Raw genomic sequence first — 115343 nt, 5'->3', positions numbered from 1 at the left:
GCCGCGATCTTTCGCGGCGGCGGTGACCACGTCGAGCATCTGCCGGGACAGGTCATAGGCCACCACTTCTTTAACCAGAGGCGCCACCTGGAAACTCACATGACCGGCACCGCAACCCAGGTCCAGCAGCCGTGCAGCGCCCTGCCCGGCCAGCTCGGCCTGCAGCAGCGAAAACTCGGTGCCCTGGGCGTGCACGGCACTGCTCAGGTAGGCCGCAGCCTGTTCGCCGAATTGTTTTTGCACGACTTGGGTGTGGGCGGTGGTAGTCATGGGCTTTCCTCAATGGACCTTGTGGTGTTTGTTCTGGCCCTATCGGGAGCAAGCCCCCTCCCACATGTTGATATGCGAACGCATTCAAATGTGGGAGGGGGCTTGCTCCCGATGGCGGCGGTCCTGCCTACCGCAAATCAGGCATCGCGAAACAACCAAGGCTGACTCGCCCGGTGCCTGGCTTCAAACGCGGCAATCGCATCGCCGTCCTGCAAGGTCAGGCCGATATCGTCCAGGCCGTTGATCAGGCAGTGCTTGCGAAACGCATCCACTTCAAAGTGATACACCTTGCCATCCGGACGGGTGACGGTCTGCGCGGCCAGGTCCACGGTCAGCTGATAACCCACATTCGCTTCCACTTGCTGGAACAGCTCATCCACTTCGGCATCGCTCAAGATGATCGGCAACAGGCCGTTCTTGAAGCTGTTGTTGAAGAAGATGTCGGCATAGCTGGGCGCGATGATGCTGCGAAAGCCGTACTCTTCCAGGGCCCACGGCGCGTGTTCACGGCTGGAGCCGCAACCGAAGTTTTCCCGGGCCAGCAACACACTGGCGCCCTGATAGCGCTCGGCATTGAGCACAAAGTCTTTGTTCAGCGGGCGCTTGGAGTTGTCCTGGTAGGCGTAGCCCACATCCAGATAGCGCCACTCATCGAACAGGTTGGGGCCAAAACCGGTGCGCTTGATCGACTTCAAGAACTGCTTGGGGATGATCTGGTCAGTGTCCACGTTGGCACGGTCCAACGGCGCTACAAGACCTGTGTGCTGGGTAAAAGCTCTCATCGGGTATTCCTCAGATCAATTCGCGAACGTCGATGAAACGACCGTTGACGGCAGCGGCGGCGGCCATGGCCGGGCTGACCAGGTGGGTGCGGCCACCGGCGCCCTGACGCCCTTCAAAGTTACGGTTGGAGGTGGACGCGCAATGCTCGCCCGACTCCAAACGGTCCGGGTTCATCGCCAGGCACATCGAACAGCCTGGTTCACGCCATTCAAAACCGGCTTCGAGGAAGATCTTGTCCAGGCCTTCAGCTTCGGCTTGCGCCTTCACCAGGCCGGAACCCGGTACCACAATAGCTTGCTTGATGGTCGAGGCAACCTTGCGGCCCTTGGCGATCACCGCCGCGGCGCGCAGGTCTTCGATCCGCGAGTTGGTGCAGGAGCCAATGAACACGCGATCCAACTGGATGTCGGTGATCGCCTGGTTGGCCTTCAAGCCCATGTACTTCAGGGCGCGCTCGATGGAGCCGCGCTTGACCAGGTCGGCCTCTTTGGCCGGGTCCGGTACGTTCTGGTCAACGGCCAGGACCATTTCGGGCGAAGTGCCCCAGCTGACTTGCGGCTTGATCTGCGCAGCGTCGAGTTCGACCACGGTGTCGAACACCGCATCGGCGTCGGACACCAGGTCTTTCCAGGCTTCGACGGCGGCGTCCCAATCGGCGCCTTGCGGGGCAAACGGGCGACCTTTGACGTACTCCACGGTTTTCTCATCCGCCGCCACCATGCCCACACGGGCACCGGCCTCGATGGACATGTTGCAGATGGTCATGCGCCCTTCGATGGACAAGTCGCGAATGGCGCTGCCGGCGAATTCGATGGCGTGGCCGTTACCGCCGGCGGTGCCGATCTTGCCGATCACGGCGAGCACGATGTCCTTGGCGGTCACGCCAAACGGCAATTGGCCTTCGACGCGTACCAGCATGTTCTTCATTTTCTTGGCGACCAGGCACTGGGTGGCGAACACATGTTCCACCTCGGAGGTGCCGATGCCATGGGCCAGGGCGCCGAACGCACCGTGGGTAGAGGTGTGGGAGTCGCCGCAGACCACGGTCATGCCCGGCAAGGTCGCACCCTGCTCCGGCCCGATCACATGGACGATGCCCTGGCGCACGTCATTCATCTTGAATTCGGTGATGCCGTATTCGTCGCAATAGTCGTCGAGGGTTTGCACCTGCAAACGCGAAACCTGGTCGGCAATGGCCTCGATACCGCCCTTGCGCTCAGGAGTGGTCGGCACGTTGTGGTCCGGCGTGGCGATGATGGAGTCGACGCGCCAAGGCTTGCGCCCGGCCAGTCGCAGGCCTTCGAACGCTTGGGGCGAGGTCACTTCATGGATGATGTGACGGTCGATATAGATCAGCGACGATCCATCATCGCGACGTTTCACTTCATGGGAATCCCAAAGCTTGTCGTAAAGCGTTTTGCCGGCCATCAGTCGGTCCTCATCAGCGGTGTTTCTATACGCCGGGCTTTTCAATAACCCTTTGGCTTGTGAGGCTGATGGTATGGCGCTACATTAAATAACTCAAATTCATATTTTTTATGCTTTGGATTACCAACTGGAATAGCACCATGGATCTGGCCAACCTCAATGCTTTTATCGCCATCGCCGAGACCGGCAGCTTCTCGGGGGCCGGCGAACGCCTGCACCTGACGCAGCCCGCCATCAGCAAACGCATCGCGGGCCTGGAGCAGCAATTGAAAGTGCGCTTGTTTGATCGCTTGGGCCGTGAAGTCGGCTTGACCGAAGCCGGCAGGGCCTTGCTGCCGCGCGCTTATCAAATCCTCAACGTGCTGGACGACACCCGCCGCGCCCTGACCAACCTTACAGGGGAGGTTAGCGGGCGCCTCACTCTGGCCACCAGCCACCATATAGGCCTGCACCGCCTGCCACCGATCCTGCGCACCTTCACACGGCAATACCCAAACGTGGCACTGGATATTCAGTTTTTGGATTCAGAAGTGGCCTACGAAGAAATACTCCATGGTCGCGCCGAAGTGGCGGTAATCACCCTGGCGCCCGAGCCGCACCATCTGGTGCGCGCCTCGCCGGTATGGGATGACCCGCTGGACTTTGTGGTAGCGCCGGAACACAGCCTGATCAGCAACGGTTCCATCAGCCTGGCCGATATCGCCAGGCACCCGGCGGTGTTTCCCGGCGGCAACACCTTTACGCACCATATTGTCAGCCGCCTGTTCGAAGCCCAGGGGCTTGCGCCAAATATTGCGATGAGCACCAACTACCTGGAAACCATCAAGATGATGGTGTCCATCGGCCTGGCCTGGAGCGTGTTGCCGCGCACCATGCTCGATGATCAAGTGGCAAGTATCGCTTTGCCGGGCATACAACTCAGTCGCCAGCTAGGCTATATCGTGCATACAGAAAGGACGCTATCGAACGCTGCGCGGGCTTTCATGAGCCTGCTGGATGCACAGGTCGATCTGCCAGGGTTACCGGCATGACACTGTGCGGCCTCGGGTTTCAAGGAAAACCGCGCTGTCTTCTCACCGAGCCAAGGCCCATTGACAATGCGCAACCCCGGCGACCCCGTACCTCCCCTGCCCCGCATCTACGCCCTGGACCCCAAAGCGGCGGAGCAAAGCTGGGACAGTGCCCCGCAATTGCTGGCAGCCCTGAATGCCGCCCGGCTGGGCGCCTGGTGCTGGGAAATCGACACGGGGAGAATCAGTTGGTCACGGGGCACTCAAGCGTTATTCGGCTTTGACCCGCATCAACCCTTGCCCAAGGACCTCGACTACCTTGACTTGCTGGCCCCGCAAGACAGCGCACGGGTGGTGCGTGGTTTTCACGCGGTCCTGGCAGGAGAGCCGTTCGAACGCGCCATGCACCATCGCATCCAGTGGCCCGATGGCAGCCTGCACTGGCTGGAAATCAGCGGCAGCCTCGCGCCTGAAAAAGCCGGACGGCGCCGCATGATCGGAGTGATCCGCGAGATCACCCATCAGCGCGACCGCGAACACGCCCTCAGCCACTCCGAAAAGCGCTTCGCCACATTGTTCCATTTATGCCCGAACATGGTGCTACTGACCCGCCAGGCCGATGGCTTGATCAGCGAAGCCAACCAGTATTTCGAAATGCTGTTCGGCTGGCCGGTGGCCGATGCCATCGGCCGTACCACCCTGGAACTGGGCCTGTGGCGCCATCCGGAGCAGCGTGCACTGCTGGTCAAGGCCACCCAGCGCAAAGGCGAACCCATCACCATGGAGGTGCAGTTCTGCGCCAGCAACGGCCAGATCCACGACGGCACGCTCAGCGCCCAGAAGGTGGAACTGGACGGTGAGGCTTACCTGATCAGCACGTTCCTGGACACCACCGAACGCAAAAACGCCGAGCAAGCGCTCAAAGACAGCCAGGAGCGCCTCGACCTGGCCCTGGATTCCGCGCAACTGGGCACCTGGGATTGGCACATCCCCAGCGGCATGCTCTACGGCTCGGCCCGCGCCGCCCAACTGCACGGGCTCGAACCCGCGCCCTTTCATGAATCCTTCGATGCGTTTTTCGAAGGGATGTCCGACCAGGATCGCGAGGGTATGCGCAATGCCTACCGCAGCTTGCGTGAAGGCCCGGACGGCAACTACCAATTGACCTACCGCGTGCAGTTGGAGGACGGCAGCCCACGCTATCTGGAAAGCCGTGCGCGCCTGTACCGCGACGAAGCAGGCAAACCCCTGCGCATGGCGGGCACCTTGCTGGATATCACCGATCAGGTCGAACGCGAGCAACGCCTCACCGCCTCCGAGGAAAAATTTGCCAGCCTGTTCCAGGCCAGCCCCGACCCTATCTGCGTGACCTGTCTGGAAAGCGGCGCCTTTATCGAGATCAACCCGGCGTTTACCCAGACCTTTGGCTGGACAGCCGCCGAAGTACTGGACAAAAGCGCCGAACAAATCGGCCTGTGGGACGACTCCAGCAAGCGCCTGCAACGCATCGAGCGGGTGATTCGCGAACAGGCCCTGAGCAATGTGGCCATCGTGATGCATCACAAGGACGGCCAAAGCCTGACCTGCGTCATCTCCAGCCGCTTGATCAAGGTCAGCGACCAACCCTGCATCGTCACCACCCTTCGGGATATCACCCAGCAGCAACGCTCGGAAGCCGCCCTCAAGGCCAGTGAAGAGAAGTTCGCCAAAGCGTTCCATTCCAGCCCCGACGCGATTTCAATCACCGAACGCGACACCGGCCGTTATGTGGAGGTCAATGACGGTTTTTGCCGCCTGACCGGTTACCGCACCGAAGAAGCCATCGGCCTGACCCTGTACCAGATCGGCATCTGGGCCGATGAAAACCAGCGCGCGGCATTATTGGCCGAGTTGCAGATCAAGGGCCGCATCCATCATCTGGAAATGCTCTGGCACAACAAACGAGGCGAGGTGCTGGCGGTGGAGGTCTCGGTCGAGCCGATCACCCTGAACGAAACCCCCTGCCTGCTGCTGACCGCACGAGACGTCAGCCTGCTGAAAAACGCCCAAGCGCAGATCCGCCACCTGGCCTATCACGACCCGCTCACCAACCTGCCCAATCGCGCACTGCTGATGGACCGCCTGAGCCAGCAGATCGCCCTGCTCAAGCGCCACAACCTGCGCGGCGCCCTGCTGTTCCTCGACCTCGACCACTTCAAGCACATCAACGATTCCCTCGGCCACCCGGTGGGCGATACCGTGTTGAAAATCGTCACCGCACGCCTGGAAGCCAGCGTGCGCATGGAGGACACCGTGGCACGCCTGGGCGGCGATGAGTTTGTGGTGCTGCTCAGCGGTCTTGAGGGTAAGCGCCAGGAGGTCAGCGACCAGGTGCAAAGCGTGGCCGATACATTGCGTGAGTTGCTGTCGGAGCCGATGTTCCTTGACGGCCATCGTTTGCAGGTCACGCCCAGCATCGGCGTAGCGCTGATTCCCGACCACGGCACCACGCCAGCCGATTTGCTCAAGCGTGCCGACATCGCCCTGTACCGCGCCAAGGATTCAGGGCGCAATACCACACAGATGTTCCACAACAGCATGCAAAAAACCGCCAGCGAGCGCCTTCGCATGGAGACCGACCTGCGCCTGGCCCTGTCACGCGGCGAGTTCAGCGTGCATTACCAGCCCCAGGTGGATGCGCGTGGCAACCGGATTGTGGGGGCCGAGGCCCTGGTGCGCTGGCAACATCCGCAACTGGGCGCGCAGTCGCCGACGGAATTTATCAAGGTATTGGAAGACAGCGGCCTGATCCTGGAAGTCGGCACCTGGATTCTCGATGAAGCCTGCGGCGCCTTTGCCCAGTTGATTGCCGACGGTCTGGTAGACCCGCTCAATTTCAGCCTGTGCGTGAATATCAGCCCGCGGCAGTTTCGCCAGAACGACTTTGTGGAACGGGTAGAACACAGCCTCAAGCAGCATCAACTGCCCTCCAGCCTGCTGAAACTGGAGATCACCGAAGGCATCGTGATCCAGAACCTGGACGATACCGTGGCGAAGATGCGTCGCCTGAAAAAGCTCGGCGTGAGCTTCGCAATGGATGACTTCGGCACCGGCTACTCATCCCTGACCTACCTCAAGCGCCTGCCCGTGGATGCATTGAAAATCGATCAGTCATTCGTACGCGATGCCACCCACGACCCTAATGACGCCGAGATCATCCGCGCCATCGTAGCCATGGCGCGCAGCTTGAACCTGGACGTGATCGCCGAGGGCGTGGAAACCCCGGAGCAACTGGCGTTCCTGCAAAAGCTGGGCTGCCATTTATTCCAGGGTTATCTGCACAGCCGTCCGTTGCCGATAGAAGGCTTCAGGCGGTTGCTGGAACAGGGTCGAGCGGGACCGGATGCTGCATGCCCAGCAGACGGCTGACGCATTGCAGGTCGGTCTCGCGGCGCAGCGCGGTGAACAGCTCCACCGCCTGCGGGTAGTTGCGCGTCAGCATCGCCAGCCATTGCTTCAAGCGGCCGGGTGCCTGTTTTTCAGTCAGTTGCGCCACCGACTGGCGCCAGAACTCCTGAAGCATCGGCTGCATCTGCGCCCAGGTCATCTCGACCACTTCCTCACCGGCCTTGGCCGCCACAATCTGCCTTGCCAGGTCAGGACGCGCCACCAGGCCACGGCCGAGCATGATGTCTTCGGCGCCACTGATTTCACGGCAACGCTTCCAATCTTCGACGCTCCAGATATCACCATTGGCAAATACCGGCACCTTGACCACGTCCTGCACCCGCGGGATCCACTCCCAGTGGGCCGGCGGCTTGTAGCCATCGGCTTTGGTGCGCGCGTGGACGACGATATGTGCAGCACCGCCCTCGGCCAACGCGGTGGCGCATACCAGCGCGCCATCCGGGCTGTCGAAGCCCAGGCGCATCTTGGCGGTCACGGGAATGTGGGCGGGCACGGCACGGCGCACGTGCTCGACGATCTGGTTGAGCAGCTCCGGCTCCTTGAGCAGCACCGCGCCACCCCGGGACTTGTTGACGGTCTTGGCCGGGCAACCAAAGTTCAGGTCAATCACCTCAGACCCCAGCTCGCAGGCCAGGGCAGCGTTTTCGGCCAGGCACACCGGGTCGGAGCCGAGCAGTTGCACACGCAGCGGCACACCCGCAGCGGTATGGGCACCGTGCAGCAGTTCCGGCGCGAGCTTATGGAAATACGCAGGGGTGAGCAGGCGGTCGTTGACGCGAATAAATTCGGTCACACACCAATCGATACCGCCCACGTGGGTCAACACGTCCCGCAGGATGTTGTCGACCAACCCCTCCATGGGCGCCAAAGCAATTTGCATGGAAAACACTCAACAAAAATCGTGGCGCAGTTTACTGGGTTTCCGGCGAGGACCGTTAACCCCCTGTCAGGGCGGGACCGTAACCTTCAATAAACTCGGCAGGCATACGCTTGGGTTTGCCGCTGGACAACTCGATGCACACAAAGGTGGTTTGCGCGCGCAGCAGCGTCGCGCCGTCGCGGGGGCGTACCAGTTGGAAACGACGGGTCATTTTCAGGCGCTGATCCCAGTCGACGATCCAGGTGGCCAGTTGCAGCTCATCGCCTTCATAGCCTGCCGCCAGATAATCGATCTCATGGCGTACCACCGCCATGGCGCGGTCCAGGCGGCGATACTCGGTGAGGTCCAGCCCCAGGCGCTGGGAATGGCGCCAGGCGCAACGCTCCAACCAGGACACGTACACCGCGTTGTTGGCGTGCCCCAGGCCGTCGATGTCTTCAGGCGCAACCTGCAGATCGATGATAAACGGCGTTGCCAAATCCCAGCCCATGCCTTGCTCCAGTCGATTGATGTCGGCGGGGCAGTGTATCAGGCGGTTTGCCGCTGCTGTAGACGGCGGCAGTCGAGGCGCGCCTCTTCAGCGCACCGCCGCCTTGGCCGCTCGGATTACGCGGTCCGACAACTCACCCGGCCCCAGTGCGCGAGCCAATGTCAGGCCACCCACCATCAAGGCCATGTCCGCCAGCGCCTTGTCGATGTCTTCAGGGCTGTCGGCCAGTTGCGCAGTCATCAGCTCCACGTGCTCGCTCAAGACCTCGCGAAATGCGTCGGGCAAGCGACCCATCTCGCCAACTGTGGCCGGCAAGGGGCAGGCCTGGGAGGTTGAATCACGATGCTTGCGTGACAGATAGAAGGCCGCCACCAGCGCCCGACGCTCTTCGCCGGTGAGCTGCGCGTCCAGATCGTCGATAGAGGCCCGGCGCTGCGCCAGCAACTGGCTGAACGCCTCCAGCATCAAGGCGTCCTTGCTTTCAAAGTGCGCGTAGAAACCACCGACGGTCAGCCCTGCCGCCCCCATGACCTCCCCCACACTCGGCTCAGCCGGGCCGCGCTGGATCAATGCCGCGCTGGCAGCCTGCAAAATACGTTCGCGGGTTTGCGCTTTTTTATCGCTCATCAAGGCCTCCGTCTTTCATGGGTTGGATATTATTACCATAATAATATTGCGCAAGCGAAAGGTACGACCGCCGGTCAGAACAAAAAAATGGAATCAATCAAGAAAATGGCCGAACGCCAGACAAACAAAAGGGCCATTCAATAATTGAATGACCCTTAAAAATCCCGCAAAGCGGGTAATCGTGGCGTCCCCTAGGGGACTCGAACCCCTGTTACCGCCGTGAAAGGGCGGTGTCCTAGGCCACTAGACGAAGGGGACACAAACCTTCTATACACTGATCAGCGCTGAGAACTGATCGATTCAAGGACGGTGTGGCCGGAACCTTGAACCTGTAAAATTGGTGGAGCTAAACGGGATCGAACCGTTGACCTCTTGCATGCCATGCAAGCGCTCTCCCAGCTGAGCTATAGCCCCGGATTTTTCGTCTCGCGACGCAGCAGACCTTTCGAGCTGCTTGTTGAAACTGGCGTCCCCTAGGGGACTCGAACCCCTGTTACCGCCGTGAAAGGGCGGTGTCCTAGGCCACTAGACGAAGGGGACAAAACCTTCTGTACATCTGATCAGAGCTGAGACCTGATCAATTCAAGGACGGTGTGGCCGGAACCTTGAACCTGTAAATTGGTGGAGCTAAACGGGATCGAACCGTTGACCTCTTGCATGCCATGCAAGCGCTCTCCCAGCTGAGCTATAGCCCCTCATCGGTGAGGACGGGGCGAATCTTAATGGCGGTTTGGAAACGTGTCAAATTTATTTTCAACAATTTTCAAAATTTTTTGCCGGGATAACAATCACTTACCGACGAAACCCCGGAAAACCGGGGTTTCGTCACTGCAACGGCCTGCTTAAGCGATGGCGCCCAGCAGCTTTTCCCATTCCTTGTTTTCTTTCTTCGACACACCACCAAGCAAATCAAGGGCTTGGCGCAGGCGGAAACGGGTCAGGTCCGGGCCGAGGATTTCCATCGCATCGAGCACCGACACCGAACTCGCTTGCCCGGTGATCGCGGCAAACATCAGCGGCATGGCATCGCGCAGTTTCAGCTCAAGGGATTCCACCACCGCCTGGATCGTGGCCGTGATCGCATCTTTTTCCCACTGGCGCAGGCTTTCGAGCTTCCACAGGATCAACTGCATCAGTTGGCGAACCTGGTCGCCGGAGAGCTTTTTGGATTCAAACAGCTTGGCATCCGGGTTCACGCCGCCGGCAAAGAAGAAACTGGCCAAGGGCGCGACCTGGCTGAATGTCTCTACCCTGCCCTGCACCAACGGCGCAATCTTCATCATGTACTCGGGGTTCAACGCCCATTGCTGCACGCGGCTGGCAAACTCTTCCACGGGCAAGTCACGCAGCCACTGGCCGTTGAGCCACGACAGCTTCTCGATATCGAAGATCGGCCCGCCGAGGGAAACACGGGAGAGATCGAAGTTGTCGACCATTTCCTGCAACGAGAATTTCTCCCGCTCGTCCGGCATCGACCAGCCCATGCGGCCCAGATAGTTGAGCATCGCCTCAGGCATAAAGCCCATGCGCTCGTAGAACGTTACCGACGTTGGGTTCTTGCGCTTGGACAGCTTGCTCTTGTCCGGGTTACGCAGCAGCGGCATGTAGCACAGCTGCGGTTGCTCCCAGCCGAAGTATTCGTACAGCAGGATCAGTTTCGGCGCCGATGGCAGCCACTCTTCACCGCGCAGCACATGGGTGATGCCCATCAGATGGTCGTCGACCACGTTGGCCAGGAAGTACGTCGGCAAGCCGTCGGTCTTCATCAACACTTGCATGTCCATGCGGTCCCACGGGATTTCGACGTCACCGCGCAGCATGTCCGGCACCACGCACACGCCTTCGCTCGGCACTTTCATGCGGATAACGTGGGGTTCGCCAGCCGCCAGGCGTGCGGCCACTTCCTCCTTGGACAACAACAGCGCGCGACCATCGTAGCGCGGGGTCTCGCCACGGGCCTGTTGCTCGGCGCGCATCTGGTCCAGCTCTTCGGCGGTGCAGAAGCACGGGAAGGCGTGGCCCATGTCGACCAGTTGCTGGGTGTATTGCTTGTAGATGTCGCTGCGCTCGCTCTGGCGATACGGGCCATGCGGGCCGCCGACGTCCGGACCTTCAGCCCAGGTAATGCCCAGCCAGCGCAAGGCATCGAAAATCTGCTGTTCCGACTCACGGGTGGAGCGCAGTTGATCGGTATCTTCGATCCGCAGGATGAATTCACCACCATGCTGCTTGGCAAAGCAGTAGTTGAACAAGGCGATGTAAGCAGTACCGACGTGGGGATCCCCAGTAGGCGATGGCGCAATGCGCGTGCGGACGGTGGTCATGGCAGGTCTCGAATGGGCGATAAAACTGAAAATTGAAACAAGGGGCGAATGGTAACAGCCTGGGGGATATCTGGAAAACCGAGGCGCGGCCATCGCAGGCAAGCCAGCTCCCACATTTTGACCGCGTTCACAGATCAATGTGGGAGCCGGGCTTGCCCGCGATGAGGCCAGCCCAATCAACGCAAATTAAACAGCCAACAGACGCTCGCGCAACTTGCCAATCTCATCCCGCGTCTGCGCCGCCGCCTCAAACTCCAGGTCCCGAGCCAGCTGGTACATCTTCTCTTCCAACTGCCGAATCCGCTTGGTGATCTCACTCGGCGAGCGCAGTTCGTTCTCGTACTTGGCACTTTCCTCGGCAGCCTTGGCCATGCCCTTGCGCTTCTTGCTGCGCGAGCCGGGCACGGTGGCGCCTTCCATGATGTCGGCAACGTCCTTGAACACGCCCTTGGGGGTGATGCCGTGTTCCAGGTTGAACGCGATCTGTTTGTCGCGACGACGCTGGGTCTCGCCAATCGCCCGCTCCATGGAGCCGGTGATGCGGTCCGCATACAGGATCGCCCGGCCATTGAGGTTACGCGCCGCCCGGCCGATGGTCTGGATCAACGAGCGCTCGGAGCGCAGGAAGCCCTCCTTGTCCGCATCCAGAATCGCCACCAGCGACACTTCGGGCATGTCCAGACCCTCACGCAGCAGGTTGATCCCCACCAGCACATCGAAGGTCCCCAGGCGCAGGTCGCGGATGATCTCTACCCGCTCCACGGTGTCGATGTCCGAGTGCAAGTAACGTACACGCACGCCGTGGTCGGCCAGGTAGTCGGTCAAGTCTTCGGACATGCGCTTGGTCAATGTGGTAACCAGCACCCGCTCTTCCAGGGCCACACGCTTGTTGATCTCCGACAGCAGATCGTCGACCTGGGTCAACGCCGGGCGGATTTCAATCTCCGGGTCCACCAGGCCAGTAGGTCGCACCAACTGCTCGATCACGCGACCAGCGTGCTCGGCTTCATAGTTGCCGGGCGTCGCCGACACAAAGATGGTCTGCGGGCTGATGGCCTCCCACTCGTCAAAGCGCATTGGCCGGTTGTCCAGCGCCGACGGCAGGCGGAAGCCGTACTCCACCAGGGTTTCCTTACGCGAGCGGTCGCCCTTATACATGGCCCCCACCTGCGGCACGCTGACGTGGGATTCGTCGATCACCAGCAAGGCGTCCGGCGGCAGGTAATCATAGAGGGTCGGCGGCGGCGCCCCGGATTCGCGACCCGACAGGTAGCGCGAGTAGTTTTCGATGCCGTTGCAGTAGCCCAGCTCCAGGATCATTTCCAGGTCAAAACGGGTGCGCTGCTCAAGGCGCTGGGCTTCCACCAGCTTGTTGTTGGAACGCAGGTATTCCAGACGCTCGGCCAACTCGACCTTGATACCCTCGATGGCGCCCATCAGGGTTTCACGCGGGGTCACGTAGTGGCTTTTCGGGTAGAAGGTGAAGCGCGGCAGCTTGCGGATCACCTCGCCGGTCAACGGGTCGAAGGCCGACAGGCTTTCGACTTCGTCATCGAACAGCTCGATGCGGATCGCTTCCAGGTCGGATTCGGCCGGGTAGATGTCGATCACATCGCCGCGCACCCGGAAGGTGGCGCGGGCGAAGTCCATGTCGTTACGGGTGTACTGCAGGCTCGCCAGGCGGCGCAGCAGTTCGCGCTGGTCGAGTTTGTCGCCTCGGTCAACGTGCAGCACCATCTTCAAGTAGGTTTCGGGGCTGCCCAGACCGTAGATGCACGACACCGTGGTGACGATGATCGCGTCCTTGCGCTCCAGCAACGCCTTGGTCGCCGACAGCCGCATCTGTTCGATATGGTCGTTGATCGATGCATCCTTCTCGATAAAGGTATCGGAGGACGGCACGTAGGCTTCGGGCTGATAGTAGTCGTAGTAGGAAACGAAGTACTCAACCGCGTTGTTGGGGAAGAACGCCTTGAACTCGCCGTAAAGCTGCGCGGCCAGGGTCTTGTTCGGCGCCAGCACCAGGGTCGGGCGGTTGGTCTGGGCGATCACGTTGGCGATGCTGAAGGTCTTGCCGGAACCGGTCACCCCAAGCAGCGTCTGGTGCGCCAGGCCGGCCTCGATGCCTTCGACCATCTGGCGAATGGCTTCCGGTTGATCGCCGGCGGGTTCAAAACGGGTAACGAGCTGGAAATCCGACATAACGTACCTCGTGAAGTCACCCCAGACTCGACACCGCCAGGGACGAAATAGCTCAGCAACCCGCGAATAATCATCGCAGGTTGCAGGAAAAAACCATGATAGCTGTAGAAGTGGTGGCGAATGTGACGGGTTTCAAGGCTGACGTCCTACATGTCCTTTCCCTTCAAGGTTGCAATAAGACTAACGGTCAGCAAATAAACCGAAAAACTTGGCCGAAAAGCCATTTCGGCTGTCGCCCTGCGCGGTGATGGCCTCTATACTAGCTCCCCGTTTGTGCACCGCTCTAGTGCATTCGGCTGGAGCGCGACACGTCCCTCCCTTCCCCCATAGAGCTGCCGCAAAAATGAGCCTGTTCTCCGCTGTCGAAATGGCACCACGCGATCCTATCCTGGGCCTCAACGAAGCATTCAACGCCGATACACGAACCACCAAGGTCAACCTTGGCGTGGGCGTTTACTGCAACGAGGAGGGGAAGATTCCACTCTTGCGTGCCGTTGCCGAAGCGGAAGCCATTCGTGTGGCGCAACACGCCGCCCGTGGCTACTTGCCGATCGACGGCATCGCGGCCTACGACCAGGCCGTGCAGAAGCTGCTGTTTGGTGCGCAGTCGCCCCTGCTGAGTGCCGGCCGTGTGATTACCGCCCAGGCCGTCGGCGGCACTGGCGCGCTGAAAATCGGCGCAGACTTCCTCAAGCAACTGCTGCCCAATGCCGTTGTCGCCATCAGCGACCCAAGCTGGGAAAACCACCAGGCGCTGTTCGAAAAAGCCGGTTTCCCGGTGCAGACCTACCGTTACTACGACGCCGCCACCCATGACGTGAACCGTGCCGGCCTGCTCGAAGACCTCAACGCCCTGCCGCCACAGTCCATCGTGGTGCTGCACGCCTGCTGCCACAACCCGACTGGCGTCGACCTGGGCCCAGCCGACTGGCAAGACGTGCTGGAGGTGGTCAAGGCCAAGAACCTGGTGCCGTTCCTCGACATGGCCTACCAGGGCTTTGGCGATGGCATCGACGAAGACGCCGCCGCAGTGCGCCTGTTCGCTGAGTCGGGCCTGACCTTCTTTGTGTCCAGCTCGTTCTCCAAGTCGTTCTCGCTGTATGGCGAGCGCGTAGGCGCGCTGTCGATCGTCAGCGAGTCCAAGGAAGAAAGCGCGCGCATCCTGTCCCAGGTCAAGCGCGTGATCCGCACCAACTACTCCAACCCGCCCACCCACGGCGCAGCCATCGTTGCCGCAGTGTTGAACAACCCTGAGCTGCGCGGTCAGTGGGAAGCCGAGTTGGCCGAAATGCGCCTGCGCATCCGCGGTATGCGCGAGCAGATGGTGGCCGAGCTGGCCAAGGCTGCGCCAGGTCATGACTTCAGCTTCGTCGGTCGCCAGCGTGGGATGTTCTCCTACTCCGGCCTGACCGTTGAGCAAGTCACACGCCTGCGTACCGAGTTTGGCATCTATGCATTGGACACCGGGCGTATCTGTGTGGCGGCCCTGAACCAGTCGAACATTGGTGCGGTGACCAAGGCGATTGTCGAGGTGCTGTAAGCCGGCAAGCGTTAGACGAAGGGGGGAAGCCATTGGCTTCCCCCTTTTTATTGGCGAACACACTAGACTGAACGTCGACTGCCTCCTTGCTGCGAGAACCCTATGAGAAACGATGACCTGGACCTGCGCGCCGACCGCGACGAATTGCACGACTATGCCCCACGCGCACCGCAAGCCAAGCGCCAGAAGAGCCTGGTGCTGCAAGTGGCGCTGGGGGTATTTCTGGGTGGGCTGGCCTTGTGGCTGGTGCAGTTGGGTGCAACGGCGATCATGGCCAAACTGGCGATGGGCACCCTGCAATTTGGCGGCTGATGCAAGACACCTGTGGGAGCTGGCTTGCCTGCGATAGCAGCGGTTCAGTTAAAGATTCATTGACTGACACACCGCTATCGCAGGCAAGCCAGCTCCCACATTTGATCTAGGATGCTGGCAGATTGCGTTCTTCCAGCAGTTTTACGAAACTGTTCAAACTCTGCGAAACCGTGCCCCGCCGCCAGATCAGCCAGGTATTGAGCAGTCGAAAGCTGTCCGTCAACGGCCACACACTCACCGCCGCACACCCCGGCATATTCTCCAGCATACTGCGCGGCATCAGCGCCAGCCCGGCCCCGGCGCTGACACAGGCCAACATGCCATGGTATGACTCGATCTCGAAGATCTTGCCCGGCACCGCGCCATCCTGTGAAAACCAGCGTTCAAAGTGATGCCGGTACGAGCAGTTCGAGCGAAACGTATAGATGTTCTCGCCATTCACATCCTGCCCCCGGGTGATCGGGGCGTGATGCAGCGGCGCGATCACCACCATCTCCTCCTCAAACACCGCCACACCCTCCAGCGTGGAGTGCAGCACCGGACCATCGACAAAGGCCGCCGTCAGCCGGCCCGACAGTACGCCTTCGATCATGGTGCCCGAGGGGCCCGTACTCAGGTCCAACTCCACCTTGGTGTATTGCTGGTTATACGCCGCTAGTAACGCCGGGATACGCACCGCCGCCGTGCTCTCCAGCGAGCCCAGGGCAAAGGCGCCTTGGGGCTCCTCCCCCGCCACCGTGGCGCGGGCTTCCTGCACCAGATCGAGAATGCGCCGCGTATAGCCGAGGAAATTCCACCCGGCCGGGGACAAACGTAAGCGACTCTTCTCACGGATGAATAACTCCACGCCCAAATCCTGCTCCAGTTGCTTGATGCGCGTGGTGAGGTTCGACGGCACCCGATGAATCAACTGCGCGGCGGCGCTGATGCTGCCTTGTTCGGCAACGGCCTTGAAGATTTCCAGCTGCACCAGATCCAAGTCATTCTCCATTCATGAACATATTGCTTAATATTATTCAGTTTCCAGAAAAGATACAGCCCCGTACGCTGGTCCCATTCCACTCATTCAGCCGGACGGTGCCATGAACAACGCTATTTCCCACCAGACCCACGCCTTGTCGATCAATCCCGCCAACGGTGAAACCGTTGCCAGCTACCCCTATGAAAGCGCAGCACAACTGGATGCCGCCCTCACCCGCGCGACCGATGCCTTCCGTACCTGGCGCCACACCCCGGTGAACCAGCGTGCCGACTATCTGCTGGCCCTGGCTGCCGCCCTGCGTGAGCAAGCCGAAGACATGGCGCAGATGATCACCCTGGAAATGGGCAAGCCTATCGCCCAGGCCCGCGCCGAGATTGAAAAATGCGCCCAGCTCAGCGAGTGGTACGCCGCCCACGGCCCGGCCATGCTCGCCCCGGAACCTACCTTGGTGGACAACGGCAGCGCCCGGATCGAATACCGCCCACTGGGCCCGATTCTCGCGGTGATGCCGTGGAACTTCCCGGTGTGGCAAGTGCTGCGCGGCGCCGTGCCGACCCTGCTCGCCGGCAACACCTATGTACTCAAACATGCGCCCAACGTAATGGGCAGCGCCTACCTGATCCAGCAAGCGCTGCGCAAAGCCGGTTTTGCCGAAGGCGTGTTTGAAGTGATCAACGTGACCCAGGACGGCGTGTCCACCGCCATCGCCGACCCGCGCATCGCCGCCGTGACGCTCACCGGCAGCGTTCGCGCCGGTATTGCCATCGGCTCACGGGCCGGGGCCGCGTTGAAAAAATGCGTGCTGGAACTGGGTGGCTCCGACCCGTTTATCGTGCTCAACGACGCCGACCTCGACGCCGCCGTACAAGCCGCCGTCATCGGCCGCTTCCAGAACAGCGGCCAGGTCTGCGCAGCCGCCAAGCGCTTGATCATCGAAGCAGGCGTGGTTGAAGCCTTCACCGCCAAATTCCTGGAAGCCAGCCGCGCCCTGGTGATGGGCGAACCCACCTCGACCGCCACCTATATCGGCCCCATGGCGCGTTTTGATCTGCGTGACGAACTGCACGGCCAGGTTCAGGCGACCCTGGAAGAAGGCGCCAGGCTGCTGCTGGGCGGCCATAAAGTCGCGGGCGCGGGCAATTACTATGAGCCGACCGTACTGGCCGACGTCACCGACCAAATGACGTCGTTCAAACAGGAACTGTTCGGCCCCGTGGCGTCGATCATCACCGCCCGCGACGCCGACCACGCCGTGGCCCTGGCCAACGACAGCGAGTTCGGCCTGACGGCCAGCATCTTCACGGCCGACTCGGCAAAGGCGCGAGCGATTGCCGACCAGCTGGAAACCGGCGGGGTCTTCGTCAACGCGTTCAGCGTGTCAGACCCGCGGGTGGCGTTTGGCGGCGTGAAGAAGAGCGGGTTCGGTCGCGAGCTGTCGCACTTCGGTGTACGCGAGTTCTGCAATGCGCAGACGGTGTGGCTGGATCGTAAGTAGCCTGCCAGCCTTGGCGCTTCAACAATTAATATGTCGTCGCACGCACTGCACCAAACCATCCAGGGCCTGGGATTTTACCGGCGCGAGCACACAGACCGTGTGCTCGCGCGCGCCTTCCGTCACTGTCAGGGTGTAATGCACCTGGCCGGGGTTGCCTGGTTCAGGGCGAGTGCTTTGCGGCAACCGAAAGAAACCCGAGTCTTCGATCAGTTGCCGTAACTCTTGCTGGTCCTGCTCGGGCAGCGCGTCCAGTTCGACGCTGCGCGGTTTGGCCAACCCTGGAAAAAACGCCGCCCCGCCGCTTTCCTTGATTGAAATTCGCATGGCTGTTCCTCGCCGCACAGGCGGCTTCGTCAAACGTTAATGCCCACCGCTTTCCAGCCTGCCTTGACCGCCTTCTGCTCATCCTTGTTTACGCCATAAAGCTGACCGGCAATATCATGGGTGATACGCGCAAAACGCAAAAAGCCGGAATTGGGCCGCAGCCGCGAATCGCGCAGTGCGTCATACCAGATCCGCCCTGCACGCTCCCAGGCGAACCCGCCAATCTTGGTCGCCACCTGATAGAACGCGTGGTTGGGAATGCCGGAATTGATATGCACGCCACCATTGTCCTCGTAGGTTTGCACAAAATCATCCATATGCCCCGGCTGCGGGTCTTTGCCCAGCAGTTTGTCATCAAACGCAGTCCCCGGCGCTTTCATCGAACGCAGGGCAGTGCCTTTGATCTTTTTGGTAAACAGCCCTTTGCCGATCAACCAATCGGCGTCCTCGGCCGTTTGCTTCAGCGCGTACTGCTTGATCAACGAACCGAATACATCCGACAGCGACTCGTTCAGCGCGCCGGACTGGTTGAAGTACATCAGCTTGGCCTCATCTTCGGTCACGCCATGAGCCAACTCATGGCCAATGACGTCGAGTGCCACGGTGAAGCGATTGAACAACTGCTGGTCACCATCGCCGAACACCATCTGGGTCGAATTCCAGAACGCGTTGTTGTAGTCCTGGCCGAAGTGCACCGTGGCGTCCAGCGCCATGCCCGCATCGTCGATGGAGTTGCGGTCGAATACCTGGTCAAAAAAATCGAAGGTCGCGCCCAGGCCATCATAGGCTTCGTCCACAGCGGCATCGCCACTGGCGGGCTGCCCTTCACCGCGAATCAGCTTGCCGGGCAGGCTGTCGGTGTTTTCGGCGCTGTAGATCGAGCGCTGTTTCTCGGCGCCCACGGCCAGCGCCATGCGGGCCGGGCCCTTGGAGGGTACCGCGACCATACGCAACGACCGGAACGTGCTGTCCTTGGCGCGCGTGCGTAATGCGACCTCCCGCTGGGCTTTATCCCCGTGGCGGGCGATCTGGTCGAGCATGTACGGCGGGATCAGGCAGAAAATCGGGTTGCGCAGTTGGCGAACACACATGAGCTGGCTCCTTTTTGGCGTGTGATGAACGTCCGGGTAACGGTTTTCAGGATAGCCCTGTGTTCGCCCCCTGGGCCAAATTGTCATGAGTTTGTGTTTCAGTGGTGTTTATCCGAGGCCCATAAGGAACATGCCCATGCCTGCCCGCACAGCCCAAATCGACCTTTCCCACCGCCCAAGGCTCGCCGACCTGCGTCCATTGGTCGCGGCCAGCCCCACCCTGCTGGAAGCCAGAGCCGCGACGCCGCGTGTCACAGCGGCCAAGGACTTCAAAAACCGCGCGGGCTATGCTGACGATTTCCTCAGCGATTTCGTGGTGCCATGGCCCACGGTTGGCGAGCCGCTGGCAAGCGACGTGCAACCCAAGCGCCTGGACTACACGCATTTCTCCATCACCATGTCGCGCTCCCGACGATTGGCGCTCTACGTGGGGGTCAATATCGACGGCGCCAAGCATGTGGACATCACGCGCAGCAACGACACCTGGGCCTATGATGGCCGCCTGCCCCTGGACGCCCAAGTAGGTGAAGACCTCTATGCCGGCAATGGCCTGGACCGCGGCCACCTGGTACGGCGCCAGGACCCCAACTGGGGCGACGAGGCGAACACCGCCAACTTCGACACCTTTCACTTCACCAACTGCTCGCCCCAGATGAGCGGCTTCAACCAGAAGACCTGGCTGGAACTCGAAGACTACATTCTCGACAACACCCAGCGCTGGAAAGCCCGCGCCACGGTGTTTACCGGGCCAGTGTTCGCCGATGACGACCGGCTTTACCGTGGCGTGAAAATCCCCAAGGCGTTCTGGAAAGTAGTGGCCTACCTCAGCGACGATGGCAAACCGTCCGCCAGCGCCTACATGATTGACCAAAGCCGCGAGCTGGGCCAACTCGACCTGGTATTCGGCCCGCTTCGCACCTACCAGCGCAGTGTGATTGCGATCGAACAACTGACCGGCATCCGCTTCGCCAACCTGGCCGACTACGACGGGTTCAGCAACGAAGAGCGCGCCACAGGCACCCGGATCGAAGCGCTGATCCGCGGGCCGCAAGATATTCGACTCTGATTCGCGCCTACAGGGTGTGATCGCTTACCATACCGCCGCCGGTTCCCGTATGGGACTAACAGGGAATTCGAAACGCCGCACGCGACGTGAACCGAAACTGCCCCCGCAACTGTAGATGCCGAGCCTGCTCCCCACTGCCACTGGACCGCGTCCGGGAAGGCGGGAGCAAGGCGACGACGCATCAGTCAGGAGACCTGCCGGCCCAGCTAATTCACTAACCGGCGGGGTGTCCGGGAAGGACATCCTGGCCCTGCCCATCAGCAGCGTCCATGGGCGTATTTCCGAGCCGTACCTCCCCTGCTGCACCTACGGTTCACAAGGAGATCGCCTCATGCTGCCACGCGTTACCGCCCTGATCGCAGGCTTGGGTATGTGTGCCCTGGCGCAAGCCGCGCCCACTCAGTACCCGTTGACCGTGCAAAACTGCGGCAGCACCCTGACCTTCCAGCACGCCCCCGCCCGCAGCGTGACCATCGGCCAGGCCGCCACCGAGATGCTCTACGCCCTGGGCGTGGGCGACAAGGTGGTCGGTACTTCGCTGTGGTTCAACAACGTGGCGGCGCAGTACAAGGCCCAGGACGACCGCATCGAGCGCCTGGCCAACAACGAGCCAAGCTTCGAAGCCGTACTCGCCAAGCGCCCGCAACTGGTGGCCGCCGAGCTGGAATGGGTCGTGGGCCCCCAAGGCGTGGTCGGCACCCGTGAGCAGTTTCATGAACTGAAGATCCCCACCTACCTGTTGCCGTCCGACTGCGAAGGCAAAGACAACCTGGTGGGCGCCGATGGCACCCGGTTGGAGCCCTTTCGCATCGAGACGATCTACCAGAGCCTCCAGCAACTGGCGCAGATTTTCGACGTGCAGGATCGCGGCCAACAACTGACCGACGAACTCAAGGCGCGCCTGGCCAAATCCGTCGCTACAGCGCAGGGCAAAGGCTTGAAGCAGGCCAGCGCACTGGTGTGGTTCTCCAGCGCCGAAATGGCCAGCGACCCTTACGTAGCCGGCCATAAGGGCGTGCCGCAATTCATGCTGCAAACCCTAGGCCTGCGTAACGTCGTGCAGTCCGATGAAGAGTGGCCCGCCGTCGGCTGGGAAACCATCGCCAAGGCCAACCCCACCTTCCTGGTGATCGCACGCATGGACCGCCGCCGCTACCCGGCCGACGACCATGAAAAGAAACTCGCCTTCCTGCGCAGCGACCCCGTGACCCGCAACATGGACGCGGTGAAGAACAACCGCATCATCATCCTCGACGCCCTGGCGTTGCAGGCGAGCCTGCGCACCTTCGAAGGCCTTGAACAACTGGCCGCCGCCATCGACGGCTATAACCTGGGCCAATGATGCGCACCCTACTCGCCCTGGCGTTGCTGCTGCTCGCCCTGCTCGCTGGCGTCGCCATCGGTGAAACTGCCATCGAACCGCAGGTGGTGCTGCAGGTGCTCGCCAATAAACTCTGGGCCGCCGGCTACGTACTGGACCCCATCGACGAAGGCGTGGTGTGGAACTATCGCCTCACCCGGGCCCTGGTGGCCGCAGCCTGCGGCGCAGGGTTGGCAACGTGCGGCGTGATCCTGCAATCACTGCTGCGTAACCCGCTGGCCGATCCGTACCTACTGGGCATCAGCGCCGGCGCGTCAACCGGCGCAGTGCTCGTTGCCTTGATTGGCGTGGGCGGTGGCTTGGTGTCGTTGTCGGCAGGCGCGTTTGTGGGGGCGATGGCGGCGTTTGCGCTGGTGACGCTGCTGGCGCGGGCCAGCGGATCGTCCAGCGGCACCGGACAAATCATCCTCGCAGGCATCGCCGGCTCGCAGTTGTTCAATGCCCTGACCGCGTTCCTGATCACCAAGTCCGCCAGCTCCGAACAAGCCCGCGGCATTATGTTCTGGCTGCTGGGCAACCTCAGCGGCGTGCGCTGGCCGTCGGTGTGGTTGGCGGTGCCGGTGGCGGTCGTGGGGCTCGCGGTGTGCCTGTGGCACCGTCGCGCACTGGATGCGTTTACCTTCGGCAGCGACTCGGCGGCCTCCCTCGGCATCCCCGTACGCCGAGTGCAATTTGTGCTGGTGGCCTGCGCTGCGCTGGTGACGGCGGTGATGGTGTCCATCGTCGGCTCCATCGGGTTTGTCGGTTTGGTGATTCCCCACGCGGTGCGCCTGTTGCTTGGCACCGGGCATTCGCGCTTGCTGCCAGCCAGCGCCTTGGGTGGCGCGCTGTTTTTGATCGCTGCGGACGTGCTGTCGCGCACCTTGATCAAGGGCCAGGTGATTCCGGTGGGTGTGGTGACCGCATTGGTGGGCGCGCCAGTGTTTGCGCTGATCCTGATTGGCCGGAGGAATGCGCGATGAGCGTGCTCAGTTGCAGCGGCCTGGGCTTCAAAGTGCGTGAGGCGCAGTTGCTGCGTGACATTGACCTGGACGTGCAGTTGGGTGAAACCCTCGGTATCGTCGGGCCCAATGGTTCAGGCAAATCCACCCTGCTCAAATTGCTGGCTGGATTACGTGTGCCGGCCAGCGGCGATGTTCGCCTGGGTGGCAAGCCGCTGGGTGAGTTGCCGCGCCGCACCATCGCGCAACAATTGGCGGTCGTGGAGCAACAGGCCGACACCGACGACGCCATTCGCGTGTTCGATGCCGTGGCCCTGGGCCGCACGCCATGGCTGTCGGCGCTGAGCCCGTGGTCGCGCGAAGACGATGCCATCGTGCACCAGGCCCTGCACGACGTAGACGCCACCCACCTGAGCCAACGCGCCTGGCGCAGCCTCTCCGGTGGCGAGCGCCAGCGCGTACATATCGCCCGCGCCCTGGCACAACGGCCGCAGATTTTATTGCTGGATGAGCCGACCAATCACCTGGATATCCAGCATCAACTGGCGATCCTCAAAGGCGTGCAAGGCTTGCCGGTGACCACCTTGATTGCGCTGCATGATCTGAATCAGGCGTTGACCTGTGATCGCCTGGCCGTACTGGATCGCGGGCAACTGGTGGCGCTGGGCGCGCCGCTGCAAGTGCTGACGCCGCAGCGTTTGCAAGAGACATTCGGGGTACAGGGGCATTACCTGACAGACCCGTTCGACGGTGCGCAAATCCTGCGTCTGCGCTCCAACTGAACCTGTAGGTTGGAGCAGCTTGTTCTGGTGACAGCCTGACAGCCAACTGTGATCAAAATGTGGGAGGGGGCTTGCTCCCGATGTCGGTGGGTCAGTCATAGATGTGTTTGCTGACACTCCCTCATCGGGAGCAAGCCCCCTCCCACATTGGTTCTACAGAGGCAGGTGCATATGGGTTGTTTGCCAGATCGGGTCGGCCTCGACATCCACCACTTCGAACCCCTGCCGCCGCCAGAAATCAATCGCGCCGGGCAGAAACGGATGGGTGTGCAAGTACATCACCTCCACGCCATCCGCTCGTGCCAGCGCCTCCAGCGAGCGGTACAACCGGCCCGCCAGGCCCAAGCGGCGCACTGCCGGGAGCACATACAGGCGCACCACTTCCACCGTCTTGCGCCCCTGGTAGTTCAACTGTGGAAAGCGGCCGTCATAAGGCCGATAAGCCACCGCGGCAACGATTCGACCTTCGGCACGAGCAATCAAAAACCGCCCGCCGCCCTCAAGATAGATGGCTTCAAACTGCGCCAGATCCTGGGGTACTCCGGTGGCCCTGAGCGACGGAAACAGTTCATCACGCGCCTGCAAAGCGAAGCTCAGCACCTGGGGAATGTCAGCGGCCTGCACCGCCTCGATACTAACGCTCATCGCCAAGGATCCGACCCGCTATCCACTGGCGAGCGTAAGCCAACACGCGATCGGCCATCGCCACCTGAAAATGAATAAACCCATGGGCCGCTTCCGGCAGTAGATGGGCCTCAACCGCCGCCCATCGCTCGGCGATAAGCAGGGTGTCATCCTTGAGCGGGTCCAATTCGCCCACGAACATCAGCGCTGGCGGCAGCCCCTCAAAGTCCCCATACAAAGGGGACAAAGGCGGCTGCCGGCGCGCCTCGTCGCTGATCCCCGGCGTCAGCAGGCGCAGCGTCTGGACCATGCCCGGTCCGTCCAGCAACAAGGTGCCCGGCCCGGCCGTGCGCACACTGGGCGTGCCGGTCAAATCGTAGACGCCGTAATACAACACCGCGCCGCTTACCCGCTGGAGTAACTCGGGCCATTGCTTGAGCGCCAACAAGGTGGCCGCCGCCAGATGCCCGCCGGCCGATTCACCGACGAAAAACACCGGCAGGCCGGCAAACTCCGGGCAATCCGCCAGGAGCCAGCGCGCAGCCCTCAGGCAGTCGTCCAGCAACCCTTCGATCGGCGTATCCACCGCCAGCCGATAATCCACCGACACCACCGCCACATCGCAAGCGTTGACCATGCCGAGGTTAAGGTCGTCATTCATTTGCGCATTGCCGATCACCCAGCCACCGCCGTGGATATCCAGCACCACGCCTTTGAGCTTGCCACTGGGGCGCAAGATGCGCACGGGCACCGTGCCCAGCCTTTTCAGCTCAACCACGGGCGCCTTCTTGAACGTCTGGCTGGCGCGTAGCAGTGCCTGGATCATGCGCGGCGTCACGCGGTTGCGGATTTTAAAGCGCGGCATCCACGCCAGTTTCTGATTGAAGCGGCGCATCTGGGCCAGTTCGGGCTCGCTGGCGGACCAATGCTGGTAAGCCATCAACGATTATTACGCAGGATCGAGAAGTTCAACGCCGCGGCCACGCACAGCCACGCCAGATACGGGAACAGGATCAGCCCGGTAATCAAATCCAGGCGCACGGCCAGCACCACCATCGCTGCCACGGTGAGCCACAAGAGCACGATAATCACCATCCCGGCGAACAACCGATGGGCACCGAAGAACACCGGCGTCCACAGCGTGTTCAATGCAATCTGCGCCGCCCACAAGGCCAACACCATTTCGCTGCCGGGGATCAGGGTCAAGCGGTAACCGGCCCAGGCCAACAGCAGGTAGATGATCGTCCATGCCACCGGGAACAGCCAGTTTGGCGGGGTAAAGCTGGGCTTGACCAGGGATTCGTACCAGGCACCGGGTTTGAAGATCACGCCGGTACTGGCGGCGGCGGCGCAGGCGAGCAGGAAGATGAAAAAGGTCATGGTCGGTCCTTGAGGTCCTGTGGATGGAAAAACAATGCACTGCTTTGAGTGACTCAAGCAACCGCGGATAAATTCAATGGGAGCAGCAAAATACCCGCTCTTCTGCGCGTCATGAAAATTGGTTATGGTCGGCAACATCCAGCACCGTTGCCCGAGACGCCCCCTTGCCCAAGCTTGCCGATCACCGCAGCAGCCCCTGGTCAGTGTTCCTGATCTTCCTGCGCCTGGGCCTCACCTCCTTCGGCGGGCCGATTGCGCACCTGGGCTATTTTCGCCAAGAGTTCGTCACCCGCCGCCGCTGGCTCAGCGAGCGCAGCTATGCCGAACTGGTCGCCCTGTGCCAATTCCTCCCCGGCCCGGCCAGCAGCCAGGTCGGTATCGCGTTGGGCCTGTCCCGCGCGGGTTACCGGGGCGCGGCGGCAGCCTGGGCCGGGTTCACCTTGCCGTCGGCCATCGCCCTGATCCTGTTTGCCCTGGGGCTGGCCCACTACGGCGGCGCCCTCCCCCCTGGTGCGCTGCACGGCCTCAAGGTCGTCGCCGTAGCGGTGGTGGCCCAGGCCGTATGGGGCATGGCACGCAACCTGTGCCGAGGCGTTTTACGGGTGACGTTGATGTTGATCGCCGCGTGCGTGGTGCTGCTGCAACCCTCCGCCTGGGCTCAAGTCGGGGTCATGGTGGTCGCAGGCGTGGCCGGCCTGTTGCTGTTCAAGCCCCAGAGCAGTGCCGAGCCCGACGCGCTGCTCATCGCCATCAGCCGCCGTGCCGGAGCCCTGTGGTTGATGCTGTTTTTGCTGCTGCTTATAGGCTTGCCACTCCTCTCCGCATGGGCGCTCAACCCCACGCTGGCGCTGGTGGACGCCTTCTACCGCACCGGCGCGCTGGTATTCGGCGGCGGCCACGTAGTGTTGCCGCTACTGCAAGCCGAAGTGGTGCCCAGCCACTGGGTCAGCAACGATGTATTCCTCGCCGGTTACGGCGCCACCCAGGCTATGCCCGGCCCGCTGTTCACCTTCGCCGCCTTCCTCGGCGCCTCCATGACCCACGCCCCGAGCGGTTGGCTTGGCGGGGTGATCGCGCTGCTGGCGATCTTCGCCCCCTCGTTTCTACTGATCTTCGGCGCCTTGCCCTTCTGGGCCAACCTGCGCAAAAGCCCGCGCACCCAGGCGGCGCTGGCCGGGGTGAACGCGGCGGTGGTTGGCCTGTTGTTGGCGGCGCTGTACCAACCGGTGTGGACCAGCGCGATTTACAATGTGTATGACGTGGCGTTGGCGCTACTCGCACTGGTCGCGTTGATGGTGTGGAAGCTGCCGCCATGGCTGGTAGTAATAGGTTGCGGCGTACTCGGGGGGTTACTGTAGGAGCGAGCTTGCTCGCGAAAAACTCACAGGCGCCGCGTTTAATCTGAAGGCACGCGTTATCGTTAACGATTTTCGCGAGCAAGCTCGCTCCTACAGCATTGGGGCTAAGCCCGGCTCGACAATCTCGAGCCACGGCCAACGCGCTTGATAACTCCTGGCCTTGTGCAAAAACAGCTCCGGCTCCGGATGCAAGGGGTTGATACGCAAGACACCCTGCTTCACATCCTCCAAGCCATAAGGCGCGTACACCTCGCCCGAGGCAATATCCAGCGCAATACACGTGCCCGCCACCAGGTAACGGTCAACCCCTTGCCGGGCCGAATGCAACTGCGGGTAAGGCCGGCCAAACCGCTGCCCATACCAAAGGTGCACCCGCGCCTGATTCCTGACCTCCACATTCACCCCCAGGTCTTGGAATAGCACCTGCGCCGCACGAATTACCGCGTCTTCCGCCTCGTAGGACAGGTCCTCGTCAAAGTAAAAAACGTCATAGTCCTTCACGCCCTGAGCCGCCGGCAGATTCGCCTGATGGTTCCACACCGCCTGGAACAAACAGCCCGCCGTGAGCATGCACTGCTGCACACCCAGATCCGGCAGGCGCGCGGTGATTTGCGCATTGATAGGGTTGGCCATGGCCAATTCGAGCAAGGTGTCGACAGTCAATGTCATGTTCAGTCCTCCATCGTCAGCGCCAACCATAACACCGGAATATGGCACTTCTGTAGGAGCGAGCTTGCTCGCGAAAACCCCAAACGATAACGCAACGCCTGAAGGCAAAATCCGATTTCCCTGCCGCACCTTGCTCCATTGCCTACGCCTGCGTCAGAATCCGCCGGCTTGTGCGCTGGGGTGGCCGTCTCTAAGGTGGCTCGGTCGCTGAATTGTTCAGTGATTCGGGTTTAGTAGCCTGAGCTTGGGTATCTATTAGTGCATGAGTTTCATCAGTCAGACAGTGCGTCTGTGCTTGATGGTGGCTGTGCGCAGGGCGTCTTCGGGCGCGCCGGCTTTAGATGTCCACCGGTCTACTAACCTGCGTACAGCTGCCACCCACTGTTTAGTAGCGGAAAGGTGGTGGCATCACTCAGGATGTCTACTCATGTCAAAATCAGATTCAAGTGCCCTCTTCAACGTTGCCCCCAACGCCAGCAACGAAAGCCTCATCACCAACAGCTACGAAACCTTCACCAGCGTCAGCACCCTCCTGCTCGACCTGTCCGAAGACCTCAACGGCAAACACCGCGACATCGCCCTCGCCATACACCAACTGAGCGAACTGGGCGTACTGCTTACCGCCAGACTCCTCGACCGCGAAGTGCCGTGCCCTGGCTGATGATCAGTTCTTCAATTCATTAGGCCGATGACTCGCCGCGTCGTTGTAAGCCACGTACAGCGACTCGGCGATTTGTTTTCTGATGGCATTGGGGGATTCAGCCTCGGCACAAAGCCCTCTGCGATGACGAGAGCGGCGACTGCTATCGGCCAATAGCGGCCCATCAAGTGACGATGACTGTAAACACCATTGATTGCAAAAGATGAGCAAAGTCACACATCAACTGCGTTCCGTCATAAATACTCAGACAGTAGCGAGAATAAAGATGCGTTTGAACGGAAACAACGTTCGCCCATCCCCCTCAGGCGGGTAATACTCATGAACCAGCTTCAGGAAGTGATCTAGGAAACACTGCCGCTCGAACTCATCCAGCGCCAAGAGCACCGGCCGTAGCGCCGAAACCTTGACCCAATCGAAAATCGGCGACTGACCTTCCACCACCTGTAGGTGTTCGGTCTCCCAGATATCCAAATCCTTGGTCAATGGTGCCAGCAGACGGTAATAACGATCCAGCGATAGCACCGGTCGCTCAGCCATGAACCGACGTAACTCGGCTGTACCCAATGGGCCGCCATCGAGTCCTGCGTGATCAAGGGTTTCTAGCATCAATTGATACCACAGCGCGTCACGCCAATTAGGCATGTGTGCTGCCAGACAACCTCCAGGGTTGAGTTGTCGCAGCAGGCGTGGCAGCAACACGTCGTGACCACTGATGAAATGCAGTACTGCAGCAGCAAACAGTAGGTCAGCAGGTTGCCCGGCCTGCCAACTCTGTAAGTCGCTTTTATGCCAAAGGGCCTTGATCGGCAGATAGCTGGCCTCACCAAGCATCTCTGCCGAGCTATCGACTCCCGTCAGATCGGCGTGCGGCCAGCGCTTGGCCAGGAGGTGAGTGGCAATGCCAGTACCGCATCCCAAGTCATAGATTCGTTCTGGGTTTTCCAAGCAAATATGGTCCAGTAACTCGACCACCGGACGCTCCCGTAATCGAGCAAATTTCAGATAGGCCTGAGGGTCCCATTGAGTATTACCAGGCCTTGCCGTGGACGGCTGAGGCTTAATGTCCATACGTGATTCCTTCCGATCAGAGTTGTCTTCCGATGACATTCAAAGTTCTGAGGAGCAGTGCAACGCCACGGCGGGTGTCCGTTTGGCGGAGGAGCGACAGCAACCCATAGAGGTTGGGAGGCGCCGCCTCTGCGGCAGTCTCGGCCGTGGCCATGCGTAGCGCATTTCCAAAACCCCAGGTGACGGCGGTGGTGCTCTCGAACAACCTGGCGAGTTTTTCCACAGTGGCGAGGTCAAGCAGGTCTACGGTGTCGGATATCAGTGACAGCAGGTCAACCAGGTTGTCCAGACGTCCACCATCCAGAAGCGGTTTCAGCTTGTCCAGTAATGACTCTATCCCAGCATTCTGGCCTAGCGAGTCGGTATTACCATCTGCACTCTTTGCGAGTGACTCATTGAAGACATCCATGTGAATTTACTCCTCCCTATGCGCGGTCAAAGCATTCCGCGAGCCACAGCCCAGTAAAGGCCGCGGTTGAATCCACTGCGCAGAAGGCCGCCCAGTTTACTTGGCGGGGTCGGCATCACGTCGTGGGCATAGTCGTACCAAAGTGGCATCCCAGCATTTAGGCCCATCTGCGCCACAGCTTGGACACGCCCGTCATACACCGCATTGGGGCTACCCAAACGGATTTCAGCAGCAATATTGTTGGCGATCACCGGCGCCTGGTTGTGGCAAGCCCCACCTGCCTTACTGACTGGTAGATCGACCGTGTCACCGATCACATAAACGCCTTCAAGCCCATAAACCTGTAGCGTCTCATGATGAGTTGGCAGCCAGCCTTCATTGTTCTGAGCCTGTGAAACGCCCGACTCAAGCACCACGTCAACTGCACGAATCGGAGGGGTCGCCATCAGAATGTCGAACGGCTGTGCATCTCCCTCTTCCGAGTAAGCTATTCGTTGTTCCGGGTCGACTCTGCTCAGTGTGAAACCCCGTTGAAAGCGAATATTCTTCTGTTCGAAGATCCCCGGCAAAATCTCGCCGGTGGGTCGTTGTAGGAATAAGCAATTGCGCAACAACTGGGCAGTAGTGGGATAGGTGTAAATGATTTCTACCTTGTCCCGGACGCCGCGACAACGAAGGAAGTCATCAAGCATCAACGTGGTTTCGATGGGAGCGATGCCGCACTGATGCGGTACATTGGGGGTCTTTGGAAAAGAAACCGTGACAAAAATTCGACCCTTTTCAATGGTGCTTAGACGGTGAGCCAGTTGTCGCGCTGGTTCGTATTGGTAGAAGTGGTCACCGGCCTCCTTGAGGCCTTCGATACGTTCCGGAGCAGGAACGCAACCGGTGGCGATCACCAGAAAATCATAGCCATGACGCTTGCCACTAACGGTTCTCAGCTCTTGTCTGGCGAAGTCAAAACGAATTACCTCGTCGACTTGAAAATCTATTTCCGGACGTAACAATGAGCGCTCTGGACGTTTGAGCTCTTCCTGAAAAAACAGATTGAATGCAACGTACATGAAGGCGGGTTTGTAGAAGTGGTCCTCAGAGTTAGAGAGCAGGACGATCTTCAGCTGCCCCCGCAGAATTTCAGGATAGAGCTTGGTGACTAGTTGATTGGCAAGCATCGTGCCGCCCATGCCACCGCCCACGATAATTATCCGTTTCTGCATATTCCGCCCTCCATGGCGTATGCAATATCCATTCGACATTGAATTGTAGTCAAGAACGGCGAGGAGCTAGGATGAAGTCGCGATAAGAAAAACTGCACTAATCGCCAAGTGAATATGTTATTAACAAACGCCGTAAATCGTCCTTGATTTTTTAAATAATGATCGACCGCTTCGGCCGATTGCAGCCTTCCGCGAACGACAGCTTTGTGTCGGAGCTAGGCATCCAGGGTGGATGCGGCGCTATTTACAGGGGTACTCAGCTTTGAGTGCGAGCAATGCCACTAGCGTAGGTTTTTTCGTAGATAGATCAGAGTGACCTTCAGAGTACTTGACGATTGCCTGCACGCCCATTTGATCAACGTAGTTTTCAGGCAAGCAAATACCTGGAAACTTGTTCACAACCCCTCCGGTAAGATATTGAAGAGTTTCACGCACCCCAGCAACCACACCCACGCAGTAGCCCATATCAACTTGATTGTCGTCCGCAGCCATATGCTTCGTTTCAAAAAAGCGTAAGGCAACCTTGCATCCGTTTAAAAACCTTGCTCCGGCATTACTTTCCGCGAATACCGCATTGCTTGCCAGCCATCCAACTATCGCTATAGCCGCTATAAAAATCCGCATGTCGCTCCTTCTTCGATTTATTTAAAGCTTGTGGGGATAGTCAGTACTTCCACGACCTTGCCGTCCATTAGGCGGAAAGAGATCACTCGGCCCACGCCGGCTATCCCATTAGTTAAATGCCCACAGCTTATTGAAAGGCGGCTAAGCCCTCCTCATTCGACAGTCTGCAGCCATTTGAGCAATTCCATTTCCAAGCTGCCATTCTTGAGTGCTGCGGGAGAGAGCAGGCAATAGCGTGAACCGTCCTCGACAAAGCCCAGTGGTGCGGCCAACACACCGCTATGAACATCGTCACGCACCAAATGCCAAGGACCAATGGCCACTCCTAGCCCTGCAACCGCTGCTTGGATGCTGAAATAGAAGTGCTCGAAAGATTGAACCTGCATAGCTGAAAGACTGAGCCCTTTGGCAGCGGCCCATTCCTGCCAAGCTGCAGGTCTGCTGGTAGTCTGCAGCAATGGAGCCGTTGAGTGCAGACCCTCTCTGGCTTTGCCAAACCATTGGTCTAGCTTTTCTGGCCGGCAGACCGGGCCAACCTTTTCAGTGAACAGTGTCTCGACATGGTATTCGGCCGGCCGAGGAAAATCGTCTCGCCGAATGGCCAAGTCTATGCCGTGGTCAAACGAGAAGTAGCCACCACCGGCCACCAAGTGGATGTCCTGTCCGTGATGATTTTTTTGGAAGTCGCTCCATCGAGGGATCAACCAACGCATCAGCAACGTTGGTTCGCAAGACAATACAAGCGGACGGACACGCCGGGCCTCGGTGCGTATTTCGCGAACTGCCTGACTCATCATGCCGAGCCCCTCGCTCACCGCGCGAGATAAATGCTTTCCCGCTTGCGTTAAATAAACCCTTCGACTGCGCCGCTCGAATAGGTCAACACCCAGATCCTCTTCAAGCAAGCGTATTGCTCTGCTGATAGCACCCGGTGTCAGGTGCAATTCGTGAGCAGCTCGGGCAAAGCTTTCGAATCGCCCAGCTGATTCGAAGCAACGTAATGCCAGTAATGACGGCATTCTCGCCTCAGTGATGCGTGACTTATAGTCACTATTCCCATCAGAAATCATCGTTAGTGCTCAGTAAAATACTTTGCAAATATTGGCTTCAATCTTAATAACCGCAGGGCTCATCATGAGCGAATGGATAGCAGTAGTCACTATTACAATTCTCGCGTGCATCAGTCCCGGGCCCGACTTCGCACTGGTTTCACGCAACGGGCTATTACTGTCTCGACGTGCTGGCTTGCTTACAGCTGTGGGAATTGGAATTGGGGTTCTCGTTCATATTTGTTACACCTTGCTCGGTCTGGGCTTGATCCTTCAGCAGACACCTTGGCTGTTCAGTGCACTCAAGCTCGCTGGAGCTGCATATCTCATTTACCTGGGTATTAAGATGATTTTTTCAAAGCCGGAGGTCGAACAGCAAAACGTGTCTCCACCAGCGATCTCGGGCCTATCCGCTCTGCGGTCGGGGTTTCTGACAAACGCGTTGAATCCAAAAACATCGATCTTCATAGTCAGTCTGTTCATGGGCGTAGTTCGACCAGACACCGGCGTAACTGTGCAAATCGCATACGGTCTCTTCATCGCGAGTGCGCACATAATCTGGTTTGGTTTGGTCGCACTGTGTTTCTCAACTGGCAAAATGCGAGAGAAATTGCTGTCTTCACGACAATGGATTGACCGAGGATTTGGCGGCCTGCTTGTGAGCTTTGGAATAATCCTAACAATTTCGTAGCGCTCCGACTGAACTGCCTCAGCTTTGGAGAAGAGACGACTCCCTACAGCGGGGAAGCCTCCGAAAAAGGGACAGATTTATTTTTCCTGGAAATTAATCCGTCCCCTCTTCCCCTGATGATCAATCCTTCAATTCAATAGCTCGATAACTCGCCGCGTCGTCACAAGCCACCTACAACGACTCGGCGATTTGGCTTGATGGGCGTGTGATGGGAGAGTCGGCTGACGACAGCCACGTCTGCTCCTGACTAGCAGCTGTAGGTCGACTGACTAGAGCGAGACGGTTACGCTGACGTTTTCGCATGACGGGAAAAGCGAATGACAACGGTGTATCAGGGAAGCTGCTTATGCGCAGCCGTCACTTACGAGCTGTCCGCCACGCCCAAGTCAGTGAGCCACTGCCATTGCCGCCAGTGCCGCAAAAGTCACGGGGCCGCATTCGCTTCTTACGGCAGTGTTTCCCGTGACGCACTACGGGTACTTTCCGGCGCCAACAGCATCAGAACCTACGCATCCTCAGAAACCGTGTTACGCGAATTTTGCTCGCATTGTGGCTCAACATTGTTCTGGTCACGATCTCAAGGCGAGTTTGCCGACTGGGTTTCGATAGCCCTGGGCACGCTCGACACACCCTTCATAGCTGAAAAGCAAAAACACATTCATGTCGACTCCGCAGTGCACTGGTGCGGCTGACTGCTTCAAGTCATTTCAGCTGGTTATAACAGGCTGAAACCGGCAAATAGCTGCCCGCCTCAGAAACCGCCAAGCCGCATGATATGAGTCGCCTGAGCCTCATCTGTTCGCTTGAAGCCACAGCGCTCATAAAAGCTGCTTCCTTCAGCCGTATCCGTGAAAAGACGCACGACCTGAAACCTGAGAGCGGCACGTTCAACAAGCGCCTTTACCAGCGCCTGCCCGACGTGTTGCCCCCTTGACGAAGCTGCGACATACACCCGTCGCAGTCTGGCCACATTATTGTCAGCATAGGGATCAACTGAAAGACCGCCGATGCCTATCAGTTGCTGGTTCAAATAGGCCGCCATCAGACACTCGCCGGGTGCATCAAAGCGGTTTGCTCCAGAGTGCCATTCGTTAATCAGACGAGTGAGGAACCTGAAACCCTCGCCAACGGCTTCCTTTTCCAGCGCTTGTATCTGGCGCGGAAGGTGGGTGATCCGTTGAACCTCATATCGTTTCATCCATCCCTGCCTCCCATATGAAACTCGTTCAATGCTAACAATTTCGTTTGAAGTGATGAACACTGCAAGGTCACTTCTGTAGGAGCGAGCTTGCTCGCGAAAACCTCACACGATCACGCAGCGCCTGAAGGCAAAATCCGATTCCCCTGCCACACCTTGCTCCATTGCCTACGCCTGCGTCAGAATCCGCCGGCTTGTGCGCTGAGGTGGCCGTCTCTAAGGTGGCTCGGTCGCTGAATTGTTCAGTGATCGGGTTTAGTAGCCCACCTTAGACCTAACAAGTGCACACGCTTCATCCATCAGACGCTCCCGTCTGTGCTTGATGGTGGCTGTGCGTAGGGCGTCCTCGGACGCGCCGGTTTTGTTAGGTTCCACCGGTCTACTAACCTGCGTACAGCTACCGCCCTTATTGTTTAGTAGCGATGGGGAAGTGGCCCAAGCAAGGAACTTAACCATGGTTAACGATTCAACCATCCTCTTCACCGTCGCCCCCAACGCCAGCAACGAAACCCTCATCACCAACAGCTACGAAACCTTCACCAGCGTGAGCACCCTGCTGCTCGACCTGTCCGAAGACCTCAACGGCAAACACCGCGACATCGCCCTCGCCATCCACCAACTGAGCGAACTGGGTGTACTCCTCACCGCCAGACTCCTCGGCCGCGAAGTACCCTGCCCTGGCTGATGATTAAGCGTTCAACTCAATAGCTCGATAACTCGCCGCGTCGTCGTAGCCATGTTCAACGACTCGGCGAGTTTGTACTTGATGGGTGGACCGGATGAGGAAAGCAGTGACCGCTTTCGGCCAGAAGAAGTCATTCGCTGGCCTCAAAAGTTGAGGCCGACTTATTTCGACCGGCTACTCAGGATAACTCTGTTAGAGCGCCTCTAGATCGCTCAGTGTGAATACGTAATTTTTGTTTGAGCTGATAACCTTCTGCCCAATCTTACATGTCATCCAGTCGAGTTCTGGATACAGCATGGCAATCAGATTTTTAGTTTTATCCCATATTTGGCCCAAAGCTTCCAAGCACTAGTCCAAAAATGTTTCTTGATCAACTCTTGGTCCATGCATTATCCCCCTCAGAATAGGGACTAACTCCCTGATAATTCGTATGTCTGTCGCGGCATCCTGCTCTTGGATGCATTAATTTCTTCCTCGCGGCGAGTCTAACGCTAAGTAGAGCGCTACATCCCTAGCTAGCAGAGCAGAAAAGAAACTACCATTGCTAGGTCACGCGCCAGATTTCGACAGAAACTCAGCTCGCAAGTCTGTTCCGAGATCCAATCTGGTCGCATCTGCCGCTAACAATATCAGCCGATATAGAAAGCCTTCGTCATTTGCGGAGTTTCTTAAAGCTGATATCAAAGGAGGAACCGTATCTAAAGGTCTGTAAAGCTTGAGGACTTCAGTGGAAGTAATCCTTGTCCAGGCTGAGCGCTGCCAAGTTGCAATCACGGGTATTAGATCACCTTTCAGACACGAGTTCGCGACTAGTTGCAACGATCTAATGCCCGCTAAGGCATAGTCTACAGGCAGGGGGTGAACGGTGGAGCGAAAAGCTGATAAATTATCGATAAGTGTTTCTTCAAAACTTTTAGGCGGATTAGACCTTTCGTCACCCCCCATCCTTGAAAAAACAGTATTCCCCACTGCCTCTGCACCGAATCGCGAAACCATAGAAGTTTTGAGATTTTCGGTTTCTTCGTAACGATGTTTGCTTGCGCACTTAATTGCGTATGAAAATATTGCCTCTCTAAAAAAACGGTTAGAGTGATCGTCAAATTGTGCTAGCTTTAGTACAGGAATAGGTTCGCGAGCAGGATCTAGCATGTCTAAATCCGATAGAGATGTTTGACCAAACACAAGAGACGCACTTTCCGCGAAGCGCCGAGCGCAGTCGGGGAATTCCTCATGGTTCAGGTCTTCCATACTAACTACAAGCTCTCTCATGCGCAGGATAAATTCTAAACTGGGTATGACATTTTCACCCAGTCTTTCACGGATTTGAGCCGCATAGCCAATACCAGTGCGAGCCAAGACGTCTAATTTTGCGAGCATGTACCAAGCGATGTCCATTGCAGCAGTTGGATGCCCGGCAATAGCTTCTGGTGGTTCAGGATTACTGCAGCAGCCAGGGACCAACTGTATAGGTTTGCCCGCGACTTCCACGCGTATATCTTCTATACGTGACATAAGCCAGAGTAAAGTGTGACGGACGACATTGTGGCAGTAAATAGATCGCAAAGAGGTTCGGGGATCAATACTCTCCAGCTCTGTCATGGCTTGCCCAATCAAGATCAACGATCTTTGCAAACTTCCTGATTCGAAGGCTGCTACGGCAGCGTCTGCGGCGAGCCCAATACCCATGACCTTCATGTCATGGAGGTCCACGCTAGATGCCGAATACCTGGCTTCTAGAAACCATTGCTTTGCTTGGGGCCAATCGTTGGTCTTAGCTGCACTAATGGCAGCCTCTCGTAGAGCGAAAGCCCGCTCTACGCAATTATCTTTACCAATAATATCAACGATACCACGTAGGATTAATAATGCCTCAGGGTGTTTCTGCGCGCGCCAGTAAATTTTAGCCCGCGCGCGTGCTAACAACACATCGTTGCCACATCTAGCTACTGCTTCATCGAGTACGCAAAGAGCGGCTTGCTGATCATTTGCGTGCTCATCGAACATAACTGCTCGAGCAATCCAGCACTGTATAGTGAGAGAGGGAATACCCCAATCATGTGTATAGTTTGCCATGCGACTGTAACGCGCCGCGGCATCTTTATAATCTAGCATCGTTCGGTCTTGGGAGACCCAGGGACCATTCACCAAAACGGAGAAGTCGGGCGTTACATCCTGAATAACTTCTAGGTATGCTTTTCTGTCACTCGGCTCAAGCAAATTCAGCTGGCTTACAATATTTTCCAGTATGGAAACGCTTCCCAGTTCCGCGATCCCGACCGCGAAGAGTCCTGACACTCCGCCGTGCGGGCCAACATCCTGCTCTATAGTTTCAAAATTTAGGTCTGGCTCTAAAGAGTTTCCTTGTACGAATTTTCGATATTCCTGCAGAATCGAAAACCAGTCACTTAGATAGTTAGCGACACCTAAAAAGTTTAATACGACGAGCAAGCCGGATACGTAGATCGCATCTCTTTCACGTCCCGCTGGCAATCGCGAAATCTCTCTGCGCAATGCCTCAACACATGCGGGTATCGCCTGTTTTGACTTGGCCGTTGCGAGTACTTTGAACTGCACCATGCGAAGCATTATTGAAATATTAATGTCTTCTGGGTAAATTAAATGACTTGTTTCAAATACATGGAATAACGAAAAGTTTTCGCTAAGGTATCCAATGACAGACTCATCTGCCGTCATTAGCTTTACAGCCACCATTGCCAACGCACCGGTGCTTTTACCAGCCAAGGCGTGAGTTATAATTCTGTCAATGTCATCGGCATTTATATTTGGAGAAGAAATTAAATGCCTCGCGATTCCGCTATGTATGCTAGTTTGAAGAGACGGAGAAAGCATCTCCTTTCCAAACCGTGCTGCCAATGGTGAAATACGGTATTGATCCCTCCCAATGGTCTCCACCCATGGGCCAATTAGCGCATCAAGATTTTCGCCCGGAGTGCTCCCAGGTGGAGGTATTTCAGCGACGGTAAGGGCTAGATTCCGGTTGAAGTGTCCAATCAAAAGACTGAGACGATACAGGAGATCTCTTGTAGGCTCTGGTAGCACGGCCACAATTTTCCGACGCGCACTATTTCTCTCCTCTTCGATATCCCCAGATGACAGACCGGCCGATAGCAGCTGAAATAACTCAGAACTTGGCCAATCTCGAGCGGCCATTCCTGCAATGAATGCATGTACCAACTGAGGGTGTCCAAAAGCGCCTGTGATATGAGCTAACTTCCCCCAGGCTGCTGGATTGCCCCCGTGTATTAGCACTAACTGTTCCACCTCCTCCGTTGTGAAATACAAGCATTCACGAGCGCTGTGAAGCGTCAGTCCAAGATTAGCAAGCTCGCGGCCTGTAGGTTTTTTATAACAAGTAATCATTACTCCTACATCGCGTCGTCCTAGAGCTTGAAGAACTTGACTTAGCAGCAATTCCACTTGGGGGTTTTCATAGCAATTCAGGTCCTCTAAGAGGATGAGCTTTGCTTGTAGCCCGCCTAGGCGAGAAAGCAACAAATCGAGCCGGTTCTTTGCTTCCTCCGCATCTGCATCGCGAAAGTCAACCAAGAAAAAGCGGTCGCTTATCGTTTCTGCAACAGCTCGGACTACATGAGTTTTCCCCACTCCGCTAGTGCCAGTAATAAAACAGGCACCTGCCTCGCGTAAGGACGCCTCTATGCCTTTCTCCACAAGCGGACGTGATAGAAAACCACGGGGTTTGGGAAGTGTCCGACCGTCGATGAGCCATCGCAAGGTCGGTGTTCCAATGCTCGATTGAGTACCGCTACCTCCAGCGCCGCCAAGTCCGCTACTCAGCGCTGTCAGTATGTCGAAAACCTTCCTAGGGATTGAAATTCTAGTGCATGCATCTATAGCTACAATCAAGTCAGCGCGTGTCAATATCCGTTCTGAAGCGACTTTCCCAATGCTCTTCTCAAGTACACGGTAAAGTAGTCCGTCTGCAATACCTTCACTTTCTGAAGCCGATAGCTGGAATCGCTCTCTTGCCACTACCACCAGACGCTGTGTGAATTCTCTGCGCAATGCTGCAATATCGGGCTGGCCGCAGTTCCAGTGAATCCTCCGCAGCAAATCATTTCTCAACTGCTCATCATCGCGCGCCCGTACGAACACTCTAACCTGCTCAACGAGAGATTCGCTTTCAAGAAAGCTACGCAGTGATGTCACGTCTCCGCTTTTTGCGATTGAACGCCAGTAAGCTAATCCACGCTCCCCTAACGGAAACACAGTAGAACCAGCCGACTCTTTGCCAATATCGGAAGTCGTGAAATATTCGAGATGAACTTCGATTGCGGGGTTTTCATTGCTCAATCGAACAAAGTTAGCAATAGCGTCGCGGACACTCTTGGTGTTTAGAGTTACGGTAGTTGACGCGCGAGTGTCTTTAACCTGCACAGCTTTGAGAACATTATTAGCCATAGTAGCGTAGTCCTCTGCAACCTCGAGAAAAATCCGAGCTTGCTCACTAACATCCAGCCATGCTAATGCCGCTGCAGTCACCTGATAGGCGTACCCACGTAGCGAGTCCACCGCTTGTCGGGCGGTGTCAGCCTGCGGGATGAGTCCGTCACCGCCTGCGGTGAATAGCTGTTCTTTGTCCATTTTCGCGGGGGAGATCCATCTATATAGGGTTATCGTGCATTGTGCTAATTTTCTCAGCAATGCTTCTGAAGGACTTTATTGTAGCGGTTAAACAAAGCCGTCTACCAATGAAGCGGCAATTTTCGCTATAGATAGAGAGGCACCTAATGACCAAGCAATCCTGCGGCTCTTGACATTCGAGAGCCCTACTCTATATCTCCGCGTTCTCCTTCCGAAGGACCGCTTCTGGCCGTTTGCGGCCTGTCATGAGGGGCAGAAATCGGCCAGAAGCGGTCGCCGGGGGTCTACGAAACTAGAGCAAAAAAGGGGACGGATTTATATTCAGGTAAATAAATCGGTCCCCTTTTTCAGTCGTATGACCATGTAGAAGAAATCCCCTCTGATACCACTGGGGCACGTAGTGATGTCTGTACGACTGTTGTTTTATCATTGCGAGTCGCCCCCGCTTCTCTAGACGCCTTGAGCGTCTTCTTTTGGCCGAAAGATGACCAGTCTTAAGCGTACGCTTATGGCCGGAAGCGGATATTCGGGAGTCACCTCTTCCTCATCAATCTTGCGTAGCCTTCCACCTGATAGCGGTCATCACTGAAAGATAAACGTTGTAGATAAAGGATTTAAGCTGCATCATAAGAAAGAACATGCCTCCATAAAGAAAAACATATGAAATACCTACAAGCCACTCTTCGATATGGCACCCAATCGGCGACATAGAGATCAGCTTGTACAATAGCCCACCCTTAACCCCGAAAACTGTTATCAATAAGCAAGCTATGGTATATACCAAGTAATAGATGAAGATCCGTATAAAAATAAAGAAATTATTCTTCAAATAGGATAAACCGGACTTCTCGTGACGGTGCCTCGACATAGCAACTAACATATCGGGTTGGCTAATGGTGGCGAAGATTGTGAACCCCGCCAAAAGAAACCCAAGCACAGAGACGACAATCCCCATCGCGATTGACGAAAATTCCCTCACTATTTTAAGTTTTTCATCAAGAGAAATTTCTAAAACGCAGTATTGAGCGGTCACGAGACCCACAACGGCGATTGTTGTCCAAATATTGAAAGAGTTGAAAGGGATCCGGCGAGCCCTGAGATAGACGGCCCACAGGCTTTTCTCCTCCGTCAAAGCCTTGGCCGACAGATCATCGTTATTCATCGTCATTATCTCGATAGGGAGCTAGTTTCTCACGCGCACGTTTGGGCGGGTTTTCGACTTGAATCAAACCATCACCCAGGAGTTCCAAAAACTTACTAAACATTTTTTTTGCGATACGAACCGGTGTATGACTGGTAACCTCGATCGAGGTTTTGAGCTGGAAATCATTATTGTCACCCCTAACGGTGTTTCCAGATGAATCTTTTCCCACCATCACTACCCGCTGGTTACCCTGAACTGTTGCAGCCTGAACCTCTTCGATCACGGCCTCCTTCTCTAGCCCCTCTGGACTTGAGTGCTTGATTGTCGTGGTACGACTACCTACCTCGTCTTTCTGTCTCTGAACTGCCCGGAAAAACCCTTCGTTGTCCAGTTCATCGTTCCTATCTGAAAACTTATAGGTCACGGAGCTGAGCACTTCATACTGCCGAATGAAATCTTCCACATTATGAGCTGATGTCAAAGGAATTATGTCTAGTGTCGGCGGAAAATGCTCAAGCAATAATGTCTTCTTCGTCACTCGGTTTCCCGCCGCCTTACTTTCCTCGGCGAGATCATCAATGTACAGTTTGTGTTTTGCCTTGATGAAACTCTCAATGGTTGATTTAAAATTTTCCAGAGTGGGTGCAAATTTAGTTTCTTTCAAATAGATCAAGCGATGGACATCCAGAACCAGCACAAATATTGCTGACGGAGAGGATTGCATTTCATCGTGATCTTCTACCAAACCCTGTGACTGCTTATAAATCTGTTCCCGCTCCAGAATCATATCTTTTATGAATCTACCGACCAGTAGAACTCTGCCGTCGATGGTTATCAACTCAACTTTATCAAAAAAGTATTTCGTATCACTGTACTTCCGCACTAGGCCATCATCAGCAAAAGCTGGATAGACAACAGTCTCAAAATAATCGAGGAGATTTTTGCTGCCGAACTTGCAGACAAAATTACCCAACTCAACGGGGCGCGGTGGCTTTGACATTAGATCCCTCTACGTTCCGGATTACGGATGGCAAACTGATGCCAACCATAGTTCCTCATCAGTTTTTTGTCACCTATGGCAGTGGGCACTGTTCCTGCCGTCTGTCAGGAAACTCAACCCCGCAGCGGCGGCTACCTGCCGCCCGAAAGATCACAGCAAGCGCTACAGCGCCGCGACGTTGCGCAGAACCACTAATGGACAGTCTCCTCATTGCCATGAACACCCAGGGATGCCGTAATCACCATGTGCGGTATGCCGCACTTGGTGGTGCGACTGTGTTGTTTTCATCTCGTTTGATGGCATCCGAGCGGATCGCGGCTGTTCTATGACCTGATGCGAATCAAATAAGGAATTGGCGATGGAAAAGCTGAAGTGTCTGGAAAGCGGTATCGAAGGATTCGTTACGCTTTTGAAAGGAGGACTCGTCGCTCGTTCCCTGATTTCGAGAGCAATCACAATCAGCGCGCTGAATTGAGTGGCGTCTGCTTCTGGCCGATTTCTGCCGTTCGTGAAGGACAGCAATCGGCCAACCTGATACCCAGAGAGCTAAACCACCGGTATCCGGTACACAACCGAATCATATTTCTCCGCCATCCGCCTCTCGATAACGACTCCCCCCAAAGCTTCAGCAATACGTCGACTCGCACGATTCTGCGTCGCAACAGGGTAGATAAAGTGCTTTGCCACCACCCACCGGCTAGCCCACTGAACAACCGCCTGCACCGCTTCACCACCAAACCCCAACCCATGTTTATCTTCACGGATCCAGATACCCAACTCCGGTGTTTCACTGCCGGTATGGTGCAGCCCGACCAAGCCGGTAAAACGGGCATTCACCCGCTCCCTGACCGTGAACACGATATCGCTGCCATCCGCTATCGCAGGCAGCCACTGCCCCCAGACTTGCGCGTACTCTTCTAGCGAGGCAGGCGGTTCCCAGGACATGTAGCGAGTCAGAGTCGGCGTGATACAAGGGAAGGACTCAACAGCGTCCTGCTCGCAGAAGGGCTCAATGCTCAGGCGTTGCGAGAGAATGCGGATTGGGTGGGTGTCCACTGGCATTGCAATTTCCTTCCTGGGGTCCGTTACTCCATGTATGCCGTGAACATATCATGCGGGTCGCTTCATCAGTATCAGGCTCTCTATACTGGCCCCCCAGGATGGTAGTTGGAGCACACCATATGCCCGTCACACCCAATCAAAATTCCCCCATCATTTTGGTCCCAGTTCAACAAAGCGACTTGGATAATCTGGTAGCCATTCGAATTGAGGCCATGCGCGAAAGTCTGGAGCGTGTTGGGCGATTTGACCCGGTCCGTGCGCGGGAGCGGTTTCGTGGCGGCTTTGAAGCTCGCAATACACGCTACATCGAGGCAGCTGGAGAGAGGGTGGGTTTCGTAGTGGTCAAACATCACCCCAATGAACTCTTGCTCGACCACTTGTATGTAAGGCCGAGCGCGCAAGGGTCAGGGGTAGGGTCTGCTGTTCTCTCTCAGATTTTCAAAGAGGCGGATGCGGCTGCGCTGCCTATTAAAGTGGGGGCTCTCAAAGAAAGCGCTTCGAATCGCTTTTATACTCGCCATGGCTTCCAGTTCATCGAAAGCAGTGAATTCGACAATTATTATGTTCGTCAGCCTATTCCGGCGATTGGCCCTCATTCCGGAACCATGGACTGACGTGCACTAGCCCTTCAGTTCACCAGCCCGATTGCTCGCCGCGTCGTCATACGCCACATACAGCGACTCCGCAATCTGGCTTTTGATCGCCTTGGTGGCCTCCAGCCCCAGCACAAAGCCCTCGGCTTTACCGCCAGCACGGTTAAGTTCTTCATGGGTGGAGGCGCCAGTAATAGCGTCAAGCAGCTTGGCGGCGTGGGGGCCGACGCCTTTGGGGAGGGAGATCTGGTCGATGGACATTATCGCTACCTTGAAAAATGGAGTTCGGGAGCGAGTGGAACCACTGCCGGGGCTGGCATGGTAGACCTGTTTGCAGTGAAAGGGGTCGCTTTACGCGCAGCGGCGCTATTCTTTGCGGCTACGCAGTGAGGTGGGGGGCCATTGGTAAATCTGGAGGGGCTTATGGATTATTGCGTTGAGGGCTACTGCCTTCGGCCATTGTGCCGCGACGATTTCGAGAGGATCAGCCGTTACGAAAGCGTCAACCGCAGGCATCTGCAACCCTGGGAGCCGCTCAGGGACGAGGAATACTTCACCACTGGCAACGCCAAGGCCAGGGTGGAGCAGCAGGTAAACAATATGCACGCTGGCAACGCTCTGTGTTTCCTCTTGCTTGAACCCGAGAGCGGAGAGGTTCTAGCGCGGTGTAACTACACGAACATTGTGAGGGGCGTTTTTCAGGCCTGTCATCTCGGCTTCTCGTTGGCGGAATCTGCCCAGGGCCGTGGCCTGATGAAAAGAACACTTCAGGTCACTAACCGTCATTGCTTTGAGCAGTTGGGGCTTCATCGGATCATGGCCAATCATTTACCCCGCAATGTGCGAAGTGAACGCCTTCTGGAGTCGCTGGGGTTTGAAAAGGAAGGTTATGCGCGAGCCTATCTGAAGATTGCTGGCGTTTGGGAGGACCATACGTTGAGATCGTTGATCAACACTTATAATAAATGAGCCCCCTACAACCCATTCCCACGATTCACGACCGTGGTTGCTCCAGCCGCTCATCCTACGAATGGAATCGACAGAATGCCAAGCAACCGGCAGATAACACCTAAGGAAAGCCATGACCTCTGAAATTGAAAAATACCTGCACATCAACGCCCAAATCGAGCAGACCTATAAACAAACGATCCGCAACAGTCGCAAGCAAAATCAAGCTGGCTGGGATTACCGATTTGGCGTTCTTTACTTCTGGCTCGCAGTGGTAGGTCCCTCAATCCTTGCGATTGTGCTGGCCGGGCTAGGGAAAGCCTTTCAAGCGTACTGGTGGTTCAGCGTGAGCTGGGGGCTGATTGCGTTCTCTTACCTGGCGATGTTTCTTTACCCTTTGCTAGGGGTGCTGCTGTACCGCCATTCATTAATGAAAATGTTCACCGCCCCATTCGCCAATCTTTTGGAGTGGAACGTAAAAACGGTCATGCAAGTGGAAGCACGGCATTTGCCAGAGCTCGTAGCACTGTCCAGAGAAACCCTGAAGCTTGGGGCACTGGAACTGAAAAGCGAACGCGACAGTTTCGAAAAGCGCACCTACATGGTCACTGGGGCTTTGGAAAAAGTCGGTATTTTACCCGGGGCCCTCGCTTTGGTTATCGGCCTCTCAAGCTTTGCCAAAACCCTGGACAGCGCCGGGATCACCGCCCACATGGATTGGATATTTGCCGTAGCAGCGGTCAATATTTTTTTCTTCCTGATGTGTTGTTACGTGCAAATGATGCTCGTGCGCTACGATCGAATGATCGCGCTCACCGAACTGGCCGTGGACTGTAAGGCGAACCCAACATCCCCTCAGGAACGCACCCCGTTCGTTCATCTGCATGATTCAATAAAATAGATAGACACGCTGTGTTTGAAAGACTCATGGCGCCCCCACCCAATAGTCGGCGGCCTCCAGGCAGTGACGGGAGCAAGCTCCCTCGCCGCAGGTGCTGGGTCGCGCCACAGTCGCATCGTCATGGCACACGCCTGGGGCGCCGTTGCATTCGTCCTTCAGATAAGGATTACTGTAGGCCACGCCTGCACCGAGACAGCCCCCATGTTCGAACTCGCCTCCCTCATCACCTATGTCGCCGTGGTGATCGGCCTATTCCTGATTCCCGGCCCTTCCGTGCTGCTGGTGATCACTCGTACCGTGCAAGGTGGCCGCAAGGTCGGCGTTGCCACCGGGCTGGGTGTGGCATGCGGTGATCTGGTGCATACGCTGTGCGCCGCACTGGGTCTGTCGGCGATTCTGATGACCTCAGCGACTGCGTTCAACGCCGTGAAGTGGGCCGGTGCCGCTTACCTGATCTACCTGGGCGTGCGCGCGTTCATGGCCAAGTCAGGCACCTCCGGGCGGCTTGAGCTGCCTGCGGTCTCGCCGCGACAGGCGTTTTTCCAGGCGGTGGGTGCCGAGGTGCTGAACCCGAAGACGGCGATATTCTTCCTGGCGTTCCTGCCGCAATTCGTCCACCCGGAATCGGGCTCGTCGCTGGTGCAGTTCGCGGTACTGGGCTTGATCTTCTCGGGGCTCAGCGCGGTCTACACCAGCCTGCTGGCCATCGCGATCCGCCCCTTGAGCCGAGGCATCAAGGGGCTTTCCCGGCTGCGGCGCTGGGAAGGGAAAATCATCGGCACGTTGTTTATGGGCCTTGGGTTGAAAGTGGCCTTCCAGCAGCGCTAGAAACCCGCCGTACCCTGAGGAGCCACTGATGCCTTCATCCAAACGCGACAACGCACGCATTGAGCGCCGCCTGGTCGCCAGCCTGACTGAGGCCTGCGAGACCGCCAAGGGCGAAATCATCGGTTTCGCCTGGCTGACCCACACCGTCGATTACACGGCCTTCCCCCAAAGCCTGCGTGTAACCTGGGTGTTCGACACCCGCACCAACAAGGACCAGGCTCTCGCAACCGGCGCCGATCAACGCATGCGTGAGCTGGCTGCGGCTGCGTTGCACGAAGCCGATATTCCGCCCGTGCCTATCAATCGCTGTGTACATTTTGACTGTGAAGAAGACTGCCAACGCCAGCACGGTGGCGACTGGCGCGTACGGTTGGCACGGCACTGACGTTTTTGGTGAACCCCTTGCAGGATCGTACAAGCCCGCTGATCGTTCGCCCGGATACTCTGGCTCCTCCCAAAAAGAGGATCCAGCATGACTCAACTACAGCACCCCACCCAGCCTGTAAACCTCGCGCACAAAGCCTCGCTCATCGATCAGCAATGGAGCCCAAGAGTGGTTGCCGAAATGAACGACTACCAGTTCAAAGTGGTGCGCATCGAGGGCGAGTTCATCTGGCATTCGCACCCCGAAACCGATGAAGCGTTCCTGGTGCTCGAAGGCACGCTGCGTATCGACCTCCCGGACGGCCCGGTGTATGTGAAGCCGGGTGAGTTGTATGTGGTGCCGCGTGGCATTGAGCACAGGACCGCCGCCGAAGGAGAAGCCAGGCTGATGATGATTGAACCAAGGGGTATCTTGAACACCGGACACGAAGGCGGAGAGCGGACGGCAGTCAACGATCAGTGGATTTGAGCGCAAGCGCACGCTGCTTAGCGCTGTACAACCCTCAACCAAAACCCATAAGATGAGAAGAGTTATCATTTAAGCCAAGCGAATCTCACATGTTCAACGACAGCACCGCCTCGCCGGTCGAGCAGTTGTATATCCGCCACCGCACCTGGTTGCGGGGCTGGTTGCATCGACGTCTGGGGCACCGTGCCGATGCCGAGGACCTGGCCCACGACACCTTCGTGCGCGTGTTGTGTTCGCGCCAGGAGGTGCGCGAGCTGCGCCAGCCCATGGCGTTTCTGGCCAAGATTGCCAATGATTTGCTGATAAATCGCTGGCGGCGTCAGGCGATTGAACGCGCTTACCTGGAGGCACTGGCCGCTCGGCCCGAAGCGTTGGAGCCCTCGCCGGAGGAGCGACTGCTGACCATCGAGACCCTGCTGCAACTCGACTCATTGCTGGTGGGGCTGTCGATGCCGGTGCGGCGGATTTTCTTCTTGTCCCAGCTCGACGGCTTGACCTACCCACAAATCGCCGCACAGTTGAACCTCAGCGTGGCTCAGGTGCAGCGGGCCATGGGCAAGGCGTTCAGCGTGTGTTACGCGAGTCGTTTTGAATGAGCCTGCCGGTTGATCCGCAGGTCCGCGACAGCGCCATCAACTGGCTAGTCAAAAGCCAATCCGGGCTGATGAACGCTGCCGACTGTTTGGCTTTGCAGCAATGGCGCCAAGCCAATACCGAACATGAATACGCCTGGCAGCGCGTCAGCAGTTTGCCGTTGTCGTTGCAACCGGGAGCGACACTGTTGGCGGATGCCACCACGCGACGGGCGCTGGAAGCTGCCGGCAATGATCCACAGCAGCGCCGCCAGATGCTCAAGGCGCTGCTCGCCGTCGGCCTGCTCGGCGGGCTGTCGTGGCAGGGTGCGCAGTCCACCGTAGTACGTTCGGCGTTGGCCACTTATAGCACCGGCACCGGCGAGCGGCGCGAATGGCGGTTGGCCGACGGCGGTTCGTTGTGGCTGAACACCGCCAGCGCGGTCAACCTGGACTTCAACGCCGCACAGCGCAGCGTGCAGTTGGTCGAAGGCGAGATGGCCCTGGACGCGCCCGTCGAATCGCGGGCGCTGCAACTGCTGACACCCGACGCGACGCTGCATAGCCCGGGCGCTCATCTGCTGGTGCGCCACGACCGCCGGGGTACCCAGGTGACGGTCCTGCGCGGCTTGGTGCAGGTGCATGCGCGAGGCCACCAACTGCCCCTGCGGCTGGACGCGGGCTGGCGTACCCAGGTCAATAGCCAGGGTATCGCCGCGCCGGCTCCTGTCGATGGGTTCCTCGCCCAGGCCTGGCTGCGGGGTTTGCTGCCCGCCGAACGCATGCGCCTGGACACGCTGCTGGCCGAACTCTCGCGCTATCGCCCAGGGATTTTGCGCTGTGGCGAAACCGTTGCAGGCTTGCGCGTTACCGGCAGTTTCCAGCTCGACGATACCGATGCAGCCCTGGCCCTGCTCGCCCAAGCGCTGCCGGTGCGCATTGAGCGGCGCACGCGCTATTGGGTGACCGTGGTGCCAGCCTGAAAATATTTTTGTCATACAGCGCAGTTTTTTCCACGTCGCTTGGCCTATGGGAATAACCCATCGAAACAGGTGGGCCTTCACCCTCAGGAGCCCTGCATGACCTCCCCCCTCCATGTTCTGCGCAGCCGCACGCTCGGCCTGCTGTTTCTTGGCTTGCAACCGCTGTACGGCGCGGCGGTGTTGGCAGCCGATGAGCGCCAGCACTTCCACATCGACGCCGGTACGCTGGACCAGGTGCTCTCGCGCTTTGGCGTGCAGGCGGGCATCAGCATGGCGGGGCGCGCCACGCTGACTGCCGGCAAGAGCAGCCAGGGCCTAACCGGCGACTTCACCACCGAAGCCGCGTTGACACGGCTGCTGGAAGGCACGCGCTTGAGTTATCAGCGCCTGGCCGATGGCAGCTACGAGCTGTACCCGGGCGGCACGGCGCTTGCGCTGCCCACGCAGAAAGTCACCGGCGAAGACCCGCAGAAACAGCAGGTGTATTCGGCGCCGCGTTCCTCCGTGTATATCTCCGGCGAGGACATGCAGCGCTTCGGCGTGATCTCCGCCGGCGACCTGCTCAAAGGCCAGCCCGGCGTGCAGGTGGGCGACAGCCGCAACGGCGGCGGTTTGGATGTGAACATCCGCGGCATCCAGGGCCAGAGCCGCGTGGCGGTTACGGTGGATGGCGCGCAGCAAGCGCTGGATGTGTATCGCGGCTATGCCGGCACCCAACAGCGCAGTTACATCGACCCGGATTTGATCAGCGACGTGACCATCGACAAGGGCCCCAGCGTTAACTCCAGCGCCATTGGCGGCACGGTAAAAATGCGCACCCTTGGGGTTGAAGACATTCTGCGCGATGGGCAAAACATCGGCCTGCGCCTCAAGGGCGAGGCGTGGAACAACGGCGTTGCGCCCGCCTACCGCGACGGTCACTCATCCGAGGGCAGCCTGTACGCCGAACCGCACCGAAACCGTGGCGGGCTGTTCGGCTCCCAAGCCGAATCCGGCAGCGCCGCGTTTGCCTACACCCATGACCTGTTCGATGTGGTCGCAGCCTACGCCCACCGCAATCAAGGCAACTATTTTGCCGGCAAAAAGGGACAGGATCGCTACCGTACCTACGACCGCTATGGCGACGAAGAAAGCACAGTGGCCAGCACTTATAACGCCGGCGAAGAAGTGCTGAACTCGTCAGCCGAGACTGAATCCTGGTTGCTCAAGACCACCATCCGCCCCACCGACGAACACACCTTCGACCTCGGTTACCAGCGCTACAACGGGCACATCGGCGAGATCATGCCGTCGGATATTTTTCGGTTCGGCACCGGCGGTATCTACCAGTACCCGCTGGGCCATACCCAGATCGACACCTATACCGCGCGCTACCATTACCTGCCCACCAACAACCCGCTGGTGGACCTTACCACCAGCCTGTGGATGACCGATGCGCAAACCAGCCAACTGACTTCAGTGCTCGCGCCCGCTTCCCAAGCCTACCGTTCGGACCGCAACTGGAGCCGTCAGGCCAACCGTCGCATCGGCGGTGACCTGGCCAATACCTCACGGTTCACCAGCGACTATGGTGACCTCAAGCTGGACTTGGGCGGTGGCTTCCAGGTCGAAGAGCTGCGCCCGCAAAAAGGCGTGGTCACCACCCAGCACGACATCAACGCCAACCGCAGTTTGCGCGATGGTTCACGCCAGGAATTCAACCTCAACGGCAAGCTCGAATACCAACCCGTGGACCGCCTGACACTATGGGGCGGTGGCCGCTATACCTATTACCGCACACAAGACCATGTGCCGCTTTCAACGGCGCGCCGGGAAGAGCGCCCGTTGCGCTACGTGTCAGCCACGAACGCCGGGGCCTACGGCAACATGCTCTGGTTCCCCGACATGAACGGGGACTACACCGACGCTACCGACCCGCGCCTGAACAACGGCATCGTTTTCAGTAACACCAACTACCCATTTGAGGGCCCGCGCTATAACGATTTCGGGGCCACGGATACCACGGCGTATGAGCCCCAGGTGGGCGAAGTGGTCAGCGGTTATGACTACTCCGGAAAAAACCGCAACAGCGGCGGTGCATTTGCGCCTGCCTTCGGCATCAATCTGGAGGTGGCGCCCGACACCTTCGTCTACGCCTCTTACACCCAGGGCCTGCGGATGCCGTCGCTGTTCGAGACCAGCCAGGGCGTATTACAAACCCTACCCGGCAAAGGCTTGAAGCCCGAGCGTTCGAGCAACTGGGAAATCGGCGCCAGCACCCTCCAAAAAGGCCTGTTTGTGGCTGACGATGAGGCGGCGATCAAACTGGCGTACTTCAACAACACGATCAAAAACTACATCACCCGTTACTACGACCCCAGCCCCGGCCTGATGGGCCAGATGCAATTCAGCAACACCGACAGCTTCAAGACCAGCGGCCTGGAGTTGCAGTCCCATTACGATGCCGGCCGTGTGTTTGCCGACCTGTCATCCACCTACTACCTCAAGACCCAAACCTGCGACTCGGCGTTCGCCGCTCGCCTGCGTGCCAGCAGCAACCGCTATCGCGACACCAGCCAGACGCCCAACTGCACGCCCGGCAGTTTCATGGGCTCCTACACCAACACCCAGAACCCGCCACGCTTTGCCGCCAACCTGACCACCGGCGTGCGCTTTTTCGACCAGTCGCTGACGGTCGGCACGCGCATCACCTACACCTCCGGCCCCACGGTGACCGCCGATAAACCCTGGCAGACAGGCGCCACCACGCCACAATTGGTCTATCGCGAAGTGACGCTGGTGGACTTGTTCCTCAACTACAAATTGCAGGACCACACCCAACTGAATGTCTCGCTGCAAAACCTCACCGACCGCTACTACCTGGACCCGCTGGCGCAAAGCTTTATGCCGGCACCGGGCCGAACCCTCAGGGTGGGTCTACAGACAACATTCTGACGCTAAGCTGAGCATCGCCTTAGCGCCGCTGAATCTGCACCGTGGCAAAGGTCGGCTCGTCGCGCGCCTGCTCCAGTGCATTCCTGGGCCTTTGCGGGGCCCGGGCTTGCACCTCGGGCCGTAGCTCAGGCGGCGGATGCAGGCGCATATCCGAGCGCTCATCGCTGGGCGCCACGCCGAAGAAGTCCCGGTAGCACTTGGAAAAATGCGGCGTGGACACAAAGCCGCAAATCACCGCCAGCTCGACAATCGAAATCGGCGTCTGCATCAACAACTGACGCGCACGGGTCAGGCGCAGTTTGAGGTAATAGCGCGATGGCGTGCAGTACAGGTGCTTCTGGAACATGCGCTCCAACTGGCGTCGGGACACGTGAACATAGGCGGCCAGTTGGTCGAGGTCGATGGGTTCTTCCAGGTTAGATTCCATCAGGGCGACCACTTCTTGCAGCTTGGGCTGTTGCGTGCCGAGCAGGTGCTTGAGCGGCACGCGTTGGTGGTCGCGCTCATTGCGAATGCGCTCGTACACGAACATCTGGGAAATCGCCGCCGACAACGTGTGCCCGTGATCGCGGCCGATCAGGTGCAGCATCATGTCCAGCGGTGCAGTGCCGCCGGAGCTGGTGAAGCGGTTGCCATCGAGCGTGAACACGCTGGAGCTGACCTTGACGCGGGTAAACGCCTCCTGCATCGACGCCATCAGCTCCCAATGCACACTGCACTGGAAGCCATCGAGCAACCCCGCCTGGGCCAGTGCCCAACTGCCGGTGCACACCGCGCCGAGACGTTTACAGTACAAGCGCGCCTGGCTGCGCAGCCAGGCGATGAGCGCAGGGCTGATAGCCTGTTGAATGCCGACGCCGCCGCACACGATCACCGCATCGAAGCCGCGCTGGTCCTGCGCGCACGCATCCGGGGTCACCGACACGCCATCGCTGGCCCAAACCGGCTGGCCGTCCAGGCTCAGGGTTTGCCAACGGTAGAGTTCTTCGCCCGCCAATTGGTTGGCCATGCGCAGCGGCTCGACCGCACACGACAGCGATATCAGGGTGAATTGGTCCAGCAGCAAAAAGCCGATGGTCTGGCAAACAGGTGCCTCGGTTTCCATCACCGCTACCCCGCAGGCGTGATCAGGAATGTTCCAGCGCCACCGGCTTGGGTGCCCGGTTGTGCTGGCGCGACGTGACCAGGCCGATGAAGGAAATCACCAACGCCAGGCCAATGGTCGAGGACACTTCGGTGCGGTGCTCGGGCGTCACCATCATCACTCCCAGGGCCAGGCAGATGAACACGATTACCAGGTAAGTCAGCCACGGAAACAGCCACATGCGAAAGGTCAACTCGACGTTTTGCCGAAGCAGCAAGCGACGCATACGCAGTTGCGAGATCGCGATCACCAGGTACACCAACAACGCGATGGCGCCGGAGCTGGCGAGCAGGAACTGGAACAGACCGGCGGGCATGAAGTAGCTCAGCAACGTGACGCCCGCACCGATGATGGTGCTGGCGATCACCGCCGCCCGCGGCACGCCCGCCTTCGAGGTGATTTTAAGGGCCGATGGCGCATCGCCGCGTTTGCCCAGGGAAAACAACATGCGCGAGGAAATGTAGATCGAGGAGTTCATGCAACTGGCTACCGCAATCAGTACCACCACATCGACCATGAACTTGGCATTGGGAATATTCATCAGTTCCAGTGCGCGCTGATAGGAGCCCACGGACGCCAGCAGCGGGTCGTTCCAGGGCACCACGGAAATCACGATGGAGATCGACAGCAGGTAGAATACGCCGATGCGCCAGATCACCGAGCGCGTGGCCTTGGCGATGTTCTGCGCCGGGTTGCTCGATTCGGCTGCGGCGATGGTCACCGCTTCGGTACCAATGAAACTGAACATGATGGTAATGAACGCGCCCACCACCGCCGACAGGCCATTGGGGGCAAAACCGCCGTGTTCTTCCATCAAACGGCTCAAGCCGCTGGCTTCACGATCCGGGATCCAGCCCATGAGCACGCTGAAACCCAGGCCGATAAAGCCGACGATGGCAATCACCTTGGCCATGGCGAACCAGAACTCGAACTCGCCATATTTGGCCACGCTGAACAGATTGGTGATCACCAGCAACACGATTGAGACCAAGGCGAACAGCCACGCATCGACCTGAGGGAACCACTGGTTGAGCACGTGCCCGGCGGCCAAGGCTTCGATGGGAATGACCAGCACCCAGAACCACCAGTACAACCAGCCGATGGTGAACCCCGCCCAGGGGCCGATGGCCTGGTCGGCGTAGGTGGAAAACGAGCCGGTGTCGGGGCGTGCCACCGCCATCTCCCCCAGCATGCGCATGACCAGCACCACCAGCAGGCCGGAAAACAGATAAGCCAGTAAAACCGCCGGTCCCGCTGCGGCGATGGCGTGTCCGGAGCCGACAAACAACCCCGCGCCGATGATGCCGGCGATGGACAACATGGTCACGTGACGCGGCTTGAAGCCCTGTGCCAGCTGACCGTTGGAATCGTTGCAGTTGAGGCTAGTCATTGTTTTTGTTGTTCTCGGGCGGCCAATGACCCTCACCTTAAGTGCCCGAGGCCAGGCGCAAGTAGCCTGGTTACGCCACCATCGTGCCTGATATCGACATTTGTGAGGGTGGCCCCCTGAAGTGACGAGCGTGGCGCCCTACTCTTGCGCGCTGCGTATCAACGACCCGAACAGCTCTCCACGCGGCATCTTGCTCAGCTCGATATCGGCATTTTCAAACCACTCTCGCCCGGCTTCCGGATGCGGCCCGCTCAGAACAACCACGCCACGTTCGTAGGTGTAGCGCGCCGCCGCCACGTCGCCATTGTGGTAGGTCGCGATGACCTTGTACGGTGCCGCGGCGCTGGCTTTGGGGAAGTAAGGGCCGTCCTGGTAAAACACATGGTCAGGCTGCCCGTCCCACGTCACCCGCACGGCGGCATCGTCGATACCAGTCACTTCAAAACCGGGGCGGCCGGCTTCGGTGTCAATGGCCTGAGGGATCAGGCCGAGGTTGTTGTCGTCGGCCAGGTAGGCGCCCATGCACAGGCCCAAGTAGCGGCCGCCGTTGGCGACGTAAGCGCGGATGGCTTCGGCACGTGCATCGCCCAGGCTGTCGAGAGCGGCCGGGATGTCCTGGCCGCCACCGGGTTGCACGTAGAGGTCATAGTGCGCCAGGCTTTTTGGCGTGATGTCGATGGGTTCATCGGCACCGACGAAGTCAATCTGGTAATTGGGGTTGAGACGCTGCAGGGCGGTTTTCACGTTTTCCGAGCAGTCCGGGCAACCTGCCGGGCCACGGTAGATGGCGACATGGGTGATGGCGCCTGCGCCGTGCACGGGTAAAGGGTGCAGCGTAGCAACGGCGAGAAACGTGGCAGCGAGGGCAGGCAGTTTCATGGGGCAGGCTCAACGCTCAGTTGAATGGGTTTGATCCAGTGATCGCAGCGCCAAGCCTATAACGATGAGCCTTTTGAATTCGTGAAAAGTTGTAAATCCACGTGGGTCATTCATCCACTCCCCAGCATCTGCCACAACGACGCGCCCACGCCGGTAATGCTCTCGCCGGCGATCAACCCCGCCGCTGCCGTGATCGCAAAGCGCTGCGTCACGCTCGGCCAGCGACAGCTCACGGCCCAGGTCATGATCGCGCCAAGGGCCATCATCAGCGACACCGACGCAGGCAACACAAACGCTAGTCCCAGGGCTGCCGCACTTGGCAGATAGCGGGCGCGATGTGTGGGTAATGTGCTGTCGAGTATGCCCAGCAGCACGCCGAACAAGCTTGCAATGCCGATGGCCCAGCGAATGCTGGGGGACAGTGAATCCAAACCGTGGGTCAGGGTTTGGGCCACGGCTTTCCAGGTGGCGACGGCTGGGGCCGGCCATTGTTCGGTGAGCAGCATGGTTTGAGGGTCAGGGATCAACGCCAGGTACGCGAATACGCCGACGATGCTGCCGACGAAAATTCCGAGGATCTGAGCGATCACTTGCTTGTGCGGCGTCGCGCCAATCGCTTTGCCCACCTTGAAGTCGTTCATCAGGTCCGTGCACTGCCCCGCCGAACCGCCGGCGGTGTTGGCGCTCATCAGGTTGATCGGCACCTGGCCAGGCGCAACAATGCCAAAGCTCAGCTGGGACAGTTGCCCGATGGCGCCAATCGGCGGAATACCGGTCGCCCCCACCACCCGCGCCGCCACCGCGGCCAGGCAGATCGCCAGGGGAATGGTCAGCAGCGCCATGCCCAGGTTGATACCGAACAACAGCGCTTGCAGGCTCACCACCAGCGCGATCGCCAAGGCAAACCCCACGGCAGGCCCGGGCTTGGGAACCGTCCACGGCGTGCCGCCAGACGCCCGGGTCGAGCGATGCAGTGCCCACAGGCGAATCGCCAGGGACGCCAAGGTGGAACACACCATCAGGCTCACCCCGGGCCACAGCAGCCATTCCACCAGCGCGGCAAATTGCGGACCGTTGCTGTCGGCGGGTAGGCTCACCAAGCCGTTAGCCAACAGCCACGGCCCCAGCCCGCCCCAGGCCAGCAAGGCGCCCAGCAGCAGGGTCAGGCCCACGCGAATGCCGATGATGCCGCCGAACCCCAGCAACAGCAGTGAAGGGTCTGCGGTGAAGGTCAGGCGCTCCAACGCGGGGCTCGGCGACCAGCGCGGGAAGGCCCACATAAAGGTATCTACCCACTTGACCGATCCGGACAACAGCGCCGCGCCGAGCAGCACTTTCAAGCGCGTGGCGGCTTCGCGGCCATGGTTGTAGATGTGCAGCAGGGTTTCCAGGGTGGCCATGCCTTCGGGAAACTTCAGCGCCTTGTCATTGAGCAGTGAAGGCCGCAGGTACCACGCGATCCAGATCCCCAGGAAACTCACCGAAAACACCCAGGCGATCATCGGCAGCGCCGCCAGCTGGTTGCCCGTGAGCAGGGTATAGGCCGGGATCGGCGCGACCAGCCCGCCGGAAATGATCGACGCTGCGGCAGAGGCCACGGTCTGGTTGATATTGCTCTCGTGCAGGGTCCACGGGAGGTGCTCGCCGGAACGCCGGGCCAGGCCCTGCCAGATGCCATAGCCAATCAGCAAGGCGATGATCGACATGTTGAACGACCAGCCGATCTTCAAGCCTGCGTACACGTTGGAAGGGGTCAGCAGGATACCCAGCACGATCCCGGTGATGACTGCCCGCAGGCTCAGTTCACGCTCTACGGGCGCGATTGACGAGGTGGAGTGCATGCAGATTCCTTTCGAGAAAAGCCAGTGCCACCTCTTAAGTGAGCGCTGGAGGACTCGAAGGTTCACCTGGTTCCAAATGTGGGAGGGGGCTTGCTCCCGATAGCAGTCTGTCAGTCAGCATTTTTGTAGCTGACCCACCGCTATCGGGAGCAAGCCCCCTCCCACATTGGTCCTCTTCACCTCTGGCTATTTGGCGAACGCGTATTCCCCGCCCCGCTCCACTGCCTTGCGGTAAGCCGGCCGCGCCTGGAGTTTTTGCAGCCACGCCGTCAGGTTCGGGTAAGCCTGCAATGTACCCTGGGCCTGGGCGACTTCACCGATAAAGCTCATCTGGATATCCGCACCGCTGAGTTCGTCGCCCACCAGGTAAGGCGTGCGCCCCAGCACATCATTCAGGTAGCCCAGGTAGTTGGCCAACTCCGATTCAATCCGTGGATGCAGCGGTGCGCCCGCTTCACCCAGCCGACCCACATAAAGGTTGAGCATCAACGGCAGCATGGCCGAGCCTTCGGCAAAATGCAGCCATTGCACATAGCTGTCGTAGGCGTCGGTGGCCGGGTCGGGTTGCAGTTGGCCGTTGCCGTGGCGGCGGATCAGGTAGTCGATGATTGCGGCAGATTCGATCAGCACGCGGGAACCGTCTTCGATCACCGGGGATTTGCCCAGGGGGTGAATGGCCTTGAGTTCAGGTGGCGCCAGGTTGGTCTTGGCGTCGCGCTGGTAGCGTTTGATGTCGTAGGGCAGGCCCAATTCTTCAAGCACCCACAGGATACGTTGTGAGCGGGAATTGTTGAGGTGGTGAACAGTGATCATAGCGGGCAACACCTTGGGGGATTTAGGAGAAGACTACAGGGTAGCGGTGAAGTGCCGTGAATGTGGCTCAGGCGAGCAACTGATCGATCCACTTCACCTGCTGCACGATCTCCTGCACTTTCTGCTCGGGCACGGCCTGCCGCGCCTGTTCGAGGCTGGCCAGTGTCTTGCGTTTTTCGCGCACTATACGCTGCCACTTCGCCAGGAACTCCTCGCTACGCGCCTGCATTTGCAACGGGCCAAAGTACAGCTGCTCGGCGGTATAGGTGACCGCCTCGGCGCGTTCGGCGACGATGATTTCGTAGTAGAAGCGGTTCTCCCGCAGCAGCTCCTCGTGCAGGATCCGGTAGCCGTTGTCCATCAACCATTGACGCAGCGGCTGCTCGCCGCCGTTGGGTTGCAGGATCAGGCGTTCGCGGCCATTGAGGTGCGCTTTGCCGCTGTCGAGAATGTCGCGGATCGTTTCGCCGCCCATGCCGCACAGGCTGACGACGGTAATATCATCGCCCGCCTCGATTGCCGCCAAGCCATCAGCCCAACGCACGGTGATGTGCTGCGCCAGACCGTTGTCGGCCACGGTACGGTTGGCTGCGTGAAACGGTGTAGCGGCCACTTCCCCCGCCACTGCCGCCGCAATAATGCCTCGGAGCATCAACGCCACCGGCAGGTAGGCGTGATCCGAGCCGATATCGGCCAGGCGGGCACCGGCTGGCACATGCGCTGCCACACGCTCAAGGCGCATGGACAAGGTGTGTTGGTTCAACGGTGGTTCCTTATGAGTGCCCGGAAAATCGATCCCGGCTGTTGGTCAAGTGCAGCACCATGGCTGCCCGTGCGGCGTCCGGATCCTGGCGTTTGATGGCGTTGTAGATCGCCTCGTGCTCCAGGTTCGCCAACTGCCCCAGCTTGGCAAAGTCCGCGCCGCCGCGTTCGGCGTCCTTGACCTGGGTGCGCGGGATCATCGTACTGCCCAGGTGCAGCATGATGTCGGTAAAAAAGGTGTTGCCGGTGGCCTCGGCGATCATCTGGTGAAAGCGCTTGTCTTCCTCCACGCAACTGTCGTTGTTGGCCAGCGAGGCCTGGTAGTCGTCCAGCGCCTGGCGCATATGGGCCAGTTGCGCTTCGCTCCTGCGCAGGGCGGCCAACGCCACGGCCTGCACCTCAAGGCCCAGGCGTAATTCGAGCATGTTGCGCACGCTGGCGACCGTGTCCACATGCAGGCGCAGGCCCGGCTGCGTGTGTTGCTCCAGCACAAAGGTGCCGATGCCGTGACGCGTCTCCACCAGCCCCGACGCCTGCAACTTGGACAAGGCTTCACGCACAACGGTGCGGCTCACTCCGTGCTCAAGCACGATGGTGGATTCAGACGGCAGTTTTTCACCGGGCTTGAGTTGCCCGAGCAGGATGCGCTGGGTCAGCGCCTCAACCACGCCCTGGGCCAGGTTGGTTGAGCGTTTACGCACAGGCGTTGGGCTTTCAATGGGCATGACTACAGGTCCGCAGGGTTGGGCAGAAGCAAGCTTATCACCCTGTCTGGAAGCACCGCCCTTTTGCTGCAAAAAGCCTTCAGCTTGTATGACAACACATCAAATGCTCACCACCCGCATTTGCTGAAATGTTTGACCCCCCCCACGCAAATTCCGCTGCAAAAACCAATAAAAACGGCTAAATAACCGAACAAACTAGTCAGTCGCCGTACTTATAAAAACAAATTCACTCATCAGCGCATTGCGATTCCTGGAAAGCCACTTGTATGATGTCTGTCAACTAAACAACCAAACCCGCATAAAAACAATCAGGGGGAAGTTTTCAAATGGTGAGCCATTCAAGCCCAGCATCTGCCGTACCCGAAAGTGATTCAGTGCTCGCCCGCGCCGTGAGCAAAGTGAAGCGCCATGTGCTGCCACTGTTCGTGGTCATGTTCATCCTCAACTACATCGACCGCGTCAATATCGGCTTTGTGCGCACGCACATGGAGCATGACCTGGGGATCGGCGCGGCGGCCTACGGCTTTGGTGCCGGGTTGTTCTTCATCGGTTATGCGCTGTTCGAAGTGCCGTCCAACATGCTGCTGCAAAAGGTCGGCGCCCGTATCTGGCTGACCCGCATCATGTTCACCTGGGGCATCGTCGCCACGCTGATGGCGTTTATCCAGAACGAAACCCACTTCTACATCCTGCGTTTCTTGCTGGGTGTGGCGGAAGCCGGGTTCTTCCCCGGCGTGATCTATTACTTCACGCGTTGGTTGCCCGGCGTGGAGCGCGGCAAGGCCATCGCGATCTTCCTCAGTGGCTCGGCGGTGGCGTCGTTGATCTCCGGGCCGTTGTCGGGCGCGTTGTTGCAGATCGAAGGTTTTGGCTTGCACGGCTGGCAATGGATGTTCGGCATCGAGGGCCTGGCCTCGGTGGCGCTGGGCTTCTTTGTGTGGTTCTGGCTGGACTCCAAGCCCCATGATGCCAAGTGGATGACCCGCGAAGAACAGGACGCCCTGGTTGACGCCATTGACCAGGAACAGCGCGAACGTGAAGCCCTGACCACGGTGAAACCGACCATCGGCAAGCTGCTCAAGGACCGCCAGATCCTGCTGTTCTGCGCCCTGTACTTCTGCATTCAACTGACGATCTATGCCGCGACCTTCTGGCTGCCGAGCATCATCAAGAAAATGGGCGACCTGAGTGATGTGCAGGTGGGTTTCTTCAACTCGATCCCCTGGCTGATCTCCATCATTGCCATGTACGCCTTTGCGTCGCTGTCGGGCAAGTTCAAGTTCCAGCAAGCCTGGGTCGCGGCGGCCCTGCTGATCGCGGCGGCCGGCATGTTCATGTCCACCACCGGCGGGCCGATCTTCGCCTTCGTCGCGATATGCTTTGCGGCCATCGGGTTCAAGTCCGCGTCGTCGCTGTTCTGGCCCATCCCCCAGGGCTACCTGGATGTGCGCATCGCCGCCGCCGTGATCGCGCTGATCAATTCCATCGGCAACCTGGGCGGCTTTGTGGCGCCGACCACCTTCGGCTTTCTGGAACAAACCACGGGCTCGATCCAGGGCGGGCTGTATGGCCTGGCCGGCACCTCGGTGCTTGCGGCCATCCTGGTGTTTTTCGCCAAGACGTCGCCCTCTATCGTGCAGACCTCACATAGCGCTGCACCCTCAGGCGCCGCCATCAGCAAACCCCTTTGAGCGTATATAAGGACCTTGCCATGAATACCCCTGTAGTCACCCATTTCCAGGTCATCCCGGTCGCCGGCCACGACAGCATGTTGCTGAACCTCAGCGGTGCCCACGGCCCCTACTTCACGCGCAATATCGTCATCCTCAAGGACAGCAGCGGCAACACCGGCGTGGGCGAAGTGCCCGGCGGCGAGCGTATCCGTGAAACCCTGGAAGACGCGCGCAGCCTGGTGATCGGTCAGCCGATTGGCCAGTACCAGCGCGTGCTTAACCAGATGCGCAGCACCTTTGCGTCCCGAGACAGCGCGGGACGCGGCCTGCAAACCTTCGACCTGCGCATCACCATTCATGCCGTCACCGCCATGGAAGCCGCGCTGCTCGACCTGCTGGGCCAGTTCCTCGAAGTGCCGGTGGCCGCCTTGCTCGGCGAAGGCCAGCAACGCGACGCAGTGAAAATGCTCGGCTACCTGTTCTATGTGGGAGACCGCAACGCTACCGACCTGGCCTACCGCAACGAAGCCGACGCCGATGATGAGTGGTTCCGCCTGCGTCACGAAAAAGCCCTGACCGCTGACGCTGTGGTGCGCCTGGCCGAAGCCGCCAAGGCCAAATATGGCTTCAACGATTTTAAGCTCAAGGGCGGTGTGCTCAGTGGCGATGAAGAAATCGAAGCCGTCACCGCGCTGGCTGAACGCTTTCCCGATGCGCGTATCACCCTGGATCCCAATGGCGCATGGTCGCTGAAAGAAGCCATCCGCCTGTGCCGCGACCAGCATCATGTGCTGGCCTACGCCGAAGACCCCTGCGGCGCAGAAAACGGCTACTCGGGCCGCGAAGTCATGGCCGAATTCCGCCGCGCCACAGGCCTTAAAACCGCTACCAACATGATCGCCATCGACTGGCGCGAAATGGGCCACGCCATCCAGCTGCAATCGGTAGACATCCCCCTCGCCGACCCGCACTTCTGGACCATGCAGGGCTCGGTGCGCGTCGCGCAAATGTGCAACGAGTGGGGCCTGACCTGGGGCTCGCATTCCAACAACCACTTCGATATCTCCCTGGCGATGTTTACCCAGGTGGCCGCGGCCGCCCCGGGTGAGATCACCGCCATCGACACCCACTGGATCTGGCAGGACGGCCAGCGCCTGACCCGCGAACCGCTGAAGATTGAAGGGGGTTACGTAAAGGTGCCGGCCAAGCCGGGCCTGGGTGTGGATATCGATATGGACGCCGTGGCCAAGGCCCATGAGCTGTACAAAGGCATGGGGCTGGGCGCCCGGGATGACAGTGTGGCGATGCAGTTCTTGATTCCGGGTTGGGGCTTTGATAACAAGCGGCCTTGCTTGGTGCGGTGAATCAGCTTTAGGAGCGCTCAGCGCAATTTGAGCGTGACGCAAAAAATCCGATGCCCAAACAGGCATCGGATTTTAGTCAGATCAGAAGCTTAGCTGTTTGACCTCTGGCACGTCTGCCAGAGGCCTCTTTTGCACTACTGCTGATTGGCGACCTCGAGATCCGCCGTATCCTCCTCAAGGCCAGAGAGAGCAGTGCCATTGACCAGCGGCCCATAACGACGGCTGAACTCCCAGTTGTAGGGCACGTGGTCTTTGTTGACCCCGTTATCCCAATTCACCGACCAGGTCATCAGGCCCTTGATCGACAATCCTTTGTCGTACAAACGCTTGAATGCATGGGTCACGGCTGTTGGGTTGATCACATAACCGGTGGCAGCCGCGTCGACGTTCGCGGGCAGGCCAATGACGAACTTGTCTGCCGGGATTTTGGTAAACCCCCGCGTTCCGCTCACCAGGCTTTCGGTCAGGTAAAACAGGAAGTCCTCTTTCATCGCGTCGTTGTTCTGGGCAATCCAGGCGCCATTGCCATTGTTGACCTCCTGCACCCAGATCCCGTCGCCACCCTGGTTGTAATACTGCGGGGCGATGAAGTCGTAATAGCCTTCCAGCGCCTGGATGTAGCCGACGTATTTGCCGGCGGTGGTCAGGTACGGAAATTCCGGCGCCATGCTGATGATGAAGTGTTTGCCTTGACCGGCGTAGTGGTCCTTGACCAGTTTCAACGCGGCGGGCAGGACAGTCTTGTTGTCGGCGAAATCAATCGCACTCTGTTCAAGATCGATATCCAGGCCATCAAAGCCATAGGTTTCCACCAGGCGGATAATCTCGTTGGCCAGTGGCTGTTCGTTGCCTTTATGCAGTTCGATGTGTGCATCGGCGCCGCCAAGGGAAATCAGCACCGCCCTGCCCTGGCTGTTCAGCACGCCCACCTGGCGACGGAACTCGGCGTCGGACAGGTTGTACGGCTTGAAGGTTGGGATACCGTTGCCCTTCATGAAGGCCACGGCCACCACGTTGTAATCCCTTGGTACGTCCGCCAGGCTCATATTGGCGAACTGGCCACGCTGGTAGCCATCGCTCGGGCCGGCAGGCCAGTTGTGCCAGAAGCCCATGAGGATCTTTTTGCCGGCAATGCTGGGCATCAGCGAAGCGGCATCGTTGAGTGGCGATTTCAGTGAGGTAAAGTCAATATTTGACATGTTCTAATCCTTCAGAACGTGTGGGTTTAACGGCGCGGGCTTATTTGAAGTCCACGTCGAAGGCTTGATAGAAGGCGTTGCCGGTGTTGGCGACGATCCACATCAATACGATCACATGCTGGCCCTTCTTGTTGGCCGGCAGTTTCACTTCATGATTGACCTTGGCCTTCAGTTCGCCGGCATGGCTGTAGTACGGCACCTGGGTATAGAAGTCTTCGGCGAACGGCTGGGTTTCCAGCTGTGCGCGGGTGATGCGCTGTTTCGGATCCCAGCCATCCTTGGTGATCAGCCAGCGATAGCCACGGGTGGTGTGCGGCGCGGTGTATGCCCAGGTGACCTTGAAGGTCTGACCCGGCTCGACATTGAGTAACGGCCAGGTGAAGGCGCGGTTGAGTTTCTTGGCCATTTCCTCGTTGGTGAAGTTGATGCAGTCACGCGCATCGGTCTTGCCACCGCTGAGGATGAAGCCGTCGGCTGGTGGAGTGACGCTGTCACTGTCGGTTTGGTAAGGCGCCGGGAACGGACCGGCCATCAGTGCCGGGAAGTTTTTGCCGCCTTCCATTTCATTGACCTGCCAGGTCTCCAGCAGGCCGAGATCCACGGCGACTGCGCCACGGCTGGAAGGGGATGTGACACGACCATGGCGAAGCGGTGTCTGGGTTTGTGGTTTGTTCATTTTTTGACTCCATTGATAGTGATTAAGAACTCCCCTTTCTTGAAGGAGAGAACCTCAACCTAACGGAGTCGCTTTTTTTTGCCACCGGCCCATTTTTCACTCATTTTCGTTTCATGAGCGCGCCGCCCCGAAAATACTGGATATATAACCAGTATTATGGGAATAACCTTACGCTGCAAGAGGTCGATTTCCTACAAGACCAGGCGCACATCAACTCTGCTTCTCTCGTCAATCGCTTTATCCGTTCGTAAGGGAATGGCAGGCAGCCGAAAAAGGAGGGCCAGTCAACGTTTACCAATGTGGGAGGGGGCTTGCTCCCGATAGCGGTGTATCTGCCATTGAGAGGTTGGCTGACCTGCCGCAATCGGGAGCAAGCCCCCCTCCCACATTTGCACTGCGTTGTTGTTGAGGCAGCATTTTTCCGCACAACGGCGACCCGCGACTTTCTTTGGTATTAAGTAAACCGGGGCAGACGCTATTAAGATGTCGCCTGATCCCACCACCCTATCGTCACAGCGGGCTCTACCCTCCCACCCCGACATCGGAAGCGCTCTGCATGAAGCTACCTGAGATCAGTACATTCATTGCTCAATGGCCCTCCCTTGGCGTGACGCAGCCTACCGCTTGGCGGGTGTCTCAAGACTGCGAAAACCAGATTATGGTCTTGCTGTCACGCCTCGGCACGGGCTACCGGCGCCACGGAGACTGTGCCATCCACGAAAGTGCCATTGTCGAAGAAGGTGCGGTGTTGAAAGGTCCGATTATCATCGGCGAAGGAGCATTTGTAGCAGCGGGAGCGTACCTGCGCGGCGGCGTTTATCTGGGCAGCCATTGCATTGTGGGCCCAAGCTGCGAACTGAAAAGCACCTTCATGCTGGCCGCAAGCAAGCTGGCACACTTCAACTTTGTCGGCGATTCATTGATTGGCGAAGGGGTAAATATTGAAGCCGGTGCAATCATCGCCAATTACCGTAATGAGTTGGATGGGGCGGATATCAAGATCCGCTATGCAGACAATGTGATCGACACAGGGGTAAACAAATTTGGTGCCCTGGTAGGCGACGGCTGCAAAATCGGCGCGAATGCCGTCATTGCTCCAGGCGCAATATTAAAGCCGAACAGTCGTGTTCCGCGTTTGGGGTTGATTGACCAGTTCGCCTACGAGTAGCGATAGCCCGTAGACATGTCCTACAGCGCTCTGCACCACCTTGCTCCATTGCCTACAGTTGCGTCAGAATCCGCCGGCTTGTGCGCTTGGATGGGCGTCTCTAAGGTGGCTCGGTCGCTGACAACTCAGTGATCGGGTTTAGTAGCCCGAGTGACAACATAAAGTGCATGAGCCTCATCGATCAGATGTTCTTGTCTGTGCTTGATGGTGGCTGTGCGCAGGGCGCCCTCGGGCGCGCCGGCTTTGTGTGTTTCCCCGGTCTACTAACCTGCGTACAGCCGCCACCCCATCGTTTAGTAGCGATGAGGTGTTGGCCCTAAAACAGGTACAACACACATGTATAAAGTCACGCCTAACCCTCCAAACGATCCAAACCTCAAGCTTGATCAGGCATCCCTTAACACCCACGCCGAACCACCTCCCTCACCGCTGTTCAGCGTTGCCGACGACGCCAGCAACGAAATGCTCATCGCCAATAGCTACGAAACCTTTTCCTCGGTGACAGCGTTATTGCTTGACCTGTCGGATGAACTGTCAGGCAAACAGCGCGATGTCGCACTGGCGATTCATCAGCTGAGTGAATTGGGGGTTTTGTTGGTGGACAAATTGATGGCGAGGGAAAGTGCTTCAAGGGTTAGCTAGTCTTGCAGCCACCCGATAGACCGCCGCGTCGTCATGATCGACTTCACGACGACTCGGCAGCACCTAGGCGCCGGTCAGGCCCTCGGAGCCTGGTGGGCGCCCTTTCTCTTGGACCCTCTACCTGAACCGACCGTTTCGGGTCATGCTGCGCCCTCCCTTTCAAGGACGAAAAAAGCATGAAAGCCCGCCTCGCTGCTCTGCTGCTGATGTACCTGACCGCTCCCGCATTCGCCGCTGACAACCCCATCGGTTTCCAAACCACCACCCTGCCCGACACCCTTAACAGCCGCCCGCTGGAAATGGCTGTGTGGTACCCCGCCGCCGCCACTGCCAAACCCAAGCTGATCGCCGACAATGTGGTGTTCATCGGCGTGCTGGCCGTTCCCGATGCGGCGCCGACGCCCGGCAAGCATCCTTTGGTGGTGCTCTCCCACGGCTACGGGGGCAATTGGGGCAAACAGGCGTGGCTGGCCAGTGCGTTGGCGCAGCAGGGTTATATCGTGGCGGCGGTCAACCACCCGGGCACTACCAGCCAGGATCGCAGCGCACAGGCCGCTGCGCAGTTATGGCAACGGCCTAGGGATTTAAGTCGGGCCATTGATGCGCTATTGGCCCAGCCCGAGCCATTCGGTGCGGTGGATAGCGGCCGGATCGCCGTGGTGGGGCATTCCCTGGGGGGCTGGACGGTGATGGAGACGGCCGGTGCGCGTTTTGACCCGGCGCTGTTTGCCCGGGACTGCAGCGCTCATCCGACGTTGGTCGCGTGTACCGCCTACCGTGAGATGAACCCTGAAGGCACTGCGAACGGGAAGGAGCAATTGGCGGCGGACTTGAGCGACAAGCGCGTCAGCGCCGTGGTGTCTTTGGACTTGGGCCTGTCGCGCGGGTTTACCGATGCAAGTCTGGCGGCGCTGCCGGTGCGGGCCTTGGTGATCGCCGCCGGTGTACCGTCAGCGGATTTGCCGGCGCAGATGGAATCGGCCGACATGGCCAAACGGTTGCCAAACGCCTCGACGCAGTACGTGGAGATCCGCGACGCCAATCACTTCAGCTTTATGTCGCAATGCAAACCGGGCGCGGCGGCGGTGCTCGACGCGGATGTGCCCGGCGACAGCATCATTTGTCAGGATGGGCCGGGTGCACGGCCACGACCGATTATCCAGCAGCAGGTGATCACGTTGATCAGCCAGTTTTTGGCACGTTGATCAGGGTTTGATGATGTAGGAGCGAGCTTGCTCGCGAAAAATCTCAACGATAACGCGCGCTTCCAGGTAAAACGTGGCGTGCTGAAGTGCTTCGCGAGCAAGCTCGCTCCTACAGAATAGCGGTTCAAATAAGTATGAAAAGAAGCAAAGACACCTTTGCCTATCAGGCGGTGTACCGCTACCTCATCGAGCTGATCGAGGCTTGCCCTGCCGACGGAGAACGCAAATTGCCGTCCCTGCGCCAACTGGCCCTGCGCCTGGGCGTGTCGGTGTCGACCACCAAGTACGCGTATGCATTGCTTGAGGAACAAGGGCGGATCCAGGCCAGGCCCAAGCTCGGTTTCTTTATCGCCCCAGGCTCGGCTGCCGTCATCAACCCAAGCTCATCTCCCCTGCTCGACCAGGTCTTCGCCAACGCACGCCAACCCGGCATGCTGGCCCTGAGCAGCGACGCGCCGGCGATGCTGCTGTCGCTGGAGCAGCCTTTGTTGATGCTGGAACGTGAACTGACCCGGCAGTACCCGCGCTCGCTGGCGCCGCTGTATCTGCCAATGGGCGAGCCCGAGTTGCGCGCTGTCTTGGCCGAACGTTACAGCCGCTCTACTGACCATTACTGGCAAGCCGACCAGGTGTATATCGGCTCGGATTTGCACAGCGTGTTGGAGGTCTCGCTCAATGCCTTGAACCTGGCGGGCACGCTCGCACTGGTGGAGTCGCCGTGTTCGTGGGCGATCCTGCGGCAATTGCAGGCGGCGAAAATCCGTGTGATCGAGATGCCCCTCGGCGCAGATGGGCGTTTTGACCTGGGCGCTCTGAACACGCTGCTCAAGCGTGAGCCGATCCGCCTGGCGGTGCTGTCATCGACGGTGAATATGCCCCAGGGCGGTGTGATGCCCGCACAGGATAAACAGCAGATCTGCGAATGGTTGGCCGAGCGGGATATCTGGCTGTTCGAAAACGACACCTACGGCGAGCTGTATTTCGGCCCGCAACCGGCGCGTTATCGCGACTACGCCGCCCCGCACAAACTGCTGGTGTTTTCGACCTTCGACAAAGTCATCGGCTCGGAAGCACCCTACGGCTATGTGCTGTGTCGCAGTGCTGGGGCGCCGTTGCAGCAGCTGTTCCTGGAGCGCGGCTTTCGCCTCTCGCCGATCCGCCAGAAAGCCATCGCCAAGCTGTTTGCGTCCAAGCGTATCGACGCCCATCTGAAGGCGTTGCGCGCACGGTTACTGGCGCGCATGACGCAGCTCAAAGCCCTGCTGTTAACCCACGGCAATGGCCAATGGCAGGTGGTCGAACCCCACGGCGGCGCAAGCTTCTGGCTCCGGGCCAGCCGCCCGGTGGATATGCGCCAGGTGTTCGCGCACTTGCTAAGCCAGCGCATCGTCATCGCCCCCGGCGAACTGTTCAGCCAGCAAGGTGCCTGGCCCGATCACCTGCGCCTGAGCTACACACTCGACTGGAGCAAGGACATTGCCCAGGCCGTCCAACTACTGGCCCAGGCGTTGCGTCAAAGCCCGTAGCAGTGCCGGTCTTCGGGAAAACGACCCTGGCGCACATCGTCGGCGAAACGCTCGCAGGCATCGCGAATCACCGCCCCCACATCAGCGTATTGCTTGACGAAGCGCGGCATCGAGCCGCCGCCCAGGCCCAGCACATCCTCGGTGACCAACACCTGGCCGTCACACGCAGGCGATGCGCCGATGCCGATGGTAGGTTTGCTTGAGTCCAGGGTGATCTGCCGGGCCACACCTTCGGCCACCCCTTCCAGCAGCAGACTGAAGGCCCCCGCTTCCAGGTTGGCGCGAGCATCGGCGACAATCACCGCAGCGGTTTCAGCGCTCAGGCCCTGAGCCTTGAACCCGCCCATGACGTTGACGAATTGCGGCATCAGCCCCACGTGGGCCATCACCGGTACACCTCGTGCAACCAGGAACTCCACGGTGCCGGCCAGGGCCTGATTGGCCTCCAGCTTGACCGCGTCGCAACCGGTACGCGCCAATAATTGGGCACAGTTGCGAAAAGCCTGCTCATACGACGCCTGGTAACTGCCAAACGGCATGTCTGCGATCACACAGGCCAAGCGTGTACTGTCGACCACCGCACGGGTGTGGCCGATGATTTCTTCCAGTTGCATGCTCAGGGTCGACGCCCGGCCATAGCCGACCATGGCCGTGGAGTCACCCACCAGGATGAAGTCGACGATCGGATCGATCAGCTTGGCCATAGCGCTGGAGTAGGCGGTGAGGGAGACGATTTTCTGCTGCCCCTTCATGGCGACCAATTGAGGGACAGTCATGCGTTTAGTACGGGTGTGAATGCTCATCGGGGCTTTTCCGTTTGCGCTGGATACTCGGCCCGATTATTGGCGAAACGAAGGACGATTCAATGCACAGATCAGCGCTAAAAAGCGACCCAGGGCCCGGTCACATTTGCTGAAACTGGTATCATCCGCGCCTTTCCCTCTCAGGCTCCGCGACATGAACCGCCAGAAAAAACTCCAGCAGCTCTTCAAGGCCAAAGCCAAAAAGGCCAGCGCCAAACTGGCGCCGAAAAGCAAAGACAAATACATCAGCAAGGCCGACCGTTTGAAGCTGGCGACCGAGGCCGGTGAAAACCCTGTCACGCCCCTCGAGACGCCTGCTGAGTAAGGCGCATGGCTGAAGGGGTGGCCGCTTCATATTTGCCCCAGATACGCCGCAGATGCCGCGCCGAACCAAAGCCTGCGCGCTCGGCCACGGTTTCAATGCCCAGGTCCGACTCGGCCAGCAGTTCACGGGCCACCGCCAGGCGCAGGCGGTGCAGGTAGTCCAGCGGGCTGATGCCGACATGCTCCTGGAACAAGCGCCCCAGGTGGCGGCTGCCGGTGCAGGCCAGGGCGGCCATGCGGGTTACGGTCCAGTCCTCACAGGGCGCCGCGGCGATGGCGTCCTGCACCCGATGCACCGCCGGATGCAGGTGATTACGCCCGGTTATCCAGGGCGACAACTGCGGGTCGCTGCCGCTGCGGCGCAGGTAAACCACCATGTCCCGCGCTACCGCGCACGCCAGCCGTGGCCCGGCCAGCTCGGCGACCAGGTGCAGCATCAGGTCGATACCGGCCGTGACACCGGCGCTGCAACTGACCGGACCATCGGTCACGTACAAGCGGTTTTCCAGGACGCGAGCCTTGGGCGCCATGGCTTGCAAGGTGGCGCACAACGAGTGGTGCGTGGTGCATTGGCGGCCATCCAGTAATCCGGCGCTGGCGGCACTCAACGCGCCGGCGCATACGCAGATAAGGCGTTCAGCCGAGGGTGCGAAGACGTTTTGCAACCAGTAAGTCAGGTGGTTGCTGGCCGATTCGAACGCCTGCTGGTGTGCCTTGCTGACCTTCATCGTGGAGCCCACCAAGACCACCAGGGTGCCGGGGGCCAAGGTCGGTGGCAGTGGCGCCAGCCCCGTCAGCGGCAAACCGATGGAGGTGTGCAGCGTTGCCACCGGGCTGACGTACTGCAAGTCGAAATCCACCACCGCCGGGTCATCGACCTGGGCGGCCAGACGCAGCACTTCGGCAGGCCCGGCCAGGTCGAGCATCAGTACGTTTGGCAACAGCACAAACAGCACCGGCACACTCATCGATTCACCCCGCCAGGGCCTGGGCGACCGTCACGATGCGGGCGAAGCGGTCATCGAGGACCAGCTCCGTGCGTTCGCGAATCTCGGCCGGCGTATAGACCCGGCCGCTACGCGCGTGGGTCATCGGGAAGGTCAGCGTCGCCTCGCTGACAAAATCCACCTTGAAGCCACTGTCGCAAGCCTGTCGCGTGGTGGTCTCGCAGCATTGCTCGGTGCGGATGCCGCTGATGATCAGCGTGGCGACGCCCATCTCCACCAGGCGAGCGGCCAGGGGCGTACCCGCAAAGGCACTGTGGTAGCGCTTGTGGATCACCAACTGCGGATTGATCGACAGCTCGCTCAGTGCCCTGACGTTGCCCGATTGCATGGAGAAATGCCCCTGGTCTTCAACATGGAAGACTTGTACCACCGGGATGCCCCGCTGAACACAACCATCGATGAGGGCCTGCTGTTTTTCCAGATAGTCGGGCAGGTCATTTTCGGACCAATAGGTTGAATGACGGAACGAGTGCTGGGCGTCGATAACGATCAGGGCTTTACGGCTCATGGGCAGTCCTTTTGGCTTGCATCAGTGGGTGAACGATGCAAGCCATGGTAAGGACAACCCACAGCGCACGACAGGCGCAAGGCAGACTACTTCAGGACGGATTCGGACATGTCACCGGGCACGCCATGGCACAACGACTGCCGGGTTCGAAGCCATGGCCGTATTCATCCGCCAGGATCGTTTCCAGACGCGGATCACTGTGAGTAGCGAAGCCCAGGCGCCGGTAGAACGGTGCATTCCACGGTACATGCACAAAGGTGGTCAGGGTCACTGCATGCAGTTGCTGGGCGCGGGCGTGGTTCATCGCCGTTTCCACCAGCCTGCGCCCCCAGCCCTGGCCTTGCAGCGGCCGGACCACGGACACTTCATGGATATGCAGATCGTCGCCAAAGCGTTCTGCGCTGAGGAAACCCTGGGGTTGGTCGTGGTGATCAACCACCACCCAACAGGTCGATAGCGCGATCCACTGCCGATGGCACTCGACGCCAATCGACGCGGCATCCGCCAGCCAGGCCAGCCCTTCGATTGCGCGAAACGCCTGGGCCGCGCAATGCTCGATGGCGGGCAACAAACCGGCGTCTTGCGTGCGCGCCAGGCGAATGTGGGCGGCCTGCTCAGCAACCACTCAACGCCACCTGGGGCCGTTCGCCGGCAAAGAAGAAGGGCCGCAGGCGCACGCCCACGCCATTGCCGATAAACGCCGCCACCAGCCACACCCAGCCATGCAGGCTGCCCGAGGCGATGCCACTGAAATAGGCGCCGATATTACAGCCATAGGCCAGGCGCGAACCGTAGCCGAGCAGCAGGCCGCCGATCACGGCGGCGATCAACGAGCGTGCCGGAATATTCAGGCTGGGAGCGAAACGCCCGGCCAGGCCAGCGGCCAGCAGCGCGCCAAGGACAATGCCGATATCCATGACGCTGGTGATGTCTTCCCAGACCGGCGCGGCCAGGGCCTTGGCATTGCCCGGCATCTGCCAGAACGCCCAACTCGCCACATCCACACCCAGCCCGCTCGCCACTTTGGCGCCCCACAGCGCGAACGCCGAGGTGATGCCCCACGGCCGCCCAGCCAGGGCCAGGGTGGCGTAGTTGAGCAGCGCCAGGCCAATCGCGCCCCACACCAGCGGCCAGGGCCCACGCAGAAAACGACGCAGCCCTTGATGCTCGCTGTGCACGCCTTGTTCAAGCTGCCCGTGACGGCGCTTTTCCAGACGCACGGTCACCACCGCAATCAGCGCGAACACCGCCAGGCTCAGGACCAGCGCCGGCAGCACACCGAAACTTTTGACGATGGAAACCGCCGGGAACGACGGCAACGCAAACCACCAGTCGACGTGGTGGGTGGCGATCAACGAGCCACAGATAAAGAACAGCAGCGTCACCAACATGCGCGCATTACCGCCGCCCACGGTGAACAAGGTGCCCGATGCACAGCCGCCACCCAGCTGCATGCCGATCCCGAAGATAAACGCCCCGAACACCACCGACACACCGGCCGGCGCCACCAAGCCCACGACCGGCTGGCCGAACAAAGTGCCCGCGCCCAGTGCCGGGAAAAACAGCAGCACCGCCACCGCCAGCATCACCATCTGCGCACGCAAGCCGGCGCCACGCCGATCATTGATAAACACGCGCCAGGCCGAGGTAAAACCGAAGGCAGCGTGGTACAGCGTCAGGCCCAGCGCGGCGCCGACCACCAGCAACAACACTTGGCGTGCGCCAACGGTGTTTTGCAGGAACAGGGCGCCCGCCACCAGGATGATAAAGGCTATCAGTGGCGCTGCAGGCTTGCGTGCAGGCGCCAGGGAAAGGGAGGTGCTCATGGGGATCTCGATGGGTTGGAAGGAGGCCAGTATAGCCCCAGACGGAACTTGATCAGGCGCAGGCATTGCCGAGAGGCTCATCGTTTGAACCACCGCCTTCGCAGCCTCGCTGGGGCTCGACAGCTCCCACAGGGATTAGCGGTGCTGAGTTGATCTCGATTGGCAGGGCCATTGCGCCAAACACAACTCCCGACAACAGCACCGCCCTAATGTGGGAGCTGTCGAGCCCCAGCGAGGCTGCGAAGGCGGCAGCACAGTCAACATCTTCATCGCCTGAACCATCGCTATCGCAGCCTCGCTAAAGCTCGACAGCTCCCACAGGGATTAGCGGTGCTGGGTTGATCTCGATTGGCAGGGCCATTGCGACAAACACAACTCCCGACAACAGCACCGCCCTAATGTGGGAGCTGTCGAGCCCCAGCGAGGCTGCGAAGGCGGCGGCACAGTCAACCCTTCATAGCCTGAACCATCGCTATCGCAGCCTCGCCAAAGCTCGACAGCTCCCACAGGGGATTGGCAGTGCTGGGGTGATCTCGGTTGGCAGGGCCATTGCGACAAACACAACTCCCGACAACAGCACCGCCCTAATGTGAGAGCTGTCGAGCCCCGGCGAGGCTGCGATGGCGGCGACGCAGTCAACATCTTCATCGCCTGAACCATCGCTATCGCAGCCTCGCCAAAGCTCGACAGCTCCCACAGGGGATTGGCAGTGCTGGGGTGATCTCGGTTGGCAGGGCCATTGCGACAAACACAACTCCCGACAACAGCACCGCCCTAATGTGGGAGCTGTCGAGCCCCAGCGAGGCTGCGAAGGCGGCGGCACAGTCAACCCTTCATAGCCTGAACCATCGCTATCGCAGCCTCGCCAAAGCTCGACAGCTCCCACAGGGGGATGAGGAGGAATGACTAACGCTAGCTGATCGAGCTCCACGCCGCTTCAGCCAGCAGCTCACGGTACTCAAAGGGGCTCTTTTTGACCTTCGCCGACAGCCACGCACGGGAGTAGCTTTCCGCCGCGCCAATGATCAACGAAGGGATAAGTTCTGCGGGCAAATGGCTGAAGTGTTCCTTGCGCCCTTCCCCGCCCATCCACTCCTTCAACTGCTGGTTGCGCTGCTTGTTGCGCGCAATCAACTCGTCCTTGAACGGGCCGTTGGACACGGCAAAACGGCTTTGGAAAACAAACCGCGCCCAGTCCGGCTGGGCGGTGACCCATTCAACGTAGCTGTACACCAGGCCGACCACACCGGCGTGGGCCGTATCCGCCGCTTGCAGGTAGTGGTCACGCAGGCTGGCCTGGTCTTCCAGCGCAGCAAAGAACAGCGCGGCGACCAGCCCTTCCTTGTTGCCGAAGTGGTGATAGATAGCGCCCACGCTGGTGTCGCAGCGCGCACGGATGGTCTCGATGTTGGTCGCCTCGATGCCTGCCTCGTTAAAACAGGCCAGCGCCTCACGCAGGATGGTGCGCTTGAGGTCGCTGCGCCTGCCGGGGAAGGTGCGCTCGATGAGATCGATGGAGTGCATGGGGGGAACGCCAAATCAAAACAGTTTATAGGCTGAGCGACCGCCAGAGAAAGCTCGGGTTGACAGGCACGGAATCTACAGAATATTGTTCTGTTACGGAATATCATTCCGCAACTAAGCCTTGAGGATATTCGTATGAGCCAAGCACTGAGCATGTTCAATAGCGTAGGCCCTGCCGCATTCAGCAACCTGGCGTGCCAGATGGCACCCTACTTCAGCACCATCACTCCCGAGATCGCGGAACTCAAGCCCAACCATGCAGTGGTCACCGTGCCGTTTCGCAAGGAAATCACCAACCACCTGGCTTCGGTGCATGCCATTGCGCTGTGCAACGCCGCCGAACTGGCCGGCGGCATGATGACCGATGCGTCGATCCCCGCTGGCGCACGCTGGATTCCCAAGGGCATGAGCGTGGAATACCTGGCCAAGGCGAAAACCGATATCCGCGCCGTCGCCGATGGCAGCGCTATCGATTGGCAGACCGCGGGCGACAAGATCGTGCCGGTAGAGATCTTCGATGCGGGCGGCGTCAAGGTCTTCACTGCCCACATCACCATGAATGTGAAGCTCGCTTAGCCCCTCAGCCGGCACAGGCAGTATCAGCGACACGGCATCTGCAAGGCGTGACTGAACGCGTGGATGTGGTCGACGATGCGCTGCGAAGCGGTGCGGATTGCGGTGGTGGTATTGCCGGCGATATGCGGCGTCAATTGCGCACCGGCAATGCCCGCCAACGGCGAGCTGAAACGGTCTTTTTCCAGGGCGAAGGTGTCAATGGCGACCGCCTTGATATGCCGGGGAAACCGGATCATGAAGGCGGCCAGTTGCTGCTCGTCGACGATGCCACCGCGAGCGGTATTGATCAGTATCGAACCCTGGCGCATCCGCTTGAACTCGGCGCTGCCGAATAAGCCGCGAGTCTGCGGGGTGAGCGGCACATGGATCGAAACGATATTGGCCTCATCCAGCAACTGTTCCAGGGTTTGCCTGCGTTGCAGCCCGAGGCGGCGCGCCTCCTGCTCGGTAAAGCGCTCGGACCCGGTGGCAATCACCTTGATCCCCAAGGCGCTGGCTTTGCACGCCACCTGCTGGGCAATGCTGCCGGTGCCCACCAGCCCGAGGGTGAGTTCGGCGTATTCAGCAGCAGGTGCCAAGGTGCCTTTTGACCAGTGGCCTTGGTGGGTTTGCGCGTTGTAGTGGTCCAGATCCCGAGACAGAAACAACGCCTGGGCCAACACGTATTCAGCGACAGCGGTCGCGTTGGAACCCGGCGTATGCAGAACCGTCACTCCCGCCTGCTCGCACGCCTGTCGGTCGATATGGTTGAGACCGGTCCCGGCCTGGGCGATGGCGCGCAGCGGTGTGGGCAACCCGGGTGAGCTGGCGGCGCGAATCAGTTCGCCGCCCAGCGGGATATTCAAGCGCGTCTTGAACACGCTGTAACCCCCAGCCTGATCCACCGCTGCGATAAAACCCCGCTCATCATGGCCGTTGATATCGGCATACCCGATGCGTGCGCCGTAGCGCTGCTGGATGCTGTGTTTATCGGTGAAGTAATAGAGGTTAAGGACGACCGGCAAGCCCAGTTCAAGGAATCGATCGATTTCCTCATAGAGCAGCGGCGGACCGGGCGCGTCGAGTATCAGCGTGGTGAATGCCATGGGGTTTGATCCTTTTGAAGGCACCGCTAACTCAAACAATGGTTGCTTGATTGCCGCTTAGAAGACCGCATTGCCCAAGGCCGCCGCCCGCTTTGACCAATAAAGCATGGGCCTGATTTTTCGGTAAAAGACCTGTTTGGAATAAAACGAAAGGGAAAAAATCATTGGCCGTCAAAAAGAACACGCCTGCGCTCCATGACCATAATCGAGGCGTTTAACTTTTTGATTAATCAGGGCTAAATAAAATAATTCGAAAACGTCTTACTCAAAGGAAAATCTCGGCACCCATTGCGTGCGAGAGAAACCTGAAAAAATCTTCATAACCCTTGAACGTCAGCCAATGAATTGGCGAAGTATGTGTTTAGCAAGCCAGAGATTCTCTGCACCCCAGAGGATTTTGCGGCCATGCAACCGGCGATTGAAGGCATGGTCAACGACTTGAAAAGCCAGGTCATTGTGCAGACGCTGTAACGCCCTCGCCCTTCTTGCGTGTCAGTGCTGACGCACTGGCGCTGCGATGCTGAGGCGCGGGTATAAAAACCGCTCCCCACCCAGCCGTCGCTATTGTGAAGCGCTATCTGCCTTTAATGTTCTGACTCGACAGCTCGCACGCTCGTAAAATCAAGAATGACCGTAAACCTCTGTTGCTCACGGATCACTTCAATCTGCCAGCCCAGCTTTGCGCACAATTGCCGCATCAACTGCAACCCTAGCCCATACCCAAAATCGTCGGACTCCTGTCGCGGCTTGGCCTCGCGGACGTGATTGGCAATCATCAGCCGCGGGTATTCGAAACTGATGTCTACCGTGCCCTCTTCTGCGTATTGCAGCGCATTGCGCAGGAAGTTGCCGATCACGATACGACACGCCGTAGGGGGCAGTCGGCAAGGTTCGGTGTGGATGTCGATGCTTAGCTTGATATCCCGATTACCGATCAGGTAGCGGTGCTTCTCAATCAGTTCGCCGACTACCTCGCTCAGATTAACGTCTTGCTCGGGCAGCGATTCGGAACGCTCGCGGCTCATCCACAGCAATGTCTCGGCAATCAGCTGCATGTTCATCACAGAGCGTTCTATACGTTGCAAGGAAGGCGGCAGCACACCGCCCGATTGCAGGGCCAACAATTCGATATTGGCCTTGAGCACCGCCAGTGGCGTGCGCAGTTCATGGCTGGTGTAGCGCAACAGGCGGCCTTCACGCTGGCTGGCGGCCTGCACCTGCTCAACACTTTTGGCCAGGGCATCGGCCAGCATATTGAACTCCTTGAAACTGAAACCCGGCCGTGTGCTGGCCAGGGCATCAGGGTCTTTGAGTGTGCCGGACCATTGCACCAGACGCCCCAGCGGCCGAACCAGCCACCAGACCAGCAAGGCGATGATGATCAGCGCCGGCACGAATACCGCCAGGCTGATGAACTTGACACTCTCTATGACCTGATCGAAATAGGCGTCAGACAACGGCGTCTCGACCTCACCCCCGGCTTCCTTATCGTGATCGATGTCGTACATGTAGAGGGTTTTGCCGTCACCCAGGGGCTGTTCGAGGATGATCTGGAAAGGCTCGTCGTCGTCATCGGAATAGAGATCGCCGAAGATATTCACCGCACCGAAGGACAGGCTCGGTGGGGTATCGAGCAACTCACGCACGTCCTGCGGCAATGCCTGCTTGCCGATGACGCTGGTATAGAAGTAATTGTGCGGCGTCGGCGTGGTCGGGTCCTGCTTGTAGTGCCGGAGAAAATACTGAGCTTCCTCCTCCATCATCGCGCTGGCGGTATAGAACAGGCCGCGCACGGTAAATTCAGGCAGCAGCTTGCTGTAGATCACCAGCACCACCGCAATCAAGCACAGGAAACTGCCGCTGATTACCCACTTCAGACTCAGGCCGTTACGCATGGGGTTTTACCTGAATGCCGACACCCGCCAGGGTATGGATCAGCGGCCGGCCAAAAGGCTTGTCCACGGCCTTGCGCAACCGATGCATATGCACCTTGAGCGTATCAGTGTCGGGTGGCTCGTCGCCCCAGATCTTCGCTTCCAGGCGTTCTCGAGAGACCGGCTGTGGGCTTGCGCGCATCAGGTTTTCCAACAAGGTCCAGCAGATGGGCGACAAATGCAGCTCCTGCCCTGCGCGACTGACCTTGCGGGTGGTCAGCTCCATTACCAGGTCATCCACTTGCAGGCGACTGGTCTGGCCGCTGCGGCGCAGGCTCAGGGCGCGAATCCTGGCGACCAGCTCGGCCAGCTCGAACGGCTTGACCAGGTAGTCGTCGGCTCCGGCAGCGAAACTGGCGAGCTTGTCCTGCAGCGCGTCCAGCGAGGTCAACATCAGGATGGGCGTCTGGATGCCCTGCTGGCGCAACCGATCACATACCTGCTGGCCGTTCAGTCGCGGCAGCATGATGTCCAGGAGGATGACGTCGTAATGCTGGTTGAGCGCCAGGTTAAGCCCGGTCTGACCATTACTGACGTGGTCGCAGACAATGCCGCTGATCTCCAGATACTCGATGACGGTGGTGGCCAGATCAAGGTTGTCCTCGACCAGCAGCAAGTGAATATGCACGGGGAAAACCTCGAACAGGGAGTGCGCAGAGGTTTGCAGGATAACGGAACTCGAGCTGCTTTCTGCTGACGTTTACCTGACGTTAACCCACTGCTGCTTAAGCTAAGGCTTCTCTTATCCAGAGCTCGCCCTCGCCATGAACCTGTCTTCGATGATCAAAGGTGCCCTGCTAGCCTTGATTTTCCTCGCCCTGCTGGTGGGTTTCCTGCCGCCGGACGCTCAGCGGGGGCGCATGGGCGGCAGCGGCTGGTTTCCGATTGGCCAGAATGCCGAGCGCACGGGATCGAGTTATGTCGCCAGCGCGTCCTGACGACATCGGCGCCAGTTATGCCGCCCAGTTGGTCGCGTGCGTGGTGCTGATTGTTGGCGTGTCGGTTTCGGTGGGTATCTATATTGCTCGCTTGAATGCCCACGTCGATAAGCAACGAGAGCTGGCGCCGGTGTATCTGCACGCCTGCCCCGAAGGTCGCGGGGGCTTTATTGTCTACCCGGATGGCAGGCGCAGCGGTGACAGTTGTTATAGAGCCGATGAAGGGGAACCAACAGGCATCGACAAGGCGCAGAATCTACAGGCTCGCACAGGGCTCTCAAGCGCGACGAGGTGTGGGGAGCGCCTTGTTCATCGAGAAGATCACACCTGCCAACGAAACCGCCAAAATAGCGATAATGACCCATGGAAATGACGTCGACCCAGCCTGCGCCAGCAAAACGCCCCCCACGACGCCACCACCGGCAACCGCAGTATTCCAGGCCGTGGTGTACATCGACTGGGCGACATCGACGGAATCGCCAGCCAAGCGAGACAATGCCGTCTGGGTAATCGTTGCAAATCCTCCGACAGCCAACCCCCACACTGCAACAGAGGAATAGATCATCGCAGGGACACTACCCCATAGCCCGAGCGACAGAGAGGCTAAAGCAAAGATGAGAACGCTGGCGATGATGAGAAATTGCAACCGACGATCAATGGTTGCGCCTACAAGCCACAGGCCAACGATGGAACCTAGCCCGAAGACAAACAGAACGACATCCAACTCTCCAGCCAGCCCCGACGTGTCCAGAAATGGCTCGATGTAGATGTAGAGAACGTTGTGAGCGACAACGAACGTGAAAACAACGAAGAGCACTGATCGAATACCCGACTTCAGGAACACATTAACAAGGGACTGAAGTTGCTCCTTGGTCTGCCCAGGAAAATCCGGCACGGTGGCCATCACCCATACGATGAGCAATAACGCCAATACGGTCATCAGGCCAAAGGCGCCTTGCCAGCCAATTGCTCGCCCCAGCAGGGCTCCCAGTGGAACCCCCAACACGAGCGCGATCGTAGCCCCAGCACCGGAAATGGCGATTGCCCGTCCACTCAAGTGACTGGGCGTCATGCGCACCGCATAGCCTGCCAGCAGCGACCATACAACGCCGCCAAATACACCCGCAAAGAAACGCGCCACCAGAGAAACCATGTAATCGTCAGACAGCGCAGTGACCAAATTCACCACGGCAAAGCCAGCGATTGCAGTCAACAGCAGCGGGCGACGACGCATGCCCTGTGTCAAAAGCGTCAATGGGATAGCGGCGATCAACGCGCCCACCGCATACACGGTGATGAACTGCCCCGCCAGGCTTTCCGATACGCTCAGCCCTTGCGAAATTGAGGAGAGCAACCCGGCAGGCATAATCTCCGTCAGAAGCGTGATAAAGGCTGCCATCGCCAACGCCAAAAGGCCGGCCAGGGGTAGCCCTGGGCTCAGAGTGTCAGGGCTGGAAAAACCAGCCGTATTGTTAGACGTCATCAGATATCACTCCTTTATTCACCCAAACCACACCCATTTCCCGACAGTCGCTGCGGACGCGAGTACAACCGCAAACCTGCGCGCGCGCCGCAGCCCCGTCTAAATCTACATAATCCATCGGGATGTCCTTCTAACGGTTGAAGACGCCGTGCTGCCCCTTTTGCCGGCCACCTGCATCCTATTGGGCAAATATGAGTGTGGCCTACCTCATGGAAGTGAAAAACAGGGTAAGGTTCCGAACATCTATGACAGGTAAGTCAATAATAGGCAGGGTTTATGGAGAGTTTGGGTGTTCTGGATGTGTTTGTGCGGGTCGGTGAAACGCGAAGTTTTACCGCTGCCGGGAAACAGCTCGGCATATCGGCATCGGCAGTGAGCAAGGCAATCGGCCGTCTGGAAGAACGACTGCGTGTACGGCTATTTCATCGGTCAACCCGTACGGTCAGTCTGACGCCTGAAGGGGCGCAGTTCCTGGAGCGCTGCCGGCGAATCCTCCACGAGGTCGAAGCGGCAGAAAATGAATTATCTCGATCGCAAGCCACCCCCTATGGAAAGTTAAGAGTCAGTGTGCCGTCCGTGGGCATGCTGTTCATGCCGGCGTTCGCAAAATTTAAACAGCGTTATCCAGACATCGAACTGGATATTGACTGCACGGATCGATTGGTAGATGTGATCGAGGAAGGTTTCGATGCGGTTATCCGCACGGGCGATCCGACAGATTGCCGGTTGATGGCACGTGAAGTCGGCACCTACCGACGTGTCATTGTCGGATCCAGCGCATACTTCAAGCGCGCAGGCGTGCCCCATAAGCCGGAAGACTTGAGGCAGCACGCGTGCATGTTATATCGCTACCGCAGTACCGGGAAGTTGGCCAACTGGCCGTTAGGTCCCAGCTTCCCGGCCAACCTCGAGCTGCCCATCAGCATGATAACCAACACCTTGGAACCGTTGGTCACGTTTGTTGAACATGGCCTTGGGATAGCGTGCGTGCCTGATATTGCGATCAAACGTCAGTTGGCCGACGGAACGCTGGTATCGGTATTGGAGAACTTCAATGAGGACGTTACTACCTTTCGGGTGTTATGGCCTTCGAGCCGTCTCTTGCCGCCTAAATCAAGAGTGTTCATCGACTATATGGTAGATAACCTCTTTCCTCTATAAATAAACAGAAGCTGTACACGCTATGCGCCAACCACGGTTTGTCCGGCTCGACGCTGACTGAAACGACTGCTGCGACGTTCATTGGCTTACCTCTGAAATCAGAGGATTAGAGATGGCGTCCAAATCCAGACAAAAAAGCCTGCATCCCTGCAGGCTTTTCTCTATCTGGCTCCACGACCTAATCCTACCTTCCGGCAATGGAAACGGAATCCGGCTACGCAACGGGTCTCCCGTGGCGCACGTACATTCCTGGGCAATCTCTGCAAGATCACACTCCAACTGATCGAGTGGGAAATAGCGTATCCACAACAAAGCCGTCCGGGCTGATCTTTTCCTTGATTGTCGATCCATTCAATCGATTTCAATACATATAAAATATGCATAATGAAAACATTCATGGTTCAATTCGATAACACAAAAAGCATCTCCAACCAGCGCAAGCACAGAGGTGTAAGCCTTGCTGATGCAGAACCGGTGTTTTACGACGAGGCAGCCCTAACCATGCAAGACCACGATCACGGAGAAGAACGCTGGGTGATCATGGGCACAGATGCAAAGGGACGCGTATTGGTGGTGGCCTACACCTATCGCGATCCCAATTTCGTACGCATCATCAGTGCCCGGCTTGCATCCAGAAATGAACGGCGCCAGTACCTGGAGGTTTGAACCATGAAAGACGAATACGACTTCAGCAACGCCAAGCGCGGCGCTATCGCGCAGAATAAAGGCAAAACCCGCATTACGATCATGCTGGACGATGCAGTGATCTCAGCTGCCCGTGAACGTGCGGAAAATGCCGGCACCGGCTATCAAACTGTGATCAACAACCTGCTGCGACAGGCGTTGGTTTCCCAGGATGCACATAACCTCGCGCCTGCCTCGAAGAAACAAGCCAAAACCCTGCAGGTCATCAACAATGGAATCAGCGTCTCGGAGGTCAAAGCCTTGGAACAGCAGTTGATAGCGCTCGCTGGAGAATTAGATCGAATACTTGCCAGCCCAAAACCTACCAAATCAAAAAGCAAATCTATCTGAGCCGAAGGATTAGCGATGGCGTCATGGGAAGCGCGCTATGCGGTTGGGTTATCGGGCCAAACAGTATTGGGCTCCGCGGTCTGAGTGATGGATCAGTGGCAGCGTGCTTCGGCGTTCGCCAACTGCCTTTTCCATCGCCTTGATCACCGACTCGGTATGCAAGCTCTCATGCACATGATGGCCTACGATCTTGCGCGAGTAGGCGTCTGTCACCAGACTCACATAAACCACGCTTTCCTGTGTCGGCAGATAGGTTATGTCTGCAACCCAGACCTGCTCTGGCCTATTGGCCACAATCTGCTCCTGACCCGCTTTGAGCAGGTTAGGATGGCGGCGAAAGCGGTGATGGCTGTCTGTCGTTTTGTGGTAAGCCCGTTTGCGCACAACCAGCTCTCGAGCGTTGCGCAGGATGCTAAACAGGCGGTCTCTGCCGACCCGCACTGATGCGCAGACTTCGACGCTCATCAGGTAATGCAGCTTGCGCGTGCCTATCCGTGGCTGGCGGCGGCGCTTTTCAAGAACAAAGTCCATGACTTCTTGATCTTGACGAGCCCTCTCGTCGAAAGCCCGATTGCGTTGGTAATACGCTTGGCGCGAAATGCCCATGAACAGGCAAGCCCTGGTGACGCTCAGGCCTTGGATTTGCCCTTGCGAGAGGACTTGCCGGGTCGCTTTTTTACGATGGAAACACCGTAGTCATTCTTCAGAACATTCACGACGGCTTCGAAGAATTGCGCTTTCTGATTGCTTAGCGCCAGCTGTTCTTCGAGCTCTTTGATCCGCTGCTCGGGGGTCAGCGGGAGGGTTGGCTCGGTCATGGACCTGCTCCTCGGTTCTCGAATTGAGGCGCCTTGGCTCCAGTCCTGCCGGCCATGCTTGCGTAGCCAGACCAGTACCGTGGACCGGCCCTGAATGCCGTAGCGCCGTTGAGCCTCTTTATAACTCAACTCGCCCTTTTCGACCTGGTCTACGACCGATAATTTAAAGGCTAGCGTGTAGTCACGCTGGCTCCGCCTTTTGCCCGAATCCATTGACTCCTCCTGAAGATAGGTCAGAAGGCGTAAACCTTATTCAGGACGGGACACAAAGCAAAAAAAAGCCTGCATCTCTGCAGGCTTTTCTCTATCTGGCTCCACGACCTGGACTCGAACCAGGGACCCAATGATTAACAGTCATTTGCTCTACCAACTGAGCTATCGCGGAATGCGCCGTATGTTACTGATTAAAAAGAAGAAGTCAAGCTTTGCGTTACATTCGCTTCAATTACCGCCATGACCGCTTGAAAACGCCGGTTCCGCCGCCAGATCCAGCCAGGCCCGTGCCGCCGGTGGCAGGTGGGCGCTGGCGCGCCAGGCCAGGGCGATGTGCCAGTCGGTGTGGGGTTCGTCCAGGGGGATCAAGGCGATGCCGGCGTGTTGGTGCTTGTGCGCCAGCATTCGCGGCAGGAAGGCAACGCCCAGGCCGGCGGTGACCAGGTCGACGATAAAGTCGATCTGCCCGCTACGGGCGGTGACTTTCGGGGTCACACCTTTGCGCTCACACGCGCTGAGAATCTTGGCGTTGAGGGCGAAACCGGCTTCGAACAGGATGAACGGCGAGTCCGCCAGGTCGGTGAAGTCGATGCGCTTGCGTCGGGCCAGTGGATGGCTGATGGGCAGTACTGCGATCAGGGGTTCGTTGCGTACCGGTTGGTAGTCAAAGCCTTCGTCCACCGGCAACAGCAGTGCGGCCAGATCGACCTCCCCGGCTTCCAGGCATTCACGCAGTTTTTTACTGCCGTACTCGGTCAGTTCAATGTCGATGTCCGGGTAACGGCTGCGGTACGTGGCGAACATGGCGGCAAACAGCACCCCGCACCCCACCGGCGGCAGGCCAATGCGTAGTACGCCGCGTGTAAGACCGCGCAGGTCGTTGATTTCAGCCATCAGGTCGTTGCGTTCGGCGAGTATCACCAAGGCGCGGCGGTAGGCGATTTCACCGGCGGCGGTCAGCTCGTTCTTGTGGCCGAGGCGGTTGAGCAACGGCGTGCCCAACTCCTCCTCCAGCGTCTTGACCGCCTTGCTGACGGTAGACTGGGTCAACGCTACCACCTCGGCCGCCTGGGAGAACCCGCCCTGGCGCACCACTTCGACAAACGCACGCAATGTTCGCAGGTTCATCAGTATTCCTTTTGCGACTGGATATCAGTGATAAAAGTTGTTTTTATCATGTCACAACTTTGCTTATCGTGTAGCACTTTGCCCTGTGGAGACACCGTCGATGATCATCTCGTCCGCTTCCGACTACCGCGCTGCGGCCAAGCGCAAGTTGCCGCGCTTTCTGTTCGACTACATCGACGGCGGCGCCTACGCCGAGCACACGTTGCGCGCCAACAGTTCAGACCTGGCCGAGATCAGCCTGCGCCAACGCATCCTGCGCAATGTCGACACCCTGAGCCTGAGCACCCACTTGTTCGGCACGGAACTGGCGATGCCGGTCATTCTTAGCCCGGTCGGCCTGACCGGCATGTACGCGCGGCGCGGCGAAGTGCAAGCGGCCAAGGCAGCTGCCAACAAAAACATCCCCTTCTGCCTGTCGACGGTGTCGGTGTGTTCAATTGAGGAAGTGGCCTCGCAGAGCCCGCAGTCGATCTGGTTCCAGCTCTATGTGCTCAAGGATCGCGGCTTTATGCGCAATGCGCTGGAGCGAGCGCAGGCGGCCGGCGTGACCACGCTGGTGTTCACGGTGGATATGCCCACACCCGGCGCACGCTACCGCGATGCGCACTCGGGCATGTCCGGGCCGTACGCGGCGCAGCGGCGCATGTTGCAGGCGGTCACCAAGCCGCAATGGGCATTCGATGTGGGCTTGATGGGCCGCCCCCACGACTTGGGCAATATCTCCAAGTACCTGGGCAAACCCACCCATCTGGAGGACTACATTGGCTGGCTTGCCAACAACTTCGACCCGTCGATCAGCTGGAAAGACCTGGAGTGGATCCGCGAATTCTGGAAAGGCCCGATGATCATCAAGGGCATCCTCGACCCCCAGGATGCCAGGGATGCGGTGAGTTTCGGTGCCGACGGTATCGTGGTGTCCAACCATGGCGGCCGCCAACTCGACGGCGTGCTGTCCACCGCCAAGGCGTTGCCGCCGATTGCCGACGCGGTGGGCGATGACTTGACCGTGCTGGTGGACTCCGGCATTCGTTCCGGGCTCGACGTGGTGCGTATGCTCGCCCTGGGTGCCAAGGCGTGCCTGCTGGGGCGCGCGACCACCTATGCGCTGGCCGCCGAAGGCCAACGTGGGGTAGAGAACGTGCTGGATATCTTCGCCAAGGAAATGCGCGCGGCCATGACGCTGACCGGCGTCACTTCCATCGCGCAGATCGACCGCACGACGCTGGTCCAGCCGTGATGAAGGCGGTGTCATTTATGTGAGGTTTATTTGAGACGTTGTTTGTTCGCGACAAACAACGCGAACCACCGTGACATTAAAGTTGAACGGGTCGGCTGCAACGCCGGCCCATACCAGCCAAATAACTGGCGCCATTAATTAAAAGATAATTTTTGCTTTAATTACAGTCTTTTGATTTATAAGAACTTTTTAAAACAAAACGGCTTTGGCACGAATCTCGCTGTAACACTTGCCAAGCAGGTTAAGTGATGACAAGACGTGCGGCACGTGCCTCGGGGTTATAACTCAATGCAAAGCGGTTTAAACTGCTCCTCATGTTTTACGGAACTGAAGGAACAGTAAGACGCCTGGCACTTGCCGCCCTCATCCCGCCTGTAAGACAGCCAAGTGCTTAGAGGCCACCCGCTTATGAAAACACCCACCCAGACCAACGCGATTGACTTCGACACTGCCAAATTGCAGCGCCTGGGATTTGGTCAACCTTCCCTGCGGCCACGCCGCCCCGCAACCCTGAGCGAACTGTGCCAGCAACTGAGCCAACAGTTGCAAACCAGCCTGGAGCCGGAGCGCATCCTCGGCCTGTTCTTTCGCGAAATACAACGCCTGGTGCCGCTGGACGCGTTGCAGTATCGCCATGCCGCCAGCGACCTGCGCCTCGAGTTCGGTCATCGTGGCCACCATTCGGTGAGCTACACCTTGAGCCACGAAGGCGAGCACCTTGGGGAACTGGTGTTTCGCCGCAACCAACGGTTGATCGACGAGGAACTGAGCCAGCTCGAATCCCTGCTGGTGACGTTGCTGTATCCGATGCGTAACGCCCTGCTCTACCGTGCAGCCACCCGCAGCGCCCTGCGCGATTCGCTGACCGAAACCGGTAACCGCGTGGCCATGGATCAGACGCTGCAACGGGAAATCGACATGGCCAGGCGGCATCTGCACCCCTTATCCGTGCTGATGCTGGACATCGACCACTTCAAGAGAATCAATGACACCCATGGTCACGCCGCCGGCGATAGCGTGCTGCGCACCGTGGCGGGGGCGATCAAACACCAGTTGCGTAACGTCGACATGGTATTTCGGTTTGGCGGGGAAGAGTTTCTGATCCTGCTGTCCAACACCGGACGCGATGCAGCGAAGATGGTCGGTGAGCGTTTGCGCCAGGCGGCACAAGCCCAGGACTATTGGGTGGAAGGCACGCGGGTCGAATTGACGGTGAGCCTGGGTTGCTCGACGCTGCTGGCGGCCGAATCGGCTGAAAGCCTGCTGCGCCGGGCAGACAACGCTCTGTACGTGGCCAAGCGCGAAGGCCGCAACCGCTTGGCGATGGCGGGGTAAGTCCCCGCCATCACGTTTACATCACGCCTCGCTGGCAACGCGCACCGGGCGCTCGCGAATGGCTGGCGCCTTCTCTTTGTCTTTCTCTACGTTCTCCAGGCGCATGCAGCTTTCCAGGAACAGGTACATATAGTCGTAGCTTTTGCATACTGCCTGGCGCAACTCTTCCTGCAGGGCCTTGCCAGGGTTGTTCCCGGCCAGGGTGCAGATGATTTCCAGGGCTTCCCACGGGTGGGCGTCGTCGTACTGGGCGTGCATCTTCAGCCACTTCATCGCCCGCTTGCGATCTTCCTCGGGGAAGGCGTCGGCATACACACCGGTAGAGCAGACCACGGCAGACCACTCCCCTGTCGCACCCTCGATCGCATAGTTGGTGGCGGCAATCGCGACGATCAACGAATCCGCCGAGCTGGTGTGCCAGCACCAATGGCTCAGTGCATGCAATTCCGGCGGCACGTCCTGGGCTTGCAGCTCTTCAAGGCTGACACCATGGGCACGCGCCCAATTCACCCAATAATCAGCATGGTTGAGTTCCACGCGAATGTTGCGCATCAGCCAACGTCGCGCCATATCCTCACCCGGGTGGCGGGCGAACTTGGTCTTGGTCAGGTTTTGCGCCATGTACAAAGCAAACTGTTCCACCACCGGCCAACCACCAATGAGGTAGTGGCGCATGGTCTTGGCGCTGAGGGCGTTGTCGCGCATACGCTGATACAGTTCGTGCTCGACAACCCGACGCTTGCTCTCGCTACAGGCCTGGATCAATTGCTGCGCCCAGGCTGGGTAACTAGAGGCTTCCATAAGCGGCCCGGTTCTGTTGAATGTGTCGATCACTGTAGGGCTCCTTTTTAAGTGTGATTTTACAGACCAGCAAATGTTTCAGCGGAATGTGCCGGGCGCCTTGAACACCAAGGGCTGAGGCCGCACGGGTCGACACTGCAAGCTATCAAAGGTAAACAATTGCGGGCGTTCAATCAGGTAGCCCTGAGCGTAATCCACACCGATCTCAAGCAACGCTTGTTCGATCTGGGGTGTTTCAACAAATTCGGCAATTGTGCGCTTACCCATGACGTGGCCGATGTGGTTGATCACTTCGACCATGGCGCGGTTAATCGGGTCGTCCAGCATATCCTTTACGAAACTTCCATCGATCTTCAGGAAGTCTACAGGTAAATGTTTCAAATATGCGAATGAGGACATTCCGGCGCAAAAGTCGTCGAGTGAGAAATGGCAACCTAACGCTTTGAGTTCATTAATAAATCGAATGGCACTACCCAAATTGGCTATAGCGCTGGTTTCAGTTATTTCAAAACAAATCATTTCTGGTGGAATGCTGTAAGCACCGAATTTCTCACGTAAAAAACCTAGAAAATCGTCATCACCGATAGTTATTCCTGACAGATTAATCGCACACATGGCCATAGGACGGCCCGGACGTTCAGTCATGCATCGAGCAATGATCTTGAATACGTTTTCAACCACCCAACGATCCAGCGACGTCATCAAACCGTATCGTTCGGCTGCCGGGATAAAACTGTCGGGCAAAATGATGCGCCCGGCTTCGTCATGCAGGCGTAGAAGAATTTCGATGTGCCCATTGCCGGCTTCGGTGTGGCCCAACGGCGAGATTTCCTGCGCATAGAGGCAAAACCGATCCTCCTCAAGGGCAATGTGCAGGCGCTGCACCCAGGCCATTTCGCCAAAGCGCAGCGACAACTCGGAATCATCGGCGTGATAGACCTGTATGCGGTTGCGCCCTTTTTCCTTGGCCATGTAGCAGGCCATGTCGGCCGCCCGCAGGGAGGTTTCCAGGGTGGTTGGGGTTTGCGAGATATGCACAAGGCCGATGCTGACGGTGGTCATGAACGGTCGGCCTTTCCACACAAAATGCAGGCTTTGCACCGTATGGCGCAAGCTCTCGGCGATCTTTTCCGCCACCGGCGCCGGGCAGTTCTCCAGCAGAATGCCGAACTCGTCCCCCCCCAGGCGTGCCAACGTATCGCCCTCGCGCAAGTCAGATTGCAACAGCGCGCAGATGTGGCGCAGGAGTTCGTCGCCTGCCGCATGGCCGCAGGTGTCGTTGACCAGCTTGAACTGGTCGAGGTCGAGAAACATCAAGGCATGTCGCCCATTTTGCTGGCGTGCCACCTGTTGCAGTACCTGCTCAAGACGGAACTCGAATTCGCGGCGATTGGCCAGGCCAGTCAAGGCATCATGGGTCGCCTGCCACGAAAGGTTGGCGATGTACTGGCGCTCCTGGGTCATGTCGTGCAGCACCAACACCGCACCGCTGACCTTGCCGGCACTGCGGATCGGCGCGCCCACCAGCGTGACCGAGACGGTGCTGCCGTCCAGGCGCTGGATCAGCTTGGAATGCTCGCTGCCGCCACTGAGTTGGCCCTTGATGATGTGTTCAATCAAGGTAAAGCCGTCGGGCTCGGCGTTTTCATCCAGCAACTTGAATAACGCCGCCAACGGCAAGCCCTGGGCCTGTTCGGACTTCCAGTGGGTCAGCGCTTCGGCCGCGGGGTTCATATAAGCAATGGCGCCGTCGACGTCGGTGGTGATCACCCCGTCACCAATCGACTCCAACGTGATCTGCGCCCGCTCCTTCTCCGCCTGCAGCGCGTCAGCGAAGGCGTGGCGCTGGGCCAGCAACTTGTGGGTACGCAACAGCGCCAGGACGATCAGCCCCAGGGCGGTGGCCAGGTTGGTGATCAACAACAGGCGCAGGATCATTCGCGAACCTTCGCCCAGCGCATCACTGAACGCCTTGGCGGCCGGCGTTACACCCTCGTTGATGGCAATGATGCGCGCTTTCCAGGCGCGCACATCCTGCTCGGTGACCTGATCGGTGCTGATGGCGCTGTGCATCTGCTGGGCCAGTTCATCCAGTTGCTCAAGGTAGCCATCGCCCACCGTCCACAGCTCAATGGCTTTTTCCAGGTAGCTGAAATGGCGGAAGTTGAGGTACAGCCAGATCAGGCTGGGGACGTCGTCCGGGTGATTGCCACCCTTGAGGATGCCCAGGCGCGCGGCAGCCAGGTTTGGCGTGGCCCGATCCAGAGCCACACGCAGCTCATGCCCGCCTTGAGGTACGGCAATGGCATGCTGGTATTTGAGATAGGTGGCGTCGTCGCGGCTATCGGCATACAGCGTCAGGTAATAGATGGCATCCTTCTGGCCCTTGGACCACAAGCTTTCGCCAGCCACATAGCCACGCACCGCAGAGAGCACGTAGAGACTGCCACAGCCTAACAATGCCTGGAACAAGACAACGGCAATAAAGGGCCAGACGATACCCAACAACCGTGGCGTTCCGAGAGTCCGCTTTTGCTTCATGAAGTCCCTTACACATGCACAGCTTGATACGCACGCGAAAATCCGCTTCCGATAGCACAGCCTAAGCTAAATCAACGCACTTGTTGCAGGTGTCCGTAAAGTTTGGCGTAGAGCCCGCCGTCGGCGATCAATTGCTGATGGTCACCATCCTCGGCGATGTGCCCGCCATCGAACACCAGTACTCGGTCAGCCTGTTTCACCGCGGACAGCCGGTGGGCGATGATCAGTGTAGTACGCCCGCTGAGAAACCGCGCCAATGCCTGGTGCAGGTTGTACTCGGTCGCCGCATCCAGTGCCGACGTGGCTTCGTCCAGAATCACCACTTTAGGCTCGGCGAGCACCATGCGGGCGATGGCCAGGCGCTGCCGTTGACCACCGGAGAAGCGCACACCCGAGCGCCCCACCACACTGTCCAGGCCCATGGGCAGCGCCCTGACAGTAGCATCCAGCTGGGCGATTTCCAGCGCCTGCCAGCAGGCTTGATCGGAGCGAGTGCGGCCCATGGTCAAATTGGCGCGCACGGTGTCGTTGAACAGCGCCGGGTGTTGCAGGACTACGGCGACGTTTTCACGAATGGTTTCCAGGCCGATCTCCTGCTGGGTGGCCCCCCCAAAACGAATGCTGCCGGCCTGTGGTGTGTAGAGCCCCAGCAGCAACTGCACCAGGGTACTTTTGCCGCCACCGCTGGCGCCGACAATCGCCACCTTCTCCCCCGGCGCGATCGCCAGGTTCAATTGGTCGAGCACCAGGTCCTCACCGTAGCCAAACTCCAGACCACGCACCTCGATACCGACAGTCTCATGCCCGGTAAACGGGTCGGCACCACCGGCGTACTGCGGCTCATCGGCGCGTGCCAACAGCTCGTTGATCCGCGTCAGCGCGCCGCCCGCGGCGTAGTAGGCGTATTGCAGGTTCAGCAGTTGTTCCACCGGGCCGATCATGAACCACAAGTAGCTGAACACGGCGAGCATTTGGCCGATGGACAGGTCGGAGAACAGCACCGTAAGCATGGCTGCCGCACGGAAAATGTCGATACCGAACTGGAACAGCAACCCACTGGCGCGGCTGGAAGCATCGGTTTTCCATTGGGAATGAATCGCATAGTCGCGCACTTCCTGGGCACGCTGGCCCAGGCGCCCGAGGAAAAAGCCCTGGCGATTGCCGGCGCGCACTTCCTGGATGGCATCGAGGGTTTCGGTCAGTGCCTGGGTAAAGCGCGAGGTGCTGTCGTTCTCCAACTTCTTCAGATGCTTGACGCGCTTGCCCAATTGCACGGTGGCGTAGATCACCAACGGGTTGAACAACAGGATCAATAGCGCCAGCTGCCAATGCATCCACACCAGGATTGCCGACGTGCCGACCAGGGTGAGCATCGCCACCAGGAAACGGCTGAGGGTTTCGCCGACGAATTTGTCCAGGGTGTCCAGGTCGGTGACCAGGTGGGTAGTGACCGTACCGCTACCCAAGCTTTCGTACTCACCCAGGGAGATCCGCTTGAGGCGTTCGATCAGGCGCACGCGGATGCGATAGACGATGTCCTTGGCCAGACGCGCAAACAGCCGCGCCTGCACCACGTTGAACACCAACGCACCACAGCGCAGGGCCAGCGTTACCAATAGCATCAGGCCGATGTAGCCGGCGGCTTTCTGCCAACCCAGGGGCAACGCGTGGTTCATCACCTTGAGCGCGGCATCGCCGTGGCCCAGCAGCACTTCGTCCACCAGCAATGGCAACAGCAGGGGGATCGGCACACTGCACAGCGTCGCCAGCACGGCCACGCCATTGGCGATCCACAGGGCTTTCTTGTGGCGCAGCGCCAGACGGCGAATCTCTGCCCAGGTCAGGCGGTCAGTGCGTTGAGGTTGCTCATACACAGGCAGCTCGCTCCAGCCATCGACCCAATAACGGCGACAGCTCGGACAGCGGCTGGTAACCATTGGTCAGCAAGGCCAACTGGCCATTGCGCTCTGCGAGCAACGTCGGGAAACCGGCGATCCCCAGATCCTGCACCCAGGTGAAATCGGCGGCCGTGGCGGCATGCTGCTCGGCGCGGTCGAACTCGCCTGCAAACTCGATACGCGGAATACCGGCCTGCTCGGCCAAGTCCACCAGCACATGGGCGAGGGTCACGTCCTGTCCCTCGACATAGAACGCGCGCTGGATCAGCCCCAGCAGCTTCCAGGCGCAATCCGGCGCCAGGCTGCGCGCGGTGACGATGGCACGGCAGGCAGGCTCGGTGTCGTAGACAAACCCGTCAGGCAATGCGCCCTCACGCTTGAATGGCTGGCCGGTGGCCTCGGTGACCGCTTGCCAGTGTTCAAGAATGTAGCGCCGGGTGGTCGGCTCCAGCGCTGCACCGCTGCCGGTGCGCAAGCCGCCCACCACCAGGTGCACGTCCACGCCGGCCGCCTGGGCCTGCTCTACCAGCGCCTGCGCGACCGGGGCGAAGCCCCAGCACCAGGAACACATCGGATCCATTACATAGAGCAGGCGCGCAGACATGGCTCAGGCCTCGGAAGGAGTTTGCTTGTAGTTGAAACCAATCGGGTGCGGCATGTTGCGGGCCTTGGCCAGCTCGATCTGCTTCTGCCGGTCGATCGCGCTGCGACGGGTCTTCTCCGGCAGCTTATCCCAGCAATGGGGGCAACTGATGCCAGCCACATAATGCTCAGAGGCGCGATCTTCTACGCTCACTGGTGTGCGGCAGGCATGACATTGATCGTAGTCGCCTTCGCTCAAGTCGTGGCGCACGGTCACGCGATTGTCGAACACAAAGCAGTCGCCCTGCCATTTGGTTTCTTCCTGGGGCACCTCTTCGAGGTACTTCAGGATCCCGCCCTTGAGGTGATAAACCTCATCAAAGCCTTCGCTGAGCATATAGCTCGACGCCTTCTCGCAGCGAATGCCGCCGGTGCAGAACATGGCGACTTTCTTGTGCTTGGCCGGGTCGAAGTTGGCTTTGATATAGTCAGGAAATTCGCGAAAACTGGTGGTCTTTGGGTCGATTGCGCCCTCAAAGGTACCGATTGACACCTCATAATCGTTACGGGTGTCGATCAACAGCACTTCAGGATCGCTGATCAGCGCGTTCCAGTCTTGCGGGTCGACGTAGGTGCCGACTTTTTTGTTCGGGTCAACACCTTCGACGCCCAGGGTCACGATCTCTTTCTTGAGCTTGACCTTGGTTCGATAGAACGGCTGGTCGTCGCAGTAGGATTCCTTGTGGTCGATGTCGACCATGCGCGGGTCTTTTTTCAGCCAGGCCATCAGGCCATCGATACCTTCGCGGCTGCCGGAAACGGTGCCGTTGATGCCTTCTTCGGCGATCAGCAAGGTGCCTTTGATGCCGTTGTCGACCATCGCCTGCAGCAGTGGCTCGCGCAGGGAGACGTAATCTTCGAGGGTGACGAACTTATACAGTGCCGCCACAACAATCGGTTGAGTCATGGGTGTTCTCTCCAGGTGGCTACCCTCGTAAGGGGTGAACCGGATGCAAAAAGGCGTCGGTCAGGCGACGCGGCGCGCATTCTAACAAAAGTGCGGCGCCATCGCATCGGCACGCAGCCGCTGATAGGTCCTCAGCGATGTGGGTTACGTACCCCCTCCACTCGGTAACGCTGGCCGCCGAGATGGCTGAACATCAAACGATAGGCACCGCGTCCACGAGCAGCGGCGTAGCCGTGCAAATCAGCGGACCATAGTTGGTCTCTGTGAGCATGCCAATGAATCGCGCCGAAACGCCCTTCACGCAAGTGGCTGAGGGTAAGGGCAATACTGCGGCGCTCGCGGCCCGATAGTTGGGTATCTACAAGCCTCGCGGTATCGAACTCCATCTGCGGGGCAGCGGCTCTCGCTACCGCCGGCGCCACCAACGGCACCTGCGCCTGTGCTTGCCGACCACCGCGTGCGCGACTTGAGCCAGCCACCTGTGTCGTCACCCCAACCTCGAACGCACTTGGCCCCGCCTGCTGGCCGCTCGCGCCAGCGGCATCACGTCCTGGACTTCGCAGCACTATCGCGCCATAGCCCATGCGTTTCAACTCAGGCATCGGGTTACGACTCTCCCTCAGTGCGCGTACGACGTCTCCCGACTCGTCCACAGGTCCCGCGTAGCCACGCAGGGTCCCCTGATGCCGATGGACCATAAGGGTAATGCCTTCTTCACCATGACGGCGCGCGTAGGCAAAATTCACCAGCCGCTCCGTTTCTTCGTGACTCAGCCCCGCATCCTCCGCCGCTGCGATCGCCGTCTCCGAAACGGCCCTGGCGAAATCTTCTTCCTGTTGTTGTGCTGCGCTGGCCAGGGCCTGCGGCTGCATGCGTTGATAGCTAATGAAGCGGGCGGTACCAACCAGCAGGCCTCCCACCAGCCCCCCCACGGCAGCCCCCACCCTCTCATCACCCAGCAACGCTCCCGCCCCCAGGCCCAGCAAGGCCAGAACCAGGATGAGTATGATCTCGTCCTGTATCTGAGGATTTTCCATGTCGGTAGGCTGCAACCCCATTGAATCAACGAACGTGACCGGGTTGTTGAACGCCATGAGATAAGGATTCAGCTGCGTCCCTCCCCCAACGGGGTCGGGGCTTATCCAGCGCTGCAACCATGGGGCGTAATAGCGGAAACCGTAGTAATACAAACCGCTGCCGTCACGCTCCTTGCCTGAATATCGACGGGTTTTGTAACTGCCCTCCACCGCGTTGCGCGATGCCCACCACGCTGTCCCCCCATACGGGAAATAACTCTCCTGACTCAATAACTCGGCCTCTTCGCCCAACTCCAACCCATGGCTCGACTGCTGATCGGTCAGGCAGAAACGCAGGGCTTCATCGTCAGCCCCCTCATCAAGTCCCAGCTCCCATTGCAAGACCTCCACCGCGCAGCGCGCTACGTCAAGGCGCCACACATTCAATCGACGCAATGGCCACTGGCGAATTTCCAGGCCTGGCAGGTAATAGACACGCGCCGTTTGTCGACTGCCGGCAACCTGCTGGTGAGTGAGCTTGAGCACACGCTGGCCGTCGCCTGCATACACATAAGCTTCCTCATCCGAGTCAGCTCCGTCGCGCACAACTGACGTGACCCTGGACAACTGATTACGCACATTCCACGCCATCGCTACACCACGCCCCAGCCGTTGCTGATTGCCATTGGCGTCAAAACCCTGCGCCAACGCGCCAACCGGATGCTCGCTAGACAACGCGCGGTTGCTGCCACTGGCGACCTGCATGTCGCGCGTGTAACCGACGCCACTGGACGGCACATGCCGCAACCGGGTCAGGTTGCCCCCCTCGTCATAAGCATAATGCTGGGTGTAGTTGCGACATAAACCGGCATCGGTCGAACCGAACGAAATACGCGCAGGCAGTGCTGGGGTGATGGCGGCGACGGTACTTTCCCGGCCTGTCGCCTGGGTCAGTTGGTACAGCGAGTCGTATTGATAGCGATAGGCGGCATTCACTTGCGTGTTGTGGCTCCATTGGGCCGGTTGCGCCTGATCCCGCAGCTTCGAAACATTTCCCACGGGATCATAGTCGTAGCGCAAATCCTGTAATGGCGCCGCCGGCTCATTTTGGCGGTACGCCATCAACCGGTTCATACGGCCATCTTCGGGCCGATAGGTGGCCAGACTGCTCACGCCATTGCCCAACCGGGCCGTCTCCACCTGACCGGCGGCGTTATAGACGTAGCGCTCTATCACGGTTTTGCGCGCGCCACTTTTCAAGGCGAGGTGAATATGTTTCGTCTGTCCCTCCAAACCATAGGCAAACTGCCGACCATTACCCTTGGCGTCAACCTGTTCCAACGTGCCGCCGAGGGCATCAAATATCCAGCGTGTGGTGTAACGCTCGCCGTCCAACTGCGCGTCCTGATCGGCCTGAGCAAGCGGCCAGTCAACATCGCCCGGCGCCTCGCGAAATCGCCGCGTCTGCCGAAGCACTTGCCCGCTCATCCCATACGCTTCGAACACTTGGGTGCCAGCCGGGTCGGCATGGCACACCAGACGACCACCGCGGTTAAGGGCGCGGTGCTCAGACGTTGGGGTGGCATATACCAGGCGTTCAACACACCGGGGTCGCTCTTCGTCGGCAGCCTGTTCGAACACCGCCACCGGACGTTGCAAGTCATCGTAGTCGTGCCGCTGATAGGCCCCCCTACCATCCCAGACCTGCAACAGTTGCCCGGATGGCGCTGCCAGCATCAGCCGCATGCCGGCGTCCACATCGTGGTTGCGGATCAGCGTCCCGGACAGGCTGTACACCGACACCTGATTCGCCTCGATCAATGGTTCACGTGATTTAAGGGTATGCAGGCGAGAGTCCCACTGCTCAAGCATCAGGCCGCTGGCCCCATAGACTTGACGCCTGACACGGGCCGTCGGCGCAGCCTGGGGGGTAGCGCGCAGATAAGCGACACTGCGGACCGTCAACCCACGGGGGTCGAATGCTACAAGCGAGGGCGTATTTCGATGAAGTGAAGCAGACATAATCACATGGCCTGAGTTGCACAATGGTCAGAAAAGCCTAGGGCTCATGTCTTGCACAGAGGTGGTATCGGTGTATAGGCACCTCAACCGGCGTGCACCGACGACGCCTGTAAATACCTATACCTGGCCCCGTTAACCTGCGTGATAGCGTTTTTCATTGCCCGCCGGCACCCTCGGCGGGCGTGAAGGAACGTATGAATATGCAAACCGACAGCAGCCCCTTGCTCGCCAAGCTGATTGATCACTCACGTCCTCCCGCCCCCGGTCGGGACGATTTCAAGACCGCCCTGCGGCGCCTCAACCTCACCTCGGTATTGGACATCGTACGATTGTCCGAAAGAGCCTTTGCCGAGCAACTGGCAACGTACAACGATGACGATGCACACACGGTGTACCTCAAGGCCCAGAGCGCCGCCGCGCAACTGGAAACGCTATTTCGCGAACAGCAAGTCTCGTCCCCCCCTTCTTCACCGCGCAATAAACGCAGTCTCCCCCCCGAGACCAGCGCAACCTACCAGGCCTTGTTCAAGGAAAAGTGGGACCAGTTCTGCTCCAGTTCGTCGATTGCAGCGGTTGACTCACCGACTGCCTACCTGCGGGCGCTCTATTTGTTCGCCCAACAGCTGGAAGGAAACACCAAGGACGCAAACGCGCTCAAGCTGTCGCAGCGACGCCCGGAACTCAAAGACCAGGTGATCAACCAACATAGCGTTTCGGGCCAGGTTCCCATGTTGTCGATCGTCAACCAGATCTTGCTCAAAAATATCGCGCAGGCCAAAGAAGAAGATACCTATAGGGTACTGAGTGAAACCTGGTATCCGTTTTCTCTGCCCTATCATTTGCACCATCAGCAATGCCAACAGGGCCTGTCGGGCGACAAGCCGGCGTTGGGTGAGTTGAACTATCGCATCAGTCGCCAGTTACCTTTGGCGGGAGAAACCAGCACTTACGGGCAGGTCGGCGAACAGAACAACGAAGTCCAGTGTCAGTTATCGGGGTTGAGCCCTCAACAACAGAACATGCTGAAAAGTAGCTTGGTAACCCAAGCGGGCGCGAAAGGGTTCTATCACGCCTATTACAACTGGAAGACTGATCTGATCGGACCGGCAGAACTCACTGACTTTCTGAACCATACACAACTGGATGCCGACCAACTTCAGGCGCTGCTTGCACAACAGACTCAGTCACCGCGCCAATCGCCTAACTGCAAGCAAAACCCCGGCCTCACCTACGGTGCGTGTTACATCAACGGCACGACCACACCCGCTATCAGCCTGGACAACGCCAAGCTGACCCACGTTAGCCTTGAGCGCTTCGACAGGCTGCAACGCATGATTCGTCTACAGCGCTGGCTCGGCCTGCCTTTCGCGCAATTGGACACCCTGATAGTCAGCGCCATGCGCTGCGAAGGCCATCGCAACAGCACGCTGCTGATCACCCATAACACCCTCCGGTCGCTGGGGGTCTTTTGCTATTTGAGCAAACGCTACACGTTGCAAGCCGAAGAATTTGCCGCCCTGCTTCATCAGTTACCCGTCCATGCCTCAGGCGACCGCGTGTCATTGTTCGACCAGGTGTTCAATCGCACGGGTTCCGCCCTGCCCCCCCTGTATCTGGACAGCGCTACGTTCGACGGTACCACCCGGCAACAGCTCTGCGCTGGGTTGGGCCTGCAAGACACCCAGGATTCGCTTCAACTACTGATCACCCCCAACAAACCTGCAACCCGTACGATCGAGACGGTCAGCGAGATCTATCGGCAAGCGAGAGTCGCTCGCCTGTTCGGGTTATCGGTCGTGGAATGCCGACAGTTGGTGCAAATGCTCGGGAATGCGAACTTTCTCATGCAGCTGCGCAACCCAACGTTACGCAACAAACCGAAGGGCACGACTGACTTCCTCGACATGCTCATGCACCTGGAGTGGGCCAGCCGTTGGTTTAAAGAAAACGGCAGCAGCCTGGCGCTGCTCAGCCGCCAGCTATTGCTGGATCGCCAGGCCCAGGACCCGATCATCAATCAGCTATTGAAGGAGTTCGCCAGCTATGACCAAGCGTCTCTTTCCGAAGCGTTGCACCGGCTTGATCTTCCTCAGCAACCCGATGACGAAACAGTTCGTTTACCCGCCGTTGACTGGGAATCCTTGGCCTATGCGGCGCTGCAACGGATGCGTCCCAATAACAGCATCGAGATGGCGCTCGATCAAGTGCTCTCCTCCGTTGAAATCAGCACTATGCCTGTACGTACGACACATTTGATCAACCAAGCGAAATCTACACTCAACACACTGCTGGGCAAGGTGCGTGATGAGTTGTGGGCTTTATATCTACGCCTTAAAGAAATCACCCAAGCCATCCTCCATGAACCAAGCAATACCAACGGCTATCAAAAATACGACAATGACCACCATTTCCTGCGTTTATATGCCCCCGCTGCTTCGCCGCTGCAAACGCTCAGTTATCTGATACTGCGGTTACCTCACGCCGCCGATATTCTGCAACTGCCCCTCAGCCCACAAGCACTTCACCAGTTCCTGGTCAATCCGCACTGGCTCGCGAGCAAGTACAAGATGTCTTCGTTACTTGAACTCACCCCGTACAACCTCTACCTCATGCAGCAGTTCAAACATTGCCTACACCACTGCGGCCTGACGGAAGAGCAACTGCTCGACTACTTCGAACACGCCAATACCTTGGCCAACGGCGCTACGCAAAACACCAGTGAAGAAACGAACGAGCGTCTCGCTCAACTTTTAGGTTGGAATGCCAGTGAAATCGACGTCTTCTGCGACAAACTGAGACCTCCACGCATTACCTCAATGATGCGCCTGGACTGGGTGCTGCGCTGCCGCCAAGCCAGCATCGACACAGGCCTGCCTGCCAACATGCTGATCAAAGCCAGCGAACTGAAAGCCGACTCTACATTTGCTGACTGGAAGAGCGTCGGTGAGGCGATCACAAGTGCGTATTCATAACCCATCCACACCCTACTCACATTCGACCTGCTCAAGGATTGATCATGTCTCACCCGCTTAATCAACAGCTCAATGAAAGCCTGCGCGACGCCATGCTCGCGTACTACCTGACCTACAAGGTACCTACCGACTTAAAGGATAAGATCACCCATGTCGACGATCTTTACGAATACTGGCTGCTCGACGTACAAGTCAGCCAAGCCGTACCGACCAGCCCGGTAGCCTGTGCCATCTCCAGCCTGCAGCAGTACATCACGCGCATCCAACTCGGCCTGGAACCGGGCTATGAAAAGCAGGGCATGACCGCGCAACAGGACACCTTATGGCGCGAACAGTTGCACACCTACGCTCTCTGGAACGCCAACCAACAGTTGCACTATCACCCCGCCAACTACTTGGACCCGACATTACGGCGTGACAAGACCGACAGTTTTGAACACTTGGAAAACGACCTGAGCCAGTATCGAATTCAAGCGGATACCGTCACCACGGCGGTTCACAATTACCTGGCCAGGTTCGAGGAAACCGCCAACATACGCACGATCAACGGTTATATCGACGCCGACTTGAGCAAGCTGCATAGCGGCACCTATTACTTCGTCGGTAAATCGAGTTCCGAAAACACCTATTACTGGCGCTCCCTCGACCTGTCCAAGCGCGCAGGCTCGGTACTTTTTCAGGACGCCTGGTCAGACTGGGAGAGAATCAACTTGTCGGTCTCCGACGCCACCGCCGAGCAAAGTATCCGGCCGGTGTACTTCAATAACCGGTTATTTTTCATCTGGGCCGAATGCATCAAACCCGCCCCCACCAGTTCCGTCCCACCGGCGCAAACGGATTCAGAGGAAAAAAAACAGCTGACCGAATGGATCAACAGCCGCTACGTCAAGTTTCGCCTCAATTTTTCTTATAAAAAGCACGATGGCAGTTGGAGCGCACCCAAAGCCTGCATCGAGGAGCATTGCGCTACCGAAGACGTCAATACATTGACCTCTGCCTTTCTGAAAACCATTACGCAGACGGTAGCTATCGTCGACAGTAACGGCCCCCCGGTACTGTTTTTAAGTGTGCTGGCCACCAGCCGTAAAGACCCCAAACAGCAGGAGAACTTTATTGGCAAATTTTTCCAGGCTGTCCACGTCGACCAGTCCTTCAACATTACCACCATCGCCGATGGTGGCAGCCCCGAGCGCTACAGCGTGCTGCCCGGCTCACAGGTGGACGAAGAGATAAACCGACTCCTGGAACACTTCGATCCATCGCAGAAGACAAAAGTGCAGACTGTCGTTCAAGGCAAAGATCAAAGCGAGAGTGGGTACTACAGTGAGTTGCTGCCTGACACCGCCCGGCAATACCTCACGTTCTTTGCTCATAAAAACCAAGGTAACTTGCAGTTCAAGGTGACACCCCCAAACAAGCACTCGATTTCCCCCAGGGAAGAAACGATTACCGAAGACAACAACCATTGGAACTTTGGAAAAAATCGAGAAAAAATAAAAAACCCAGAAACAAGTGACGTCTCTTTTGATTCAAACACCAATGAACTCGTATTTACTTCCACCCTCAATCAAAATTTCCGGCAATCGTACAGCGTCACATTAACAAAAGAAGCCCCTAAGGACATTAGCATCATACTGATAGTAGACGACGCACTGGATGATCCGAAAGCCACTCAGCTCAAACTGACCAGCGAGTCTAAAATTACCGGCCCAACAGACGCGTTAAAAACTGATTTTTACGCTATTTATTTTAAAAACACGGCCACGCATGACGAGTTCCCCAACGCTGTACATATCAAAAACGGGTTACTCATTAACGCTAAGTCCAAAGACGGGAACACCGTCTCACTCGAAGATCATTATATCGACAAGAATGCGTTCATCAGTTTATACACAAGTACAAAAAACTCCATCCAGGTCGCCCTTGACCGCTACAGCAAATACCCAGACGCAAACAAAAAGACGTCGCTGCATGCACAAAATACGTTGACCATCAAAAGGCCCAACGTGCGCACATCTAATTTACGTGCCTATAAGCACATCATTATGAGAGCCAATTTTACAGACTATCCATTCACCGAAAAAATCAATGCCAACTCGCATCAAATCATCAACTATCAGGACACTGTCCACGAAAGCCTCACCGGATCAAAACCCGAATTACCCAGCGGGCATCGGGTCACGGCGCGGATTCCAGTGACCACGGAGGAAATAACGTCGGGCATTACCCTGATACACGGGGTGGTGACGCTTGAGCCTGCCAAAGAAGACGGCTCGACAATTCTCGGCTATACCCTGAAAGCGACCACCTTGAAGCTGGCCCCTTCCACCTCTGACACAACGCTCAATCAACAACTGGCGCCGACGATCAAAAGACAGACGTCGGAAAAACTCGGCACCGCCGAATTTATTGATTTCCCAACGAGCACCTCAACCCCGCCTGCCGACACGCCCCCCCGCCTTCGCATGAATACCTGTTTTGCCGGCAATCTGGTCAAAGCGGCCAATGTCAGCCTTGAGCATTTGTTTTCGTTAACGCCGAAAACGTGGCAAGAACCTCCACTCACGCCAGGTGGAGCAGCAGAGGACATTGACTTTAACGGGGCTCACGGCAAGTACTTCTGGGAGCTGTTCCTGTACGTGCCCTGGCTGGTTGCCCACCGCCTGAATCAGGAGCAGCAGTATGTCGAAGCCCAAGCCTGGCTCAAACACATCTTCGACCCAGGGCGATTGGCCGATACGGCCAGCGAGCGCCCTGCATTTTGGGGGTTCAACGAGCTCGTTCGTACGGGTCCGCTCCCCGGTTCAGTCACTCACGACCCACATAAACTGGCGATTCGCTCACCGGTGCATTTTCGCAAAGCAATCTACCTGCTTTATCTCGACATACTGCTCAATCGTGGCGATGCAGCCTATCGGCAACTCACCCCCGACAGCCTGACCCAGGCCAAACTCTGGTACACGCGAGCCAATCACTTTCTCGGGCCACGCCCCCGCGTCACCACCACTGAACCGTGGGATGAAATCACCCTCGAAAGTTTGACGACGAGCCGCTCTAAAGCCCTGGTAGAACTGGAGCAAGAAAACCCACCAATCAATGTCAACCCTGCGACCGAAAGCACCGCACTGGCTTCGCTCACGGACACCGATAATCTGTGCCTACCCTTCAATACCGATCTGGTGGCGCGCTGGGACAAGCTCGAAAGTCGCCTGCATAACCTGCGCTACAATCTCGATATCACTGGCAAACCCTTGCGCCTGTCGCTGTACGCAACCCCGCTCTCACCTCTGAAACTGTTGGCCAGCCGCAGCAGCGGTGCCTTCGGCGAAGGAGGCGCGGCGCCGTTCATTGACGCGCAAGTCGGCCATTATCGCTTCCAGATCATGCTGGGCCACGCGCTCACGGCAACCGAGGCGGTGATTCAATTCGGCAACACGGTGCTGAGCCTGATTGAGCGCAAGGAACAGGCTGAATACCTGGAGTTGCAGCAACAACAAGCCTGGGACTTGGCCAATATCGTCGTCACCCAACAACACCAGGCATTGTTGCTCGACGAGAAAAACCGCCAGGCACTCGGCGCCAGTCGTAGCATGATCGAATCCCGGATGCGCCACTACGAACGCCTGCTCACCGAAGGCATCAGCCCCGCAGAAGCACACGCAGGCCAACTCTACCTGATCAGTAGCGGATTCGAGGCCGCAGGTTCCGCCGCCGCCGCAGCGGCCGGCATCGCGATGATCGCGCCGAACATCTTCGGTACGAGTACCGGCGGGTCGCGCTGGGAGGGCCCGTTTTATGCAGCCCAAGCCTTGGCCCAAGGCGTCGCGACAGTGTTGCGGGGCACTGCCGCAGACCTGGACCGTTCCGAGCAATTCAACCGTCGGGAGCAAGAGTGGGCGCATGCCCAGGATCAGGCCCGACTCGAATTGGCACAGGTCGATGCCCAGTTACAAGCCTATGCCGAGCAGGAAAAAGCCACGCGCCTGCAATTACGCCTGGCCGAGACCTCCCTGGCCCAGGCCTGGTCGAACTATCAATTGCTGGCCAAGCGCTTTACCAGGGCACAACTGTATGACTGGCTCAATGTACAACTGAGCAAGTTCTACTACCAAGTCTATGACCTGAGCCTTTCCCTGTGCCGCACCGCGCAAGCGTGCTGGCAGTACGAAGTCGCAGACTATGCGAGCACGTTTATCCAGCCCGGTGCCTGGAACAATAACTACCGCGGCTACCTGGCGGGTGAGGCCCTGAAGCTGTCGCTGTTGAAGATGAATGCGGCCTATGTGGACCATAACGTGCGGGACCTGGAGATCGTCAAGACCATCTCCCTGCGTCATCGCATGATCGATTGCAAAGTCTCCACACCTACAACAGACACAACCGGCACTCAATCATCGAGTACACAAAACACATGGGCCGAGCATAAACGACAACTGGTCGATAACGGCACGCTGTGCTTCAAGTTGCCCGAGGCTCTGTTTGAAGAGGATTACCCCCACCACATCCTGCGGCGAATAAAAGGCATCAGCGTGTCGTTGCCCGCGACGCTAGGCCCCTATGAGGACATCAAGGCGATACTGACCCAAACCCATAACGAAATCGTATTGCCCGCAGGCGAGCGGCGCCGCGACATGCGTGCCCATCAGCAAATCGCACTGTCCACAGGCCTGGATGACAACGGCCTGTTCACCCTCAACTTCGAGAGCCACGATCGCTACTTGCCCTTCGAATACACCGGGGCCATTTCCAACTGGACCCTGGAATTCCCCAATCACAGCCGGCAAGAAGCCGTACTCCAATCGATCAACGATATCGTCATTCACCTGCGTTACACCGCCAGGGTGCCAGTTGCCAGCGGGGGTAAGGTATGAACGACGATACGCCCAACCTCCAAGTCAATACCCCGGCCCTGCCCAAAGGCGGCGGTGCCATTCAAGGCACCGGCAAAGGCTGGGGCGATGTCGGCGCCAGCGGTATGGCCACCTTTGAGATTCCCTTGCCGATCTCTCCCGCGCGCGGTTACGCGCCGGCCATGTCGCTGGCCTATCAAAGCGGCGCTGGCAACGGCCCCTTCGGATTGGGTTGGGGGATACCCCTGCCGGCTGTCAGCCGGCGTACCTCCCATGGTGTGCCGGCCTACACGGAGCACGACGTACTGGTAGGCCCCGACGCGCAAATATGGCTACCCGAACGCGACGCCGAAGGTGCGATCGTCAGCCGCGCCGCGACCTCCTTCAATGGTTTGCCACTGACCATCGCCTACACGGCCACCCGGTACTTTCCCCGGGTCGAGAGCCATTTCGACCGTATCGAGCACTGGCACTCGGCAACCGATGCTGCAGGCTTCTGGTTGATACAAAGTGCCGATGGCAGTCAGCACTTTTACGGGAAGACCCCATTGGCCCGAATTGCCGATCCGGACCACCCGCACCATGTGGCGCAATGGTTGTTGCAGGAAAGCCTGAATACCCACGGCGAACACATTTATTATCACTACAAAAAAGAAACTGACTCCTCACGCTACCCGAGGGACTGTCGAGCCCAGCGTTACCTGGAGCGCGTCTGCTACGGCAACTTCACCGCCGAGGAGCAGGAACAACTCTACCTTTGGAAGACCGACGATGAGCCGGGCATGGGCTGGCACTTTCAGTTGCTCTTTGACTATGGCGAACGTGACCTTGAGCTGGATAAGCGGCCGACGTATCAGAAAATCCGGGAGTGGCCGACACGACCCGATCCTTGCTCGGATTTTTCGTTCGGCTTCGAGCTACGCACCCTGCGCTGTTGCAACCAGATTCTGATGTTTCACCACTTCCCCAAGGAAGCGCAAATGGGCACCGACCCGGTGCTGGTCAAACGTCTGCTGCTGGAATACCGCGCGCCCACCCATGTCAGCCTGTTGATTGGGGTCCATGAGCAGGCCTTCGACAGCTCGGGCAATAGTGTGAGCCGCCCGCCGCTGGAGTGTTTTTACCAATCGAGCCAGCTCAAGGTAGACAAGAGCGGCTATAAGCCCTTCAGTTCGCTGCCCGGGCTGCATGACAGCGATCGCTATCAACTGGTCGATCTGTATGGCGAAGGCATACCGGGTGTGTTGTATCGCGCTGACAAGAGTTGGTACTACCGTGAACCGCTCAGGCCGCAGCACACGAAAACCAGCGACGAGGTGATTTACGGCGCGGCCCAGGAGTTGGCGCGGGTGCCGGTCGCCGACAGCAGCCGGCCCATCCACCAGGCGCTGGCCGATGTGGACGGCGATGGCCGTTTGGACTGGCTGGTTGCCCACCCAGGAATGAATGGCTTTTTCAGCCTGGATGAACAGCGTAACTGGTCAGCCTATACGTCGTTCGATGCATTCCCCTCGGAGTTCTTCCACCCCCAGGGCATCCTCGCCGACTTGATGGGGACGGGACGCCCTGACGTTGCCATGATCGGCCCCCGTAGCGTACGCCTGTATGCCAATCGCCGAAGAAAAGGCTTCGAACCCGCCATTGAGGTGCCTCATAAGCTCGATGACGTCTTGCCGATCGTTTCCGCCTCGCCTAACGAGCTGGTGGCGTTCAGCGATGTACTCGCCACGGGCCAACAGCATCTGGTGCGTATCCGGCATGACGAAGTGAAATGTTGGCCGAACCTGGGTCGAGGCCGCTTTGCCCGAGGGTTTGTGTTGGCTACGTTGCCATTGCGTTATGAAACGTTCAAGCCGGCCAATGTACTGCTCGTCGACCTCAATGGAGGTGGCGCTACGGACTTGCTGTATTTGAGCGCCGCCCACCTGTGGATTTTCCTCAATAAAGGCGGCAACGGTTTCGAGGCGCAGGCGATCAAGGTCCCGTGGCCAGAGGGTGTGCAGTATGACGACCACTGCCAGGTCAACATCGTCGACGTGAGCGGCCGGGGCTGCCCTAGCCTGATCCTGACCGCCGCCCACCAGACCCCCATCCATTGGCGCTACGACTTTTTCAGCCACAAGCCCTGGCTGCTCATACGCACCGACAACAACATGGGCGCCCAGGCGGCGATCAAATATCGCAGCAGCGCCCAGGAGTGGCTGGACGAAAAACGCGAGCTGCATGCCAAGGGCCAGCCCGCTATCAGCCAGTTACCCTTTGCGCTGCTGCTGGCCAGCCAACAAACCCAACGAGACGAAATTACCGGCAACCAGCTGACCCAGCGCGTGAGCTATCGTCAGGCTTATTACGACCGTGTGGACCGCAAGTTTCGTGGCTTTGGGCTGTTGCTGCAAACCGACACCGACAGCCGCAAAGACGCCCCTCACGCGCCGGGTTCAAGCGCTCCCGTGCTCAGCAAAACCTGGTTTCATACCGGGCGATCCCTTGACATGCCCTGCCTCGGCCAGAGCACTCACGACCCGAACGCCAAGGCTCCCGGCCGCACGCTGGTCAGCCGCTACAGGGGGACAGCTGGGGCACAACCGCTGGATCATCATGACGACTTGATCAGCGACCCCGCACCGGCGCTGGCACGCGACGTGGCCCGTGCACTCAGTGGCGCGGTGCTGCGGGTCGAAGTGATGGCAGCAGACCCGGCGCAAGACGCCGTGCCCTACTCGGTCAAACACCAGCGGTATCTGGTCCGTGAACTGGCCCCCGCCAGTGCTCATACGCCCTACCCCCGGTTGCTGCCATTAGCGCTGGAGTCGATCAGCTATCAATATGAAGGCGTGGAAAACGATCCCGTCTGCCAGCACCAGATCAATCTGCGCTGGGATGCCTATGGTTACCTGGTGCATAGCGTGACCCTGCATTATGCCCGCCGTACCACCACCGACAGCCCGCCGCCCGCCGTGCTGGTGGATGAGCACCAGCAGCGCTGGTGGCACGATACCCATGACAACGCGCAACAATTCTATTACCTGAGCGAAACGCTGGCGCAGCCCATTCATCTGGACGACGCACAGCAGTGGTGCCTGGCCTTGCCCTACCGCCAACGAGACAACGCCCTGGTGCTCGGCAAGGCGCCGGCGCCTGGCGGGCTGGACCCTGCGCGTATCGCCTATGAGGTGTTCATCGATACCAGCGTCGGGCCGTTGGCCGCAGGGGCCAGCCGCACCCTGAGCGGCTTGTCGCTGCAGTACTACCGGCAGGCCGGTAGCTCCGGTAAAACCCTGGAGCCTGGCGTCGCCACCGTCCAGGCATTGACTGACTATCTGGAAATCGCCGAGCTGGATGACCAGGCCATAAGTGCCTACAACGACATTCCGGCCATGCCCAACCAACCCAAGGTGGACCTGGTGCAAAAGCTCACCGACAGCGGCTATCACACCATGGAGTTGTTTTTTCTATTCGACGGCGAGGTGCCGCCCAAGGAAAACCGACTGTGGTCGATTCGCCGGCACTTTCCCCGCTATGGCAAGGCCACCCAGTTTTATCGGATAAGGGCGCTGCGGGCCACCGAGGCCCATGGCGAAACAAAGCTCACCTATGACCCCTACACGTTGCAAACCGTGCGCGTAAAAATGCCCGACGATTGTGTAACCAAGGCCGAATACGACTATCGATTGCTGCTGCCGATAAAAATCGTCGACCCCAATGGCACTATTCAAGAAGCGCTTTATGACGGTTTTGGGCAGTTACTCGCCAACACCTTTTACGGCCACGAACAAAGCCTCAGAGTGGGCTTCGCCGCCCTGGAAAGCTACCGCCCGCGCAAAAATGTAACGCCCGCATTGGCCATCGAACAGGCGCAAAGCGTGCTGCAAGACATGGCCAGCGCGCACTGCTACGCGCCTTTCAGTTGGATGGGCAGCATCGACTTGGCTCTGGTCAAGCCCGAGTGGATTACCAAGGGGTATCTGCTCCCCAGCGGGCATATCCGCATGAGCGCGCGATCGCGGCTGAGTGGTGCTCGCCAGCCCCTCAGTGACAGTGCAAAACAACTCAAGGCGTTGATCGATGAGGCCAGCCGTACGCCGGTACATGGGCTCATATTGCAAGCTGACCGCTACCCCGGCGATGCCGAACAACAGATTCGCATGACCCTGACCTGCTGGGATGGCTTCGGCCGCTCATTGCAGACCAAGCAGAAGACCGAACCAGGCCCGGCCCATGCGGTCGACGACAAGGGCAACCTGTTGGTCGACGAACTGCCGGATGCAAACGCCACTTTGAAGAAACAGCTGCGCCAAGTGCAAGCCGACCCCCGCTGGCGCATCAGCGAGCGTGTCGAATACAACAACAAGGGCTTGGTCATTCGCGTCTACCGCCCCTACTTCGCCGACAAGCACACCTACGTCAATGATCAATCCATGCGCGAGTTGGGCCACAGCGACCAACAGTTCTACGACCCTCTCGGGCGCCCGACAAAGACACTGACCGCAGGAGGATTTATGCGGCGTAACACCTATTGGGCCTGGTACACCGTCAATGAGGACGAAAACGACACTTATGCAGAGCTGAACTCCGACAACATACTGACTGATACCCCCTAAAGACCTGGGTATCTACAGAACTTTTGCTCCTGCGCCAGACCTGTAGCGGTCTGGCCCCTCCAACGTGAGCCGTTCAAATGTGTGTGTGGCTTGCCTGCAAAGGCAGCCTTGAAGCCGACTGGGATGTTGAATGGGCCGCAGCGACGACCCATTCATGTTCTTGTCAGGATCGCCGGGCTGCGCCCCATCGCGACGCCAAGGTTGTATACCCGCGCCTGGCAAACGTTACGAAAAAGCCGCGCCATTCGGTCAATGATGCAATCACGCCGCGGGCCGCCATGACAATTGTTCGAGTGGTCCGGCCTTGAGCGGCCTGTGGCAGGCCCGTCAGCGCAACGGCCAATGCCTCGACACCGGACGCGGCCCAGTGCGTCCACACCTGATTGAACATTCTGCTCAGCCCACCGTGCGCCGTCGCGACAGGATCCGGCAGCTGTACGGTTTGGCCATGGGGATCGTGGACGGCGGTCCGGTGACCGCCACGCATCATCGTTCCCATCGCCCCATCGTAGGCTTCTATTGCAGGTGAGACATTGGGTTGCATCAGCGCAGGCACTTCCCCGCCATAAACAGCGTTGGCCACGGTAGCAAGGGCATAGGCGGCCGTCGCTCCGGCGGTGCGCGTGACCCTGCCGCGCAGGGGCGTGCTGCCCCAGGAGATGCCGGTACCGTGCCCACGAAGGACCTGCTGCACCAGTTCTCTGGAGAGCGCGCGCACATGTCCGCCCAACCGCTGGACCGCCACCGGGTCCCAGCTGTGCTCGGCTTGATCACCTATCGAGTCGCCATGCATGGCATACCCCATACCCGCGGCACCTGCAAAAATAGCACCGATCTGTGGCGCATATCGCGTCCAGTTACCGGCGATACCGGTGCTCATATGTGCCGTGGACACTGCATCCAGCACCGCAACGGTAAGGCGCAAGATTTGGTTGCGTTGTGCCGTGGGCTGGACGGTACTGAAGACCGCCAGATCGACGCCCGTCGCAATTGCATTGGCGATATAGGTGGATAAACCATCGCGAATCGCTGCCGCCGAGGCCGGTTGTATCCTCGGGCGCATAACCCTACCTATATTCGCGAGCCTGCGGCTGATGGAAAGCCTGCGTATTTGTTTATCCTGCGACTCCTCCAAAGCCGGTGTGGCAGCCAGCCCTTGCGCATCGACCTTGCTAACCGGATTACCGCCAACCATGGCGTACAGATTCAAACCATCGGCATCGCCGATCGGGTCCGGGCTGATCCATCGGCATAACCACGGTGCGTAATACCTGAAGCCGTAGTAAGACAACCCACTGGCATCGCGCTCCTTGCCCGAGTAACGGATGAACCTGTAACTCGCCTCGCTGGCATTCTTCGCCGCCCACCAGGCAGTCCCGCCGTAGGGGTAATAACTTTCCTGGCTGAGCAGTTGCGCCTGCTCGCCCAGTTCCAGGCTGCTGCTGCCCAAGTGGTCCGACAAGCCGTAACGGATCTGCGCGTCCTGGCGCCCCCCCGAAGGGTGGCGATCCCAAAGCAGGACGCGCACCGTGGTCGTACCAGCATTAAGGTTGAGTACATTCAGCTGCTCACCCGTTGCGCTGTCATGCCGTATTTCCAGCCCCGGCAAGTAGCGCACCTCGGCCCTATGCAGCACGCCCCGGGCCTGGGAGACCCGGCGCTTGAGGATGCGCTGGCCCGTGGCATCGTAGGCGTAACGTTCTTCATCGTCGTTGCCGCCCTCGCGCCGCACCTGCGTGAGGCGCACCAGTTGATTGCGCACATCCCAGCCCATCTTGTGATCGCCTGCCAACGCTTGCAGATTGCCGTTGCGGTCAAAGCCCTGGCCCAACCCCGGCGCAGCCTTTCCATCAGCCTGCGGCAGAAAATGATTGCTGCCCGCGGCCACGCTCATCTGCCGCGTGAAGCCCGTGCCGCTGCTGGGCACATGTTGCAACTCAAGCATATTTCCGGCGGCGTCATAGCTGAACCGCTGGGTGTAGCGACGCCATACGCTGTCGTCAGTCGAGCCGAACGTCACACTCGCTGGTAACGCCGGGCCTCCAGTGTTGCCGGCGGTTTCGCGGCCGGTGGCCTTGGTCAGTTGCGATAACGTGTCGTACTCATAAAGGCTGGTCGAACTGATTCGGGTGTTGCTGGACCATTGCGTCGGCTGGGCAAGGTCATCGATCCGCACGACGTTGCCAACGCCGTCATACTCGTAGCGCAGGTCTTGCAGCGCTGCGCCCGGTCGCGCGGGCAGATGGGCAGTCATTTGCCGCAAGCGACCATCGAATTCACGGTAGTGCATGGCACGCACAACGCCGTTGCCGGCGCGTTCGCTGAGCACCTGACCCGCTGCGTTATAGTGCCGCTGGCCCAGTACCTGCGTACGCTCGCCGCCCCTGGGCGTCACAAAGATGCTCGCCGGCTGGCCGTCAATGCCGTAGGCGTAGTCGAAGCGATTGCCCTTGGCGTCCGTGTGATGCAGGCGCTCACCCAGCGCGTTGAACCCAATGGATGTCTGGAATATCTCGGGCTCCAGGAGCACCTCGCGTTGTGCGTACAGCTGCGGCCAATCCAGCGCGGCATCCGCCTGCCGGAAGCGTCGGGTCTGCTGAGCAACTTCTGCGTGCACCCCATACCGCTCGTGGAACAACGAGCCGCCGCCGTCATCGTGGCGAACCACCCGGCCGCAGCGGTTGCGCGCCGCCTCTTCGTTCGAAGATGCAGCATAGGCAAGACGCTCGACGCACAACGCTTGCCCGTCACTGGCCGCCTGCTCGAAGACCGCCACCGGCCGCAGATATTGATCGTAGCGATGAGCCTGGTGAGCGCCCCGCCCATCCCATTCTTCCAGTAACTGCCCAGCCTCCCCCATCAGCGTCAGCCGCCAGCCGGCATCCACGCTGTCGGTGCGCAACGCTTGTCCACCAAGGCTATAGACCGTGCGTTGATTGGGCGCGGTGTCAGGCTGTGAGCGTGACAACTGCAACAAACGTGGGTCCCACTGTTCAATCATCAAGCCCGTACTGCCATACACCTGACGATGAATGCGCATCTGCGGTTCAACCTCTGTGCTTGAACGGTGGTAATCGATGTTACGAACAATTAACCCACGCGGGTCGACTGCGACCAGGGACGGCGTGTTTCGATGGATGGAATCAGACATGACCTCAGGACCTTATTGCTGAACAAGTAGTCCTGAGAGCCTAGGGATGAGGGGATGAGAAAGGTGGTGCTGGAGGATGCTTTTGTGTATCCAGTTACTGGCATCGCCCCGACCCGCTCACGTGTCAGCGTGCCGCCCGCCCTGACACCCTCGGACGGCTGGGCTTGTAGCGACGCCAAGCGGACGCGTTTGACTCCCAAGGCGCGTCGACCCGTTGTTGGTGTCGATAGAACGTCACGCGGCCTGCCAGTTGCAGACGATGCCGATAAAGCCAGCGCAGCTCGGAGGCCGTGGCAGATACCCCTTGCTTGCTGACGACGGCTCCTATGTCCAAATTGTCGAGAGCGAAATGGACCATCGCCGCACTTTGCGGGCTAGTCAAGGTTTCCAAAGCCGATTTGCTGCTTCGAGTGACGATTTTTTGCTGAATGGCCAATAGGTCTGTGCCAACGTGTTGGCGAGCCGTCGCCTCGAGTGAATACCTGCCTGCGGCAAGATCACTGACAAACCTCCTCGCGAATTGCTGGTTGCAAGAAGTTGACGTACAACCTGAATATTTCGAAACAATGCCCTCGTAAAACGGCCGGACGCCGACCGAAAGCTGCTCAATGAGCTCGGCCTTGAGTTCGTTAGCTTTCGCTGGGTCATGTGGATCTTGCGTCAAGTCGCTGAATAGCTCCGCATTCACGTTGCGAAATGCAGAGAAGGCGCGAACGGGAGGCGCCAGCCCGGCAGTCCAGCGCTGCAGTTCCGCGCCTGAAAAATAGGCCACCATCGCATCCCCGCGCGCGCTCAGCTTCGACCAGAAACTCCTGTAGGCAGCAACCGTCGCGGCCAAGCCAAAGAGAATATCGCCTCGACCGGGTTGGAATTGCTCGCCAAACGTCGTTTGCGTGCCATCGGCATCCCTGAACCCTACGGGATTGCCCCGGGCCATCGCATACAGGTTCAAGCCGTCCACATCGCCCATCGGGTCCGGGCTTATCCAGCGCTGCAACCACGGTGCGTAATAACGCGCACCGTAGTAGTACAGGCCCGTGGCGTCGCGTTCCTTGTCGGAGTAACGGCGAATCTTAGGGTGCCCCCGAACGATATTGCTGGTTGCCCACCACGCCGTTGCGCCATAAGGATAGTAATGCTCCTGGCTCAACAAGCGAGCCTGCTCGTCCAGTTCCAGCGCACAGCTCTTGAGGTGATCCAGAATGCTGAATCGCAGTGAGTGGGTACTCATCTCGCTGGGTTTGCCCGACTCCCATTGCACCACGGTGACTCGCCCACCGCCCGTATCAATGTCCAGCACATTGAAGCGCTGTGCCCTTTGCTTGTGTACTTGCAGGCCCGGCAGGTAATAGGTTTCCTGGGTGTAAGGTTTTGCACGAGCCTCACGGCTGCGAACCTTGAGTGCGCGCAGGCCTTGACTGTCATACAGGTAACTCTCCACGTCAGGGTCACCGTTCTCACGCTGTACCTGGGTGGTGTAGGTCAATTGATTGCGCACATTCCAGGCCGCCTGCTGTGTGCCGTCGAGCGACAACTGATTGCCATTGGCATCGAACGCCCCATCCCATTGAACCTGCCGCCCTTGCGCTACGGGCACGGCGCGGTTCGTGAGCGCCGCCACTTGCATTTCGCGGGTATAGCCTGTGCCGCTGGAGGGCACGTGTCGAAGGCGCGTCAGATTGCCCGCACCATCATAGGCATAATGCTGGGTGTAATTGCGCCAGAGCCCCTGATCCGTCGCCCCGAACTGAACCTGCGTTGGCAAAGCCCGGCCCCCGGCATTGGCGCTATTTTCCCGACCGCTGGCCTGGATCAACTGATAAAGCGTGTCGTACTGGTAGCGATTAACCGCATCAATCCGGGTGTTGCTGTGCCATCGAGTCGGTTGCGCCAGGTCGCTGAGGCTGAGGATGTTGCCGACCGGATCGTACTCATATACCAGCTGCTGCAGCGGCGTGCCGGCCTGCCCTTGGCGGTACACCTCAAGTTGCTGCAAACGACCGTCGTGCTCGGCGTAACGGGCGACTTTGGTAACGTTATTGCCCGCCCGTTCGGACACGACTTGGCCGCTGGCGTTGTACACCCGCTGATTCATCAACACTTGGCGCTCGCCGGTCTTGAAGATCAGCAGCATTTCCAACACCCAGCCCTGTTGCCCATAGCGCCACTGTAGGCGGTTGCCCTTGGCATCTATCTGCTCCAGCATTGCACCCAGCGCATCGTAACGCCAGGTGGTGGTATAGGCCTGGCGTTCCGTTAGCAGATCCTGTGCCTCATCGCTGTTTGGCCAGTCGACCAGAGCAATATCGGCGCGAAACCGTCTGGTTTGCTTGATGACGCGTTGATCGATCGCGTACGCCTCCACCAGCAGCACACCCGCCGGGTCCGCATGGCGAATCAACCGTCCACAGCGATTGCCGACGACCTCGGCCGAGATTGCGGGCGCGTACGTCATACGCTCGACACAACGGGGTGACGGGTCCTCTGCAGATTGTTCGAACACCGCCACAGGGCGCAGCAAATGGTCATAGTGAAACGCTTGAAGGGCGCC

Annotated in this window: 94 protein-coding genes, 5 tRNA genes, 2 pseudogenes and 1 riboswitch (2 of these 102 cut by a window edge); of the genes and pseudogenes, 40 read left to right on the top strand and 61 right to left on the bottom strand. The window is 58.7% G+C overall.

What is annotated here, in order from left to right; genetic code table 11:
• The 3 genes from TK42_RS05605 to leuC all read right to left on the bottom strand — a co-directional run.
• Window positions 1-270, bottom strand: the beginning of a protein-coding gene (locus TK42_RS05605; RefSeq protein ID WP_032880244.1) for a class I SAM-dependent methyltransferase. It extends 495 nt beyond the left edge of the window; only the first 270 of its 765 coding nucleotides appear in the window; it begins with the start codon at window positions 268-270; its stop codon lies off the left edge, out of view.
• A gap of 137 nt (window positions 271-407) precedes the next feature.
• Window positions 408-1052: a 3-isopropylmalate dehydratase small subunit gene (gene leuD, locus TK42_RS05600; RefSeq protein WP_005789771.1), complete on the bottom strand. Its 645-nt coding sequence runs from the start codon at window positions 1050-1052 to the stop codon at window positions 408-410.
• Between the two features lie 10 nt (window positions 1053-1062).
• Window positions 1063-2481: a 3-isopropylmalate dehydratase large subunit gene (leuC, locus tag TK42_RS05595; protein WP_005789773.1), complete on the bottom strand. Its 1419-nt coding sequence runs from the start codon at window positions 2479-2481 to the stop codon at window positions 1063-1065.
• Window positions 2482-2621: 140 nt separating this feature from the next.
• On the opposite strand from leuC, the gene TK42_RS05590 reads away from it, so the two are divergent.
• Complete coding sequence (locus TK42_RS05590; protein ID WP_005789775.1) at window positions 2622-3512, top strand: LysR family transcriptional regulator; 891 nt, start codon at window positions 2622-2624, stop codon at window positions 3510-3512.
• Between the two features lie 66 nt (window positions 3513-3578).
• A complete protein-coding gene (locus tag TK42_RS05585; RefSeq protein WP_103733782.1) occupies window positions 3579-6899 on the top strand; it encodes an EAL domain-containing protein in 3321 nt (1106 codons plus the stop codon).
• On the opposite strand, the gene TK42_RS05580 is transcribed toward TK42_RS05585, so the two are convergent.
• From TK42_RS05580 to uvrB, 9 genes are all read right to left on the bottom strand, one after another.
• Window positions 6838-7818, bottom strand: a complete 981-nt coding sequence (locus TK42_RS05580; RefSeq protein ID WP_005789777.1) for a tRNA-dihydrouridine synthase — start codon at window positions 7816-7818, stop codon at window positions 6838-6840. The two genes, TK42_RS05585 and TK42_RS05580, sit on opposite strands and share 62 nt — an antisense overlap.
• Window positions 7819-7873: 55 nt before the next feature.
• Window positions 7874-8308: a thioesterase family protein gene (locus tag TK42_RS05575; RefSeq protein WP_005789778.1), complete on the bottom strand. Its 435-nt coding sequence runs from the start codon at window positions 8306-8308 to the stop codon at window positions 7874-7876.
• Window positions 8309-8395: 87 nt separating this feature from the next.
• Window positions 8396-8935, bottom strand: a complete 540-nt coding sequence (locus TK42_RS05570) for a TetR/AcrR family transcriptional regulator (RefSeq protein ID WP_103733781.1) — start codon at window positions 8933-8935, stop codon at window positions 8396-8398.
• A 182-nt stretch (window positions 8936-9117) separates the two neighbouring features.
• Window positions 9118-9193 (bottom strand) — tRNA-Glu (locus tag TK42_RS05565).
• An 80-nt stretch (window positions 9194-9273) separates the two neighbouring features.
• A tRNA-Ala gene (locus TK42_RS05560) sits at window positions 9274-9349 on the bottom strand.
• Between the two features lie 50 nt (window positions 9350-9399).
• Window positions 9400-9475: transfer RNA gene (locus TK42_RS05555), tRNA-Glu, on the bottom strand.
• A 79-nt stretch (window positions 9476-9554) separates the two neighbouring features.
• A tRNA-Ala gene (locus tag TK42_RS05550) sits at window positions 9555-9630 on the bottom strand.
• A 147-nt stretch (window positions 9631-9777) separates the two neighbouring features.
• Entirely contained in the window at window positions 9778-11259 is a 1482-nt protein-coding gene (gltX, locus tag TK42_RS05545; RefSeq protein WP_005789780.1) for a glutamate--tRNA ligase, read from the bottom strand.
• A 186-nt stretch (window positions 11260-11445) separates the two neighbouring features.
• Window positions 11446-13461, bottom strand: coding sequence for an excinuclease ABC subunit UvrB (uvrB, locus tag TK42_RS05540; RefSeq protein WP_005789781.1), 2016 nt, complete (start codon window positions 13459-13461; stop codon window positions 11446-11448).
• A 343-nt stretch (window positions 13462-13804) separates the two neighbouring features.
• On the opposite strand from uvrB, the gene TK42_RS05535 reads away from it, so the two are divergent.
• Complete coding sequence (locus TK42_RS05535) at window positions 13805-15001, top strand: amino acid aminotransferase (RefSeq protein ID WP_103733780.1); 1197 nt, start codon at window positions 13805-13807, stop codon at window positions 14999-15001.
• A 102-nt stretch (window positions 15002-15103) separates the two neighbouring features.
• On the top strand, window positions 15104-15313 hold the full coding sequence (locus TK42_RS05530) for a hypothetical protein (protein WP_005789784.1): 210 nt from the start codon (window positions 15104-15106) through the stop codon (window positions 15311-15313).
• Between the two features lie 106 nt (window positions 15314-15419).
• Here TK42_RS05530 and TK42_RS05525 read toward each other — a convergent pair whose 3' ends face one another.
• The gene (locus TK42_RS05525) at window positions 15420-16292 is read right to left on the bottom strand and encodes a LysR family transcriptional regulator (RefSeq protein WP_103733854.1); all 873 of its coding nucleotides are present in this window, start codon (window positions 16290-16292) and stop codon (window positions 15420-15422) included.
• A gap of 103 nt (window positions 16293-16395) precedes the next feature.
• Between TK42_RS05525 and TK42_RS05520 the strand changes: the two genes are divergently transcribed.
• Complete coding sequence (locus TK42_RS05520) at window positions 16396-17790, top strand: aldehyde dehydrogenase family protein (protein WP_103733779.1); 1395 nt, start codon at window positions 16396-16398, stop codon at window positions 17788-17790.
• An 18-nt stretch (window positions 17791-17808) separates the two neighbouring features.
• Here TK42_RS05520 and TK42_RS05515 read toward each other — a convergent pair whose 3' ends face one another.
• Window positions 17809-18114 (bottom strand): protealysin inhibitor emfourin, encoded by a 306-nt coding sequence (locus TK42_RS05515; protein WP_032880234.1) that lies wholly within the window; start codon window positions 18112-18114, stop codon window positions 17809-17811.
• 29 nt (window positions 18115-18143) lie between these two features.
• Complete coding sequence (locus tag TK42_RS05510; protein ID WP_103733778.1) at window positions 18144-19205, bottom strand: M4 family metallopeptidase; 1062 nt, start codon at window positions 19203-19205, stop codon at window positions 18144-18146.
• A gap of 136 nt (window positions 19206-19341) precedes the next feature.
• Here TK42_RS05510 and TK42_RS05505 point away from each other — a divergent pair, with 136 nt between their 5' ends.
• The 4 genes from TK42_RS05505 (at window position 19342) to TK42_RS05490 (ending at window position 23375) form a co-directional block, all read left to right on the top strand.
• Complete coding sequence (locus TK42_RS05505; RefSeq protein WP_103733777.1) at window positions 19342-20271, top strand: DNA/RNA non-specific endonuclease; 930 nt, start codon at window positions 19342-19344, stop codon at window positions 20269-20271.
• A gap of 22 nt (window positions 20272-20293) precedes the next feature.
• Window positions 20294-20488, top strand: a riboswitch (cobalamin riboswitch).
• A 114-nt stretch (window positions 20489-20602) separates the two neighbouring features.
• The gene (locus tag TK42_RS05500; RefSeq protein ID WP_078821862.1) at window positions 20603-21613 is read left to right on the top strand and encodes an ABC transporter substrate-binding protein; all 1011 of its coding nucleotides are present in this window, start codon (window positions 20603-20605) and stop codon (window positions 21611-21613) included.
• Window positions 21610-22614, top strand: coding sequence for an iron ABC transporter permease (locus tag TK42_RS05495; protein ID WP_003192595.1), 1005 nt, complete (start codon window positions 21610-21612; stop codon window positions 22612-22614). Before TK42_RS05500 ends, TK42_RS05495 begins: the two co-directional genes overlap by 4 nt.
• The gene (locus tag TK42_RS05490) at window positions 22611-23375 is read left to right on the top strand and encodes an ABC transporter ATP-binding protein (protein ID WP_103733776.1); all 765 of its coding nucleotides are present in this window, start codon (window positions 22611-22613) and stop codon (window positions 23373-23375) included. The genes TK42_RS05495 and TK42_RS05490 overlap by 4 nt, the downstream gene beginning before the upstream one ends.
• Window positions 23376-23528: 153 nt before the next feature.
• On the opposite strand, the gene TK42_RS05485 is transcribed toward TK42_RS05490, so the two are convergent.
• From TK42_RS05485 to TK42_RS05475, 3 genes are read right to left on the bottom strand one after another with little or no spacing between them, the layout of a single operon-like run.
• Window positions 23529-24020: a GNAT family N-acetyltransferase gene (locus TK42_RS05485; RefSeq protein WP_103733775.1), complete on the bottom strand. Its 492-nt coding sequence runs from the start codon at window positions 24018-24020 to the stop codon at window positions 23529-23531.
• Window positions 24010-24939 (bottom strand): alpha/beta hydrolase, encoded by a 930-nt coding sequence (locus TK42_RS05480; RefSeq protein ID WP_103733774.1) that lies wholly within the window; start codon window positions 24937-24939, stop codon window positions 24010-24012. Before TK42_RS05480 ends, TK42_RS05485 begins: the two co-directional genes overlap by 11 nt.
• Window positions 24939-25379, bottom strand: a complete 441-nt coding sequence (locus tag TK42_RS05475; protein ID WP_003192600.1) for a TspO/MBR family protein — start codon at window positions 25377-25379, stop codon at window positions 24939-24941. Before TK42_RS05475 ends, TK42_RS05480 begins: the two co-directional genes overlap by 1 nt.
• A 164-nt stretch (window positions 25380-25543) precedes the next feature.
• Here TK42_RS05475 and chrA point away from each other — a divergent pair, with 164 nt between their 5' ends.
• Window positions 25544-26737, top strand: a complete 1194-nt coding sequence (gene chrA, locus TK42_RS05470; protein ID WP_103733773.1) for a chromate efflux transporter — start codon at window positions 25544-25546, stop codon at window positions 26735-26737.
• A gap of 90 nt (window positions 26738-26827) precedes the next feature.
• On the opposite strand, the gene TK42_RS05465 is transcribed toward chrA, so the two are convergent.
• Complete coding sequence (locus TK42_RS05465) at window positions 26828-27406, bottom strand: nucleotidyltransferase family protein (protein ID WP_103733772.1); 579 nt, start codon at window positions 27404-27406, stop codon at window positions 26828-26830.
• Between the two features lie 427 nt (window positions 27407-27833).
• Between TK42_RS05465 and TK42_RS05460 the strand changes: the two genes are divergently transcribed.
• Window positions 27834-28067: a DUF6124 family protein gene (locus TK42_RS05460; protein WP_103733771.1), complete on the top strand. Its 234-nt coding sequence runs from the start codon at window positions 27834-27836 to the stop codon at window positions 28065-28067.
• 243 nt (window positions 28068-28310) lie between these two features.
• Here the strand turns inward: TK42_RS05460 and TK42_RS05455 are convergent, their stop codons facing one another.
• From TK42_RS05455 to TK42_RS05435, 5 genes are all read right to left on the bottom strand, one after another.
• Window positions 28311-29135 carry a methyltransferase domain-containing protein gene (locus TK42_RS05455; RefSeq protein ID WP_103733770.1) on the bottom strand — a complete coding sequence of 275 codons (825 nt, stop codon included), beginning with the start codon at window positions 29133-29135 and terminating at the stop codon, window positions 28311-28313.
• A gap of 16 nt (window positions 29136-29151) precedes the next feature.
• Complete coding sequence (locus TK42_RS05450; protein WP_103733769.1) at window positions 29152-29544, bottom strand: hypothetical protein; 393 nt, start codon at window positions 29542-29544, stop codon at window positions 29152-29154.
• 26 nt (window positions 29545-29570) lie between these two features.
• The gene (locus TK42_RS05445; RefSeq protein WP_103733768.1) at window positions 29571-30761 is read right to left on the bottom strand and encodes an FAD/NAD(P)-binding oxidoreductase; all 1191 of its coding nucleotides are present in this window, start codon (window positions 30759-30761) and stop codon (window positions 29571-29573) included.
• Between the two features lie 240 nt (window positions 30762-31001).
• Window positions 31002-31385 (bottom strand): Rap1a/Tai family immunity protein, encoded by a 384-nt coding sequence (locus TK42_RS05440; protein ID WP_103733767.1) that lies wholly within the window; start codon window positions 31383-31385, stop codon window positions 31002-31004.
• Between the two features lie 152 nt (window positions 31386-31537).
• A complete protein-coding gene (locus TK42_RS05435; RefSeq protein ID WP_103733766.1) occupies window positions 31538-32455 on the bottom strand; it encodes a LysR family transcriptional regulator in 918 nt (305 codons plus the stop codon).
• 64 nt (window positions 32456-32519) lie between these two features.
• Between TK42_RS05435 and TK42_RS05430 the strand changes: the two genes are divergently transcribed.
• Together TK42_RS05430 and TK42_RS05425 are read left to right on the top strand one after the other, a co-directional pair.
• Window positions 32520-33125 carry a LysE family translocator gene (locus tag TK42_RS05430; protein WP_103733765.1) on the top strand — a complete coding sequence of 202 codons (606 nt, stop codon included), beginning with the start codon at window positions 32520-32522 and terminating at the stop codon, window positions 33123-33125.
• Between the two features lie 317 nt (window positions 33126-33442).
• Window positions 33443-33817, top strand: coding sequence for a GFA family protein (locus tag TK42_RS05425; RefSeq protein ID WP_103733764.1), 375 nt, complete (start codon window positions 33443-33445; stop codon window positions 33815-33817).
• A 59-nt stretch (window positions 33818-33876) separates the two neighbouring features.
• Here TK42_RS05425 and TK42_RS05420 read toward each other — a convergent pair whose 3' ends face one another.
• Window positions 33877-34323 carry a GNAT family N-acetyltransferase gene (locus TK42_RS05420; protein ID WP_103733763.1) on the bottom strand — a complete coding sequence of 149 codons (447 nt, stop codon included), beginning with the start codon at window positions 34321-34323 and terminating at the stop codon, window positions 33877-33879.
• 454 nt (window positions 34324-34777) lie between these two features.
• Here TK42_RS05420 and TK42_RS05415 point away from each other — a divergent pair, with 454 nt between their 5' ends.
• A complete protein-coding gene (locus TK42_RS05415; protein ID WP_103733762.1) occupies window positions 34778-35008 on the top strand; it encodes a DUF6124 family protein in 231 nt (76 codons plus the stop codon).
• Window positions 35009-35557: 549 nt separating this feature from the next.
• Here the strand turns inward: TK42_RS05415 and TK42_RS05410 are convergent.
• The 4 genes from TK42_RS05410 to TK42_RS05395 all read right to left on the bottom strand — a co-directional run bounded on the left by TK42_RS05410 (window position 35558) and on the right by TK42_RS05395 (window position 42837).
• Entirely contained in the window at window positions 35558-39631 is a 4074-nt protein-coding gene (locus TK42_RS05410) for an AAA family ATPase (protein ID WP_103733761.1), read from the bottom strand.
• Between the two features lie 547 nt (window positions 39632-40178).
• On the bottom strand, window positions 40179-40793 hold the full coding sequence (locus TK42_RS05405; RefSeq protein WP_103733760.1) for a hypothetical protein: 615 nt from the start codon (window positions 40791-40793) through the stop codon (window positions 40179-40181).
• Window positions 40786-41775 (bottom strand): hypothetical protein, encoded by a 990-nt coding sequence (locus TK42_RS05400; protein WP_103733759.1) that lies wholly within the window; start codon window positions 41773-41775, stop codon window positions 40786-40788. The genes TK42_RS05405 and TK42_RS05400 overlap by 8 nt, the downstream gene beginning before the upstream one ends.
• Window positions 41776-42321: 546 nt before the next feature.
• Window positions 42322-42837, bottom strand: a complete 516-nt coding sequence (locus TK42_RS05395) for a GNAT family N-acetyltransferase (RefSeq protein ID WP_103733758.1) — start codon at window positions 42835-42837, stop codon at window positions 42322-42324.
• 119 nt (window positions 42838-42956) lie between these two features.
• On the opposite strand from TK42_RS05395, the gene TK42_RS05390 reads away from it, so the two are divergent.
• Window positions 42957-43451 carry a GNAT family N-acetyltransferase gene (locus TK42_RS05390; protein ID WP_103733757.1) on the top strand — a complete coding sequence of 165 codons (495 nt, stop codon included), beginning with the start codon at window positions 42957-42959 and terminating at the stop codon, window positions 43449-43451.
• Between the two features lie 6 nt (window positions 43452-43457).
• On the opposite strand, the gene TK42_RS05385 is transcribed toward TK42_RS05390, so the two are convergent.
• Window positions 43458-43691, bottom strand: a complete 234-nt coding sequence (locus tag TK42_RS05385; protein WP_003192651.1) for a hypothetical protein — start codon at window positions 43689-43691, stop codon at window positions 43458-43460.
• 162 nt (window positions 43692-43853) lie between these two features.
• On the opposite strand from TK42_RS05385, the gene TK42_RS05380 reads away from it, so the two are divergent.
• From TK42_RS05380 to TK42_RS05345, 8 genes are all read left to right on the top strand, one after another.
• Window positions 43854-44399, top strand: coding sequence for a GNAT family N-acetyltransferase (locus tag TK42_RS05380; RefSeq protein ID WP_103733756.1), 546 nt, complete (start codon window positions 43854-43856; stop codon window positions 44397-44399).
• Window positions 44400-44511: 112 nt separating this feature from the next.
• Window positions 44512-45279 (top strand): hypothetical protein, encoded by a 768-nt coding sequence (locus TK42_RS05375; protein WP_103733755.1) that lies wholly within the window; start codon window positions 44512-44514, stop codon window positions 45277-45279.
• A 201-nt stretch (window positions 45280-45480) separates the two neighbouring features.
• Window positions 45481-46107, top strand: a complete 627-nt coding sequence (locus tag TK42_RS05370) for a LysE family translocator (protein ID WP_103733754.1) — start codon at window positions 45481-45483, stop codon at window positions 46105-46107.
• A gap of 28 nt (window positions 46108-46135) precedes the next feature.
• A complete protein-coding gene (locus TK42_RS05365) occupies window positions 46136-46492 on the top strand; it encodes a hypothetical protein (RefSeq protein WP_103733753.1) in 357 nt (118 codons plus the stop codon).
• Window positions 46493-46579: 87 nt separating this feature from the next.
• On the top strand, window positions 46580-46960 hold the full coding sequence (locus TK42_RS05360; protein WP_103733752.1) for a cupin domain-containing protein: 381 nt from the start codon (window positions 46580-46582) through the stop codon (window positions 46958-46960).
• A gap of 89 nt (window positions 46961-47049) precedes the next feature.
• On the top strand, window positions 47050-47556 hold the full coding sequence (locus TK42_RS05355) for a sigma-70 family RNA polymerase sigma factor (protein ID WP_103733751.1): 507 nt from the start codon (window positions 47050-47052) through the stop codon (window positions 47554-47556).
• Window positions 47553-48515 carry a FecR domain-containing protein gene (locus TK42_RS05350; RefSeq protein WP_032880203.1) on the top strand — a complete coding sequence of 321 codons (963 nt, stop codon included), beginning with the start codon at window positions 47553-47555 and terminating at the stop codon, window positions 48513-48515. The genes TK42_RS05355 and TK42_RS05350 overlap by 4 nt, the downstream gene beginning before the upstream one ends.
• 96 nt (window positions 48516-48611) lie before the next feature.
• Window positions 48612-51449, top strand: a complete 2838-nt coding sequence (locus TK42_RS05345) for a TonB-dependent receptor (RefSeq protein WP_103733750.1) — start codon at window positions 48612-48614, stop codon at window positions 51447-51449.
• Window positions 51450-51468: 19 nt separating this feature from the next.
• Here the strand turns inward: TK42_RS05345 and TK42_RS05340 are convergent, their stop codons facing one another.
• From TK42_RS05340 to TK42_RS05310, 7 genes are all read right to left on the bottom strand, one after another.
• Window positions 51469-52554 (bottom strand): GlxA family transcriptional regulator, encoded by a 1086-nt coding sequence (locus tag TK42_RS05340; protein WP_032880201.1) that lies wholly within the window; start codon window positions 52552-52554, stop codon window positions 51469-51471.
• A 22-nt stretch (window positions 52555-52576) separates the two neighbouring features.
• The gene (locus TK42_RS05335) at window positions 52577-53983 is read right to left on the bottom strand and encodes an amino acid permease (RefSeq protein WP_032880200.1); all 1407 of its coding nucleotides are present in this window, start codon (window positions 53981-53983) and stop codon (window positions 52577-52579) included.
• Window positions 53984-54121: 138 nt separating this feature from the next.
• Window positions 54122-54862 carry a BPL-N domain-containing protein gene (locus TK42_RS05330; protein WP_103733749.1) on the bottom strand — a complete coding sequence of 247 codons (741 nt, stop codon included), beginning with the start codon at window positions 54860-54862 and terminating at the stop codon, window positions 54122-54124.
• A 110-nt stretch (window positions 54863-54972) separates the two neighbouring features.
• Window positions 54973-56703: an OPT family oligopeptide transporter gene (locus TK42_RS05325; RefSeq protein ID WP_032880197.1), complete on the bottom strand. Its 1731-nt coding sequence runs from the start codon at window positions 56701-56703 to the stop codon at window positions 54973-54975.
• 186 nt (window positions 56704-56889) lie between these two features.
• Window positions 56890-57516, bottom strand: a complete 627-nt coding sequence (locus TK42_RS05320; RefSeq protein ID WP_103733748.1) for a glutathione S-transferase family protein — start codon at window positions 57514-57516, stop codon at window positions 56890-56892.
• Window positions 57517-57583: 67 nt separating this feature from the next.
• Window positions 57584-58279 carry a tRNA (adenine(22)-N(1))-methyltransferase TrmK gene (locus TK42_RS05315; RefSeq protein ID WP_103733747.1) on the bottom strand — a complete coding sequence of 232 codons (696 nt, stop codon included), beginning with the start codon at window positions 58277-58279 and terminating at the stop codon, window positions 57584-57586.
• Window positions 58280-58289: 10 nt separating this feature from the next.
• A complete protein-coding gene (locus TK42_RS05310) occupies window positions 58290-59003 on the bottom strand; it encodes a FadR/GntR family transcriptional regulator (protein WP_103733746.1) in 714 nt (237 codons plus the stop codon).
• Between the two features lie 329 nt (window positions 59004-59332).
• Here TK42_RS05310 and TK42_RS05305 point away from each other — a divergent pair, with 329 nt between their 5' ends.
• Entirely contained in the window at window positions 59333-60694 is a 1362-nt protein-coding gene (locus TK42_RS05305) for an MFS transporter (protein ID WP_032881269.1), read from the top strand.
• A 20-nt stretch (window positions 60695-60714) separates the two neighbouring features.
• Window positions 60715-62040: a glucarate dehydratase gene (gene gudD, locus TK42_RS05300; protein WP_103733745.1), complete on the top strand. Its 1326-nt coding sequence runs from the start codon at window positions 60715-60717 to the stop codon at window positions 62038-62040.
• A 197-nt stretch (window positions 62041-62237) separates the two neighbouring features.
• Here gudD and TK42_RS05295 read toward each other — a convergent pair.
• Together TK42_RS05295 and TK42_RS05290 are read right to left on the bottom strand one after the other, a co-directional pair.
• A pseudogene (locus TK42_RS05295) lies at window positions 62238-63239 on the bottom strand (chitinase); the annotation flags it as partial.
• Between the two features lie 40 nt (window positions 63240-63279).
• Window positions 63280-63915, bottom strand: coding sequence for a lytic polysaccharide monooxygenase auxiliary activity family 9 protein (locus TK42_RS05290; protein ID WP_032880191.1), 636 nt, complete (start codon window positions 63913-63915; stop codon window positions 63280-63282).
• Window positions 63916-64471: 556 nt separating this feature from the next.
• Here TK42_RS05290 and TK42_RS05285 point away from each other — a divergent pair.
• The 4 genes from TK42_RS05285 (at window position 64472) to TK42_RS05270 (ending at window position 68456) form a co-directional block, all read left to right on the top strand.
• On the top strand, window positions 64472-65083 hold the full coding sequence (locus tag TK42_RS05285) for a transferase (RefSeq protein WP_103733743.1): 612 nt from the start codon (window positions 64472-64474) through the stop codon (window positions 65081-65083).
• A 336-nt stretch (window positions 65084-65419) separates the two neighbouring features.
• Window positions 65420-65725, top strand: a complete 306-nt coding sequence (locus TK42_RS05280) for a DUF6124 family protein (RefSeq protein ID WP_046071914.1) — start codon at window positions 65420-65422, stop codon at window positions 65723-65725.
• A gap of 176 nt (window positions 65726-65901) precedes the next feature.
• Window positions 65902-66930: an alpha/beta fold hydrolase gene (locus TK42_RS05275; RefSeq protein ID WP_103733742.1), complete on the top strand. Its 1029-nt coding sequence runs from the start codon at window positions 65902-65904 to the stop codon at window positions 66928-66930.
• A 134-nt stretch (window positions 66931-67064) separates the two neighbouring features.
• Entirely contained in the window at window positions 67065-68456 is a 1392-nt protein-coding gene (locus TK42_RS05270; RefSeq protein ID WP_103733741.1) for a PLP-dependent aminotransferase family protein, read from the top strand.
• Here the strand turns inward: TK42_RS05270 and panB are convergent.
• Complete coding sequence (gene panB, locus TK42_RS05265; RefSeq protein ID WP_103733740.1) at window positions 68444-69259, bottom strand: 3-methyl-2-oxobutanoate hydroxymethyltransferase; 816 nt, start codon at window positions 69257-69259, stop codon at window positions 68444-68446. The genes TK42_RS05270 and panB overlap by 13 nt on opposite strands.
• A gap of 154 nt (window positions 69260-69413) precedes the next feature.
• On the opposite strand from panB, the gene TK42_RS05260 reads away from it, so the two are divergent.
• Entirely contained in the window at window positions 69414-69584 is a 171-nt protein-coding gene (locus TK42_RS05260; protein ID WP_078821893.1) for a DUF2986 domain-containing protein, read from the top strand.
• Here TK42_RS05260 and TK42_RS05255 read toward each other — a convergent pair.
• The 5 genes from TK42_RS05255 to TK42_RS05235 form a co-directional block, all read right to left on the bottom strand.
• Complete coding sequence (locus TK42_RS05255) at window positions 69556-70551, bottom strand: GlxA family transcriptional regulator (RefSeq protein ID WP_103733739.1); 996 nt, start codon at window positions 70549-70551, stop codon at window positions 69556-69558. The two genes, TK42_RS05260 and TK42_RS05255, sit on opposite strands and share 29 nt — an antisense overlap.
• A gap of 4 nt (window positions 70552-70555) precedes the next feature.
• Entirely contained in the window at window positions 70556-71098 is a 543-nt protein-coding gene (locus TK42_RS05250; RefSeq protein ID WP_078821895.1) for a cysteine hydrolase family protein, read from the bottom strand.
• 91 nt (window positions 71099-71189) lie between these two features.
• Entirely contained in the window at window positions 71190-71723 is a 534-nt protein-coding gene (locus TK42_RS05245) for a GNAT family N-acetyltransferase (protein WP_103733738.1), read from the bottom strand.
• Window positions 71713-72924 carry a YeeE/YedE family protein gene (locus tag TK42_RS05240; protein ID WP_103733737.1) on the bottom strand — a complete coding sequence of 404 codons (1212 nt, stop codon included), beginning with the start codon at window positions 72922-72924 and terminating at the stop codon, window positions 71713-71715. Before TK42_RS05240 ends, TK42_RS05245 begins: the two co-directional genes overlap by 11 nt.
• Window positions 72925-73836: 912 nt before the next feature.
• Window positions 73837-74448, bottom strand: a complete 612-nt coding sequence (locus tag TK42_RS05235) for a TetR/AcrR family transcriptional regulator (RefSeq protein WP_103733736.1) — start codon at window positions 74446-74448, stop codon at window positions 73837-73839.
• Window positions 74449-74583: 135 nt separating this feature from the next.
• Between TK42_RS05235 and TK42_RS05230 the strand changes: the two genes are divergently transcribed.
• Window positions 74584-75024 carry a hotdog fold domain-containing protein gene (locus tag TK42_RS05230; protein WP_005789870.1) on the top strand — a complete coding sequence of 147 codons (441 nt, stop codon included), beginning with the start codon at window positions 74584-74586 and terminating at the stop codon, window positions 75022-75024.
• Between the two features lie 23 nt (window positions 75025-75047).
• Here the strand turns inward: TK42_RS05230 and TK42_RS05225 are convergent, their stop codons facing one another.
• The 4 genes from TK42_RS05225 to TK42_RS05215 all read right to left on the bottom strand — a co-directional run bounded on the left by TK42_RS05225 (window position 75048) and on the right by TK42_RS05215 (window position 78671).
• On the bottom strand, window positions 75048-76109 hold the full coding sequence (locus TK42_RS05225; protein WP_103733735.1) for a D-isomer specific 2-hydroxyacid dehydrogenase family protein: 1062 nt from the start codon (window positions 76107-76109) through the stop codon (window positions 75048-75050).
• 31 nt (window positions 76110-76140) lie between these two features.
• Window positions 76141-76293, bottom strand: a complete 153-nt coding sequence (locus TK42_RS26880; protein WP_158254340.1) for a hypothetical protein — start codon at window positions 76291-76293, stop codon at window positions 76141-76143.
• Between the two features lie 400 nt (window positions 76294-76693).
• Window positions 76694-78004: a HAMP domain-containing sensor histidine kinase gene (locus TK42_RS05220; RefSeq protein ID WP_032880173.1), complete on the bottom strand. Its 1311-nt coding sequence runs from the start codon at window positions 78002-78004 to the stop codon at window positions 76694-76696.
• On the bottom strand, window positions 77997-78671 hold the full coding sequence (locus TK42_RS05215) for a response regulator transcription factor (protein WP_103733734.1): 675 nt from the start codon (window positions 78669-78671) through the stop codon (window positions 77997-77999). The genes TK42_RS05220 and TK42_RS05215 overlap by 8 nt, the downstream gene beginning before the upstream one ends.
• 136 nt (window positions 78672-78807) lie before the next feature.
• Between TK42_RS05215 and TK42_RS26950 the strand changes: the two genes are divergently transcribed.
• Window positions 78808-78981 (top strand): hypothetical protein, encoded by a 174-nt coding sequence (locus tag TK42_RS26950; protein WP_164365968.1) that lies wholly within the window; start codon window positions 78808-78810, stop codon window positions 78979-78981.
• A gap of 277 nt (window positions 78982-79258) precedes the next feature.
• On the opposite strand, the gene TK42_RS05205 is transcribed toward TK42_RS26950, so the two are convergent.
• Window positions 79259-80464, bottom strand: coding sequence for an MFS transporter (locus TK42_RS05205; RefSeq protein WP_103733733.1), 1206 nt, complete (start codon window positions 80462-80464; stop codon window positions 79259-79261).
• A 276-nt stretch (window positions 80465-80740) separates the two neighbouring features.
• Here TK42_RS05205 and TK42_RS05200 point away from each other — a divergent pair, with 276 nt between their 5' ends.
• From TK42_RS05200 to TK42_RS05190, 3 genes are all read left to right on the top strand, one after another.
• Entirely contained in the window at window positions 80741-81625 is an 885-nt protein-coding gene (locus TK42_RS05200; RefSeq protein ID WP_103733732.1) for a LysR family transcriptional regulator, read from the top strand.
• Between the two features lie 384 nt (window positions 81626-82009).
• Window positions 82010-82291, top strand: coding sequence for a BrnT family toxin (locus TK42_RS05195; protein ID WP_177464422.1), 282 nt, complete (start codon window positions 82010-82012; stop codon window positions 82289-82291).
• Between the two features lie 3 nt (window positions 82292-82294).
• Window positions 82295-82660, top strand: coding sequence for a BrnA antitoxin family protein (locus TK42_RS05190; protein ID WP_103733730.1), 366 nt, complete (start codon window positions 82295-82297; stop codon window positions 82658-82660).
• 60 nt (window positions 82661-82720) lie between these two features.
• On the opposite strand, the pseudogene TK42_RS05185 reads toward TK42_RS05190, so the two are convergent.
• The 3 genes and pseudogenes from TK42_RS05185 to TK42_RS05175 all read right to left on the bottom strand — a co-directional run.
• A pseudogene (locus TK42_RS05185) lies at window positions 82721-83691 on the bottom strand (IS3 family transposase); the annotation flags it as partial.
• Window positions 83692-83787: 96 nt separating this feature from the next.
• Window positions 83788-83863: transfer RNA gene (locus TK42_RS05180), tRNA-Asn, on the bottom strand.
• A 56-nt stretch (window positions 83864-83919) separates the two neighbouring features.
• Window positions 83920-84819, bottom strand: a complete 900-nt coding sequence (locus tag TK42_RS05175; RefSeq protein ID WP_103733729.1) for a LysR family transcriptional regulator — start codon at window positions 84817-84819, stop codon at window positions 83920-83922.
• Between the two features lie 100 nt (window positions 84820-84919).
• On the opposite strand from TK42_RS05175, the gene lldD reads away from it, so the two are divergent.
• Together lldD and TK42_RS05165 are read left to right on the top strand one after the other, a co-directional pair.
• Window positions 84920-86056, top strand: coding sequence for an FMN-dependent L-lactate dehydrogenase LldD (lldD, locus tag TK42_RS05170; RefSeq protein ID WP_103733728.1), 1137 nt, complete (start codon window positions 84920-84922; stop codon window positions 86054-86056).
• Window positions 86057-86464: 408 nt separating this feature from the next.
• Window positions 86465-87391, top strand: a complete 927-nt coding sequence (locus TK42_RS05165) for a GGDEF domain-containing protein (protein ID WP_005789880.1) — start codon at window positions 86465-86467, stop codon at window positions 87389-87391.
• A gap of 21 nt (window positions 87392-87412) precedes the next feature.
• On the opposite strand, the gene TK42_RS05160 is transcribed toward TK42_RS05165, so the two are convergent.
• The 6 genes from TK42_RS05160 to TK42_RS05135 form a co-directional block, all read right to left on the bottom strand.
• Complete coding sequence (locus TK42_RS05160) at window positions 87413-88192, bottom strand: TenA family transcriptional regulator (RefSeq protein WP_282442878.1); 780 nt, start codon at window positions 88190-88192, stop codon at window positions 87413-87415.
• 78 nt (window positions 88193-88270) lie between these two features.
• Window positions 88271-90733, bottom strand: a complete 2463-nt coding sequence (locus TK42_RS05155; protein WP_032880164.1) for an EAL domain-containing protein — start codon at window positions 90731-90733, stop codon at window positions 88271-88273.
• A gap of 71 nt (window positions 90734-90804) precedes the next feature.
• The gene (locus TK42_RS05150) at window positions 90805-92607 is read right to left on the bottom strand and encodes an ABC transporter ATP-binding protein (RefSeq protein ID WP_005789883.1); all 1803 of its coding nucleotides are present in this window, start codon (window positions 92605-92607) and stop codon (window positions 90805-90807) included.
• On the bottom strand, window positions 92600-93235 hold the full coding sequence (locus TK42_RS05145; RefSeq protein WP_078821909.1) for a DsbA family protein: 636 nt from the start codon (window positions 93233-93235) through the stop codon (window positions 92600-92602). Before TK42_RS05145 ends, TK42_RS05150 begins: the two co-directional genes overlap by 8 nt.
• Window positions 93236-93238: 3 nt before the next feature.
• Window positions 93239-94180 (bottom strand): rhodanese-related sulfurtransferase, encoded by a 942-nt coding sequence (locus TK42_RS05140; protein WP_103733727.1) that lies wholly within the window; start codon window positions 94178-94180, stop codon window positions 93239-93241.
• A gap of 131 nt (window positions 94181-94311) precedes the next feature.
• Window positions 94312-97068: an RHS repeat-associated core domain-containing protein gene (locus TK42_RS05135; protein ID WP_158254339.1), complete on the bottom strand. Its 2757-nt coding sequence runs from the start codon at window positions 97066-97068 to the stop codon at window positions 94312-94314.
• 350 nt (window positions 97069-97418) lie between these two features.
• Between TK42_RS05135 and TK42_RS05130 the strand changes: the two genes are divergently transcribed.
• From TK42_RS05130 to TK42_RS05120, 3 genes are read left to right on the top strand one after another with little or no spacing between them, the layout of a single operon-like run.
• Window positions 97419-100190 (top strand): Tc toxin subunit A, encoded by a 2772-nt coding sequence (locus tag TK42_RS05130; protein ID WP_256584517.1) that lies wholly within the window; start codon window positions 97419-97421, stop codon window positions 100188-100190.
• 44 nt (window positions 100191-100234) lie between these two features.
• A complete protein-coding gene (locus tag TK42_RS05125) occupies window positions 100235-105061 on the top strand; it encodes a neuraminidase-like domain-containing protein (protein ID WP_103733724.1) in 4827 nt (1608 codons plus the stop codon).
• Complete coding sequence (locus TK42_RS05120) at window positions 105058-109641, top strand: SpvB/TcaC N-terminal domain-containing protein (protein ID WP_103733723.1); 4584 nt, start codon at window positions 105058-105060, stop codon at window positions 109639-109641. The genes TK42_RS05125 and TK42_RS05120 overlap by 4 nt, the downstream gene beginning before the upstream one ends.
• A 163-nt stretch (window positions 109642-109804) precedes the next feature.
• Here TK42_RS05120 and TK42_RS05115 read toward each other — a convergent pair whose 3' ends face one another.
• Window positions 109805-112792, bottom strand: coding sequence for an RHS repeat-associated core domain-containing protein (locus TK42_RS05115; RefSeq protein ID WP_103733722.1), 2988 nt, complete (start codon window positions 112790-112792; stop codon window positions 109805-109807).
• 124 nt (window positions 112793-112916) lie between these two features.
• Window positions 112917-115343, bottom strand: the 3' portion of a protein-coding gene (locus TK42_RS05110) for an RHS repeat-associated core domain-containing protein (RefSeq protein ID WP_103733721.1). It continues 324 nt past the right edge of the window; 2427 of the gene's 2751 nt are visible here — the last part of the coding sequence; the start codon falls outside the window, past its right edge — the gene reads right to left on this strand; its stop codon occupies window positions 112917-112919.

The organism is Pseudomonas sp. GZJR-8 (assembly GCF_002916705.1).
Classification (GTDB): Bacteria; Pseudomonadota; Gammaproteobacteria; order Pseudomonadales; family Pseudomonadaceae; genus Aquipseudomonas; species Aquipseudomonas synxantha_A.
Note: the sequence above shows the minus strand (reverse complement) of the source record. Positions and strands in the feature narration are given on the sequence as shown.

Bases quoted from the DNA above. Each gene is read 5' to 3' on its own strand.
- leuD (WP_005789771.1), bottom strand. From the start codon at position 1,052: ATGAGAGCTTTTACCCAGCACACAGGTCTTGTAGCGCCGTTGGACCGT.
- leuC (WP_005789773.1), bottom strand. From the start codon at position 2,481: ATGGCCGGCAAAACGCTTTACGACAAGCTTTGGGATTCCCATGAAGTG.
- TK42_RS05590 (WP_005789775.1), top strand. From the start codon at position 2,622: ATGGATCTGGCCAACCTCAATGCTTTTATCGCCATCGCCGAGACCGGC.
- TK42_RS05585 (WP_103733782.1), top strand. From the start codon at position 3,579: ATGCGCAACCCCGGCGACCCCGTACCTCCCCTGCCCCGCATCTACGCC.
- TK42_RS05580 (WP_005789777.1), bottom strand. From the start codon at position 7,818: ATGCAAATTGCTTTGGCGCCCATGGAGGGGTTGGTCGACAACATCCTG.
- TK42_RS05575 (WP_005789778.1), bottom strand. From the start codon at position 8,308: ATGGGCTGGGATTTGGCAACGCCGTTTATCATCGATCTGCAGGTTGCG.
- TK42_RS05570 (WP_103733781.1), bottom strand. From the start codon at position 8,935: ATGAGCGATAAAAAAGCGCAAACCCGCGAACGTATTTTGCAGGCTGCC.
- gltX (WP_005789780.1), bottom strand. From the start codon at position 11,259: ATGACCACCGTCCGCACGCGCATTGCGCCATCGCCTACTGGGGATCCC.
- uvrB (WP_005789781.1), bottom strand. From the start codon at position 13,461: ATGTCGGATTTCCAGCTCGTTACCCGTTTTGAACCCGCCGGCGATCAA.
- TK42_RS05535 (WP_103733780.1), top strand. From the start codon at position 13,805: ATGAGCCTGTTCTCCGCTGTCGAAATGGCACCACGCGATCCTATCCTG.
- TK42_RS05530 (WP_005789784.1), top strand. From the start codon at position 15,104: ATGAGAAACGATGACCTGGACCTGCGCGCCGACCGCGACGAATTGCAC.
- TK42_RS05520 (WP_103733779.1), top strand. From the start codon at position 16,396: ATGAACAACGCTATTTCCCACCAGACCCACGCCTTGTCGATCAATCCC.
- TK42_RS05515 (WP_032880234.1), bottom strand. From the start codon at position 18,114: ATGCGAATTTCAATCAAGGAAAGCGGCGGGGCGGCGTTTTTTCCAGGG.
- TK42_RS05510 (WP_103733778.1), bottom strand. From the start codon at position 19,205: ATGTGTGTTCGCCAACTGCGCAACCCGATTTTCTGCCTGATCCCGCCG.
- TK42_RS05505 (WP_103733777.1), top strand. From the start codon at position 19,342: ATGCCTGCCCGCACAGCCCAAATCGACCTTTCCCACCGCCCAAGGCTC.
- TK42_RS05500 (WP_078821862.1), top strand. From the start codon at position 20,603: ATGCTGCCACGCGTTACCGCCCTGATCGCAGGCTTGGGTATGTGTGCC.
- TK42_RS05495 (WP_003192595.1), top strand. From the start codon at position 21,610: ATGATGCGCACCCTACTCGCCCTGGCGTTGCTGCTGCTCGCCCTGCTC.
- TK42_RS05490 (WP_103733776.1), top strand. From the start codon at position 22,611: ATGAGCGTGCTCAGTTGCAGCGGCCTGGGCTTCAAAGTGCGTGAGGCG.
- TK42_RS05485 (WP_103733775.1), bottom strand. From the start codon at position 24,020: ATGAGCGTTAGTATCGAGGCGGTGCAGGCCGCTGACATTCCCCAGGTG.
- TK42_RS05480 (WP_103733774.1), bottom strand. From the start codon at position 24,939: ATGGCTTACCAGCATTGGTCCGCCAGCGAGCCCGAACTGGCCCAGATG.
- TK42_RS05475 (WP_003192600.1), bottom strand. From the start codon at position 25,379: ATGACCTTTTTCATCTTCCTGCTCGCCTGCGCCGCCGCCGCCAGTACC.
- TK42_RS05465 (WP_103733772.1), bottom strand. From the start codon at position 27,406: ATGACATTGACTGTCGACACCTTGCTCGAATTGGCCATGGCCAACCCT.
- TK42_RS05460 (WP_103733771.1), top strand. From the start codon at position 27,834: ATGTCAAAATCAGATTCAAGTGCCCTCTTCAACGTTGCCCCCAACGCC.
- TK42_RS05455 (WP_103733770.1), bottom strand. From the start codon at position 29,135: ATGGACATTAAGCCTCAGCCGTCCACGGCAAGGCCTGGTAATACTCAA.
- TK42_RS05450 (WP_103733769.1), bottom strand. From the start codon at position 29,544: ATGGATGTCTTCAATGAGTCACTCGCAAAGAGTGCAGATGGTAATACC.
- TK42_RS05445 (WP_103733768.1), bottom strand. From the start codon at position 30,761: ATGCAGAAACGGATAATTATCGTGGGCGGTGGCATGGGCGGCACGATG.
- TK42_RS05440 (WP_103733767.1), bottom strand. From the start codon at position 31,385: ATGCGGATTTTTATAGCGGCTATAGCGATAGTTGGATGGCTGGCAAGC.
- TK42_RS05435 (WP_103733766.1), bottom strand. From the start codon at position 32,455: ATGATTTCTGATGGGAATAGTGACTATAAGTCACGCATCACTGAGGCG.
- TK42_RS05430 (WP_103733765.1), top strand. From the start codon at position 32,520: ATGAGCGAATGGATAGCAGTAGTCACTATTACAATTCTCGCGTGCATC.
- TK42_RS05425 (WP_103733764.1), top strand. From the start codon at position 33,443: ATGACAACGGTGTATCAGGGAAGCTGCTTATGCGCAGCCGTCACTTAC.
- TK42_RS05420 (WP_103733763.1), bottom strand. From the start codon at position 34,323: ATGAAACGATATGAGGTTCAACGGATCACCCACCTTCCGCGCCAGATA.
- TK42_RS05415 (WP_103733762.1), top strand. From the start codon at position 34,778: ATGGTTAACGATTCAACCATCCTCTTCACCGTCGCCCCCAACGCCAGC.
- TK42_RS05410 (WP_103733761.1), bottom strand. From the start codon at position 39,631: ATGGACAAAGAACAGCTATTCACCGCAGGCGGTGACGGACTCATCCCG.
- TK42_RS05405 (WP_103733760.1), bottom strand. From the start codon at position 40,793: ATGAATAACGATGATCTGTCGGCCAAGGCTTTGACGGAGGAGAAAAGC.
- TK42_RS05400 (WP_103733759.1), bottom strand. From the start codon at position 41,775: ATGTCAAAGCCACCGCGCCCCGTTGAGTTGGGTAATTTTGTCTGCAAG.
- TK42_RS05395 (WP_103733758.1), bottom strand. From the start codon at position 42,837: ATGCCAGTGGACACCCACCCAATCCGCATTCTCTCGCAACGCCTGAGC.
- TK42_RS05390 (WP_103733757.1), top strand. From the start codon at position 42,957: ATGCCCGTCACACCCAATCAAAATTCCCCCATCATTTTGGTCCCAGTT.
- TK42_RS05385 (WP_003192651.1), bottom strand. From the start codon at position 43,691: ATGTCCATCGACCAGATCTCCCTCCCCAAAGGCGTCGGCCCCCACGCC.
- TK42_RS05380 (WP_103733756.1), top strand. From the start codon at position 43,854: ATGGATTATTGCGTTGAGGGCTACTGCCTTCGGCCATTGTGCCGCGAC.
- TK42_RS05375 (WP_103733755.1), top strand. From the start codon at position 44,512: ATGACCTCTGAAATTGAAAAATACCTGCACATCAACGCCCAAATCGAG.
- TK42_RS05370 (WP_103733754.1), top strand. From the start codon at position 45,481: ATGTTCGAACTCGCCTCCCTCATCACCTATGTCGCCGTGGTGATCGGC.
- TK42_RS05365 (WP_103733753.1), top strand. From the start codon at position 46,136: ATGCCTTCATCCAAACGCGACAACGCACGCATTGAGCGCCGCCTGGTC.
- TK42_RS05360 (WP_103733752.1), top strand. From the start codon at position 46,580: ATGACTCAACTACAGCACCCCACCCAGCCTGTAAACCTCGCGCACAAA.
- TK42_RS05355 (WP_103733751.1), top strand. From the start codon at position 47,050: ATGTTCAACGACAGCACCGCCTCGCCGGTCGAGCAGTTGTATATCCGC.
- TK42_RS05350 (WP_032880203.1), top strand. From the start codon at position 47,553: ATGAGCCTGCCGGTTGATCCGCAGGTCCGCGACAGCGCCATCAACTGG.
- TK42_RS05345 (WP_103733750.1), top strand. From the start codon at position 48,612: ATGACCTCCCCCCTCCATGTTCTGCGCAGCCGCACGCTCGGCCTGCTG.
- TK42_RS05340 (WP_032880201.1), bottom strand. From the start codon at position 52,554: ATGGAAACCGAGGCACCTGTTTGCCAGACCATCGGCTTTTTGCTGCTG.
- TK42_RS05335 (WP_032880200.1), bottom strand. From the start codon at position 53,983: ATGACTAGCCTCAACTGCAACGATTCCAACGGTCAGCTGGCACAGGGC.
- TK42_RS05330 (WP_103733749.1), bottom strand. From the start codon at position 54,862: ATGAAACTGCCTGCCCTCGCTGCCACGTTTCTCGCCGTTGCTACGCTG.
- TK42_RS05325 (WP_032880197.1), bottom strand. From the start codon at position 56,703: ATGCACTCCACCTCGTCAATCGCGCCCGTAGAGCGTGAACTGAGCCTG.
- TK42_RS05320 (WP_103733748.1), bottom strand. From the start codon at position 57,516: ATGATCACTGTTCACCACCTCAACAATTCCCGCTCACAACGTATCCTG.
- TK42_RS05310 (WP_103733746.1), bottom strand. From the start codon at position 59,003: ATGCCCATTGAAAGCCCAACGCCTGTGCGTAAACGCTCAACCAACCTG.
- gudD (WP_103733745.1), top strand. From the start codon at position 60,715: ATGAATACCCCTGTAGTCACCCATTTCCAGGTCATCCCGGTCGCCGGC.
- TK42_RS05290 (WP_032880191.1), bottom strand. From the start codon at position 63,915: ATGAACAAACCACAAACCCAGACACCGCTTCGCCATGGTCGTGTCACA.
- TK42_RS05285 (WP_103733743.1), top strand. From the start codon at position 64,472: ATGAAGCTACCTGAGATCAGTACATTCATTGCTCAATGGCCCTCCCTT.
- TK42_RS05280 (WP_046071914.1), top strand. From the start codon at position 65,420: ATGTATAAAGTCACGCCTAACCCTCCAAACGATCCAAACCTCAAGCTT.
- TK42_RS05275 (WP_103733742.1), top strand. From the start codon at position 65,902: ATGAAAGCCCGCCTCGCTGCTCTGCTGCTGATGTACCTGACCGCTCCC.
- TK42_RS05270 (WP_103733741.1), top strand. From the start codon at position 67,065: ATGAAAAGAAGCAAAGACACCTTTGCCTATCAGGCGGTGTACCGCTAC.
- panB (WP_103733740.1), bottom strand. From the start codon at position 69,259: ATGAGCATTCACACCCGTACTAAACGCATGACTGTCCCTCAATTGGTC.
- TK42_RS05260 (WP_078821893.1), top strand. From the start codon at position 69,414: ATGAACCGCCAGAAAAAACTCCAGCAGCTCTTCAAGGCCAAAGCCAAA.
- TK42_RS05255 (WP_103733739.1), bottom strand. From the start codon at position 70,551: ATGAGTGTGCCGGTGCTGTTTGTGCTGTTGCCAAACGTACTGATGCTC.
- TK42_RS05250 (WP_078821895.1), bottom strand. From the start codon at position 71,098: ATGAGCCGTAAAGCCCTGATCGTTATCGACGCCCAGCACTCGTTCCGT.
- TK42_RS05240 (WP_103733737.1), bottom strand. From the start codon at position 72,924: ATGAGCACCTCCCTTTCCCTGGCGCCTGCACGCAAGCCTGCAGCGCCA.
- TK42_RS05235 (WP_103733736.1), bottom strand. From the start codon at position 74,448: ATGCACTCCATCGATCTCATCGAGCGCACCTTCCCCGGCAGGCGCAGC.
- TK42_RS05230 (WP_005789870.1), top strand. From the start codon at position 74,584: ATGAGCCAAGCACTGAGCATGTTCAATAGCGTAGGCCCTGCCGCATTC.
- TK42_RS05225 (WP_103733735.1), bottom strand. From the start codon at position 76,109: ATGGCATTCACCACGCTGATACTCGACGCGCCCGGTCCGCCGCTGCTC.
- TK42_RS05220 (WP_032880173.1), bottom strand. From the start codon at position 78,004: ATGCGTAACGGCCTGAGTCTGAAGTGGGTAATCAGCGGCAGTTTCCTG.
- TK42_RS26950 (WP_164365968.1), top strand. From the start codon at position 78,808: ATGAACCTGTCTTCGATGATCAAAGGTGCCCTGCTAGCCTTGATTTTC.
- TK42_RS05205 (WP_103733733.1), bottom strand. From the start codon at position 80,464: ATGACGTCTAACAATACGGCTGGTTTTTCCAGCCCTGACACTCTGAGC.
- TK42_RS05200 (WP_103733732.1), top strand. From the start codon at position 80,741: ATGGAGAGTTTGGGTGTTCTGGATGTGTTTGTGCGGGTCGGTGAAACG.
- TK42_RS05195 (WP_177464422.1), top strand. From the start codon at position 82,010: ATGAAAACATTCATGGTTCAATTCGATAACACAAAAAGCATCTCCAAC.
- TK42_RS05190 (WP_103733730.1), top strand. From the start codon at position 82,295: ATGAAAGACGAATACGACTTCAGCAACGCCAAGCGCGGCGCTATCGCG.
- TK42_RS05175 (WP_103733729.1), bottom strand. From the start codon at position 84,819: ATGAACCTGCGAACATTGCGTGCGTTTGTCGAAGTGGTGCGCCAGGGC.
- lldD (WP_103733728.1), top strand. From the start codon at position 84,920: ATGATCATCTCGTCCGCTTCCGACTACCGCGCTGCGGCCAAGCGCAAG.
- TK42_RS05165 (WP_005789880.1), top strand. From the start codon at position 86,465: ATGAAAACACCCACCCAGACCAACGCGATTGACTTCGACACTGCCAAA.
- TK42_RS05160 (WP_282442878.1), bottom strand. From the start codon at position 88,192: ATGGAAGCCTCTAGTTACCCAGCCTGGGCGCAGCAATTGATCCAGGCC.
- TK42_RS05155 (WP_032880164.1), bottom strand. From the start codon at position 90,733: ATGAAGCAAAAGCGGACTCTCGGAACGCCACGGTTGTTGGGTATCGTC.
- TK42_RS05145 (WP_078821909.1), bottom strand. From the start codon at position 93,235: ATGTCTGCGCGCCTGCTCTATGTAATGGATCCGATGTGTTCCTGGTGC.
- TK42_RS05140 (WP_103733727.1), bottom strand. From the start codon at position 94,180: ATGACTCAACCGATTGTTGTGGCGGCACTGTATAAGTTCGTCACCCTC.
- TK42_RS05135 (WP_158254339.1), bottom strand. From the start codon at position 97,068: ATGCTTGAGCAGTGGGACTCTCGCCTGCATACCCTTAAATCACGTGAA.
- TK42_RS05130 (WP_256584517.1), top strand. From the start codon at position 97,419: ATGCAAACCGACAGCAGCCCCTTGCTCGCCAAGCTGATTGATCACTCA.
- TK42_RS05125 (WP_103733724.1), top strand. From the start codon at position 100,235: ATGTCTCACCCGCTTAATCAACAGCTCAATGAAAGCCTGCGCGACGCC.
- TK42_RS05120 (WP_103733723.1), top strand. From the start codon at position 105,058: ATGAACGACGATACGCCCAACCTCCAAGTCAATACCCCGGCCCTGCCC.
- TK42_RS05115 (WP_103733722.1), bottom strand. From the start codon at position 112,792: ATGTCTGATTCCATCCATCGAAACACGCCGTCCCTGGTCGCAGTCGAC.